Consider the following 115343-nt stretch of genomic DNA (forward strand, 5'->3'; position numbering starts at 1 on the left):
ACCGGGATTACCGAGACTTTTTGATCGCCCCAAGTACCGGCAGCGCAATATCATCGAGCGCATGTTCGGCTGGTTGAAGGAGAACCGTCGCATCGTTACACGCTTCGACAAACTCGGAAAAAGTTATGCGGCAATGGTCTCACTGGCTTGTGCCATGCGGTGTTTGAGACAGTACTTTTCGTACAGAGCCTAGCTCATAGTCAGGCGCGCCGTCACTTCTGTGACGGCGCACGCCCTTTGAGTTACTTTCTACGTTTGTGTCGTCGCCGTTTCGAAACTGGTGTAGCTGTGGTCGGACGCTGCTGAAGCTCGTTCTTCAGATCCTGAATCTGGGCCCTTAGCGCAGAATTTTCCTGCTCCAAGCGTGAGTCGACAGCTATAGCCTCCAGTGCCTGGTGGAGTAAGGCGGCAGTCTGAGGTGCTTTTTCGGGCATCAGTGAATCATATTCAAGGCGTGCTAGATCGTCAGCGGATAGTTGACGGTCACCTTGCTGATGCGCATCTTGAATTAGTCGATCCCTGACAGAGCGCATAAGCGTGCCTCGCTTTGCCCAAGGCAAAGAATAATTACCACTAGATCGCACAAGTCTTAGCAAAGATCGTTCGAGCTCAGAAGAAAAACCGCGCCTTTTTTCGTCAAACAAGAAAGCTTTCATTGCGGAAAGTCCAAGTGACACGTCAGGCAGTAGGGCTATAAGCTGCAGCAGTGCTGCGACTGATATAACTAGCTGCTGCTCGCCGCTTTTTTGGAAGTGAGTATCTACCTGTACTAGTCGCCGCGCAGAACTAACCAGTAAGCACGTAGCCGCAGGGTCGAGATTTTTCAGTTTTTTCAAGTGGTGTATCAATGCTGAATAGATCTGTGCATCGCGTGCCGCTTTATCTAGAGCATTTTTTTGGGCGCGACTGGAAAGTTTTCCAATGGCTCGCTCGTTCAGGAATTGTCGGACTTTTTCTTCCAGGTCTTGCTCTTGTATGGAACGGTCAGGGAGTTGCTGGATTTTATAGTCGGATAATGCTGCGCTCACCTTGCGAAAGTCGTACTGGGTGTCTCCTTTGTAACCGTTAAGGTACGTCTGCCAATGGGAGGGTTGAGCCTTTTTATCTGCCAGCAATTGAGCAAAAGAACGCACAAAAACGTTGTCGATTAATTGTAAGCGATCCTCCTCCGTCCCAGGTAGGATGTGCCTTATTTCGTGATAATCGCGCGTGGCGATAGATGCGTGATAGGCAACCTCTTCAAGAACAGGAGTGGGGGCGAAAACGCTACCATTTAGGCGTGTCCAGCGATCAACAATCGTCTCGATCGATTCATGCTCAGTCTCGCCTTCACCCAAGAGAGATAAGACAACATCGGTGTCCAATACGAGAGTAGTTCTAGCGAACAATCTTGAAAGCGCAGCGCTGCTTGAGTGTTCTAGCCCTGCAGCGCATAGGGATAAGAAGCTAGCACTAAGGCGAACTAGCCAGTCGGTAGCTGCGCTAGTCCGATCGGTGAACATGTCTCGTACAGCTTGCCTGAGCTCCTCTCGTTGCTCCTGGTGGGTAGAGGTAGACGCTACGGCAGACGCGAAATCATCGAGAAAGCTCAATGGTGATATCGGTTGTACAGTATTATGATCATCATTGATGAGTGCGCTAATTTCTTCCACTAAAGCATCGCCGCGCGAAAGGAAGTATTGAGCCATCCTTTCTTCGAAAACTTCCCAGATGCGGTTGAATTGGCTATCTAAAAATCGAGCTCCAATTGAGCTTTCTAAAACTGACCTAATAGCTTTCCGACCTTCGAGTAAGCGCACAGCCGCATTTTTTTCACGCTCCTGTCTTGAAGCATGACCTTCAGGGGTAATGCCATAGATTCCAGCTTTGGGCTCTTTAATGAGACCTTTTACGTGGAGGCGTGAAATAGCAGGTAGAAGAGCCTCGCGTGCTACATTTCTTTGCAGCTTGAGTACCCCTGAGAAATCACGGGTCAACGCCTCCAATGTGCGTGTTTTGTCATCAGCGAGTACGTCGAGAATGCCTGAAGAGTAAACCTCTGATCTGATTTCTGCGGAGCTGTCACCTGACGAGGAAATCAATGCCAGCCGAAGACCTCGTATTTCGGTATCTTCGTTAGGGCCTCGGCCTATAGCTCTGATGGTATTGCTTATCTCTGAACCGTAGTGCCGCTCAAGCAATCCAGATCCTTTATGTAAGTCAGTCTCCACCAGTTGAGTGGAACCTAGGATTACAATCGGAAATGCGTGATTTATTTTTTCCGAGATCGCAATTTCATTTTCGCGACGTCGATGCTCGCTCAAGGGGTGAGGTGAGCAGAAGTATATACGAGTAATATTAGGTGTCGTGGAGGTTATCCTTGCAATGTCTGAGAGGCACTTGTCGTCTACATCATCGCGTAAACTGGTGCAGGCATATACGCCTGAAGCTCTGCCAGCGCCGACGCCATCGCGCCCAAGATCCCAGGAGCGTGACGTAGAAAAGACGAGCGCCCCTCCTTCCAATGTCGAGACAATTCCATTACAGAAGTTCTCGAATCTGTAATCGCTGGTTTCCATCGCCAGGACTGTGGTGCTCACAGTCTGCTCCAAATCGGTGTTGTCCTTGAGCATTTTTCTCCCCACGATCAGCTAAATCACGCTGTAAAGTATGAACACTACACCCCCACGAGCTATTCGTTCACCTATTAAGTCAATTCGAGGCCTCGCCTACATGCACCCGGGGCAGACGGTGATCCATGACCTGGATGCCTTGAGCGCTGGAGTGAAGGTCGCACCACCTGCTCGATCGCGTCAATCCCTCTAAAAATCGCTGGAGGTAGCTTTCACTGCCAAAGGCGAAGCCGGCAGCAAGCAAAGGCTCCGTGAACTCCGGGATAGAGTGTTTCTGAGCGAAGCGAGAGATCGTCTCCGAGTGCCACGACACACGCCCCGTCGCGATATTTCGGAATTGACTTTGCTGGATCAGATTGTTGAGCTGTTCTTCGTTGATGTCATTCGCTTGAACGAAGAACAGAAGGTTCATAAACTCGAATCGTTCGTAGAGCAGCTCGGGATCATGAACTCCGGCGAACGAGGGAGCCCATTTGCACGAAATGAGGCTGGCAAGTCGATTGGTGTTCTTCCGCAGAGTGTTGGCACAACTACCGTACGGTCACGTCCGGCGCAGAATCAGCGAGCCACCCTCATGGCTCGTAGGAGATCTTGCTCACATACCAAGTGGCTTCGCCGCCCGGGATTTTCACCACGCATTCATCGCCTTCCTCTTTCTTGAGCAGGGCGCGCGCCATCGGGGAATCGATGGAAATATAATCGTTGCGTTCGTAGATCTCATCGTAGCCCACGATCCGGAATTTCTTCTGTTCACCGTCTTCGTTCTCTATCTCTACCCAAGCGCCAAAGAAAATTCTTCCTTTCTGCTCCGGCGAGTAGTCCACGACCTTCAAATCCTCCAGTCGCTTACGCAGATACCTGACGCGGCGATCAATCTCGCGTAGAAGCTTTTTGTTGTACTGGTAGTCTGCGTTCTCGCTTCTGTCCCCGAGGGATGCTGCCCAGGCGACCTTCTGCGTAATTTCAGGTCTGTACACACGCCACAGGTGATCGAGCTCGCCTTTGAGCTTCTCATGCCCTGCTCGGGTGATGATGTTTGTAGCCAATCAACAGCTCCTTACCTCGGAAATTCTTTGGCAGCTTTCAGGCTGTGCGAGAGCGCTGGCCAGAGCCTGAATGGACTTTGAGGGAGTCTACTCGGTCGAGCGTTCAATGGGGCAAGGCTCAGTCCCGGTACCCGCATTTCAGGCACGTTTCACTTCAACGCTGCCCATCATGCCTTGCACATGCAGTCGATAAACACCGCCCTCCTGGACGACCTTGGCCTGCGGCATGTAGGAGTAGAAGTAGGAGTATGAGTGCACCGCCTGCTGCCATTTTTGCCCGTTGTAGAACTCGAAAATGGTGTCGGTGTCGTCAAAACCTTCAAAGTCGCCACTGAGTTGTCCTTCACATACGATCATCGCTACCCCTCCTAATGAATAATGCAATAGATGATGCACTGCCGAATGCTTCTTCTCAAACGAGTTTGCATTTTCAGGATGGCTAACGGACAGAGGCTTTACTGAAACGGAATCAGGCTGCATATCCGTGCTCGATGCTGTCCAGTGGTTCCTTTACTCGAAGATACGTAGGCTCGTCTCGGACATACTCCAGGGCGCTCAAGCTCGGGGTCTATGCAGTTTATCCAAGTCGCAAGCACGTAGCGCCGAAGGTGCGCGCCCTGATTAGCTACCTGAGTGAGCGGCTTGCTAGCCCCTCATGGGAGAGGCCACGGCCATAATTTTCGTGGCCTATGCGTTATGAATATCTGAGTGCCCCTTTCCGCGTGCGGTCGGGCAGGGGCTGAGGTCTGGAAATCTACTGGCGGTTTTTCCAACGCTTCCACAGGCCGGTCATTGCGCGACTGTTTCCGAAAATGTTGTTGATGATCGTGACATCAGCCTCGCTCAGCACCTCTGGTCTGACGTCTCTGAGCACGGCTTCAGTTCCCAGGGCTTTTGCCCAGCTCACTATGTGTCCTTTGGCGGTGTCAGACCCCCCATTCGCCAGCTCACTAAGCAGCAACCTCGCGTAAGCCAACCGGTCTTCGTGAGTGATGAGGCGCTTGTTCACGTCAGCGCGCAGGGCATTGACGGCTGCCCATGTGAGCGGGCTTTCCTCCATCTTCAGCAACTGCAGGGCCAAAGCGGGTATCTCTTTTGACTCTTTTTCGCTGTGCTGTCCTTCGTTTCGAATGATTTGATGCAGCAGTCGCGTGCGCTGTCCGTCGCTTGTTTCTTCGTCGAGTATCAGCTTTTTCAGGTTGCTGTGTGCTTCCATACCCAATGCGCGGCACCACAACGCCAGGCACAGATCAGGGGCGGTAGAGGAGCCACGCTTGCCCTTGACCAGAACGGCTTTCGTAGCTTCCAGATCACCCACAATGGACAGGTTTGGAGTGATTGTCTTCCATACGCGCTCCAGCAGTGCCACCTCCTCAGGCTTGTTGTAATCAATGGCGTCAGACAGTCCCGCGATCTGGGTAATGGACAAATCCACGCCAGTGCTCAGGAAATCTGCAGCTTCAAGAGGTCTTTGCTGCCAGATCACACAGGCTGTCTCAACCAGGTTTGAAGACAGCGCCTGAGGAATGACTCCGTCAGACAGCATGCTGTTCAGGGATGCCAGTGTGTTTCTGCCCACGAACCCAGGGGATGAGACGGCGGTCTGCTGAGCCTCAGCAAACAGCGTTTGAGGTGCGTATCCGGTAGGGAGTTGCTCCACGGTTGGCCATAGGCCAATGAAATAACCATGCAGTGGATCGAGGGCGTCTTCGTACGATTTGGCGGTGCTTACCAGCTTCTGCAGGGCGGGGCCGAGTACGCCAGGGGTCGCATGCGTAAACACTTTCGTGAGACCGGGCAGAATGTGAGGTAAGTAGCTGGGCCAGTTGTTGACCTTGGTATGCAAAGTTGGCAGCAGCATGTCGAGATGCGGCTGCAGGTAACCATCCTCCCAGTTCGCAGCGGGAATATGTGTCGCAGCCTCGGAGTACAGAGCCTCATCGTCGCTGTCGAGTTCTGTATTACTTGTCAGATCCTTGAGGTAAGTGACCAGAGACTCTTGATCGGCTTCACCCAGGCTCGCGTAGGCGGAGAACAACTCGATACGGCACGCGCTTGGTATGTGCAAAAGCTCGCCGATCCAGTTGTCTGCGACTTGGTTGAGCGCATCTTCATTGTGAGCAACGAAGGTGCGGAACACTTCGCATGCATCTTCTTCGCAGCCTTCGATACCGCTCAGCGAAATGGCGAGGCCGGCATAACGCTCGTAATGGTCGTCATTGAACTGTGCGAGCCTTGGAGCGCCCAGGTCTACCAGCAGGCGGAACGCGCGCTTGTAGTCAAGCGGCTCTACGTTGAAGCCGGCTACTCGGAGGCTGAATCTGGCCAGACAGTCCAGCAGTGTCTCATCGTTTGCGTGGGGAACGTACCGCTCCAGCGCGTTGATCACGCTGTCGATTAACTCCGAAGCGGTGATGGTTGAAAGCTTGGTCACCTGCTGCCATAGCTGCGTACGGCTTTCCTCTCCCTCGGCGGCCAAGCGCTCCCACACGGTGTTTATTCGTATTGCGGTAAGCTGTAAGTCCATGGATTCGAGGGGCTCGATGTCGTCATTCGCCTGAGCTTCAAACTGGTGAAGCGCATTCGTGAGTTGCTCGACGTAGCTTGCCCCTATTTCAGGCAAAAGCGCGGTCTCGAAGCGGTCTACCCACTGCTGTAGCTCAATGAAACGGAGCGTGTAAGAGCCTGCGTCAGCCAGGATATTGCGCTCGCACAGCCATGCCATGAACATCGCTTTTGGATGAGCAGGCAGGCCGTGAACATCCAGCACGGACAACGCGATTTCTGCCGCTCCCTTGGCCATGGCAATGGCTTCTTCCATGTTGGGAGTCTGTCCGCTTTGCAGCCGCATTGTGCTCTGTTTGCCGATGGTGAGCAGTTCATCAATGAGGACAGAGGCGATGAGTTGCTGGTCGGTGGCGTTGGCGACGGCAGTGATTCGGCCGATCTTCTCCACGCCTAGCAGCGACCTGAGTTCTCCGGAGGTGACGATATCGTTGCACAGGATGCCCAGTACCATGCTGCGGGTGCGCGGAGGCAGCCGATCAATCACGTCCGCGACCACGCGCATGGCGTTGAACTTCAGTACCTCCTCGGTGCGATGAAGTTCGCTCAGCATGCCGTGAAGCAGTTCCATCTCCTTGTCACTCAGGAAGTCATTGGCCCGAGGGGAGAGGGCTTCGAGGAAGCCTTGGGTATCACCGGAAACCAGGTAGTCGTAGATTCGTGACGCGTGCCCGCCATACTGGCGAGTTGCAAAGTCTTCCGACAGTAGCAGCAGGCTCTGCAGTGAGTCCGGCCAATTGATGCCGACCAGGCTTGCCAAGAATTGGCGCAGGTCGCGGCAACCCTCGACCAAGAGGGTTTTCCCCTTGTCATCCTCCGTCACGTACCGCTTGAGGATGTGCTGGGACTCCAGCGGTTCGTCCTTGAGCAGCGTCTGTCTGACCATCAGGTTGGTCAGGCGATGGAGCAGTTGAGGATCGTCCTGCAGGTCTCGATAGAAACCTGGAAAGCTGACCCTTGCAGCGCTCAGTGCGCCGAGGGCGATCGGATGCTTGGTCACGGCGCCTTCATGAAGTCCGCCGGGGCGCTCACTGCCGATGGCGTCAAGCTCGCGTGCCTTGGCGAGCCACCAGGTCTGCGTGAACGCGTTAACGATCTGGAGTGCATTGCGCGGATCGCTGACATTGGTGTGGATCATCCGATCTACCACCTGTTCAACCGATGCGCCTTTGTCCGCGACCTCTTTCACGAGCTCCGGAAAATCCTTCAGCTTCGACAGCGCAAATTGGCGCATGTCGTTTCGTGGCGGTGGTGGGATTTCCAGCCGGAACTGGAAAATGCGGTCGAGGTAGCGTCTGGCATCTGTCGGGTTGAAGATGGAGCCAGGTTGCTCGGGGTTGCCGCGCCGGCGGGAGAGGGCGTCGGCGACCTTGCCTTCATCGCAGGAAATGACGAACACCAGCCCCAGGTTCTCAGGAAGCTTGTCGGTCGGAATCTCCATGAATGTGCGAACCGCGTCCAGGCCCAAGACCATCTCCTCTGCGGAGAGGCGATCAAGGTCGTCCACGAAAATGACGAGGCGCTCGTAGGGGACGGCGTTGGATCTTGCAGGCTTGAACTTGCGTAACTGCTGGAGCAACAGCTCCTCGTACTGCTCAGCGCTCACGCTGGGGAGGTGCATCCGGGTGATTGTGCTGAACGGGCTCACTGCCGACGGCTTCATGACCTTGATGAGGTAGTAATAGATGCCCGTGACCGCTGCAAGGAAGAGTGATTGGACGAAACTGTTGTGAAGCGGCAGCCAGCTCAGGCCTGCAGCAACGATCACAAGATAAATGAGAAAAGCGATCAAGAAGGCCGGTGCCGGCGCGGCCCAGCTGATCAGATGCTGCTTGGTCAATTCACGGATGGGCTTGGTGACCGACTCCGTGTGCGTCACATTTCGGTAGAGCTCGTCATGAAGTTTTCCTTCGTCACCACCGAGCTCAAGGAACACATGACGCAGCAGCGCGCGCTTGATGTCCTGTTCTTTCCCACCGAAGCGCCATGCGTTGAAGGTGATGCTTTTGAAGCGCTGGCTGCGGGGGTGACGGCCTCCAGCTGTCGAGGTGTCGTCAGCTAAGGCCCGCGTGTAGAGTTCTTTGACCGAGCTTTTGCCGGTACCCCAGCCGCCGAGTAGGCCGATGCTGAAAGGAGGCCGATGGCCTTGGTCTTCGATCAGGCATCGGAGTGCCTGGGCATAGTGCCGATGCCCGAAAGCATCCTGGTCTTCAGTCTCAATGTGACGATCCAGCACAGCGGGCATTGAGCGACGAGAATCTAGCATTTGATCATCCCTAAATCATAATGGCATTTGGCCTACGTGAGACGAAGCTTACTGGGGTCGCCAGCAGGAGGCCAGTCATCGAACGCGAAGTCCCAAGACGATGCCGTCACACGCTTTTTCACACGGCGTGAAGCGGACGAGGTTGCTGGGCAAGAGAGGTTTTATTGATGAGCGCGGGAGGTTTTTGGCGTATTTTTCGCTGGCCCTGCCGGTTTGGTCTCGGGTGCTTACGCCTGCCCCTGAAAGCGCAAAGCAGTCCATGCGCTATGATCAGGGACTGCAGTGGGGTCAATGAGGGACTATGAAGCGCACACTCGAAGCCATGATCATGCCAGGTGACCCCTTGATGACTCAGGCCATCGATGCAATGAAACGCTACCACCAAGCGCAGGAAGCGGGCCTGTCTGAGGAGGAGGTAGAGAGCTTGCGTCTTGAGGCAAAACATTTGTTTGCCACGGTCGGGGAGTATCAACTCGCGGCGTTGGGCTACCAGCCTCTCACCCGCCATTGACGCATTCAAAGGCGCATGCCAACACGTCGCACGACCATTGCCAACGCTTGCTTCAGGGACGGACTATGACTTGCGTCGCTTGGAAGCGGTCAGCGCATCAAAGGCCTCTTTGCTCGATAGGCCCTCCTTCAGCTTTGCTACCAAAAACTGTGCGTCCAGTGCCGCTGGGTCAAAGCATTCGCGAGCGTACCTGGCCAGGTCGAGCCAGAGCAGCAAGGGTAGCCGGGTACTTTAAAGTGCCTTTGTAGAGGCTTGAGCCGTGTGCTGGGTAACTCGCATGCACGGTTCTTAGGGGGTTGGGCGCGGGTGACCGCGTCTGACTAACCGACAACCAGATACGACCATGGGCTCTTGGACGTAAGAACTGGCTCTTTGCAGGCTCGCTACGCAGCGGCAAACGGGCGGCGGCGATCATTAGCCTGATCCAGGCTGCGCGGCTGAATGGTCATGATCCGTATGCCTATCTGAAGGATGTTCTCACGCGCCTGCCGACGCGGCGGGCGAGTGAGATCGATCAGTTGCTACCGCATAGGTGGCAGCCGGTTTAATCACGCAAGGCGTGATGGCCGGACGCTTACCGCAATACATCTTTCCTGCAAAAAATGCCCTACGGCTTCGGCAATCTAGCTTGCAGGATGGCTAACTGCTATCTTCAAGGCTCGCGACGCACATGAATGGAAATGTCTTGTGCTGACAATACTTGCACTCCCAACTAGGATGCCAAGTATGAGCGAGTTTCAAGGGAAAAATTAAAGGGAAAATTTTGACAATGGAAAGTAACACCACTGAGCAACAGTTGGATGTGGCTGCAGTTGGCGGTGTCTTCGGAGACTGCGCGCTGTGTGATGCCAAAAATGTCTTGCTGAAAGAATCTCATAGCATCCCTAAGTTTGCGTACGACTGGCTTAAAAAAACGTCAGCTACTCAGTTCATAAGGGACACTAGGGATGTCAATGTCCGGCACCAAGATGGGCCTAAAAAGCACCTCTTGTGCGGAGATTGCGAAGGAAAGCTTGCCGTCTGGGAGAAAAACCTGGCCGAGGGTCTATTCAGAAAAATAGCGAATTATCAGAAGCAGAATTCGACAGTGGTGATCGGCGAAGAAACAAGGCTCGCTGTTATATCTGTTTTCTGGAGAGCGCTGCTTACTGGCAGGGATGAAGATAACGGATGGACAGCTGAAGATAAAGTTGGCATAGATTCATTCTTGGAGTCAACTAAGGAAGATGTGCTTGGTGGTCGGTGCAATACGAAAATTTATTTTGCGCCCTTCTGCGGAGAACCTCCATTTTATGGGCTGCCGATAGAATACACTTATGGCTTAGATCGAGGGATTGGAGCTCAAGACATCAGGTTCTTTGATGACCCACACCGGTATTTTGCGGTATTTAAGCTTCCTTTTATGTATTTTTACATCCTCAGCCCAGGCTGGCCCGACGAGGAGCTTCTTAAGGCAACCAAACTTGAGGTGGGCGAGCTTGATGTCAGCAAGATTCAAGATGTCCCGGACATACTGAAGCGGTACATTAAGAAGGTCTATGAAGACTTTTTGAAATCAAAGGCTGAAATGGACGAGGTTAATCAGCAACAAATTCGACGAGACGTCGAGAGGAATGCTGGTAAAATCACGGGGTCGGATAAGTCATTGCGCAGATCTGGTCAATAGCACAAGCATTCGGCAGCCATTTTGATCTGGATTCTGGCGAAGCCCATTTGTTCTTGGGGTGGCATTGTCTATACGAAAACAGGCTTGGAAACCCACTGGCAAAGCTTCAGTGGCGATTCCCTGCCTGTTTTTTAGATCAATCCCTGATGACTTTTCGCAATATCTCAATGCTAGGGATAACTTCCACCAGTACTCGACCTGTACTCCAAAAGTTAGAGGGATGACGGTCGGTGCCGAATGCCCTGTATCCGCCAATGCGGATCCAGCTACTTGGTCGCCCAGTTAAATCAGTTCTATAGGGAGTCTGGTTGAGCGCCTGCGCCATAATGTGGAGCTGACGATCGCGCCGCAGGAGTCCTATTACAGAGGGGGGTGAAGGGCTACACCGATTTGCCCAAAGCGGGTCGCTGGTTAGCCTGGGAGGGGAGTGTAGTGGTCTAATGAAACCGGACACCCATTTAGGCGAGAATGCTCGCCAGATAGAGGTGTCTGATGACCAAACAACGCCGTACCTTTTCCGCTGAATTCAAACGCGAGGCCGCAGGCCTCGTGCTCGATCAAGGCTATAGCCACATCGAAGCCTGTCGGTCACTCGGGGTTGTCGAGTCTGCCCTGCGTCGTTGGGTCAATCAGCTTCAGCAGGAGCGCAATAGCGTCACGCCTCAAAGCAAGGCTCTGACGCCCTAGCAACAGAAAATCCAGGAACTGGAAGCCCGGATTGCTCGTCTTGAGCGGGAGAAATCCATTTTAAAAATCTATGGTCACCCCCTTTTTTTGCAATGCTGATTCATGGGCGAAGTAGTTGGCTTGCTTAAATCTATCCGGCGTCTATTGGATGATTCACCCGCGCCATGATGAGAGTCGCGCCTGACGATCCTGAAAAGGCTAACGGCTTCTTGCTGAGCCAATTTTTAAAACAGGTTCTTCGTCAGGCCGGTAGGCCGTTTACGTCATCCATTATTCAGCTATCGCAAAACCTGAAAGGCAAATCGTGGTACAGCCACAACTGCAGGGTCAGGCGTTCAAGGCGTCTGGCCCTGCTTCGTACTGCGTATGGTGCGTGGCTATCGCCCAAGCGATTCGCGCCAGCTTGTTAGCCAAGGCACAGGCCACGACATTGGAGTGGCGTCGACTCAGCAATGAGCGAACCCAGTCGGCCAAGGCTCCTTTCTGGTGATCGAGTCTCTGCATGTATACCCTTGAACATTGCACCAACAACTGTCGAAGGTGCTTGTCGCCGCGTTTACTGATCCCCAGTAAGTTGGCCTTGCCGCCGGTGCTGTATTGCTTGGGTACCAAGCCCACTGATGCGGCAAAGTCCCGGCTGCATCGGTACTGCTTCCCATCGCCCATCTCCACAGCTAGCAGGCTGGCGGTGATCGGGCCGACACATGGAATGCTCAGCAAACGACTTCCCAGATCATCGTCGGCCAGTTGGCATGCCAACTCTTTATCCATTGCCTTGATTTGCTCATCCAGATAGACGAAGTGATTGTGCAGCCGCTGCAGCAGCACTGTCAGATGAGCGGGAAGTTCATGCTCAGCCAAAACAACCGCCAGATGCTTCATGATGGCCAAACCTCTGGGTAGGCTGACGCCAAATTCCAATAGAAAACCGTGCATCTGATTAGCGGTTCTGGTGCGATCACGCACCAACGATTCGCGCATCCGATGGAGTACAGAAAGGGTTTGCTGGGATTCAGTCTTGGGCGTAACGAAACGCATCGAAGGACGAGAAGCGGCTTCGCAAATCGCCTCAGCGTCGACAAAGTCGTTTTTGTTGCCCTTGACGAAGGGCTTAACGAACTGCGGGGAAATCAGCTTGGCCGTGTGTCCAATTGCCGCCAACTGACGAGCAACACAGTGCGACCCCGCACAGGCCTCCATTGCCACGACACAGCTCTGCGATATGGCGAAAAATTGCATCATTTGCGCCCGTGAACATTTTTTGCGAAATACCTCCCGGCCTAACTTATCCTGGCCGTGCAGATGGAATGTATGTTTACCGAGATCAATACCTATCAGCGCCGGCTCGCTCATGATGATGCCCTCCGAAAATAAAGCACCCTGCTAAAGCTTAGCCCTCGCAGGGTGTGGGGGTGACCATCTCATTAGGCTACCGCGCTCTTGATGTCGGAAGAGCACGAGCGCACGCGCTGATTGATCAACTGAGCTCCCAAGAGCCGGTCGATTGGCTTTGCGCAATCTTTGATGTCACGCGTTCGTGTTACTACGCCTATCGCATCCGACGTCGAACTCCGGACGTTGAGCGACTTCGGTTACGCAGTCGAGTCAACGAACTGTTTACGCAGAGTCGAAGCGCTGCCGGCAGCCGCAGCATCGTGTCGATGATGCAGGAAGATGGCGAGCAAATCGGGCGGTTCAAGGTGCGTGGCCTGATGCGGGAACTGGCGTTGGTCAGCAAACAACCGGGATCACATGCCTACAAACAAGCGACGGTTGAGCGGCCGGATATTCCGAACATCTTGAATCGAGAGTTTGAAGTTCCGGCTCCCAACCAGGTCTGGTGTGGCGATATCACCTACATCTGGGCTCAAGGGAGATGGCATTACCTGGCTGTCGTGCTGGATCTCTACGCACGCCGAGTTGTTGGCTGGGCACTGTCGAGCAAACCCGACGCGGACTTGGTGATCAAGGCGTTGGATATGGCTTACGAGCAGCGTGGCAGGCCTCAAGGACTGCTATTCCACTCGGATCAGGGCTCGCAATATGGCAGCCGAGCGTTCCGCCAACGGCTTTGGCGTTACCGCATGCGCCAGAGCATGAGTCGTCGTGGAAACTGCTGGGATAATGCGCCGATGGAACTTATGTTTCGCAGCTTGAAAACTGAGTGGATACCGACCGTGGGCTACATGACGGTACAAGAGGCACACCGAGACATCAGCCATTACCTGATGCATCGCTACAACTGGATTCGACCGCATCAGTTCAACGGTGGGCTGGCTCCGGCTCAGGCCGAGAAAAAACTTAACGTCGTGTCCGGGATCAGTTGACCACTACAGGAAGACATGCACGTGGTGCAATATTCGCCCGAGCAGGAAGGGCGGGTGTTCTTCGGTGCCTGGGTCGAGATCGAGAACGAAGACGGCGAACTGAAGAAATTCCGCATCGTGGGTTATGACGAGATCTATGGCCGCAACGATTACATCTCCATCGACTCACCCATGGCACGCGCGCTGTTGAAGAAGGAAGAGGGTGACGAAGTGATCGTCAACACGCCCGAGGGCGAGAAGGTGTGGTTTGTGAACAGCATTGTTTATGAGCAGTGATGGCGCTGAGCCCGGCTCGCGAAGTCGTCGCGGGAGTCACCTCAAGCAACACGTGTCTTTCTGAAGCACTGCGATCCGTTGGGCGGCGAGGCGGCTTGTCGGCGATTCGGTTTTCAGGCGCTATTTCAGCTACTGAATTGACGTCATCGTCGGCAAACCGTCTCCTGAGGTTCGGTATTTACTGCGCTCAGGCTGGCAATCAGCCCTCCCGCAACACGGTCAACGGGCTGGCATTCAACGCGCGGCGAGTGCCGAACACGCCGGCACCCCCTACCAGCAATGCGCCAATCACCGGCAGCAGCAACAGCCACGGATGCGGGCTCCATTCCAGCGAGAAGGCGTAGCGGTACAGAACGAAACTCACCAACTCACAGCCCAATGCCGCCAGCAGGCCGCTCGCAGCGCCCAGCAGGCCGAACTCGATCCTGCGCGACTTGATCAGCAATGCCCGTTCCGCACCCAGCGCCCGCAACAGCGCGCCCTGACGGATACGCTCATCCAGGGTCGCCTGCAAGCCCGAGAACAGCACGGCAACGCCCGCTGCCAGTACGAACAGCAAAACGAACTGCACGGCCAGCGTGACCTGGTCGAGAATGCTGCGCACCTGCTCCAGCAGGGCCTCGACACCCAGAATGCTGATGGCCGGGAAAGCCCGCGACAGCTCGACGATCTGCTTGTCCTGACCCTTGGGCAGGTAAAAGCTGGTCAGGTAAGTGGTCGGCAGATCGGCGAGCGTGCCGGGCTGGAAGATCATGAAGAAGTTGGGCTGGAAGGTGTCCCAGTTCACGTCTCGCAGGCTGGTGACGACTGCTTCGCGGGTCAGACCACCGACGATGAAACTGAGACGATCGCCCAGCTTGATCTGCAGGCTCTCGGCCAGTTTTGTTTCGATTGAAACGCCCGGCGTGGCATCGGCCTGACCGGTCGCGCCGGGCAGGTCTTTCCACCATTGTCCGGCGGTCAGCGTGTTGCCTTCGGGCAGGTCGGCAGCCCAGGTCAGGCTCAGATCACGCCGTGTGGCGTTTTCCCCGCGTGAATCTTTGGTGACGAAGTTGCCTACCGGTTCGCCATTGATGCTGGTCAAGCGTCCCGGCACCACTGGATACAGCGGCGCCGAGTGAGTCGACAGCTTGCTCATGGCCTGAGCGAAGTTCTCTTTCTCTGAAGGCAGTACATTAAGCACGAAATAGTTTGGCGCATCCTTGGGCAACTGATTTTGCCAGGTATCGAGCAACTCGCCGCGCAGCAGTGCGATCAAGCCCATCGACAACAGGATCAGGCCGAAGGCCAGCGATTGACCGGCAGCCGCCAGCGGGTAGCGCAGCAGTTGGCCGAGACCCAGGCGCCACGGCAGCGATGCTCCTGACAACAGGCGGCGCAGGCTTTTGAGCCCCAGCAGCAACAGACTGCCGAGCACCAGCGCTGCAACGATGCCGCCGCCCAGCAGGGCGAAGGTCAGCACCAGATCCAGACTCAGGCGCCACATGATCAGACCCAGCGCCAGCAGCGCTGCGCCGTACACCAGCCATGAACTGGCGGGAATCGGCAGCATGTCCCGGCGCAGCACGCGCAATGGCGGAACGCGACCCAGCGCTGCCAGCGGAGGCAAGGCAAACCCGGCCAGTGCCACCAGACCCGTCCCCATGCCAGCCAGCGCGGGCAGCAAGCCCCCCGGTGGTACCGTTGCAGGCAAGAGATTTTGCAGCAGCGCGAACAGCCCCAGTTGCGCCAGCCAGCCGAGCAGGGCACCGCTGAGGCTCGCCAGCAGGCCGATGATCGCCAGTTGCAGACTGAACAGCGCCATCGCTTCGCCTCGCGACAAACCCAGGCAGCGCAGCAGCGCGCTGGCGTCGAAGCGTCGTGCGGCAAAACGTGATGCCGACAGTGCGACCGCGACACCTGCCAACAGCACGGCGACCAGACTGGCCATGTTCAGATAGCGTTCGGCCTTGCCCAGTGCGCCGCCGATCTGCTGGCTGCCATCGCGGGCATCCTTGATCTCCTGATGCGGCTCCAGCCCCGGCTCGATGGCCTTGCGATAGGCCGCGAGCGTTTCCGGCGGGCCGCTCCACATTTCCCGGTAGCTGACCCGGCTGCCGGGTTGCACCACGCCTGTGGCGGCGAGGTCCTGCAGGTTGATCATCACCCTTGGCGTCAGGCTGTAGAAGTTACCGGCGCGGTCCGGTTCATAGGTCAGCACACGGGTCAGTTTCAAGGTCTTGGCACCGACGTCGATGTCGTCGCCAACTTTAAGATTTACGGCAGGAAACAGCCGCGCCTCGGCCCAGGCTTCGCCGGGTTTCGGGCCGCTGCCTGCCTCTTCGGCCTGATACAAATGGGATGCGCTTTTCAGTTCGCCGCGCAGCGGGTAAACATCATCGACCGCCTTGATGCTCGACAACTGTATCCCGGCGTCCGTGGCAATGACGCTGGAGAAAATCACGATCTGCGCGTGCTTGAGTTGCAGCCGCTCACCCTCCTGAATCTGTTCGGGGCGGGCAGGGCTTGAGCCTTCGAGAATCAGGTCGGCCCCCAGGAACTCGGTGGCGCGCAGCAGCATCGCACCGTTCAGACGCGCACCGAAGTAGCCGATGGCGGTGCTTGCCGCGACAGCCACAAGCAAGGCAAAAAACAGCACCCGTAACTCGCCTGCGCGGGCATCGCGCAACAGTTGGCGGGCCGCGAGGCTCAGCAGACGAACGAAAGGCAGGCGTGCCATCAAGGCTCCAGCGGGGCGACCAGGCGGCCCCCTTCAAGGCGGATCAGGCGTCGGCAGCGATGGGCCAGACGCTCATCGTGGGTGACCAGCACCAGCGTTGTATTGCGTTCCTTGTTCAGTTCGAACAACAGGTCGCTGATGCGCTCGCCCGTGTGACTGTCCAGGTTGCCGGTGGGTTCGTCGGCAAACAGCACGTCGGGATGGGCGGCGAAGGCGCGGGCGATGGCAACGCGCTGCTGTTCACCGCCGGACAACTGGCGTGGTGTATGGGTCAAGCGCTGGCCCAGGCCTACGCGCTGCAGCAGATCGCGGGCCTGCTCGCGGGCGTCGCGGCGGCCTTCCAGCTCCATGGGCAGCATGACGTTTTCCAGCGCATTGAGGCTGTCGAGCAACTGGAACGACTGAAAGACAAAACCGACGTGTTCGGCACGCACTCGTGCGCGCTGGTCTTCATCCAGCTCACTCAGGTTACGACCGGCGAGGATGACGGAACCGGCGCTGGGCAGGTCCAGTCCCGCAAGCAGGCCCAGCAGCGTGGATTTGCCCGAGCCCGATGAGCCGACGATGGCCAGTGTGTCGCCCTTGTTTAGTTCCAGGGAGAGTTCGTGCAGGATAGTCAGGTCACCTTCGGTGCTGGGGACCACTTTACTGAGGCTTTGGGCACTGAGAATACTTTCACTCATGGAGAATCCGATGCGTGCGTGGTTTTTAAGTGCTGGCCTGGGGTTGCTGCTGCTGTCACAGGGCGCAGTGGCGGGCACGGTGTTGATCGTTGGGGATAGTATCAGCGCGGCTTTCGGCCTGGATACCCGCGTCGGGTGGGTGACGCTGCTGGAACAGCGGCTCAAGGAGCAGGGTTTCGACGACAAGGTGGTCAATGCATCCATCAGTGGCGACACCAGTGCCGGAGGCCAGGCGCGGCTGCCTGCGCTGCTTGCAGAGCATAAGCCTGAGCTGGTTATTCTCGAACTGGGTGGCAACGACGGCCTGCGTGGCCAGTTGCCTGCTCAATTGCAACAAAACCTTTCGTCGATGATCGACAGCGCCCGTGCAGCCGGTGCGAAGGTCTTGTTGTTGGGTATGCGCATACCGCCCAACTACGGCCCGCGCTATACCAAGGCGTTCGAAGAGGTCTACAGCAACCTCGCCGACGAAAAAAAGGTCCCGTTCGTGCCGTTCTTTCTGGAGGGGGTGGGAGGCGTTCCTCAGCTGATGCAGGCCGATGGTCTTCATCCCGCGGCCGCTGCGCAGGGAAAACTGCTGGAAAATGTCTGGCCGACGCTGAAACCGCTGCTTTGAGGCTTTTCCAGGCGGGAGCTTTCGGCTAATGTGGCGCCCCCGATCTGGAGCCCCCCATGCCGCGTCCCGCCTGGTCCCTGTACGCCTACCAAATGCTAGAGCCTGATGAGCAGCTGGATCTGTTCGCGTGCCAGGAAGTGCGGGTGCATCTGATTGCTCGCCAACTGGAATTGGGTGGTTCGATCGATCGCACGCTGTGCGGCACCCTGTTACCGGCTCAGCCGCATATGACGGCTGTCGAAACCGACGCCCTGCGTGACGAGCGCCTGTGTCCGCTGTGCAAGGCCATTCTCGATGCCCAGCGGCGCGGCATGAACCCGATCTGGCCTGAGCTGTAACCTTGTCGTCGCGTTCGCCACTGCGGATCTCCCGAACGGCAGGACGCAGGTGTACACTTCAAATCTTTCCCATATCGCCGTTACTCGAAGGATCTTCCCGGATGTTGTCGCGCATTCCAGCCGTTGCCCGCTGTCTGTCACTTGCTGCTCTCTGCGCGGCGAGCTCCGTTCATGCTCTGGAGTTTCCGTTGCCGCCACCCGGCGAGGACATCATCGGGCAGGTGCAGGTCATCAAGGCCAAATATGAAGACACCTTCGCTGACATCGGCACCCAGTACGATCTGGGCTACCTGGAAATGATTGCGGCCAACCCTGGCGTCGACCCCTGGTTGCCGGGCGCTGGCAAGGACATTGTGCTGCCGACCCGTTTCATCCTGCCGCCGGGTCCGCGTGAGGGGATCGTCATCAACCTGGCCGAGTACCGCATGTATTACTACCCGAAAGGGCAGAACGTGGTGCATACCTACCCGCTGGGTGTAGGCCGTGAGGGGTGGGGTTCTCCTATCGGCGTCACCAAGGTGACCGCCAAGACCCCGAACCCGACATGGACGCCACCGGCATCGATCAAGGCCGAACATGCTGCCGATGGTGATCCGCTGCCCAATGTCGTACCGGCAGGTCCGGACAACCCGCTGGGGCCGTTCAAGTTCGGTCTGGGCATGTCCGGTTACCTGATTCACGGTTCGAACAAGAAATTCGGTATTGGCATGCGCACCAGTCACGGCTGCTTCCGCATGTACAACAACAACGTGCTGGAACTGGCCGACATGGCACCTGTCGGCACCACCGTGCGTATTATCAGCGAGCCCTATAAATTCGGTCTGAGTGGCGGAAAGGTCTATCTGGAAGCGCACACGCCGGTCGATGATCTGGGCAATCCTTCGGTAGTCGACAAGCACACGGCGGTCATCAACGCCCTGCTCAAACGCGACGACCTGGCCAACAATCTGCGTATGAACTGGGATCTTGTGCGTGATGTGGTTGCCGCGGAAGACGGCATGCCGGTAGAGATCGCGGTGCCGGGTACGGCGCCTGCTGCCGCTGATGCGCCGGTGGTATTTCAGTAATCAGCTGAAGGCCCGTCTCACTCAAGCGTAGGTTGTACCATCTCCGCAGCGTTGATCGTGCCCATTGCGCTGCATGGGCACCCAGCCTGAAGCGCCGGCCAATAAAAAAGCCGACCCGTCGCCGGGTCGGCTCTTCAACAATCCCGAGGGGACTATTACTTGCGGCTAGCCTTGTCCAACATGCGCAGTGCGCGCTCGTTGGCTTCGTCAGCAGTCTGCTGAGCTTTTTGAGCTGCAGCCAGAGCTTCGTCAGCCTTGCGGTAGGCTTCGTCGGCACGTGCTTGCGAACGGGCTGCTGCGTCTTCGGTAGCTGTCAGACGAGCTTCGGTTTCTTTGGATACGCTGCTGCAACCGGTGGCCAGAACTGCTGCCAGAGCCAGAGCAGAGAATTTCAGAACGTTGTTCATCGTGTTCCCCTTCAAGGACTTATTTCAAATTAGTCATCTCTCGAAAGTGAGAAAATGACCGGCGTACATAGTACCCATTGTTTGTAGTAAGTAAACGGAGGAAGCGCAAGAAGCGCATAAAATTCTTGGCTTTGAAAGTGTTCCGCGTTACTTCTCATGCAAACTGTCCAAAAACTATCCACGTTGCTGTGGCTGTCCATGGCGGTAAAGATGACAACACCCGGGTCGAAACGGTTCCGGTATGAACGTGGAGCCAGTCGGGATCGTTGGCTTCATAGGCGCCATCCTGTGCCCTTTGCAGCGTTTTTTCATGCGGCGGATCCAATGTGTTCAATGAGTACCAGGCAAGTACCTGAAGCGCTTATGTTGAACTGCAGGTCAAGTTGAAGGGAAGGACCGAGGGATGGCGATGCCCGGCTGTGGTTTTATGCTTTTTATATGCCTCGCACTTGAGCATCTGCGGCAATGACGCCTACTATTTACAGGTGCTCTTTGTTGAGATCGGCCAGGCGCTTCCCGGTGTCGAAAACAGGCACAGGGTGGCGTAGATGTTCCTTCGCCGGAAAAAGATCGGTAAGGTAGGGGTCAAATTCCAAGACCCGCGAGGAGTAGCGATGAGCGAGGCGTTGTCCATCCACCATGATCAGACCGGCCATCAGTTCGAAATCAACATTGATGGCCATCGGGCCTACCTGACCTATATGGACCTGGGAAAACAGACCCTGGATTTCTATCGGACCTTCGTCCCGGATGCATTGCGCGGCAGAGGCATCGCTGCCGCCCTGACCGAGAAGGCGCTCGATTACGCCGACAGCATGGGCTACACCGTAATCCCGTCCTGCTCTTATGTGGAGCGATATATGGAACGCCATCAGCGACAGGCTGCGAAGATCTGATCGTTATCACGCTGTAATCGATACCTGCAAAAACGCCGAGCATTGCTCGGCGTTTTCGTGTGCGCAATGGATTACTTGCGTTTGCGCGCAGGCAATACGTTCTTGAGCTTGGCGTGCATGCCGCGCAGGGTTTTCTCGGTGCTTTCCCAGTCGATGCAGGCATCGGTGATGGACACACCGTATTGCAGTTCCGACAGGTCCTGGGGAATGGACTGACAACCCCAGTTCAGATGGCTCTCGACCATCAGACCGATAATCGACTCGTTGCCTTCCAGGATCTGGTTGGCGACGTTTTCCATGACCAGCGGCTGAAGGGCCGGGTCCTTGTTGGAGTTGGCGTGGCTGCAGTCGACCATGATGTTCGGGCTGATGCCGGCCTTGTTCAGGGCCTGCTCGCAGAGCGCAACGCTCACCGAGTCATAGTTGGGCTTGCCGTTGCCGCCGCGAAGTACCACGTGACCGTAGGCATTGCCTTTGGTGGTCACGATGGACACGCCGCCTTCCTGATTGATGCCCAGGAAGCGATGCGGGCTGGAAACCGACTGCAGCGCGTTGATGGCGACGGTCAGGCCGCCGTCGGTGCCGTTCTTGAAACCGACCGCCGACGACAGGCCGGAAGCCATTTCGCGGTGTGTCTGGGATTCGGTGGTGCGGGCGCCGATGGCCGACCAACTGATCAGGTCCTGCAGGTACTGCGGGGAAATCGGGTCCAGCGCTTCGGTTGCGGTAGGCAGGCCCATTTCGGCCAGATCCAGCAGCAACTGGCGACCGATGTGCAGACCGTCCTGAATCTTGAACGAGTCGTCCAGGTACGGATCGTTGATCAGGCCTTTCCAGCCTACGGTGGTGCGCGGCTTCTCGAAATAGACGCGCATGACCAGATACAGGGTGTCCGACAGTTCTGCCGCCAGCGCCTTGAGGCGCTCGGCATATTCCTTGGCCGCTTTCAGGTCATGGATCGAGCACGGGCCGATCACGATGAACAGGCGGTGATCATTGCCGTCGAGAATATTGCGGATCACTTCGCGACCCTGGCTGACCGTGTGCAGGGCAGCGTCGGTCAGAGGGATTTCGCGCTTGAGCTGATCCGGTGTGATCAGAGTCTCGTTGGATGCAACGTTGAGGTCGTCAATCGGTAAATCAGCCATCGTGTTACTCATCAGGTCGCGGGTACTGGCCGCCTGCGATCCCCTGTGCGGCGGTGCCCAGCAGGTTGAGCGCAGTGGGGAGCGGAACCTTAGCGCGTTATCGCGCTGTTCGACAATGGGCAAAGCAGGGCATCGGGCCGGTTTACCGCCACCTGACAGCCTTGAAGCATCTGTCATTTGCAACCGCCGGCGCTGCAACGGATAGTGTACGGCCAGAGGTGAGGGCTATTTCGTTGATTGAACTGCAACTGAGCGACTTTGACATCGATCACCAATTGCTTGAACTGCCCGGCACCTCGCTGGTGATTTTTACCAGTTCGGGCTGCTCCGCCTGCCGCTGGGCCAGGCAGCAACTGCCTGACATGGGGCTTGCGGTCGATCGACTTTGCTGGATCGACGCGCAGGACAATGGCGGTGCCGTACAGCGCTATGAAGTGTTTCACCTGCCGGCCCTGTTCCTGGTACGCAACGGGGCCTTTTATGGTGCAATTCGCGCGCCGCTGAGCGTCGATGGCCTGCTGTCGGCCCTGGATCGCGCACTTGGCAGCCCACCCGACGAATTACCCTGATAAAGACAGACAGCCAGAGAGACGTTATGAGCAGTGAAATCAGACGCCCGAGAATCGGTATCGTGGGCACTGGGGCCATCGGCGGTTTTTATGGCCTGATGCTGGCGCGCGCCGGGTTCGACGTGCATTTTCTGCTGCGCAGCGAGTTTGACGCGGTCGTGCAGAACGGCCTTCAGGTCAACAGTGCGGTGCATGGCGATCTGCAACTCAACCCGGTACAGGCCTATTGTTCGGCTGCCGATATTCCGCCATGCGACTGGTTGCTGGTCGGCACCAAGAGTACTGGCAATGCCGAATTGGGACCGGTCATCGTTGCGATGGCTGCCGAGGGCACGAAAGTGCTCTTGCTGCAGAACGGACTGGCGGTCGAAGACCAGCTGCGAGCGGTCCTGCCGGACAGCATCCACATACTGGGCGGGCTGTGTTTCATCTGCGTTCATCGGTCTGCTCCCGGCGTCGTTGCACATCAGGCGTTCGGAGCCGTGAGCATCGGCTATCACAGCGGTCCGGCAGCCGATCAAGCGGAGCGCTTGTCCATTGTCGAGGCCTGCGCGGAGCTGTTCCGGCAGGCCGGTGTTGAATCGCACGCCATGCCCAGCCTGCAACAGGCACGCTGGCAGAAACTGGTGTGGAATGTCCCGTTCAACGGGCTTTCAGCGCTGTTGCGGACCAGTACGGCGCGCCTGATGAGCGACCCTGCCAGTCGCGAGCTGGTACTGACCTTGATGGACGAGGTGGTGCAAGGCGCGAAGGCCTGTGGCCACACCTTGCCGGAAGGTATTGCGCGGCATCTGTTCAGCGTGACCGAAAGCATGCCCGACTATAAGCCCAGCATGCACCACGACCTGATCGAAAAGCGCCCGCTGGAACTGGACGCCATCTATGCCCGGCCTCTGGCCGCTGCGCTCGACGCCGGTGTTGACATGCCGTGCGTGCGAACGCTGTATCAGGCGCTGGCCTTTATTGATCGCGACAATCGCTGAAGAGGCGAGGAAACAGACATGACGAACGCTGAAGACCACAAGCTGGTACTGGCCATTTCATCCAGGGCGTTGTTCGATTTGAGCGACAGTCACGCGGTTTACATGGCGGAGGGCGTCGAGGCGTACCGCAAGTATCAGATCGAACACGAAGACGAGATTCTCGAGCAGGGTGATGCTTATCTGTTGGTCGAAAAGCTGCTGAGTCTCAATGCCAGCCTGAGCAAGGCGCGGGTCGAAGTGGTTCTGGTGTCGCGCAACAGTGCCGATACCGGGTTGCGCGTGTTCAACTCCATCCAGCATTACGGGCTGGACATCAGTCGGGCGGCGTTCGTCGGCGGGCGCAGCCCTTATCCGTATCTGGCCGCGTTCGGCTGTCATCTGTTCCTCTCGACCCATGCCGAGGATGTGCGCAGTGCGCTGGATGCCGGTTTTGCGGCGGCCACCATCCTGTCGGGCGGCGCACGGCGGGCGGCGACTCCCGAATTGCGCATCGCGTTCGATGGCGATGCCGTGTTGTTTTCCGATGAGTCGGAGCGGGTCTACCAGTCTGACGGGCTGCTGGCCTTTCAGGCCAGCGAGCGAGAGTCGGCCCGTGAGCCGTTGCGTGGCGGTCCGTTCAAGCCGTTTCTGGCAGCGCTCAATCTGCTGCAGCGCGAGTTTCCCGAAGCCAGTTGCCCGATCCGCACCGCACTGGTAACCGCCCGTTCCGCGCCTGCTCACGAGCGGGTGATCCGCACCTTGCGTGAATGGGACATCCGGCTCGATGAATCACTGTTTCTCGGCGGTCTGCAAAAGTCGGCATTTCTCGAGGCATTTGCCGCGGATGTGTTCTTCGACGATCAGCCCGGGCACTGCGAAAAGGCACGTGAGGTGGTGGCGACCGGCCACGTTCCCCACGGGATCACCAACGAAATAAAGCTTTGAACGTACAGACGCCAATTGTCCGCCGTCGCGGTCTTTGACGCACTGCTAAGCTGAATCAATCTCCGCCAATGTGGCTGTCCGGGAGGTTGTATGGTTCGTTCGATGCTGTATGCCACAGACCTCGGTCTGTATGCGCCCTATGTGACACAGCATGCGCTGGCACTGGCCCGGACGTTCGATGCCGAACTTTACGTTATCCATGTCGTTGAACCCATGGGGCTGTTCGCCGAATCGGTGCTGCAGAGCTATCTGGGTGAGGATGCGTTGAGGGAGCTTCACGGCAGGGGCGTGAGTGCGTTCATGGAGGGAATACAGCAAAGGATGCTCGACGGGTTCCGTGAGGAGCTGGGTGAAGGTCACAAAGACCTGTCTTTCATCCGCACAGTGCGGGTCGTTCAGGGAGAACCCTCCAGCGTGATTCTTGAACAGGCCCGGAAACTGGATGTGGATTTGCTTGTGGTGGGCAGTCACAGCCACAGGGCGAAAGAGGGCGCGTCGATAGGTCGTACGGCCGCCAGGGTTTTACAGCTTTCCGAAGTACCGGTTTACATGGTGCCCATGATGCAGAACAGAGGGCGAGGGTGGAGCGACGGCTCCAGAAGGTCTAATTGACGGTTCAAGTGAAATCGAGCGTGCCATCGCCCCATAAAGGTGATAAAAAGTTCTAGAATTATTCTCCTGACCATTAATCCAGTTATATACCGTCGCTGATGCCCCTAGGGTTTATCTGCTTTGAGGGATACATATGAAGCTCCAACAACTGCGCTACATTTGGGAAGTGGCGCACCACGACCTCAACGTTTCCGCGACGGCACAGAGCCTTTACACTTCACAGCCCGGCATCAGCAAGCAGATTCGCCTGCTTGAGGACGAACTGGGGGTCGAGGTGTTTGCACGCAGCGGCAAGCACTTGACGCGTGTCACTCCGGCAGGCGAGCGCATCATCACCACGGCAGGTGAGATTTTGCGCAAGGTCGAAAGTATCAAACAGATCGCTCAGGAATTCTCCAACGAGAAAAAGGGCACGCTGTCGATCGCGACCACTCACACTCAGGCGCGTTATGCATTACCGCCTGTCATCAGCAATTTCATCCGGCAGTACCCGGACGTTGCACTGCATATGCATCAGGGGTCTCCCACCCAGATCGCCGAAATGGCGGCTGACGGGACCGTTGACTTCGCAATCGCCACCGAGGCGCTGGAGCAGTTCAGTGACCTGGTGATGATGCCGTGCTATCGCTGGAACCGATGCGTCGTGGTACCTCAGGGTCATCCTCTGACCAAGGTGCCGAAGTTGACGCTGGAGCTGCTGGCCGAATACCCGATTGTGACGTATGTATTCGGTTTCACTGGTCGTTCCAAGCTGGACGAAGCCTTCAGCCATCGCGGCCTGGTGCCCAAGGTGGTGTTCACCGCGGCAGACGCCGACGTGATCAAGACCTATGTGCGGCTGAATCTGGGGGTGGGTATCGTCGCCAGAATGGCAGTGGACGAAGAGCTGGACAGCGATCTGGTGATTCTGGATGCCAGCGACCTGTTCGAGTCCAGCGTTACCAAGATTGCTTTCCGTCGCGGCACGTTTCTGCGTGGCTTCATGTGCGACTTCATCGAGAAATTCGCCCCGCACCTGACTCGCGAAGTCATGGCCAAGGCGATTACCTGCCATAACAAACAGGAGATGGAAGAGCTGTTCGCCAATGTCGAACTGCCTGTGCATTGATCGGGCGCAGCCGACACGGCGCCATTGCGGGCAGACGTCGATGCCCGCAATGACTGGCCCCCGGTCGGTCAGACCTTGGCGATCAGGTTCCCCGAGTGCAGACCGCACTCTTTCTGAGTGGCTTCTTCCCACCACCAGCGGCCTTCACGCTCATGCTGGTTTGGTAACACGGGACGCGTGCAGGGCTCGCAGCCAATGCTGATGAAGCCGCGCTCGTGCAGGCTGTTGTAAGGCAGTTCCAGCATCCGGATATACCCCCAGATTTCCTCACTGCTCATCTGCGCCAGCGGGTTGAACTTGCACAGCGTGCGCTCGGGTGTCGAGAAAGCGGTATCGATTTCCATGACTGCCACTGCGCTGCGAGTGCCGGGGCTCTGGTCGCGACGCTGGCCGGTGGCCCAGGCCTTGACGCCCGCGAGCTTGCGGCGCAGCGGTTCGATTTTGCGGATGCCGCAGCACTCGCCATGGCCGTCGCGATAGAAGCTGAACAGCCCCTTTTCCTTGACGAAAGGCTCAAGCTTGCTCTGATCCGGCGAGATGATCTCGATATCGATCTTGTAGTGCTCGCGCACCTGCTCGATGAAGCGATAGGTTTCCGGGTGCAGGCGACCGGTGTCCAGGCTGAACACCTTGACGTTCTTGTTCAGCTTCCAGGCCATGTCCACCAGCACGACGTCTTCGGCGCCGCTGAAGGAGATCCACAGCTCGTCACCAAAATGTTCGAAGGCCAGTTTCAGAATGTCCTGCGCAGATTTGTTCGCATAAGTCGTCGCTAGCTCGGCGACGTCGAAGGGTTGGCTCATCAGGCGGCTTCCTGGGTAAAGGGTGGCGCTTAAGCGCTCGTGATGGCGGCAATGGTAACAAAATCCATCGTTGCGTGGCCGCTTGGCGAGCGGCTAGAGTGCCGCTTCCCCTTTGTCTTGAAGTGTCTCTTGAGGAGCGTTCTGTGGAAATTGCCTGTCTCGACCTGGAAGGTGTGCTGATCCCCGAAATCTGGATCGCCTTTGCCGAAAAAACAGGTATTGAATCGCTGCGCGCCACCACCCGGGACATTCCCGACTACGACGTGCTGATGAAGCAGCGCCTGCGCATTCTTGACGAGCATGGCCTGAAGCTTTCAGACATCCAGGAGGTGATCGGCACCCTGAAGCCGCTGGACGGCGCGGTGGAGTTCGTCAATTGGCTGCGCGAGCGGTTTCAGGTGGTGATCCTGTCGGACACCTTTTACGAGTTCTCCCAGCCGCTGATGCGCCAACTGGGTTTTCCGACCTTGCTGTGCCATCGCCTGATCACTGACGAGACTGACCGCGTCATCAGCTACCAGTTGCGCCAGAAAGACCCCAAGCGCCAGTCGGTGCTGGCCTTCAAGAGTCTGTATTACCGCATCATCGCAGCAGGTGATTCCTATAACGACACCACGATGCTGGGCGAGGCTGACGCCGGCATTCTGTTCCACGCCCCTGAAAACGTGATCCGCGAGTTCCCGCAGTTCCCGGCGGTGCACACGTTCGAAGCGTTGAAAAAGGAATTTATCAAGGCATCGAATCGGGAGTTGGCGCTCTGAAAGTTTCTGACTGATTGCCTGCCTCGGGGGAGGCGGCTTGCCAGCGATGGCGGCCGTTCAGTGACTGATATGTGGCCTGAGGAAACGTATCGCCAGCCAGCGGTCTCCCGCAGCCCGATGGGCAGGATCAGATCAGCGCGTTCAGCGTCTCAAGCAGCACCCGCACCTTGGTGAAGGTCTCCTGGTATTCCGCTTCGCAGTCGGAGTCCGCAACGATACCGCCGCCGCCCCAGCAGGATACCTTCCCGTCCTTGACCAGCAGGCTGCGGATGGCGATCGAGCTGTCCATCTGTCCACGTACGTCCAGGTACATCAGTGAACCGCAGTAGATGCTTCGCTGTGTGGGCTCCAGCTCGTCGATGATCTGCATGGCGCGGATCTTCGGTGCGCCGGTGATCGAGCCGCCGGGGAAGCTGCCTGCAATCAGATCCAGTGCGTCATGGTCTGGTGCCAGTTCGCCGGTCACGCTGCTCACCAGATGGTGCACGTTGGGGTAGCTTTCGAGACTGAACAGTTCCGGGACTTTCACCGAGCCGATTCGGCAACTGCGCCCCAGGTCGTTGCGCAGCAGGTCGACGATCATCAGGTTCTCGGCGCGATCCTTTTCGCTGCGCAGCAGTTGCTCGGCGAACCCGGCGTCTTGTGCCGGATCGCTGCCACGTGGACGGGTGCCTTTGATCGGGCGGGTTTCGACCTGCCTGTCGCTGATTTTCACGAAACGTTCGGGTGACAGGCTCAGGATCGCGTTGTCATCCGGCAACGTCATGAAACCTGCAAATGGCGTGGGGCAGGCTGAGCGGAGTGCCCGGTAGGCCTGCCACGCATCGCCTGTACACGGCGCCTGAAATCGCTGGGTGAGGTTGACCTGATAACAGTCGCCTGCCTGGATATAGTCCTGAATCCGCTTGAACGCTTGCTGGTAATCGCTGGAGCTGATGCTGGCGGCAAAAGGCTGTTGCAGCGAGAACGTTGTGACATCGGGTGCCGATTTGCCTTCGAAGAGCGCGATCAGGCGTTCGCGCTCGACCTCGGTCATGGCCGGATGAAACATCAACTGGCTGGTCTGTGCCTCATGGTCACTGATCAAGGCCCAGGCATATAGCCCGAGGCGTGCATCGGGCAGTCGCAGATCGTCAAGGGACGCGTCTGGCAGCGGCTCGAGACGGCGTCCGAAATCGTAACTCAGGTACCCGATCAGGCCGCCCGCGAAAGGCAGATTGACGCCTTCCGGCAGTCGGGCATCACCCAGCCAGGCCAGGCCTTTGCGCAAGCGGTCGATGTAAGCGCCGCCGGTTTCCTCTGCCTGGACCGTCAAGTCCTGCCATGGCCAGGCGCTGAGCAGGTCAAAGCGTCCACGGTCGGCCACCGGTCTTCCGCTGTCGAGCAGTATCGCGCCCGGTGCCTGGCGAACGCGTGAGAAGTACACGGCCGGGTCGGCACTGTAGGGCAGGGGATGAATCAGGCAGGTGGGCATATCGAAACGTCAGTAGGGAGGCGCGGCCGGGGATTGTAGTCCTGTGGCTTGTCGCCTCCTAGGGGTATGTCGGGATTGAGCAGAAGCTGATCGTTCTCAGGCGCTGGGCACATGGCCGAACAGTGCCTGTACGAACTCGACTCGTTCCTGAGGCGTTTCCTGTCGGCCTTCCAGTGCAAGTTGCTCGATGCGCGCCTCCACGGCCTGAGTACGGTGTGTCAGGCCGCTGTCGTTGGCAATCTGGATATTCAGGCCGGGACGGGCGTTGAGCTCCAGAATAAGCGGGCCTTTGTCCTGATCAAGCACCATGTCGACACCGATGTAGCCCAGTCCGCACAGCTCATGGCATTCGGCAGACAGCTTCATGAAGCCGTCCCAATTGGGCAGTTGCACGCCATCCACCGAGTTGGTGGTGTCCGGGTGCTTGCTGATGATGCTGTTCAGCCAGGTGCCTTGCAGGGTGATGCCGGTTGCCAGATCCACGCCGACGCCGATGGCACCCTGGTGCAGGTTGGCCTTGCCGCCTGACTGGCGGGTGGGCAGGCGCAACATGGCCATCACCGGATAGCCCATCAGTACGATGATGCGAATGTCGGGTACGCCTTCATAGCTGATGCTCTTGAAGATCGGGTCCGGCGTGACGCGGTACTCGATCAGTGCTCGGTCGCGGTGTCCGCCCAGCGAATACAGACCGGTCAGGATGCTGGACACCTGATGCTCGATTTCCGACTTGCTGATGATGCGCCCGGATACGGTGCGATAACGGTCTTCAAAGCGGTCGGCGATTACCAGAATGCCGTCGCCGCCTGCGCCCTGTGCCGGTTTGATCACGAAATCGCTGCGCCCGCCGATGATCTCGTCGAGCTGTTCGATTTCCTTTTCAGTGGAAATAACCCCATACATTTCCGGCACATGGATGCCAGCCGCGATGGCGCGTTCCTTGGTGATGATCTTGTCATCGACGATCGGATAGAGGCTGCGCTTGTTGTACTTGAGCACGTAATCGGCGTTTCGCCGATTGATGCCCATGATCCCGCGCGCTTCCAGCGCCTTCCAGGTTTTCCACCAGCCGATCACTTGGCCTGCTCCTCTTTCAGGAAGGCCTTGAAACGCATCAGTTCGGTCAGGCGATAGCCACGGTATCTGCCCATTGCCAGCATAAAGCCGACCAGCACCAGCAACACCGCTGGGAAGGTAAACACAAAGTAGGTCAGTTCCGGCACGCTCATAATCAGGTGCGCCAGCGAGGCCGCGAACAACGTGCCAATGGCGACTTTCATGGCATGGCTGGCGCCGCGCTCTTCCCAGGTGATCGACAGTCGCTCGATGGTCATGGTCAGAATCACCATCGGGAACAATGCTACCGACAGGCCGCGTTCCAGCCCCAGTTTATGGCTGAACAGGCTGATGGCGGCGATCAGCACCACCACGAAGGTCAGCACCACCGACAGGCGCGGCAGCATCTGCAATTTCAAATGCTCAAGGTAGGAGCGCAATGACAGCCCCAGCGCGGTGATCACCGTAAACAGCGCGATGCCGAAGCCCAGCTGGGTTTCGCGGAAGGCCAGGGCGATCAGCACCGGCGTGAAGGTGCCCAGCGTTTGCAGGCCGATCAGATTGCGCAGGATCAGGATGACCAGCACGCCAATCGGAATCATGACCATGATCATGAACGTCTGCTGGGTCTGCAGCGGCAGGCCATAAAGCGAATAGGCGAGGAAGTCGGAGTCAGTGCTGGCGTCGGTCAGTTTGGCCAGGCGCATGGCGTTCATTTCGCTGTTGTTCAGGCTGAAGGTGACCTGCACCTTCTTGCCGCCTTCGACAGTGACCAGATTCTCGTCACCGGTCCACCACAGCAGGCGATCATCCGGCAAACCGGCTTCGCCGGTGTCCGGGTTGAAATACAGCCACTCCTTGCCATTGAAACTGCGCAGCCACAGCTCCGGCGTTTGCGGCTGACCGGCTTCAAGCCGAATGGTGTGGGCCTTTTCCATCGGTACGTGAGCAATGGACAGCAGCAGTTCGGTGACCTGGGCTTTCTTGCCGGTCGATGTATCGCCGGCCAGCAGCAGCTTGACGTTGTCGTCGTTCAGGTTGTTGACGCGCTTGATGGCTTCAGTAATGAAGGTCTCGACATCCGCCGAGTGCTGGCGAATCGGGGCAAGCAGGGCTTCGGCCGCGATCTTCTCAGGGCCTTCCACTGGCAGGCTGTCGCGGAAAATCGGGCCTTTGAGCTTGGGTTTCTCGCCGCTGTAGCGCTTGGTCAGCACCAGACGGTAATACAGGGTCTGGTTGCCGGTGGCACGACGGGTCGACCAGGTGACCCGGCGATTGCCGTCGCCACGGTTGACGCTGACGCCGTAGTTGTTGGAGATAAAACTTTCATTGAGGCTGATGTAGTCGTGCGCCAGAGGCGGCACGAACATCTGGATCTTGACCGAGTCCTTTGGGTTGGCGACGAACTCGACCTTGGCATCGATGTTCCACAGGTCGTCGGTTTCGTCTTCGGTCACCGGAATGCCGAGCGCCAGTATCTGATAAGCCGTGATCGCAATGCCCAGTGTGACCAGGGCCGTGATCAGGATTTTCAGATGGAGCGTGAGAGAGCGCATGTGTTTACTCTGCGTTTTGAGCGACGGAAGCGCAGCCAGGCTTCCCTGCCGCATATTTAAGACTTGGATCGACCAGCGCATCGAAGTGTTTCAGGGCTTCGGAGCCGATCAAAAGCGGGTATTGGAAAGCACTTCGGTCGGTCAAGTTCACTTCTATGGTGCGTAAAACTTCGCCCATGCAAACCGACAGGCTGATGACCGGGCGTGCGGTGTACTTTTTTTCGTCATCCGGGTCGCGGTCATCCGCGCGGCGCTTGATCTTGCTGACCCGCGCCAGTGGCCGTTCGATGGGGTGCGCATGGCGGTCGTCAATGGCCAGATAGAAGCGTACCCAGCTTTCGCCGTTGCGTTTGAAGTGTTTGATATCGCGTGCGCTCAACGAGGCCGTCTTGGCGCCAGTATCCAGCTTTGCGGCGACTTCCAGGTCAATCTCGGCAAGCCGTGCGTATTCGTTCAGCCCATAGACAGTCTTGTTGGCTGCCAGGCTGAAAGCAGGCATAAGCAAAAGGCAGAGCAATGTGGTGAAGGTATCGAGTCTCATAAATCCTGGCGCACCAAGCGCAATACTTCAGGGTCAGGGCGCAACGTTATGGGCCTGATGACGAAAGAATCGGGGTTGCAGGCTGATATCCGGGACCGGGCAGCACTGAGTAAATGTGGCGCGCAGTCTAGCATGAAGCCTTGCTGCTGCCAGTTTCGCGGCGGTGTCCGGCAGCCCTTGCAGCGATTGAAAAAACGCCGCGTATTAGACGATTGTCGACAATCACCGGTTTTTCTTTGACTGAAACGCTGCTCGGGGCTAGATTCAGGTCAATAGAAATTCAAGGTGTTGACAATGTTGGGTGCGCTTGAAAATGTCACAGGTGTGTCGGACGATTCGGAAACCCTTTCCGAGAACGTCTTCCGGCGTATTCAGGCGGCCATTGTCAAAGGCGAGATCGCTCCCGGCAGCAAGATTTCCGAGCCGGAACTCGCCCGGACCTATGGCATCAGCCGTGGGCCGTTGCGCGAAGCGATCCATCGTCTTGAAGGTCAGCGTCTGGTGGTTCGCGTGCCGCATGTCGGCGCCCGTGTCGTTTCCCTGAGTCATGCCGAGTTGATTGAACTGTACGAAATTCGTGAGTCCCTTGAAGGCATGGCCTGTCGGCTGGCGGCCGAACGCATGACGGGCCAAGAGATCGACGAGTTGCGCCGGGTACTGGATACCCACGAGCGCGACGCCGCGTTTCAGGCCGGTGTCGGTTACTACCAGCAGGAAGGCGATTTCGACTTTCATTACCGGATCATTCAGGGCAGCGGCAACCGCACCCTCAGCCAGATGCTCTGTGGCGAGCTTTATCAGCTTGTCCGCATGTACCGCATCCAGTTTTCCACCACGCCGAACCGACCCCGGCAGGCCTTTGCCGAGCATCACCGCATCCTCGATGCGATTGCCGAACGCGATGGCGAGCTGGCCGAATTACTGATGCGCCGCCATATCGGTGCGTCCAGACGCAATATCGAGCGCCATTATCAGGCGGCTACCGAACGAGGTGAATCATGAGTCGCGACACCACAACTCCCGGGCAGCGTTTTCGTGACGCCGTCGCCAGTGAACAGCCATTGCAAGTGGTGGGTGCAATCAATGCCAATCATGCGCTGCTGGCCAAACGTGCCGGGTTCAAGGCGATCTATCTGTCCGGTGGCGGTGTTGCCGCAGGCTCGCTGGGTATTCCGGACCTGGGCATTACCGGGCTTGAAGATGTTCTGATTGATGTGCGGCGCATCACCGATGTGTGTGATCTGCCGCTGCTGGTCGATGTCGATACCGGTTTTGGTTCGTCGGCATTCAATGTGGCGCGCACCGTGCGTTCGATGATCAAGGCCGGTGCGGCCGCGATTCATATCGAAGATCAGGTCGGCGCCAAGCGCTGCGGGCATCGTCCTAACAAGGAAATCGTGTCCCGGGAAGAGATGGTCGACCGCATCAAAGCCGCTGTCGATGCGCGTACCGACGACAGCTTCGTGATCATGGCGCGCACCGATGCGCTTGCTGTCGAAGGCCTTGAGTCCGCACTCGAACGGGCGGCGGCCTGCATCGAAGCCGGTGCGGACATGATTTTCCCGGAAGCCATCACCGAGCTTGCGATGTACAAGCAGTTCGCCAACCGCGCCGGTGTGCCAATCCTGGCCAACATCACCGAATTCGGCGCCACGCCGCTGTTTACCGTGGACGAGTTGCGCGACGCTGATGTATCGCTGGTGCTCTATCCCTTGTCGGCATTCCGCGCCATGAACAAGGCGGCGGAAAATGTCTACGGCGCGATTCGCCGCGATGGCACCCAGCAAAACGTCATCGACACCATGCAGACCCGAATGGAACTGTACGACGCCATCGATTACCACACCTTCGAGCAGAAGCTCGATGCGTTGTTTGCGCAGAAGAGGGGCTGAACAAAGCCCGCTGATCATTGCCTTGCCCACGCGGAGCAATGGGCACATCAGTGTCGAGGCGCACGAGCGGGGTATTTACGTGATCATTCCCGATAATTTCAAGAACTGGAGAATGCAATGGCTGAAGCAAAAGTATTGAGCGGCGCAGGTCTGCGGGGTCAGGTCGCCGGACAGACTGCCCTGTCCACCGTCGGCATGGCGGGCGCTGGCCTGACCTATCGCGGCTATGACGTTCGCGAACTGGCCGCCGAAGCACGCTTCGAAGAAGTCGCCTATCTGCTGCTCTACGGGGAGCTGCCGACCCGGACGCAACTGACGGCCTACATGCAACGCCTCAAGGAAATGCGCGAGCTGCCGCAAGCCCTGAAAGAAGTCCTTGAGCGCATACCGGCCGACACTCACCCGATGGATGTGATGCGGACCGGCGCCTCGATGCTCGGCACCCTGGAGCCCGAGCGCAGCTTCGAGCAGCAGCGCGATTCAACCGACCGCCTGCTGGCCGCCTTTCCGGCGATCATGTGTTACTGGTACCGCTTCAGCCACGAAGGCAAGCGCATCGACTGCACCACCGACGAAGACTCCATTGGCGGGCACTTCCTGCATCTGTTGCTGGACAAGACGCCCAGCGAACTGCACCGCAAGGTCATGGACGTGTCGCTGATCCTGTACGCCGAGCATGAATTCAACGCGTCGACCTTCACCGCACGGGTCTGCGCATCGACCCTCTCCGATCTGTATTCCTGCATTACCGCAGCGATCGGCACGTTGCGCGGTCCGTTGCACGGCGGCGCCAACGAAGCGGCCATGGAAATGATCCAGCGCTTCGGCTCGGCCGAAGAGGCGACACAGGGCACGCTGGGCATGCTGGAGCGCAAGGAAAAGATCATGGGCTTCGGCCATGCGATCTACAAGGAATCCGACCCCCGCAACGAGGTGATCAAGGGCTGGTCGAAACAGCTCGCCGATGAGGTGGGAGATACCGTGCTGTTCCCGGTGTCCGAGGCCATCGACAAGGTCATGTGGGAGCAGAAGAAGCTGTTTCCCAATGCCGACTTCTACCACGCCTCGGCGTATCACTTCATGGGCATTCCGACCAAGCTGTTCACGCCGATCTTCGTCTGCTCGCGCCTCACCGGGTGGGCGGCCCATGTGTTCGAACAACGCAGCAACAACCGCATCATTCGTCCAAGCGCCGAGTACACAGGCGTCGAGCAGCGCAGCTTCGTGCCTATCGAGCAGCGTTGAGCCGGATGGGCAGGGGAGCCGCTGATGAGCTTCCCGCCCGTCATTCGAAACCCTGCTGATTCAGCCCAGCAATGAACCGAGCCCGCAATGAACAGTGAATTTCGCAAACCGCTTCCCGGCACCCCGCTTGATTATTTCGATGCACGCGCAGCCATAGAAGCCCTCAGGCCCGGCGCTTACGCCACGTTGCCTTATACCTCGCGTGTGCTGGCCGAAAACCTGGTGCGCCGCTGTGATCCGACGACCCTGAATGCCTCGCTGAGCCAATTGATCGAGCGTCGCCGCGATCTGGATTTTCCCTGGTTTCCGGCGCGAGTGGTGTGTCACGACATTCTCGGCCAGACCGCACTGGTTGACCTCGCAGGCTTGCGCGATGCCATCGCGTCCCACGGCGGCGACCCTGCGCTGGTCAACCCGGTGGTGCCGGTGCAGTTGATCGTCGACCACTCGCTGGCCGTGGAATGCGGCGGTAACGATCCCCAGGCATTCGAGAAGAACCGCGCCATCGAGGATCGCCGCAACGAAGACCGTTTTCACTTCATCGACTGGACCAGGCAGGCGTTCAAGAACGTCGAAGTGATTCCGCCCGGCAACGGCATCATGCACCAGATCAATCTGGAGAAAATGTCGCCGGTGGTGCAGGTACTGGACGGTGTGGCGTTTCCCGACACCCTGGTCGGCACCGACAGCCACACCCCGCACGTCGATGCGCTGGGCGTGATCGCGATCGGTGTGGGCGGCCTTGAAGCGGAAAACGTGATGCTGGGTCGCGCGTCCTGGATGCGTTTGCCGGACATCATCGGTGTCGAACTGACCGGTCGCCGACAGCCCGGCATTACCGCAACCGACGTGGTATTGGCCCTGACCGAATACCTGCGCCAGCAAAAAGTGGTGGGCGCGTACCTGGAGTTCTACGGCGAAGGCGCGGCCAGCCTGACGCTGGGCGACCGCGCGACGATTTCCAACATGGCGCCTGAGTACGGCGCTACGGCTGCGATGTTTTCCATCGATTCGCAGACCATCGATTACCTGCGCCTGACCGGGCGCGAGGATGAGCAGGTCAAGCTGGTCGAGCTGTACGCCAGGCACACCGGATTATGGTCCGACAGCCTCGAACAGGTTGAGTACGAGCGAGTACTGAGCTTCGACCTGTCCGGCGTGGTGCGTAATATGGCCGGCCCGTCGAATCCGCATGCGCGTGTGGCCACGTCCGATCTGGCCGCCAGAGGTATCGCCGGGCAATGGGACGACGTGCCGGGGCAGATGCCCGATGGCGCGGTGATCATCGCTGCGATCACCAGTTGCACCAACACCAGCAACCCGCGCAACGTGATCGCCGCGGGCCTGCTGGCGCGTAACGCCAATCGCCTGGGTCTGACTCGCAAGCCCTGGGTGAAGTCCTCGCTGGCACCTGGCTCGAAAACCGTGGCCTTGTACCTGGACGCTGCCGGGCTGACCACTGAGCTTGAGCAATTGGGTTTCGGCGTGGTGGCGTTTGCCTGCACCACTTGCAACGGCATGTCGGGTGCGCTGGATCCGGCCATCCAGCAGGAAATCATCGACCGCGACCTGTACGCCACGGCAGTGCTGTCCGGTAACCGCAACTTCGACGGACGGATTCATCCTTATGCCAAGCAGGCATTTCTCGCCTCGCCGCCACTGGTAGTCGCTTACGCGATCGCAGGTACGATCCGGTTCGATATCGAGAAGGATGTGCTGGGCGTCGTCGATGGCAGGGAGATTCGCCTCATGGACCTTTGGCCTGCGGACGAAGAGATCGATGCGGTGGTGCAGGCATCGGTCAAGCCGGAGCAGTTCCGCCAGGTCTACATTCCGATGTTCGCCATCGAAGAGCACACGGGTCCCAAGGTCGAGCCACTGTATGACTGGCGTGCCATGAGCACCTACATCCGCCGTCCGCCTTACTGGGAGGGGGCGCTGGCCGGGGAGCGCACGCTCAAGGGGATGCGTCCGCTGGCGGTGTTGCCGGATAACATCACGACTGATCACCTGTCGCCGTCGAACGCCATCATGCTCAACAGCGCAGCCGGTGAATATCTGGCGAAAATGGGTGTGCCGGAAGAGGATTTCAACTCCTATGCCACCCACCGTGGCGATCACCTGACTGCCCAGCGCGCCACGTTCGCCAATCCGCAACTGGTCAACGAGATGGCGGTGGTGGAGGGCAAAGTCAAGAAGGGTTCGCTGACCCGTATCGAGCCGGAAGGCCAGGTGACGCGCATGTGGGAAGCCATCGAAACCTACATGGCGCGCAAACAGCCGTTGATCATTATTGCCGGTGCCGATTACGGTCAGGGCTCGTCCCGCGACTGGGCGGCCAAAGGTGTGCGTCTGGCGGGGGTCGAGGCCATTGCGGCCGAAGGCTTCGAGCGCATCCATCGCACCAATCTGGTCGGTATGGGCGTGTTGCCTCTGGAGTTCAAGCCGGGCACCAGTCGTCTGACACTGGGCATTGACGGCAGTGAGACCTACGACGTGATCGGCCAGCGTACACCGGGTGCGACCCTGACGCTGGTCATCAATCGCAAAACCGGCGAACGCCTTGAGGTGCCGGTGACCTGTCGTCTGGATACCGCCGAAGAACTCTCTATCTATGAGGCGGGCGGCGTGCTGCAACGCTTTGCCCAGGATTTCCTCGAGGCGACGGTGTCTTGAACGCAGAGCAGCACTGATCGTGCTCACGCAGCGCATGGGCACGATCAAAACGAAAGTGTCTGAATGAATGCAAGCCGCCCCACAGTTCGCTGGTTGCCGCGAGACGTGCATATGACGATGAGCGCGGAGCCTGGCAACGATCAATGACTGGTACAGGAACAGACATGACTCATTTACCGCAAATCAGAATTCCCGCTACCTATATGCGTGGCGGTACGAGCAAGGGGGTGTTTTTCAACCTGCTTGACCTGCCCGAAGCTGCTCAGGTCCCGGGTCCGGTCAGGGATGCACTCTTGCTGCGCGTGATCGGCAGTCCGGACCCTTACGAGAAACAGATCGATGGCATGGGCGGCGCGACGTCCAGCACCAGCAAGACGGTGATCCTGTCGCGCTCCAGCAAGGCCGGTCACGATGTCGATTACCTCTTTGGTCAGGTATCCATCGACAAGCCGTTCGTGGACTGGAGTGGCAACTGCGGCAATCTCTCGGCGGCGGTCGGTTCGTTCGCGATTCTCAGCGGTCTGGTGGAGGCCAGCCGCGTTCCGCAGGACGGCATTGCCACGATCCGGATCTGGCAGGCCAACATCGGCAAGACCATCATCGCTCACGTGCCGATCAGCAAGGGCCAGGTGCAGGAAACCGGTGACTTTGAACTCGATGGCGTGACCTTTCCAGCGGCCGAGGTACAACTGGAGTTTCTCGATCCGGCAGCGGACGAAGAGGGTGCGGGTGGTTCAATGTTTCCCACTGGCCATCTGATCGATGATCTGGACGTGCCGGGCGTCGGTACGCTGAAGGCAACCCTGATCAATGCGGGCATACCGACCATTTTCATCAACGCCGCCGATATCGGTTACACCGGCACCGAGCTGCAGGGCGACATCAATGGCAGCCCTGAAGCACTGGCGAAACTGGAGACCATCCGGGCCCACGGTGCCGTGCGTATGGGGTTGATCGGGCATGTGGACGAAGCCGCACGTCGGCAGCACACGCCGAAGGTTGCCTTCGTGGCGCCCCCGTCCGGTTACGTGTCGTCCAGCGGCAAGCCGGTCGCGACGCAGGATATTGATCTGCTGGTGCGTGCCGTGTCCATGGGCAAGCTGCACCACGCCATGATGGGCACTGCCGCTGTGGCGATTGGTACGGCGGCTGCCATTCCGGGCACGCTGGTGAATCTGGCGGCGGGTGGCGAAACCCGCAGTTCAGTCCGTTTCGGCCATCCCTCCGGCACTCTGCGGGTGGGCGCCGAGGCGCATCAGCAGGAAGGCGAATGGAAAGTCACCAAAGCCATCATGAGTCGCAGCGCCAGAGTCCTGATGGAAGGCTGGGTGCGGGTGCCGCAATCTGAAGCATGAAAACACGCGTATTGATCGTGCCAATGCGCTGCGTTGGCATGAATCCTCCTCAAGAAACGCAATCTCTGTGGGGGCCGACTGTCTTTCATCATCCCCCGATGAATGGCCCTTACTTGAACCGCCGCTCAACTCCTTTCTCCACCAACACCTTGGCGGAGATTTCCTCCACCGAGAAATGGGTGGAATTGATGTTCGGGATGTTCTCCCGGCGAAACAGATTCTCGACCTCTCGCACTTCGAATTCGCACTGTGCAAAGCTCGAGTAGCGGCTATTGGGTTTGCGCTCGTGGCGAATGGCGGTCAGACGGTCCGGGTCGATGGTCAGGCCGAACAGTTTATCGCGATGCTGCTTGAGCGCGGCGGGCAGTTGCAGGCGTTCCATGTCGTCCTCGGTCAGCGGATAGTTGGCCGCCCGGATGCCGAACTGCATGGCCATGTACAGGCAGGTCGGGGTTTTTCCGCAACGTGAGACGCCGACCAGAATGATGTCGGCCTTGTCGTAGTAGTGCGTGCGCGCACCGTCATCGTTATCCAGTGCGAAATTGACCGCTTCGATACGCTCCATATAGTTGGAGTTGTGACCGATGGAGTGCGATTTGCCCACCGAATACGAGGAGTGTGAACTAAGCTCCAGTTCCAGCGGCGCCAGAAAGGTCGAGAAAATATCGATCATGAAGCCGTTCGACGTCGCCAGGATTTCCCGAATGTCCTGGTTGACGATGGTGTCGAAGATGATCGGCCGCACCTCGTCCTTCTCGGCGGCCTTGTTGATTTGTTGTACCATCGCCCGCGCCTTCTCGACACTGTCGATATAGGGCCTGGTGAACTTGTTGAACGTGATGTTTTCAAATTGCGCTAACAGGCTTTGCCCCAGGGTCTCGGCCGTGATGCCGGTCCCGTCGGAGATGAAGAAAGCGGATCGTTTCATTTGCGCCCTGGCCTTAAGCAGTTGACGATTTCTGGATATCATAGGCGCGCTGGCGGGCCCTGGAGGTCTGCATTCTCGCCTATTTTGCAGGTTCAGGTCCGCACCTGTTCCGAAACGCCTGCGGTCACGTTGCCGTGACGTCAGTAAATGAGCTTTTCCCAACAATAAACACAGTTAGTGGAGAGATCACCTTGGTAGAGTACGTAGTTTCCCTCGATAAGCTCGGCGTCCATGATGTGGAGCATGTGGGAGGCAAGAACGCATCCCTCGGCGAAATGATCAGTAACCTCGCAGGCGCTGGTGTATCAGTGCCCGGTGGTTTCGCGACTACGGCCCAGGCCTACCGTGATTTTCTCGAGCTCAGCGGTCTGAACGATCAGATCCATGCAGCTCTGGATGCTCTTGATGTCGACGATGTCAACGCCCTGGCCAGAACAGGCGCGCAGATTCGTCAGTGGATCATGGAAGCCGAATTCCCCGAGAAGCTCAACGCCGAGATTCGCACTGCATTCGCCGCGCTGTCGGCAGGCAATCCGAATCTGGCCGTTGCCGTGCGTTCTTCCGCCACCGCCGAAGACCTGCCTGATGCCTCCTTCGCAGGCCAGCAGGAAACCTTCCTGAATATTCGCGGCGTCGAGAACGTTATTCGCGCGGCCAAGGAAGTGTTCGCCTCGCTGTTCAACGACCGCGCCATTTCCTACCGCGTGCATCAAGGCTTCGATCACAAGCTGGTGGCGCTTTCAGCCGGCGTGCAGCGCATGGTGCGTTCCGAAACCGGTACTGCAGGTGTGATGTTTACCCTCGACACCGAATCCGGCTTTCGCGACGTGGTGTTCATCACCGGCGCCTACGGCCTGGGTGAAACGGTTGTGCAGGGCGCGGTCAACCCTGACGAATTCTACGTACACAAAGATACTCTGGCCGCTGGCCGTCCTGCGATCCTGCGTCGCAATCTGGGCAGCAAGGCCATCAAGATGATTTACGGCGAAGAAGCCAAGGCCGGTCGTTCGGTCAAGGTCATTGACGTCGAGCCTGCCGACCGTGCGCGTTTCTGCCTGACCGATGCCGAAGTGTCCGAACTGGCCAAACAGGCGATGATCATCGAGAAGCACTACAAGTGCCCGATGGACATCGAATGGGCCAAGGACGGTGACGACGGCAAGCTTTACATTGTTCAGGCTCGTCCTGAAACCGTGAAAAGCCGGGCGTCGGCCAACGTCATGGAGCGTTATCTGCTCAAGGAGACCGGCAAGGTGCTGGTCGAAGGTCGTGCCATTGGTCAGCGCATCGGCGCGGGCAAGGTGCGGATCATCAAAGACGTGTCCGAGATGGACAAGGTCCAGGCCGGCGACGTGCTGGTCTCCGACATGACCGACCCGGACTGGGAGCCGGTCATGAAGCGCGCCAGCGCCATCGTCACCAACCGTGGCGGTCGTACCTGCCACGCGGCAATCATCGCCCGCGAGCTGGGCATCCCCGCTGTTGTAGGTTGCGGCAACGCCACCCAGTTGTTGCAGGACGGGCAGGGCGTGACCGTTTCCTGCGCTGAAGGCGACACCGGTTACATCTTCGAGGGCGAATTGGGTTTCGACATCAAGACCAACTCGGTCGATGCCATGCCCGAGCTGCCGTTCAAGATCATGATGAACGTCGGTAATCCCGACCGTGCGTTCGATTTCGCCCAGTTGCCCAACGCCGGTGTCGGCCTGGCGCGTCTGGAGTTCATCATCAACCGAATGATCGGCGTGCACCCCAAGGCGCTGCTGAATTACTCGCTGTTGCCGCCGGAAATCAAGGACAGCGTCGACAAACGCATCGCCGGCTACGACGATCCGGTCGGTTTCTATGTCGAGAAGCTGGTCGAGGGCATCAGCACGCTGGCCGCCGCGTTTACGCCGAAGAAGGTCATCGTGCGTCTGTCGGACTTCAAGTCCAACGAATACGCCAACCTGATCGGCGGCAAACTGTACGAACCGGAAGAAGAAAACCCGATGCTGGGCTTCCGTGGTGCATCGCGCTACATCAGCGAGAATTTCCGCGACTGTTTCGAACTGGAATGCCGCGCCCTCAAGCGTGTGCGTGAGGACATGGGCCTGACCAACGTCGAGATCATGGTGCCGTTCGTGCGCACCCTGGGCGAAGCGAGTCAGGTCATCGAGCTGCTGGCGGCCAACGGCCTGAAGCGCGGTGAGAACGGTCTGCGCATCATCATGATGTGCGAGCTGCCTTCCAACGCGATTCTGGCTGAAGAGTTCCTCGAGTACTTCGACGGCTTCTCCATCGGCTCCAACGACCTGACTCAGCTGACGCTGGGCCTGGATCGTGATTCCGGCGTCATCGCTCACCTGTTCGACGAGCGCAACCCTGCGGTCAAGAAGCTGCTGTCCAACGCCATCCAGGCTTGCAACAAGGCTGGCAAGTACATCGGCATCTGCGGTCAGGGACCTTCCGATCACCCGGATCTGGCGCGCTGGCTGATGGATCAGGGCATCGAGAGTGTCTCGCTCAACCCCGATTCGGTGCTGGAGACCTGGTTCTTCCTGGCCGAGGCGCAAGCGCCGGTCTGATGTGACGCGAAAAAGTCCTGAGCCGTCTTGTGGTTCAGGATTTCATCAAAAAGAGGCGGTTTTTTCGGAGACCGCCTTTTTTATGCGCCGCAGGGCGCATCGATATGCAGTTTTTCATACAGTCTGTCAGAGGCGACCCGATGCCTTTGAATTTCCGAAAAGAGCAATATGCAAAGCAGCAGCCATCTATTTCCCGTTGCCTTGATCAGTGCCGAGCGTCGCGGCGATCTGGTCGAGGACGTCTACCGTCTCAAACCTGCCAACAGTCCTGACGCGAGCGTCGAACTGGCCGTGACCCGCCTGGGCCTGGTCGATCAGGCTCATGGACGGGGTATTCCGGTTATCCTGATACACGGCAGTTTTTCAAATCGCAGATTCTGGTATTCGCCCAAGGGTATCGGTCTGGGACCGTTTCTGGCGCGTGCCGGTTATGACGTCTGGATTCCCGAAATGCGTGGGCATGGCCTGTCGGCACGTAATCAGAACTATCGCGCCAATTGCGTAGCCGACTATGCCCGCTATGACGTGCCTGCAATCGCTGCCTTCGTGCAGGAACAAAGCGGGCAGGTACCCCACTGGATCGGTCATTCGCTGGGCGGCACCACATTGGCCGCCGCGTTGGGGGGCGAATACCTCAGCGTCGAGAGCGCAGCGTCGGTAGCGTTGTTCGGCAGCCAGATCAGTCGCACTTACTGGCCGTTGAAGATTCCGCCGTTGCAATGGTCCAGTCGTCTTCTGCTCAAACGCTTCGAGCACGTGTCCGGTCCGCGTTTCAAGCGCGGGCCGGAGGACGAGCCCATGGGGATATTGCTGGAAAGCATGCGCTGGCACGGTCTGTTCGGTCGCTTCGGTGATCGTCACGGCGACTGGTGGGCAGGCTTGAAAGCCGTTCAGGTTCCGTTACTGGCGGTGGCTGCAGTGGGCGATCACCAAGATCCGGTGTGGGCCTGTCGGATGCTGTTCGATCAGGTAGGCAGCGAACTCAAGCAGTTTCTCTGCCTGGGCCGCGAGCATGGGTTCAACGAAGATTTCGGCCATGTGCAGATGCTGGTCAGCAAGGGCGCGCAGCAACAGGTGTGGCCTCGAGTGATCGATTGGCTGCGCGAGCGGTCTGCTGAACAGACAGCCGAGTTTCAGGTGGCAGTAGGCAGTTAGCGGTTAAAGTCGCTATAAAGACATTGCACTGCGCAGCACGCTGAATCTGCACCATTCTTGAGCCCATGCCTCAATGACAGGAGTTGACCTCATGCACTACCTCACCCCCGATCTGTGTGACGCTTATCCGGACCTGATACAGGTGGTCGAACCGATGTTCAGCAATTTCGGTGGACGCGACTCGTTTGGCGGCAAGATCGTTACCCTCAAGTGTTTCGAAGACAACTCGCTGGTCAAGGAGCAGATTGCGCTGGACGGCAAGGGCAAGGTGCTGGTGGTCGACGGTGGCGGCTCGCTGCGTTGCGCAATGCTGGGTGACATGGTCGCCGAGCAGGCTTCGAAAAATGGCTGGGAAGGCGTTTTGATCTACGGCTGCGTCCGCGACGTGGACATGCTGGCTCAGACAGATCTGGGCGTGCAGGCGCTGGCCAGCCATCCGAAGAAAAGCGAGAAGCGTGGTGTCGGTGAGCTGAATGTGCCGGTGACCTTCGGCGGTGTGACCTTCAAGCCGGGCGATTACCTTTATGCCGACAACAACGGCGTGATCATTTCTCCTTCTCCCCTGACCATGCCGGAATAAGCGACGTCTCAATGTTCGATGAAGCAAACGCGCAGTGGGGGCTGGTTCATGCCCTCGTATTGGATGGTAAGGGTGGGGCGCGTTTCATCGCTCGTACCGAGCTTCAGGACCTTGAGTTGCAGCCGCAGGAAAGCCTGTGGCTGCATTGGGATCGCAGTCATCCGCAGACCCAGACATGGTTACGCACCGCCAGCGGCCTGAGCGAGTTCGCCTGCGATCTGCTGCTTGAAGAAAATACCCGGCCGCGTCTGCTGGCGCTGCCCGATGAGGAACTGCTGCTGTTTCTGCGCGGTGTGAACCTCAATCCCGGTGCCGAGCCTGAAGACATGGTTTCGGTGCGGATTTTCGCGGCAGCGCAGCGGGTGATCTCGTTGCGACTGCGGCCCCTTCGTGCCACCGAAGAGCTGATCGAGCTGCTCGGCCAGTCCAAAGGCCCCAAAACGGCGTCGGAACTGATTCTTTATCTGGCTCAATACCTGACTGACAAGGTTCAGGATCTGGTCGGCGAGCTGACTGAATCGGTTGATGAGGAAGAGGAAAAGACCGACGCCGACGAACGGTACAGCCCAGAGCATGGCAAGTTGCTGCACATCCGCCGTCGTGCGGCAGGTCTCAGGCGTTTTCTGGGGCCTCAACGCGATATATATGGCCAGCTTTCGCGCATCAAACTGACCTGGTTCGACAATGAAGATGCCGACTACTGGAACGAGTTGAACAACAGCCTGACCCGTTACCTGGAAGAGCTTGAACTGACACGAGAGCGAGTCGGGCTGCTGCTTGAGTCCGAAGACCGGCGTCTGCGCGAGCACATGAATCGCACCATGTACCGCTTCGGCATCATCACCGGTATCTTCCTGCCCATGAGTTTTCTGACCGGTCTGCTGGGCATCAACGTCGGGGGCATTCCCGGGGCGGAAAATCCCTATGGTTTTCTGGTCGCGTGCAGCCTGATCGTCGCGGTGGCGGCGGGGCAGTGGTGGCTGTTCAGACGGTTGCGTTGGGTATAAGGCTTATACTTATATGTTTTTTCATGAAGCGTTTGTGACTCACCTGCAAAGCGTCACGTCTTTGACTTACATTGCGTGAGGTGCCTGATGCACGATCCGTTTGAAGAATCTTTACGTGACATGCTTAATTCGTCATCCTCCAGCCGGGACGACGATGCATGTCTGGGGCGAGTCCTGAAAACCGCCAACCGCCAGGTAGGTGCCGGTGTGTTGTTCGGGCTGCTGGGCCGTTGGTCCGAGGCGATGATGATCGCGCTCAACAACGGTTCCGCCCATGTCGCTCCCGTTTCCCGTCGCACCAGAGCCGGTGCGCGTTCTACCGATAAGGCTGATTGAGCATGGAATTGAACCTCTGGACGCAGAGTCTTCTTGCTGCAATGACTGCATTGTGGACCAAAGTTGCAAACTTCATCCCTAACCTGTTTGGCGCGCTCGTCGTGGTGGTGCTCGGCTTTGCCGTAGCCAAGCTGCTTGATGCGCTGCTGTCCAAGCTGCTTGCCAAGCTTGGGCTGGATCGCCTGGTCGGCGGCACCGGGCTGACCAAGATCATGGGGCGTGCCGGCGTCAAGGTGCCGATCTCCACATTGATCGGCAGGATCGTTTACTGGTTCGTGTTGTTGATTTTTCTGGTGTCCGCTGCCGAGTCGCTGGGCCTGCAACGGGTGTCTGCCACGCTCGACATGCTGGCGCTGTACCTTCCCAAGGTGTTCGGCGCGGCGCTGGTGCTACTGGTAGGTGTATTGCTGGCGCAACTGGTCAATGGCCTGGTCCGCGGTGCGGCTGAAGGCGTCGGCATCGATTACTCTGCCGGTCTTGGAAGAATTGCCCAAGGCCTGGTTATTATCATCAGTATTTCTGTCGCGATCAGCCAGCTGGAGGTCAAAACCGACCTGCTGAATCACGTGATCGTGATTGCCCTGCTGACCGTTGGTCTGGCGGTGGCCCTGGCGTTGGGCCTGGGAAGTCGCGAAATTGCGGGTCAGATCATCGCCGGAATTTATGTGCGTGAACTCTATCAGGTAGGCCAGCAGGTGCAGATAGGCGATACTGAGGGGCAGATAGAGGAAATCGGTACGGTCAAGACGACCCTGCTGACAGATGAGGGGGAGCTGGTTTCTTTTTCCAACCGGATCCTTCTCGATCAGAGAGTAAGCAGCCGTTAAGCGGCTAACCTGCTAATCTATGCCGCCAAGTTGCCGGAAAAGGCTGTGGCGGACATTGACCTGACTGTCGGCAAGACTCGTTTTGAATAAACCTCAACCGCTTTCAACGCGCTACGATCCACACGAGCTCTCGGATGAGGAGCTGGTTGCACGCGCCCATGTCGAGCTGTTCAATGTGACACGGGCGTATGAAGAATTGATGCGTCGCTATCAGCGAACACTTTTTAACGTCTGTGCACGTTATTTGGGGAACGATCGCGACGCTGACGATGTCTGTCAGGAGGTGATGCTTAAGGTGTTGTATGGCTTGAAGAATTTCGAGGGTAAATCGAAATTCAAGACCTGGCTCTACAGCATCACGTATAACGAATGCATCACTCAATACAGAAAGGAACGGCGTAAGCGTCGCTTGATGGACGCTTTGAGCCTGGATCCGCTTGAGGAAGCGTCAGAAGAAAAGACGCCAAAACCTGAAGAGCGGGGCGGTCTCGATCGCTGGCTTGTGCATGTGAACCCGATCGATCGGGAGATTCTGGTGCTGCGATTCGTCGCAGAACTCGAGTTCCAGGAGATCGCAGACATCATGCACATGGGCTTGAGCGCAACGAAAATGCGTTACAAGCGGGCGCTTGATAAATTACGTGAGAAATTTGCAGGTATCGTCGAAACTTAACGGCGAGCAAATATCTCTAACGAACTGGCAAGGTCTGGTAGACTTGCCGACGAGTTGTCCCCAGTTATGCGGGACTGCTTTACAATCATCAGATGGGGATTTAACGGATGAAACTGAAAAACACCTTGGGCTTGGCCATTGGTACTATTGTTGCCGCAACTTCTTTCGGCGCTCTGGCACAAGGCCAAGGCGCGGTCGAAATCGAAGGCTTCGCCAAGAAAGAATATTACGACAGCGATCGTAACTTCAAAAACGACGGCAACCTGTTCGGCGGCTCCGTTGGCTACTTCCTGACCGATGACGTTGAACTGCGTCTGGGCTACGACGAAGTTCACAACGTCCGTAGCGACAGCGGCAAGAACATCAAGGGCTCCAACACCGCCCTGGACGCTCTGTACCACTTCAACAACCCGGGCGACATGCTGCGTCCATACCTGTCTGCCGGTTTCTCTGACCAGAGCATTGGCCAGGACGCTCGTGGCGGCCGTGACGGCTCCACCTTCGCCAACATCGGCGGCGGCGCCAAGCTGTACTTCACTGACAACTTCTATGCCCGTGCAGGCGTTGAAGCTCAGTACAACATCGACCAAGGCAACACCGAGTGGGCGCCAAGCGTCGGTATCGGCGTTAACTTCGGTGGCGGCAGCAAGAAAGTTGAAGCAGCACCAGCTCCAGTAGCTGAAGTGTGCTCCGACAGCGACAACGATGGCGTTTGCGACAACGTTGACAAGTGCCCAGACACCCCTGCAAACGTAACTGTTGACGCTGATGGCTGCCCAGCCGTTGCTGAAGTGGTTCGTGTTGAGCTGGACGTGAAGTTCGATTTCGACAAATCCGTAGTCAAGCCTAGCAGCTACGGCGACATCAAGAACCTCGCTGACTTCATGCAGCAGTACCCACAAACCACCACCACTGTTGAAGGTCACACTGACTCCGTCGGTCCTGACGCTTACAACCAGAAGCTGTCCGAGCGTCGTGCAAACGCCGTTAAGCAAGTTCTGGTCAACCAGTATGGCGTTGGTGCTAGCCGCGTAAACTCGGTTGGTTACGGCGAATCCCGTCCAGTTGCTGACAACGCAACTGAGTCTGGCCGCGCAGTTAACCGTCGCGTAGAAGCAGAAGTAGAAGCTCAAGCTAAGTAATTAGCCGCTTGTACTGAAAAGCCCGGCTCAGGCCGGGCTTTTCTTTGTCTGCGATTTGAGCGTGCATGGCATGTTGGCGCGTAGGCAATATACGTGAGCGTCAGCCAGCCTGCTGGTGAAGCGGGTTCAGCGATGTCCGATTCAGCACTTCCTGACCTCCCGCCGCGACTGCGCCAATCACCAGAATGGCAGGACTCTTCAATTCAAACGCCTGTGCATCCTGTTGCATGTTCGCAAGTGTGCTGCGGCATTCACGCTGCGTTGGCAGGGACGCGTTCTCGATCATTGCCACCGGCATGTCCGGACTCATTCCCCCGGCCAGCAGGTTCTCATGAATCTGTGGCAGCTTCGCCACACCCATGTACACCACCAGTGTCGTGCCGCTTTGCGCCAGTGCCTGCCAGTTGAGACTGCTGTCATCCTGCGTGTGGGCGGTGACGAGTGTCACACCGCGGCTGATTCCACGCAGTGTCAGCGAGATACCGCATTGCGTCGCGCCCGCCAGACCCGCGGTGATGCCATTGACCAGTTCGACAGTCACGCCGCGTTCCTGCAACCAGTCCGCTTCCTCGCCGCCGCGACCGAAGATGCAAGGGTCTCCGCCTTTGAGGCGGACCACGCATTTGCCCTGTCGTACATAGCGCAGCATCAGACGATGGATGAAGGCCTGGGGAGTCGAGCGACAGCCGCCGCGCTTGCCGACAGGGATGACCCGTGCGGCGGGGCAGTGTTCAAGCACGGCAGGGTTGACCAGATCATCGATCAGCACCACATCCGCTTCACCCAAGGCCCGCACGGCCTTGAGCGTCAGCAATTCAGGATCACCCGGGCCTGCGCCCACCAGCCAGACTTTTGCGTTCATGCTGTGTTCCTCATTCAGTGACCATCACGGTGTTGATCAGTCTTTTTATTTCCGGTACGCAGGATCCGCACATTGTCCCGCAGCCCAATTGTTTCTTCAGTTGGTTCAGGTCCAGGCCATCCTCGATGCCTTTCAACACAGCGCTCTGCCTGACGTTCATGCAGTTGCACAACGTCTTGTCGCGTGGCCCGGCGTCGTCTTTGCCGGGTTGGCTGCTCAACGGTGCGAGCAGCCAGCGGCGCAAGGGTGGATCGATACGTTCTTCAAGCCACAGCGTCTGTAACCAATGCTGGGCCAGGGTTTCGCCGGCCAGGCGGATGGCGGTAATACGACCGTTGTCGATCCTTACCCGCTTGCCGATGGAGCGCTTGGGGTCGTCGTAAGCCAGTACGGGACCTTGATCAACACTGAGCAACACGTCGATCTCGTGCAGCAGGCTCGCATCCGGCGCGACAGTGTGCGCGGCACGAAGCACCAGCGCCGGGCGCTCGCGACCGACGAGGCCGAGACTCACGTAAGTGAACGCCTCGCACAGTCTGCGCAGACGCTCCCATTGCTGCTGCACATTGCCTTCGACCAGTGCAAAGAATTGCCACGGCAGATCGGCCTTTTCAATTCTGACGCCGGAATGCTTGAGTTCCGGCTGTTTCGAAATTGGATCGAATGCTGGCTGAGTCACGACGTTCACGCCACCCTTGAGGAAGCGATCCCCCCAGTGCATGGGCAGGAATGCCTGTCCGGGACGTACGCTGTCATCGCTGCTCACAGGCAAATACAGTTCGCCGCGACGGCTGACCAGCTTGATCAGGTCGCCGGCCTGTAATGCATGCAGGTGCAGGTCTTGCGGATGCAGGCTCAGGACTGCCTCGCTGACGTGACCGAACAGGCGGGCGGCGGTTCCGGTGCGGCTCATGCCGTGCCATTGGTCTCGCAGGCGACCGGTGTTGAGCGTCAGCGGAAATTCAGTATCGCGCAGTTCCCTGGCGGCCACATACGGCTCGCTCAGGAACTGCGCACGGCCGGATGGGGAAGCAAAGACGCCATCGGTGTAAAGACGCGGCGTACCGGTACGGGCACCCGCCGGGAATGGCCATTGCTGTGGACCCAGACGGTCGATCAGCGCCCGGTCGATACCGGACATGTCCAGGTCGCGTCCGGTGGTCAGGCCTTTGAATTCATCGAACAATGCGGCCGGATTCTCGAAGTCGAACAGGGCGGGCGCTTCGGGCTGCAGCCGATGTTGCAGGCGCCGGGCGAAGTCCACCGTGATTGCCCAATCGGGACGTGCCTGGCCGGGTGCCTGAATGGCCTTTCGCACATTGGAAATGCGGCGTTCGGAGTTGGTCACAGTGCCTTCCTTTTCGCCCCAACTGGCAGCGGGCAACAGCAGGTCGGCAAAGTGCGCTGTTTCAGTGGTCTTGAACGCTTCTTGCAACACTACGAACGGACACATCTCGAGCGCGGCTTTGATCCGGTTCTGGTCCGGCAATGATTGCGCAGGGTTGGTGCAGGCAATCCACAGCGCCTTGATCTTGCCGCTCTGCATCTGTTCGAACAGCTCGATGGCGGACAGGCCGGGGCTGGCGGGCAATTGATCGACGCCCCAGTATTCGGCCACTTCAGCACGATGTTCCGGGTTGCTGGCTTCGCGGTGACCTGGCAGCAGGTTGGACAGGCTGCCGGTTTCACGGCCCCCCATCGCATTTGGCTGGCCAGTGAGCGAGAACGGTCCGGTACCGACGCGGCCGATCTGGCCGGTCGCAAGGTGAATATTGATCAGCGCGCTGTTCTTGGCGCTGCCCGCTGTGGACTGGTTCAGACCCATGCACCACAGCGACAGGAAGCTGGGCGTCTCGCCGATCCACCGGGCGCAGGTCAGCAACTGTTCGACCTCGATGCCGCACAGCGAGGCCACGTGCTCTGGCGGGTAATCGCGTGTCAGTATTTCGAGGTCGTCGTAGCCCTGAGTATGTGCAGCGATGAAGGCCTGATCGACAAGACCTTGAGAGATCAGCACATGGAGGATGCCGTGAAACAAGGCCACATCGGTGCCGGGCTGAATGGCCAGATGCATGTCGGCCAGTTCACAGGTATCGGTGCGTCGGGGATCGATGACGATGAGCTTCATCGCGGGTCGTCGGCTTTTTGCTTCTTCCAGACGACGAAACAGAATCGGGTGGGCGTAGGCCATGTTGCTGCCGACGATCATCACGCAATCGCTCAGCTCGATGTCTTCGTAACTGCAGGGCGGGGCGTCGGCACCGAGGCTGCGTTTGTAGCCTGCAACGGCCGATGACATGCACAGCCGCGAGTTACTGTCGATGTTGTTGGTGCCTATCAGGGCGCGGGCCAGTTTGTTGAAGGCGTAATAATCCTCGGTCAGCAACTGGCCGGAAATATAGAACGCCACGCTGTCCGGGCCATGCTCGCGGATGCTGTCGGCGAATACATTGGCAGCATGTTCCAGCGCCGTGTCCCAATCGGTGACACTGCGGGCCAGACTTTTACTCAGGCGCAGTTCCGGGAAAAGTGCGCGCGCGTCGATGTCACCGGTCAGGTGCAGGCTCGAGCCTTTGCTGCACAGCTTGCCGAAGTTGGCCGGGTGTTGCGGGTCGCCGCTGACGCCCAGAATGTTATGCCCGTCGTGCTCGATCAGCACGCCGCAACCTACGCCGCAGTAGCAGCATGTGGATGCCGTGATTTGAGTGGTCGGGATCGCCAGGCGGGTCATGCGCACGCCGCCTCGGTCCGGGCGGGCTCGCCGAACATCAGGTGGTTACGAATGGCATCGATGCCCTGACCCTCGCGAATCTGTTTCAAGTACCAGCTGCCATCGGCCGTGTCGCCATACAGGCACGCGCCCACCAGCACGTCATTCTTGATGACCAGTTTTTTATAGATGCCGCTGATGGGGTCGGACAGGGTGATGCTTTCCGTACCTTCGCCACCCAGAAAGTCGCCAGCGGAAAAGAGGTCGATGCCTGTCACCTTCAGTTTGGTCGACGTCACGGAGCCCGGATAGCGCGCGAAGCCCAGTTGCGCGAGATGATTGGCGCAGACCCTGGCCTGTTCGAACAGTGGCGCCACCAGCCCGTAGGCGATGCCTCGATGGCTGACGCACTCGCCGATAGCGTAGATGCGTGGGTCGTAAGTCTGCAGCGTGTCGTTGACCAGAATGCCTCGGCTGCAAGGCAGACCCGCCTGTTCGGCCAGTTCGGTGTTGGGACGAATGCCGGCCGCCATGACCACCAGGTCGGCAGCGATGACGTCGCCGTTCTTGAAACGCACCGCTTGCACGCGCCCTTGATCGTCGCCGAGCAACGCCTCGGTCTGCTCGTTGAGGCGAAAGCTCAGGCCGCGCTGTTCAAGCGCAGCCTGAAGCATCAGGCCGCTGGTCTTGTCCAGTTGACGTTCCAGCAGCGTCTGCCCGTTGTGGACCACCGTGACCTGCATACCGCGCATGCTCAGACCATTTGCCGCTTCCAGGCCCAGCAGCCCGCCACCGATGACCACTGCGCGTTTGTGCGTGGCGGCGGTGTCGATCATTTCTTGGGTATGGCCGATGTCGCGGTAGCCGATCACGCCATCTAGCATGTTGCCGGGAATTGGCAGAATGAACGGGCTCGAACCGGTAGCGATCAGCAGACGATCGTAATGGGCCTGGGTGCCATCGTCCGCAATCACCAGGCGCCTGATGCGATCAATCCTGACCACGCGCCGGTTCAGCAGCAGCTGGATGCCGTTGTTTTCGTACCAGGCCAGGTCGTTGAGTACGATCTCTTCGAACGTCTGCTCGCCCGCCAGTACCGGCGAGAGCAGGATGCGGTTGTAGTTGGGGTGTGGTTCGGCGCCGAAAACCGTGATGTCGTACAGGTCTTCGCTCAATTTGAGCAACTCTTCGAGTGTGCGTACGCCGGCCATTCCATTGCCGATCATCACCAGTTTGAGTTTTTTCATCTTGCCTCCGAGTCACCGTCAGGGTGCGCTCGACAAATTGCGCGCAAACAAAAAAAGGCGTCCCGTCAGTTGCCTGACGAGGACGCCTTTGTCCGGTCCCGTTCTCTCGGGAAGCACTGCCTTCATCGTTGAGGGCGGCGCGTTATGAAACTTCTGAAAGAGACCATGCAGTGCTTGTGCCAACTCCTGTCGAGCCCTGAATGCAGGGTTTCAGATCAACGACGGGGAAGTCCTTGCACTGCGTTGAGGCGGGCTGCACAGAAGCGGGGCGATGGAGTGACTCGTGTGGCACCGAAGAATCAGTGGCGGCTCATCAGCCAGATCAGGCCGACCAGATTGATCAGTAACGAAACCAGCGCCAGCGTGCGCCACACCATCAGCGGTTCACGTTCCAGCAATGGCCTGGGTCGGGCCACTACCGGGCGTTGTTCGGCCTGTTCAAGTTCCAGTTGCCACTGCTCGGCGGTTTCATAGCGCTGGGCGGGATTGGCCTGCACGGCCTTGTCCAGGCTCTGGCTCAGCCAGAGCGGCAAGTCAGGCCGGTAGCGGCTGGCGGGAATCGGCGTGCCGAAGCGGCGGTGTTGAAAGGCCTCGATTTCGCCATGCGGATAGTGGCCGGTCAGCAGGTAATAAAGCGTGATACCGACGGCGTACAGATCCTGTTGCGGATCGGGCTCGGCACCGTTGAAGGCCTCGGGCGCAATGAAGCTCGGCGTGCCCGGCAAGTCCTCGGCATTGACCGCAGACAGGCCGGGACAGAACGCCAGGCCGAAATCCAGCAGGCGCAATTCGCCGTCGTCGCCCAACAGGAGGTTTTCGGGCTTGATGTCGCGATGGATGATATTGCGTCGATGCAGCAAGCCCGTGGCCCGTAGCAGACGAGTGGCCAGATCCTGCCACTGCGCCAGCGGCAGCGGTCCGCTCAGGGAGAAGAGATGGGCGAGTGTGCGGCCTGAATATTCGCGCATGACGTAATACAGATGCTGGCGCTCGGGCAGCGGATGGATTTCCGGAAAGAAGCGCCCGGCGACCCTGCGCAGAAACCATTCCTCCAACAGCAGGCCCTGACCTGCGCCCGGCTCATCATGCCGGGCAGACGGCAGGGTCTTGATCAGCCACGGCAGCCCGTGAGCGTCGTGCGCGCGGTACAGAATGGATTGCCGCGACTGGGCAAGCACATTGCCGACGATCCAGCTTTCAAACACCTGGCCGGGTTTGAGTGCTGGTGGTAACGGCCATTGCTGCAATTGCAGAAGCGCATCCCCGAGATCATCCTCACCCAGGCCGTCGATCTGGATGAGCAGGGCGCTGGCATTGTCCTGACTACCCGCCAGATGCGCGGCGCTGACCAGGGTTCTGACCGCCGAGTCGAGGTCTTCCTGCTCGGTCAGGATCGAGCGAATGCTGGCATCGCCCAGTGTCGCCCAGATACCGTCGCTGACCAGCAGCAGGCGCTCGCCTTCACAGAGTTCGCCCTCCAGATAGTCCATGACCACGTATTGATCCAGCCCCAGCGCACGCTTGAGCACGTGCTGCATGTCGGCCTGTTCCCAGACATGATCTTCACTGATGCGTTTGAGCTTGCCGCTTTGCCAGCGATAGGCGCGACAATCTCCGACGTGGGCGAGGGTGAAACGTCTGCCGCGCAGGACCAGCGCACTCAGCGTGGTAAGCAGGCCGTTGGCCAGCAGCCAGCGGTTCTGAGCCAGTAACAGACGATCCAGAGACTGGGCCACGCCCCAGGTCTCCGGTGTCGAGTAATAATCCAGCGCCAACGCCTGCAAGGTCGACTGCGCAGCCAGCGCGCCATCGGCACACTGGCTGACACCGTCGGCCAGGGCGAACAGATAACCCTTGCTGGCCGCCAGTGCTGCGACCGGCGTCACCAGACGCAGGGCGTCCTGATTCTCTGGTCGCGGGCCGCTGGCGCTGAACTCGGCAAAGCGCAGTTGCAGCGTCATCGACCGATCATACCCGTGCTGCGGTCACTGCCGCCGAACCCCAAGTGGTCCTCCAGCGGCGCTTGACGTTCATCAGACCGAACCAGGCGAGCACGGCCAGGCTTGCGAACAGCCACAGGCCCAACTGATAGTCGCCGGTGTTCTGCTTGATGCTGCCAAGACCTGCGGCCAGCAGGAAACCGCCGATGCCCCCCGCCATGCCGATCAGGCCTGTCATGACGCCGATTTCCTTGCGAAAGCGCTGCGGTACCAGTTGGAAGACTGCGCCGTTGCCAGCCCCGAGGCCCAGCATGGCGGCGACGAACAATGCTAGTGCAGCCCACGAGCTTGGCAGGTTGAAGCCCACCGCAGCGATGCCGATAGCCGCCACTGCATACATGGCGGTCAGCGTGCGGATGCCGCCGAAGCGGTCCGCCAGTGCGCCACCCAATGGACGCATCAGGCTGCCACCGAATACGCAGGCTGCAGTGTAATAGCCTGCGGTAATCGGGCTCAGACCGTACTGGTCGTTGAAGTAGCCGGGCAGGGCGCTGGCCAGGCCGATGAAGCCGCCGAAGGTCACGCTGTAGAAAAACATGAACCACCAGCTATCCCGGTCGCCCAGCGCCTTGAGATAGTCGGCGGTGGATTTGGGCTTGCTGCGCTCAGGTGCATTGCGCGCCATCAGCGTGAAGGCAATCAGGGTCAGTACCAGCGGAATCAGCGCCAGGCCGAACACATTGCCCCAGCCAAAGCTGGCAGCAAGAACCGGCGCGATCAGTGCGGCGAGTACGGTGCCCGAGTTGCCGGCACCGGCGATGCCCATGGCCTTGCCTTGATGCTGTGGCGGATACCATTGCGACGCCAGTGGCAATGCGACGGCGAACGATGCGCCCGCCATCCCCAGGAACACGCCCAGCAGCAGAACCTGTTCATAGCTGTGAATGCCCAGTTGCCAGGCGGTCAGCAGGGCGCCGATCACAATGGCCTGGCCGATGATGCCTGCGGTCTTGGGCGACAGTTGATCGGCCAGCAGACCCATGAAGAATCGCAGGATCGCCCCGGCCAGAATCGGCGTGGCGACCATCAGGCCGCGTTGTTGAGTGGTCAGGTGCAGGTCGGTGGCGATCTGTACGGCCATCGGGCCCAGCAGATACCAGACCATGAAGCTCAGGTCGAAGTAGAGAAAGGCAGCGAACAGGGTCGGTCTGTGACCGGCCTTCCAGAAGCTTGTATCCATTGGCACACCTCATCATCTGCTAGTAGGTCAGTCGGGGTTCGTGCCCTCGACGTGGAGAATTTCAGACGCTGTGGCGGAGTGTTCCGAATGCCGGCGACTCCACCGGCCCCATCGCCGGGGCCAAACGCAAAAAACGTCGCCTCTCTGTCCGCATGAGCGAAAGAGATGAGCGACGTCTTTGTCGTGAGTGGTGGTAACCGCCGTTGGCTACCTGCAGGGTGCTGAAGCAAGAGGCGGGCCAGATGCGGTTTTCGTCATAAGCGTTTGGCCGCGGCCTTTAGACGGCGCGCTGCAACGTGACAGGCCGGGTAGATCCAGTGTGCGGCTGCTGATTCCCGATGACCTTGAACCGGGCACTGATGGTGCCCGACGCCGCAAAAAAGTGCGGGGCACTTTTCCCGAAACCGCCCCGGGTTGACGCGGACTGGTTTACAGCGATGAGCGCAGAGCGCGGATTCTGCAATTTTGCAGTAGTAGCGTTGTGAAATATCAACCCTTTTTCCAATAACAAGGGCCACTATCAAGACGGTTTAATTAAAGCAGGGTGACAGTGTTTTGATATCTTTATGGGTTGAAGTCAATGCTGAACGAAACCCAGTATTAATAATGCTTCATGTTTGTTTTGAAAAACAGGCGGTTGCTTAACGGTAGGGAATATTTAATTTACTTTCGCATCTGTCTCTGAGAGGATCCTGTTCGTCGTGCATGACACGGCGCCTCTCGAGAGGGCAATTCATGTGCAATAGGCCAGCTTTCAATAAGAAAGTGGCTTATTGAAATCAATCGGCGAGTGCCCAAGTGCCTCCCGTCATTTTCTCTGCTGTTTCGGTCTTTCATAATCAATGAATGCCGTCATCGCAGGGTTCAAAAAACGCACTTCAGCGATGTAATAAGTTTGCATGCTGCCTTGTCTTCATCTATGCGCCGGCCCTGTCCGGCGTCAATAAAGGACATCAACATGAGTAACGTTACTTACAAGCCTACCGTGTGGACCCGGGCCGATGCGCTCAAGGTCAACGAAAACGACCCTACCACCACTCAGCCGCTGGTCAGTCCCGACTTTCCGGTGATGAGTGATACGGTCTTCATCTGGGACACCATGCCGCTGCGCGAGCTCGATGGCACTGTAGTGTCCGTCAACGGCTGGTCGGTAATCCTGACGCTCACGGCCGACCGGCACCCGACCGATCCCCAGTATCTGGGCGCCAACGGCCGTTATGACATCAAACGTGACTGGGAAGACCGCCATGGTCGTGCCCGCATGTGCTACTGGTATTCACGTACCGGCAAGGACTGGATCTTCGGTGGCCGTGTCATGGCCGAAGGTGTCTCGCCGACGACTCGCGAATGGGCCGGCACGCCGATTCTGCTCAATGACAAGGGCGACATCGATCTTTATTACACCTGTGTGACGCCGGGCGCCGCCATTGCCAAAGTGCGTGGCCGAGTGGTGACGTCTGACAGTGGAGTAATCCTGACGGACTTCACGGAAGTCAAAACATTGTTCGAGGCCGACGGTACTTATTATCAGACCGAAGCCCAGAATTCCACATGGAACTTTCGTGATCCCAGTCCGTTCATTGATCCCCATGATGGCAAGTTGTATATGGTGTTCGAAGGTAATGTGGCCGGCGAGCGGGGTTCACACACAGTAGGGCCGACAGAACTAGGGCCTGTACCGCCGGGCCATGAGGATGTGGGCGGTGCCAGATTTCAAGTAGGCTGTATTGGCCTGGCCGTTGCAAAGGACCTTAACGGCGATGAGTGGGAAATTCTTCCGCCGCTGGTGACGGCGGTCGGTGTAAATGATCAGACCGAACGTCCACACTATGTATTTCAGGACAATAAGTATTACTTGTTCACGATCAGCCACAAGTTTACCTATGCCGATGGTATAACCGGCCCTGATGGCGTTTACGGTTTTGTCAGTGAACAGTTGTTCGGCCCATACCGACCCATGAATGCCTCAGGCCTGGTGCTGGGGAATCCGCCTTCGCAGCCGTTCCAGACTTATTCGCACTGCGTGATGCCCAACGGTCTGGTGACATCGTTCATCGACAGCGTGCCCACCACCGGGCAGGACTTTCGCATCGGTGGCACTGAGGCGCCTACTGTGAAAATCCTGTTGCAGGGTGATCGCTCGTTCGTACAGGAGTCATACGATTATGGCTACATACCGCCGATGAAGAATGTGGTGCTGACTCAGTAACCCGGATGCATGCGTGAACGGCGAGCGTTTGCGCAATGCGGCCTGCTGGCAGGTACCGTAACTGCGGGAGGCGGCTTGTCGGCGATGGCGTCGGCGCGGTTTAACAGTCAGGCCGCGTCATCGCTCATCGCCAGCAAGCCGTACGATTAATGTTTCGTCAGTATTTTCTTGATCGATATGTTCAACCCAGCATCTCACTCATCGAGATAATCTGCTCGGCCACCTGAATCAGCTTCTGCTGGCGGCTCATTGCCTGACGCCGCATCAGGGTGTAGGCCTCTTCCTCGTCACAGTCCTTCATTTTCATCAACAGTCCTTTCGCCAGTTCGATGCGCTTGCGCTCGGCCAACTGCTGGTCGCGGGCATGCAGTTGCGCACGCAGGGCCTGATCGCTTTCGAAACGGGCCATGGCCACATCAAGGATGGGCTGCAGGCGTTGGGCCTGAATGCCTTCGACGATGTAGGCGCTGACGCCGGACTTGATCGCCTGACGCATCACGCCGGGGTCGTGCTCATCGGTAAACATCACGATCGGACGGGGCTGGTCGCGGCTGACCAGAACCACCTGTTCCATGACGTCCCGACCGGGCGACTCGGTATCGATGAGGATCACGTCGGGGCGCACGGCGTCGACCCGTGCCGGCAGGTCGATGATGAAACCGGACTCGTCTATCACGTCGAAGCCGGCCTCGATCAGAGCGGTTCTCAAGCGACCGACTTTCTTTGCAGTGTCATTGATCAGCAGGATACGCAGCATGGTCACGTTCTCCTTCAACGACGCGCAGCGACGGGCGTGGTATCGGCCCAGGCATTGATCTTGAAGCTGCGCGCATAGGAGGCCGGATCAGTGCCGTCCCAGACCTTGCCGTCGATCAGTTGACTGCTGCGCAAGGTAGCGTCAGGCACGTCAATGCCTAGTGCCTCGGCGGCCTGTCGATACAGTTCCAGCTGCTGGACGCGTTCGGCAACGGCCAGGTAATCAGGGTCTTCACGTAACAGGCTCCAGCGGCGGAACTGGGTCATGAACCACATCCCGTCCGACAGCCAGGGGTAATTGACCTGGCCCTGACCATGAAAGCTGACGGCGTGGTGGTCTTCCCAGTGATTGCCGAGGCCGTCGCTGTACTTGCCCAGCAGACGCGGCTCTATGCAGTCCAGCGGTGTGTCCAGATACTCCGCACCGCTGAGCAGTTGTGCCGTGCTGCGTCGATTGTGCTCGCTTTGCTCAATGAAGCGGCTCGCCTCCAGCACGGCCATGACCAGCGCTCTCGCGGTGTTGGGGTTCTGTTCGACGAACTCGCGGGTGCACCCCAGAACCTTGCCCGGATGGTCGGGCCAGATGGTCTGGCTGGTGGCCATGCTGAAGCCCAGTTCCTGACGGACTGCGCTGGCGGCCCAGGGCTCGCCGACGCAGAACCCGTCGATACGGCCGGCCTGCAGGTGTTGAACCATCTGCGGCGGCGGCACCACCACGCTGTTCACGTCGTCCAGCGGATGAATGCCTTGGCTCGCGAGCCAGTAATAAAGCCACATGGCATGGTTGCCGGTGGGGAAGGTCTGGGCGAAGGTCAGTTTCGGACCGCTTTGGTGCACGCGTTTGTCCAGTGCTTCAGGAGTGATCACACCACTGTCCTGCAGGCCGCGCGACAGGTTGATGCACTGGCCGTTCTGGTTCAGACCCATCAGGATCGCCAAATCTCTGGTGGGGCCGCCGCCGATACCCAACTCGACGGCGTAGATCATCCCATAAAGGCTGTGCGCCGCCTGCAACTGGCCGCTGACCAGCTTGTCACGCAGTCCGGCCCAGGAGGTCTGGCGTCTTAGGTTCAGGGTCAGGCCGTAAGGCTGGGCAAAACCCTGGGTCGCCGCGACCACCAGTGAAGCGCAGTCGGTCAGGGCCATGAAACCCACATCCAGACTGTTCATCTCGGGCGCATCGCTGCCGTTTACCCAGTCCAGCGCATTGCTTGTTCGTTCGCTCATGGCAGGTGCTTCATCAAGGACATCCAGAAAAAAGGCGCCGCCCGGCCCTTGCGAGGTGCAAGTGCCGGAGCGACGCCGTTGTCCGGGCAGCGCTCCTTCGTTGGAGCGCGTGCCGATAATGGATTCAAGCAAGGCATATGCCAGCGCTCGGCGGTTCAGCGTAACAAGTTTTTCGCATGCCTCGCGTGCAATGCATTCACGCGGCTATAATCGCGCCCCTGAATTCAGCTTCTCACGAGCCTCGCCCGCCCATGTATAACCTGGCCCGCCAGTTACTGTTCAAGCTTTCCCCGGAAACCTCCCATGACCTGTCGCTGGACCTGATCGGTGCCGGTGGGCGTCTGGGCCTCAATGGCCTGTTGAGCAAGGCACCGGCCAAGGTGCCGGTCACCGTCATGGGGCTGGAGTTTCCCAATCCCGTGGGCCTGGCGGCCGGTCTGGACAAGAACGGCGCGGCCATCGACGGCTTCGCGCAACTGGGCTTTGGCTTCGTCGAAATCGGCACGGTGACGCCGCGTCCGCAGCCGGGCAACCCCAAGCCACGCATTTTTCGTCTGCCCCACGCAGAAGCCATCATCAACCGCATGGGCTTCAACAACCTGGGTGTCGACAATCTGGTCAGCCGTGTGCAGGCCGCCAGGTACACCGGCATTCTGGGCATCAATATCGGCAAGAATTTCGACACCCCGGTCGAGCGCGCAGTGGACGACTACCTGATCTGTCTGGACAAGGTCTATGCCCACGCCAGCTATGTGACTGTCAATGTCAGCTCGCCGAACACGCCGGGACTGCGCAGCCTGCAATTCGGTGATTCGCTCAAGCAATTGCTCGAGGCCCTGAGTCTGCGCCAGCAGGAACTCACGCAGCGTCATGGCAAGCGCGTGCCACTGGCTATCAAGATTGCCCCGGACATGACCGACGAAGAAACCGTACTGGTCGCGGCGGCCCTTATCGAGTCTGGTATGGATGCGGTCATTGCCACTAACACCACCCTTGGTCGCGAAGGCGTCGAAGGCTTGCCGCATGCGGACGAGGCGGGTGGTCTGTCGGGCGCACCGGTTCGTGAGAAAAGTACTCATACCGTGAAGATACTGGCGGGCGAGTTGGCAGGGCGCATTCCTGTTATCGCCGCCGGCGGTATCACTGAAGGGCGTCACGCTGCCGAAAAAATCGCGGCGGGTGCGAGTCTGGTGCAGATCTACTCCGGCTTTATCTACAAGGGGCCTGCACTGATTCGCGAATCGGTGGATGCGATTGCGGCAATGCCGCGTCAGCAGGCCTGAATCGCAGGCAAAAAAAGGGGCTCCTGGGGAGCCCCTGGGCTTTTGGCCCGCCGCCCGGATAGGGCGTGCATGGTATAGGTATCGAATGTCAGTCAATAAAACTTTGATGAACTGGTTGGGGCCTGTGTCTCCAAAGGCGCGTTATCCAACCGCGTGAAGTTCGTTGAGTCTGTGGATTCCCGCAGTGCCGGTCATACCGTCCCAGTTGTCGCCGCGTCCTTCTCGCCATCCATTGATCCATGCCTGGCGTACTGACGGTAGAGTAAAAGGGCAAAGCTCACGGGATTTACCATGAACGCCGTACTGATATCCGCGTAAAAATGCTCTTTCCAACGGATCACGCTTAAGTCTTCTCATAGGGTATTGCCCTCGTCTGTTGACTGTTATATCCCTGAGACCTCATGGTGAGGTCGGGCAGAAAAGTCTGCCGTTGGTACCCGCTGCCGGCGTCGCGGGCCTTGATGTCATAACCATTGCGGTGATGACGTGAGATGATTTCTAACCAAAGCGTCGCACCCTGTGAATGACCGTTTTGTCATAAGCACGTCACATTTAGGTCGGTCGGGTGATAAGGGTGGTCGGGTTTCAACACCGTTTTTTGGCGCAAGCCTTTTGACGCGGGCGTTTCAGACCGGATTGAGACCGCGTCTCAAGTGCGGATAGTGGCTGAATGCTTTAAGCGTCTATTCGACGAAGGGTCGAGATGTGACTTTTTGTTGCCCACTTCGTCGGGTTGAATGATCACTCTTCATATAGGAAAGCTATGTGCAGAGCGTGATGGATTGAAAACTGCCGCCTCAACGCTGCCTTGGTCTCAAGGCAGGTTTCGTGCGGCGGACCGGCACATTCAACGTGCCACGCAGGCGTTCTCCAAGAAAGGCGCCTGTTTAAAATCTGGTCGGGCAATGCGTTGCCCGCCGCTGACGGCTCAGGCCCTGGAATACACATGTCGGATCGCTACGAACTTTTCCTCACTTGCCCCAAAGGCCTCGAAGGACTGCTGGCCGAGGAGGCCACGGCTCTCGGACTCGAGGATACCCGCGAACACACTTCAGCCATTCGCGGTTCGGCCGACATGGAAACCGCCTACCGGCTGTGCCTGTGGTCCCGCCTGGCCAATCGCGTGCTGCTGGTGCTCAAGCGCTTCCCGATGAAGGACGCCGAAGACCTGTACCACGGTGTGCTCGATGTCGAATGGCACGACCATCTCGAATCGGATGGCACCATTGCCGTCGAATTCAGTGGTCACGGGTCGGGCATCGACAACACCCACTTTGGTGCGCTGAAGGTCAAAGACGCGATTGTCGACAAATTGCGCACGCCGGACGGCGAGCGTCCTTCGGTAGACAAGATCAACCCCGATCTGCGCGTGCATCTGCGCCTGGACCGTGGCGAGGCGATTCTGTCGCTGGACCTGTCCGGCCACAGTCTGCACCAGCGTGGCTATCGCCTGCAGCAGGGTGCTGCTCCCCTCAAGGAAAATCTCGCTGCCGCCATTCTGGTGCGTGCCGGCTGGCCAAGGATCGCCGCCGAAGGTGGCGCGCTGGCTGACCCGATGTGTGGTGTGGGTACGTTTCTGGTCGAAGCCGGCCTGATAGCCGCCGACATTGCACCTAATATCAAGCGCGAGCGCTGGGGTTTTTCTGCCTGGCTGGGTCATGTTCCGGCCCTGTGGCGCAAGCTCCACGACGAGGCGCTGGCACGTGCCGAGGCAGGCCTCGCCAAACCGCCGTTGTGGATCCGCGGCTATGAAGCCGACCCTCGTCTGATACAGCCTGCCCGCAACAACATCGAGCGCGCGGGGCTGAGCGACTGGATCAAGGTCTACCAGGGCGAAGTCGCGACGTTCGAGCCGCGTCCGGATCAGAATCAGAAGGGGCTGGTCATCTGCAACCCGCCGTACGGTGAGCGTCTGGGTGACGAGGCCAGCCTGCTGTATCTCTACCAGAACCTGGGCGAGCGCCTGCGTCAGTCATGCCTGAACTGGGAGGCTGCGGTGTTCACTGGCGCGCCGGATCTGGGCAAGCGCATGGGCATCCGCAGTCACAAGCAGTATTCGTTCTGGAACGGCGCGCTGCCGTGCAAGCTGTTGCTGATCAAGGTGTTGCCGGATCAGTTCGTGACCGGCGAGCGTCGCACCCCGGAGCAGCGTCAGATCGAGCGCGAAACGCCGTTCGAGGCAGAAGTCGAAGTCGAAAGAAAATTCAACAAGAACGGCAACCCGATCAAGCCGGCTCCCGTGGTTGTCGAACAGCCACGCCTGAGCGAAGGCGGGCAGATGTTCGCCAACCGACTGCAAAAGAATCTCAAGCTGATGGGCAAATGGGTACGACGTGAAGGCATTGATTGCTATCGCGTGTACGACGCCGACATGCCCGAGTATTCGATGGCCATCGACCTTTACCACGACTGGGTTCATGTGCAGGAATACGCCGCGCCGAAGTCCATTGATCCGGAGAAGGCCTCGGCCCGTCTGTTCGATGCGTTGGCTGCCATTCCTCAAGCGTTGAACATCGACAAGAGCCGCGTGGTGATCAAGCGTCGTGAGCGTCAGAGCGGCACCCGTCAGTACGAGCGCCAGAGCGCGCAGGGTCAGTTTCTGGAAGTCAGCGAAGGCGGCGTCAAGCTGCTGGTCAATCTGACCGATTACCTGGACACCGGTCTGTTCTTGGATCACCGCCCGATGCGCATGCGTATCCAGCGCGAGGCTGCCGGCAAGCGCTTCCTCAACCTGTTCGCGTACACCGCAACCGCCAGCGTTCATGCTGCCAAGGGCGGCGCTCGCAGCACCACCAGCGTCGATCTGTCGCGCACCTATCTGGACTGGGCACGCCGCAACCTGTCGCTGAACGGCTTCTCCGACAAGAATCGTCTGGAACAGAGCGATGTCACGGTCTGGCTGCAGGCCTGCCGCGAAGAATACGACCTGATCTTCATCGACCCGCCGACCTTCTCCAACTCCAAGCGCATGGAAGGGGTGTTCGATGTGCAGCGCGATCAGGTCGAATTGATCGATCTGGCCATGGCACGTCTGGCACCGGGCGGCGTGCTGTATTTCTCCAACAACTTCCGCAAGTTCGTGCTCGATGAAAACCTCGGGCAGCGCTACGCGGTAGAGGAAATCACTGCGCAGACCATCGACCAGGATTTTGCCCGCAACAGCAAGATCCACAGGGCCTGGAAGATCACCGCACGCGCCTGACGCAGGGGCTGATGAACGAACCTGTGCGTTGCTTGCGCAGGTTCGCTCATCTTCCGCTAGGCAAATTACTGGCGAATAGCTATAACCAATGCACAGCCAGCGTGGCGCAACACACTGTTGGCGTCATGAGTTGTGTCTATGGCGGCGAAACGGTACAGGCTCAGGGTGCTGGGCTTCATCAGTGAACAGGTTTCAGCGTGGCTGGTGGCGGTTCTGACGATGCTGGTCGGTGCCGCGCTGACGGTCATGCTGGCGCTGGCTGACCACGACGCTTATCAGCATCAGTTGCGCCAGCGCTTCGACATTCTGGCCAGCGAGCGTTTCAGCCGCATTCAGGAGCGCCTGGACCGTCAGGTCAGCAGGCTGGACACGGTCCGCCGCTTTTTTCTGTTTTCCCGTGAAGTGACTCGCGAAGACTACGACGGTTTCGTAGGCCCGCTGCTGCTCGGCACCCAGGCCTACGGCTGGAACCCGAGGGTGACCCGTGCCGGGCGGGCTGCGTTCGAGGCGGCAGTGCGCAAGGATGGGGTGGCGGATTTTGTGATCCGTGAACTCGATGAGCACGGCAAGCTGAGCGTGGCGGGCGTGCGCGACGAATATTTTCCTGTCCTCTATCTGGATTCGATCAGTGTGTTGCCGGTGCCGCTGGGCTTCGATATCTATTCTGAGCCGGTCCGCCATCTGGCTCTGGATCGTGCTCGACTGCTGGGCCGTATCACAGCGACGCCCCGTATAAAACTGTTGGGGCTTGATCCCGCCAACACACGAGGCGTGCTGTTGATGGCGGCTGTATTTTCAAGGGTCAGTGCGCCGGGCGAAACGCCTGAGCTGAGAGGTGTACTGACGGCCGTCATCGGTCTTTCGCAACTGATGACGGTGGGAACGGCAGAACGCGACACCCTGGCAGTCACGCTCATCGACCTGAACGCACAACCGGAGCCTGAGCGCGTGTACCTGTCTCCCGCCAAAGCCGCTACGAATGAGCTGTACCAAAGCACACTGTTGAGTCTGGGGGATCGGGATTACCTGCTTGAGGTTCGTCCCACTGAATTGTTCCAGGCGAACAATCGGGAAACGTCCGGCAATGTCCTGTGGTTCGGTGGGTTGTTGAGCCTGATGCTCAGTGCCTTGCTCTACAGCCTGATCAGCCAGCGCCAGCGCGCCCTTGCGCAGGTCGAGCAGCGTACCCGGGAACTGCGCGTGCGCGAACGAGAGTTGAGCGTTGCCAATGGTCAGTTGCGCAACATCCTGAATTCGGCGACTGAAGTCGCAATCATCGCGACCGACCTCAATGGAGTCATCAACACGTTCAACGTCGGTGCGCAGCGTATGCTCGGCTATCGCGATGAAGAGGTGCTGGGTCGCTTTGGGCTCAAGGATTTCCAGCATTCTGTGCCGGCCGATAACAATAGCATCAGCGAAGCTCAGGTGCTGCAGGACATGCTGAGTGCGGCGATTCATGAAGGCAGCCATCCGGCCCGCGAGTTGACCTTCCAGCGACGTGACGGCAGCAGGCTGGTCGTCAATATGCTGGTCACGGCCGTGCGCGACGATCAGGGGCAGTGGATCGGCTGTCTGGCGGTGTGTACCGACATGACCGAGCACCGGCGCGTGCATGATGCGCTGGAAGCTCAGGGGCAACTGCTCAGGAAACTGGGCTCTCAGGTGCCCGGGGGCATCTATCAGTATCAGCTCGATAAGGATGGCAGCTCGCGGTTCAGATACGCCAGCGTCGGCATGTGCGAGTTGTTCGAACTCGATGAGGCCCAATTGCTGATCGATGCCGAGGTGCTGCTGCAACGCATTCATCCCACGGACCTGGTCCGGATCAGAAACTCGATCATTCCCAGTGCTCAGCAACTGACGCCGTGGCGTGAAGAGTACCGGGTTCAATTACCGGAAAAAGGCCTGCGTTGGTTACGCGCCGCTTCAACGCCCGAGCAACTGGCTGACGGTGCCGTGTTGTGGCATGGGTTTGTGTCGGACATCACTGATCTGAAGCGGGTCGAGCAGGAGCTGCGAGAGATGTCTGTGACCGATGTGCTGACGGGTGCCTACAACCGTCGGTACTTTCAGGATCGGCTGCAGGCCGAACTCAAGCGTATCGACCGGCATGGTGGCCATCTGTCGATCATCATGCTCGACATCGATCACTTCAAACGCATCAACGACCGGTTCGGGCACGGTGTCGGGGATCAGGTGCTCAAGGCCATCTCGCAACGCATCACGCATCGTCTGCGCACGGATGACGTGTTCTGTCGGCTGGGTGGGGAGGAATTCATGGTGCTGTGCCCCGGCACTCAGGGCGCCCAGGCGTATCAGTTGGCGCTGGGGCTTCGCGAAGAACTGAACAGGGCGGGCATCGAAGGTGTAGGCAGGGTAACGGCCAGCTTCGGAATAGCCAGTTGGCGAGAAGGCGAGGGTATCGATGCGATGCTGCTGCGGGCCGACTCCGGAGTCTACGCCGCCAAGCAGGCGGGCAGGGACAAGGTGGAGCCAGAGCAGGCCTGATCCGTTTCAGCACCTGCTCATTCTGGTCGGGCGTGGCTCAGGGCTGCTGGATCGATACCGTGGTATTGCTCAGCTTGGGCTGGCGGTAAAGATCGACCAGCACCTCGTCGAGTACCGACGAGGCACCGAACGGACGTGGATCGTTGAGGATCGCCACGACTGCCCAGGTGTTGCCGTTGCTGTCGCGGCTGAAGCCTGCAATGGCGCGCACGGTATTGAGCGTACCGGTCTTGATGTGCGCTTCGCCGAGCAGCGGCGTGCGTTTCAGCCGTTTACGCATGGTGCCATCCATGCCGGCGAGCGGCATGGAGCTCATGAACTCAGCGGCGTACGGGCTGCGCCACGCGGCTTGAAGGATGACCGCCATTTCACGGGCGCTGACCCGTTCGGCCCGCGACAGGCCTGAACCGTTTTCCATCACCAGATGCGGTGCGGTGATGCCTTTTTTGGCCAGCCAGCCTCGAATCACCCGTTGAGCGGCCTTGGCATCATCGCCATCGGCGTCACTGCGGAATTCTTCGCCAAGGCTGAGAAACAACTGTTGAGCCATGGTGTTGTTGCTGTATTTGTTGATGTCACGGATGACTTCAACCAGATCGGGGGAAAATGCCTTGGCCAGCAGCTTGGCGCTGGAAGGCACTACGTCGATGCGGTTCTTGCCCAGAATGGTGCCGCCCAGTTCCTGCCAGATGGCGCGCACCGCACCGGCAGCGTAGGTCGGGTGGTCAAGCAGCGACAGGTAGGTCTGAGAGTTGCAGCCATTGCCCAGTTGCCCGGTCACCGTCACATTGACGCTGCCATCAGGCTGGGTTACCGGGTTGTAACGCACATCACCTGTGCATTGTTTCGAGGCGACAGCCTTGACCTGGTTGTCGATCCGGATAGTGGCGATAGGTGGCTCCACCGAGACCAGAATACGGCCATCATCGTTGCGGGTGACAAAGCGCAGCGCCTTGAGGTTGACCATCAGCGAATCAGGCTTGACCAGAAATGGCTTGTTGTCGTCATTGCCATCGTCGTTGAAGGCGGGCAATTGCGGCTGCACGAAGTGGCTGCGATCCAGCACCAGATCACCGGTCACCTGCTGGACACCGTTGGCGCGCAGGTCGCGCATCAACAGCCAGAGCTTTTCCATATTCAGCTTGGGATCGCCGCCGCCCTTGAGGTACAGGTTGCCGCGCAGCACGCCGTTGCTCAGGGTGCCGTCGGTGAAGAACTCGGTTTTCCATTGATGGGTAGGACCGAGAATTTCCAGTGCTGCATAGGTTGTGATCAGTTTCATGGTAGAGGCCGGGTTCACCGACACATCGGCGTTGAATACCGTCGGTGTACCTGGGCCGTTAAGCGGCAACATGACCAGCGACAATGCATCATCGCCAAGTTTGCTGGCTTTGAGTGCCTGCTGGACCTTGGGGGAAAGTGTGGTGTTGATGACGGCCGCGTTCGCGGAGAGGGCCAGTGGCAGGAGCAATGAAGCGATCAGAAAAGGGCGGAACGACTTGATCATGAATAAACCCTACTGCAAGAGGGGAAACAAAAAAGAGGGCATGGATGAATTCCCTCGGTAATTCTGAATATTGGAATAACAACGCCAACTGCGAACAACTATAGCGAACAGGCGAAGATTGACGATTGAATATGCAGGGTTTTCGTGATGCCAAGGGTCAACGCCTGCAACCGGCGGCATTATGCCCCAAGCAGGGGGGGCATGGGATGGGGCATTAGTCTTGAAACCGCTATTTTTTTCAGCATGCCCCATCTGCCAGCCGACGCATCGAACATTGCTTCCAGTCTTCATTTATCGGGCTTTTACCTGCCCGAACTGGTAAAGTGCCGCCCGATATTTACTGATGAGGATTGTCCCATGGCTACGAACCGTTCCCGCCGTCTGCGCAAAAAACTCTGCGTCGATGAATTTCAGGAGCTGGGTTTTGAGCTGAACCTGGACTTCAAGCAAGAGCTGGATGACCAGGCAATCGACGCCTTCCTCGACGCTTTCCTGAAAGAAGCAATGGAGGCCAACGGTCTTGGCTATGTTGGCGGCGATGACTTCGGTCTGGTTTGCCTGAGCAAGCGTGGCTCGGTCAGCGAAGAGCAGCGCGCTGCCGTTGAAGCCTGGCTCAAGGGCCGCAGCGAACTGACAGAAGTGACTGTCAGCCCGCTGATCGACGTCTGGTACCCGGAAAAAGAAATCAATCCGGTTGCCTGATGTTTCAGGAAGCAGGCTCAGGCCTGCTTTCTTGTTCTTCCCCCGTTTATCCTCCCTTCCTGCGTCGCACTTTCCTGTCCATTCTGCTTGCCGCTCAACAGTCTGCCTTTCCTGGCATGCCGGGTTCTTCCTGCTGCGCGCTCAACGCTCTTTCAAGCTCAAGCATGGCGCTGTCCACTGCCTGATGACAGGCGCGAAGTCGTGCTTCACTGGTGCCGGGCTCGCACGCCTGTTCAAGCGTATTGCAGGCGTCCACCACGCGAGAAGCGCTGATGATGCGTGCAGCGCCCTTGATCCGGTGGGCCATGTCACGAATCTGGTCCGTGTGTCCTTCAAGCATATGAGCCGCGAGCGACTGGCGATCTTCCCGGTTGCTGCGCAACAGTTCGGTCAGCAGGCGCCTGACCATTTCGGGACGGTTACCGGTGAGTTGGCTGACGCTGCCCGGACTGAACGCAAGTGTCGGGCGCGTCAGCGGTGAAAGCAGTGCCAGCCTGTCGCTGAGCAGACTGAGGCTGATGGGCTTGAACAGGCAGTCATCCATGCCCGCTTCCCGGCAGCGCTGGATTTCCTCCTGCTGGGCGTTGGCCGTGAATCCCCATATCGTGCAGGGCTGAAGATCGCGAGAGTGTTCCTGCGTCCTGATGGCCCGCGTCAGGTCGTAACCGTTCATGACCGGCATGTTGCAATCGGCAACCACCAGGTCAAAGCGATTCTGCAACCAGCACTCAAACCCCAGCGCACCGTTTTCGGCGACCTCGCAGTGATGGCCCAGAAACCCGAGCTGCTCACAGAGCAGCAGCCTGTTGGCAGGATGATCATCGACAATCAGGATATGCAGGATATGGTGAGGCGTCGGTGCAGGAGGCTGTTGAATCGGCACATGGGCTGCCGGATCAAGTGAAGTCAGCACCAGATGCATGTTGATCTGCGTGCCTTGCCCCGGCTCACTGTCCAGCGTCAGAGTGCCGCCCATCATCTCGCACAGGCTGCGGCAGATCACCAGTCCCAGGCCTGCACCCGTGCGTGCCATCTGACCGTTGCTATCCACCTGGGCGAAAGGTTCGAACAGGCGCTTCTGGTCAGGCAGGCTGATACCGATGCCGCTGTCCTGCACGGTCAGGTGCAGTTGCAGGTGCGGTGAGTCGGTCAGATCCCCCGTTTGCAGGCTGATTCTGACCTGGCCCTTTTGCGTGAACTTGATGGCGTTGCTGACCAGGTTGGAAAGGATCTGCTTGAAGCGCAGCGGATCCACGAGCACGTCGGTGTTGATGCGGCTGTCCAGTTCCAGCGCCAGTGTCAGGTTCTTCTGTCGGGCGAGCCCGTCGAATACCCTGACCACCGACTCCACCAGTTGACGCAGGTTGGCGCGTTCGGGATTCAGGGTCAGTCGGCCGGACTCGATCCGGGCGATGTCGAGAATATCGCCGATAAGGTCCAGCAGCTCCTTCGCCGAACCGTAGGCGACTTCAATGGCAGAACGGTCCAGTTCCCCATGATCGGCGCGTTTGAGTGCCAGTTCGAGCATGCCGATAACGGCATTCATGGGGGTCCTGATTTCGTGGCTCATGGTGGCCAGAAAGGTGCTTTTGGCCCGGTTGGCCGCATCGGCCTGTTCCTTGGCCGTCTGCAGATCTTCTATGAGCTGTCGCCGTTCGCTGATATCGATCCAGCCGCCAATGATGCCCTGTACCTCACCCAGCGAATCCCGGAACGGCAGGATCCAGTGGTAGATGGTCAACTTCCGTTCGCCGATATGCAGCGTGCGATCCTGAACCAGAGCGGTATTGGTAGCCATGACCCGCTGATAATCGGCAGCGTATTCCCTTGCTTCGAATTCGTTGCCCAGCACACCTTCAGTGGCGCTCTTGTCGATGATGTCCTCACGTTGCGCTGAAAATGAAGTGAGGTAGCTGTCGTTGCACATACGCAGCAGACCTTCACGGTCACGCACATAGATCGGATGGGGGGTGCCGTCGACCAGTGCTCTCATGAATTCGAACTGGTCGCCCAGCGCCCGCTCTGCAGCCTCGCGCTGTTTGATCTGGCGTCGCATGTAGGCGTTCCAGACCAGCAAACCGATCAGCAAAAGGCCGGCACCGGTAATGATCTGGTAGATCAGGCGTCGATAATCATGCCAGTTGGCACCTGCAGGTGTGTAGGAACGCCATCGGTTGTTGATCACGGCCAGCTCCTGGGGCGCGATGCTGGCCAGCGCCTTGTCCAGAATCGAGCTCAATTCCGTCGCGTTGCGTGAGGTGGCCATGGAGATCAGTGCCGGATCTTCTCCAGTGGTGGCAGTGATCTGCAGGCGCTCGCCGAAGATGCCGGAAGACAGAAAATAGTTGGCACTGAGCAGTGATGTCGCGGCAGCCTCGGTTCTGCCGACTGCCAGCATGTCCAGCGCCTGGAAAGGATTGTCGACTTCGACTGTCACGATTTCGGGATGTTCACGGTGTATCCAGCTCAGCAATGCGCTGCCCTGAGTGACCGCGAGGCGTTTTTTGCCGAGGTTTTCAAGATGGGACGGCGAGCCCGCTTCCTTGCGTGTCACCAGCACAAACGAATTGTCGATGTAAGGACGGCTGAAGCTCAAACGGTCCTCACGTTCATCGCTGGCGTCCAGAGCCCCGATCATGTCCGCATGGCCCTGGCTGACCTGGTTGATCATGTCGGCAAGGCTTGCAGAGCGGGTGACTTCGAAGTTGATTCCAGTGCGCAGCCGCACCAGTTCCAGAAGCTCGGCCGTGATGCCTCGAAAGGTGCCATTGGCATCGAAGAAGGTCAGAGGCGCGTAGGCTTCGTTGACCAGTACCCGCACAGTCGGGTTCTGGGCGATCCAGCGCTCCTCCCGTTGTGTGAGTTGCAGCTTCTGGTCGGTCAGCAGCAGATCGCTGCCAGCGCTCCAGCGCTTGGAAATATCGATGCGCTCATCGACCGGAATGGCCTTGAGCGTCTGGTTGATGACGTCCAGCAGTTGCGGGTTTTCATTGCTGATGGCAAAGCTGAATCCGTTGGCTTCGTGCTTGCCGAAATTGGCCATTTGTACATTGTTCAGGTAACCCCTGTTGATGATGTACTGGGTGGAAATGGTATCGCCGAGAAAGACATCGGCCTGATTGAAGGCCACGGCGTTGATCGCGTTTTGAAAAGACGGGTAGGTGTCGATGGTCGCGTCAGGATAGGTCGCCCTGACCTCGTCCAGCGGCAGGTAGTGATAGACCATGCTCAGACGCAGCCCCTTCAGGCCTTCGGTCAGCGGACGTGTTTCACCAATGCGCGTGACCAGCACCGGCTGATCCACCGAGTAGGGATGGGTCAGCTTGATGTCGCGTTCCTTGGCTTCGAAACCGTTGGCGGTCCCCAGCATGTCTATCTGTCCGCTCACGAGCGCTTTCATTGCCGCGTCGCGGGTTTCGAAGCGCTGAACCCTGACAGGCAGGTCCAGCGTCCGGGAAATGATGCCGGCGTAATCGGCGGTTATGCCCTCGTAATCATTGCCGGAAATGGTAATGTCGAAAGGTGGGTAGTCGGGTGCAGAGGTGCCGAGGATCAGCTCGCGTTTGCTGCGAACCCACTGCCATTGTTTGCCGTCCAGCTTCACATCCATGTGCGCCGGGCTCGAGCGGCCGAGCAGGGAGTATTGGTCGGCGGCCTCCAGGCGGGCGAGTAGACCCCAGCTCAGGCAAAGGCTTGTGGCCAGTATCAGAAGTTGTTTGAAGCGCTTGGACATCCGGTCTCTCACACTAGCGCGTTGCGTTTCGCCATCTCGATAAGATCTACCAAGGTCCTGGTTTTCAGTTTTTGCATCAGCCGTGTCTTGTAAGTGCTGACCGTCTTGTTGCTGAGAAACATGCCCTTGGCGATCTCCTTGTTGGAACGACCCTGGGCAAACAGTTGCAAGACCATCAGTTCGCGATCGTTGACCAGTTTGAACAACTCGATTTCACTTGGCTGACCATCTTCGCGAACAGCAGGCGTCAATGCCTGGCTGGGGAAGTAATTGTAGCCGGATAATACCGCTTTCACCGAACTGAGTAATTCACTCAGGTCTTCCTGTTTGCAGACGTAACCCGCCGCACCCGATTGCATGCAGCGAATGGCGAACAGCTTTGGGGTCTGTGAAGTGAGGACCAGAATTTTCGAGGGCAGACCCATGGTGTTGAAGCGGGCCAGTACCTCCAGGCCGTCGAGCTTGGGAATGCTGATGTCCAGAATGATCAGGTCGGGCATGCATTCACGGACCATCTGCATGGCGTCAACGCCATTATCGGTTTCACCGACGACCTCGTAGTTTTCGTTCTCCAGCAGCATTCTCACGGCCAGTCGAACAACAGGGTGGTCGTCGATGATAAAAACTGAGTTCATATTTAAATCCATACAAGCAGCGAAGAAAGCGCGCACCTTAGCTCAGATGTTCGGGCAGGCCCATGAAGAGACGTGGTCGGCAAGTATATATAGGAAAGTTCCTACAGTAATTAGAGTCTCGGAGTACGTAAATGCCTACTTTGAACGCTGTGTGTTTAAAAAGATTTCGCGCTTTATTCGGGTTGTTAGTTAGGGTTTTATACCGTGTTTGTTGCGTTTGGGAATTAGCCGTCGTGTTCGCCGTATTATTCCTACAACGTTGGGCGTGTAATGATTCATCACGAGGCAGTTCGTGCGTGGGGCAGTGCGACGACCTGTTGTGATGTGTCAGCGCGCACCGGGTGCATCGTTCAGCAGGTTGACGAGATCAGGGCCGTCAAGAGGCTTGCTCAGGCAGCCCAGCATCGGCAGACCACGCTGGATGGCACGCTGTTCGAGGTCCAGCAGTTGCTGTGCAGGAAGCCCGCTGAGCAGTACGGCGTGGCGGATCAGTCCGCGCTTCCAGGCCTGTTCGACAAGATCGAAACCCTCCAGGTCGGGCAGCCCCTGATCACACAGAATGAGGTCGTAGGGCTCGGGACTGCGTTCCATCGCAGCCATGGCCTCGGCTGCCGTGAGGACGGGGGTCAATAGAAAATACCCCTGGTTGTTGAGCAGGATCTGGGTGGCGATCAACTGAAAGGGGTGATCCTCCACCAGCAGAATTCGCAGGCTGTGCTTGGACATGAGGTTTCCGGCTGAGACGACGCTGGGATGGTTCGAGCCGGGTCGACAGGTATCATGCGGTTCCCGAAGGTGCCGCAGGCAGCTGGATGGCTTACCGGTTCGGCCATGAAGTGCCGGGATTATTGGTGGGTGTCGAAATCGCTGCGATAAGACGCTTCCGGCAAGCGTGTAGGGTATTTCTGAAGTTGAAGTGCGGAGTAGGCCGTGGCCAAGCGAGCAAGCACCGTTTTCAGGGGGCTTTGCTCGCCCGGACTCGTCCTCAGAACTGTCCGGATCGGCCTGTCATTTCTCTGGCCATCTCGGTGGCGTAGCTATCGGTCATGCCGGCGATGAAGTCGATCATGCGCAGAAAGGACGCGTGCAGCGGTGCCTTCGGATCGGGTGCACTATTGCCCAGCAGATCGAGAATGCGCCGGTGCTTGAATGACGGCGTGCGTCCACCGAATTGTTCGACTGCGGCGCCGCAGAAGGCGTTGAGAAGAATTTCCAGCGTGGTGTAGGCACCGATCTCGTGCAACGTCTTGCGCTTGTCCTGAAAGATCTTCTTGCGTGCCATGTCCTTGGCACTCAGCACGCAGCGCTTGGCCGGTCCGTGCATGTGTTCCACCAGATCGCCCGGCAGCGTACCGGCCAGCAGGGCGTCCTGCTGCTCGACGAACGCGCGGGCTGCGGCGTTGGTCAGGTGTTCGATGGCCTTGCCGCGCAGGATGGCCAGCTTGCGTCGTCGTGAGTCCGACGGGCCCAGTTGACGGTAAGTTTCCGGCAGGTCATCACCGACCAGCCCCAGCAGCAGAGCTTCCACCTCGGCGTAGTCGAGCAGGTCCATTTCCAGACCGTCCTCAAGGTCGATCAGGGCGTAGCAGATGTCATCGGCGGCTTCCATCAGGTAAACCAGCGGATGACGTGCCCAGCGCTGTTCCTCAAGCTGCGGCAGACCGAGCTTGTTGGCAATCTGTTCAAGAATTGACAGCTCGCTCTGATAGCAACCGAACTTGTGCTTCTTGTAGCCCAGCGAGTCGGCATGCCGTGCGGTCCACGGGTACTTCAGGTAGGTGCCCAGCGTGGCGTAGGTCAGTCGGGTGCCTCCGTCGAACTGGTGATACTCCAGCTGGGTGAGCACGCGGAAACCCTGGGCGTTGCCTTCGAAGTTGAGGAAGTCGTTGCGCTCGGTTTCGCTCATCGCATCCAGCCAGCCGCGGCCAGCCGCCTGGTTGAACCAGTTGCGGATCGCGTCTTCGCCCGAATGCCCGAAGGGAGGATTGCCGATGTCGTGAGCCAGGCATGCCGACTGAATCACCATGCCCAGATCGCTGGGGTCGCACCAGTCGGGCAGGGCGCTGCGCAGGGTTTCACCGACCCGCATGCCCAGCGAGCGGCCCACGCAACTGACTTCCAGCGAGTGGGTCAGGCGGGTATGGATATGATCGTTGCTTGAGACCGGGTGGACCTGAGTCTTGCGCCCCAGACGCCGGAAGGCACCTGAGAAGATGATGCGGTCATGGTCCTTGTGAAACGGGCTGCGCCCCAGTTCCTCGGGGCTGTGCAGGGTCTTGCCGAGTCGTTCGCGGTTAAGCAGGGTTTGCCAATCCAAGGCGGTCACTCCGTCAGTCGTATTGGCCTAGCTTCCCGGTTCGATGCGTTGGCCGCAAGGCCTTCACATCCCGGCGGCATCGATATCGATCAGAAGCAGGCGCGAGCCGTTGTCAAAGAACTGGCCAGCCGTCAGGCAATACTGGTTAGTGGTGGCGTCGCGGTAGGTGTTCGACAGGGTCAGACGTCGTTCGTGCCAGCCCTCGGCAAGAAGGTGGTAGAAGTACGGGCGCCATGACCAATTGTGTCCCAGATAGCGTGCGTCGGCTTGCCAGGCACCGTCTCGCCACTCCAGATTGGGCGTCAACTGCGTGCCGTGGCGGTCGCACTGATAGAAGCGCAGCAGCCAGGGGTAATCGTGCAACTGCGGCAGCGCGCTGATAGGCGCTTGCGCCTGCGCCCAGCGCTGCAGACTGTCCATCAGAATGGCGAGACGCTGGCGCAGGTCCATCAGGTGTGCGCGTTCGGCCACCTTGCGCAACACGTAGCGATCGCGCAGCTCGGCGAACCGGGCCACGAAGGCGTCGGCAGCGAAGAATGCCAGCTCGCCTTTCGCGAACAGGTAGCCCTGGACGTATCGCGCGCCGCACTCCAGGGCGAAGTGCAATTCGGCTTCGGTCTCGACGCCCTCGGCAATGATCCAGCAGCCGGTTTTTTCCGCCATCAACGCGAGCGCCTTGACCACATCGCTGCTCGGACCGCCTTTGGCTGCGGCCTGAAACAGGCGCATGTCGAGTTTGAGGATGTCAGGTTGCAACGCTAAAACCCTGTCCAGTTGCGAATAGCCGGCACCGAAATCATCGATCGCGATGCGCGCGCCCGCCTGCCGATAGCGCTCCACGACCTCGCTCAAACGCTGAATATCGCCACCCAGTTCGGTAATTTCGAACACCACGCGTTCAGCAGGAACATGATGCTGCACCAACTGCGCAAGACTTGGCAGCGCTTGGCCGGGACGCAGTCGGCTGATCCAGCGTGGGGAGATATTCAGGCTCAGGAACCAGTCTTCAGGCGCCTGATGCAAACGGCTCAGGGCGTGGTCACGAATCAGGCGGTCAAGCCGACGCAGTTCGGCGGCCGGAACCTGCGGGTCGTTGAACAGCGGTCCGACCGAATGCAGTCGTCCTTCGCTGTCACGTAGCCTCCCGAGGGCCTCCACGCCGGCTATGCGGCCGGTAGCGGTATCAATGAACGGCTGAAAGCAGGCAAGGGGTTGCCCTGAAATCACGTGGCCTTCCTTAGTGAGGGTGGAATGGGCGTTATGAGGGAGGTAAACGCAAGCCGCCCGCTGCAAATGTTCACAGCGGGCGAAATGTCATGGGGCAGGAGTTAGCAAGAATGCAGCCAACAGGCGTCTCAGCGTTTGCGCGCGCGACTCTGCAGAGCGACCTTGATCAGCGGTGTGAGCGTGATCCCCAGTTTAAGCAGTTTGCCGAGAAAGCTGGTACGTCCGGTCTTGGCCTTTTTGCCGCTGAGAAAACCCAGCAGCGCGACCGAACCCACTCCCCACAGTGGCGCATGGCGAATGCCCAGCGCACTTTTCCAGTCATGACGCAGGCCCCGAAAGCGTTGCAGGGGCTGAAGCAATGCGGTGGATTCGTGACGTATTTCCTGGCGATGCATTTCCATGCGCAGACGAATCAGCGCCTTGCGCAGCTCGCGACGGGTGTTGCCCTGATGGGATTTGGGTTCGCTCATGGCATCAGTCGCTCACGGTCGTTGGCCAGCTCTTCGAGCGTGGCATGGAACGGCGAGGATTCGTCGAAAATAGCAGCTTTGAGACGAAGTCCGCAGAACATCGCAGCGAGGAAGTAGAACGTGCAAAGGCCGATGATCCCAGCCAGCCTGTAACTGTCCCACAACACGATCAGCAGCAGTGCCGACAGCCCGGTAAGCAGCAGCAGGCCGAAAACCAGTGCCAGCCCCGCGAACAGCAGCAGACTGACGGTACGAGCCTTCTGCTCCTGCAGTTCGATGCCGAACAGCTCGACGTGGCTGTGCAGCAAGCCCAGAAAAGCGGCACCCAGGCGCCGCGGTGAAGAGCCGTGGTCCGCGTGGGGCGGACCTGATTCCGTTCCCAAAGTCATGGTATTAGCGCCTTGTGGCCAGCAGGCCGATCAGGAAACCGGCACCGGCGGCCAGGCCGACCGATTGCCATGGGTTGTTCTGCACGTATTCTTCGGTTGCGACAATTGCCGCTTCGCCACGCTCGCGCAGGGATTCTTCAGTCTGCTTGAGCGTCTCTTTGGCACGCAGCAGGCTTTCCTGAATCTGGGCACGCAGTTCGTCTGCCTGATCACCGGCGAGGGTTGCGGTGTGTGCCAGCAGCTTTTCGGTGTCGGCGACCAGCACCTGAAAGTCTGCCATCAAGATTTCCTGAGCATTCTGTGCGGTTTGGCGAGGCATGATTTTCTCCGTTTGGTGGCGTATGGATGGTTCGAGTACAGGGAATTGGCGAAGGTTCATTTCAATTGCCGCGTCGACGCAAGTCGAGTAGCAACACTGCTTTCGCCTTTTGCTGGTGCAGGGTGTGCAGGCATTTGCGCCAGATCGGCGCATCGGCTGTTGGCCGGTGGACAACCTTACTCCATAAGCGCAAGGCACGAGAAAAAAACCGGGAGGCTGCCTTGCCTGTTTCATAATGGCTGCGGTTGGCTATGCTCGTGCAGGCGCGGGGCAGGATTGCACCGCGCGGGCTCGCGGCACACGGCGCATTGTGGGAGGCGGCTTGCCCGCGCCGCGTTTGAACCGGGCGTTGTACTCGCCTGAGGTCGTTCTGGAAGTACCGGCGCAGCGTCGGTCAGTGATTGGAGAGGGGCATGGAGCGGTTGTACTCGCTGCAAGGATTGAGGGGCCTGGCCGTTCTGGGTGTGGTGTTGTTTCACATGATGCCGATCGAGGCGCGATTTTCCGGTGGCGATACCGTGCTGCCGCCTTCGCTGGATTTCTTTCAACTGGGTGTGGACCTGTTTTTCGTCATCAGCGGGTTCGTGATGGTCATCGTCAGTCGTGGCCGGTTCCAGAAGGGTGTTGAGGCTCAGCGCTTTCTGTTCAACCGCGTGTCGCGAATCTATCCGACCTACTGGCTGTATTTCTTCATCACGCTCGGGGTCTTTCTGGTGCAGCCGGGGCTGGTCAACAGCGGTCATGGCTCGTCCAACCTGCTGATGTCATTCCTGTTGCTGCCCAACGACAAGGTGTTGCTGGTGATGGTCGCCTGGTCGCTGCTGTTCGAGCTCTGGTTCTATCTGGTATTTACTGCGTTGTTGCTGTTCAAGGAGCGTCATCTACCGTGGCTGATGGCGGGCTGGGCGTTGATCATCGTAGCGTTCAATGTGTTGCTGGACTGGCAGGATCAGTCGTCGGCGTTGAAGATCATCCTGCATCCCTATTCTCTGGAATTCATCATCGGTGTGGCGCTGGCACTGTTCTTCTACAGTCGGCACAGCGCGCGCCTGTCGACGGCCGCTGTCTGGGGCTTGCTGGCCGTGGCCTTGCTGGCGGGTATTCCACTGATCGCGACCTGTCGACTCTATGACAGCCAGGGCTTGCTGCGCATGCTGGCGGTTGGAAGCACGTTCGGCCTGCTGGTGCTGACCCTGGCGTTGCTGGAGCGACGGCAGAAGGTCGCCATTCCGACGCCGCTGGTGGTCGTGGGCGACATGTCTTACACCATCTACCTGTCTCATCTGCTGGTGCTGGGAGTGATCGGGCGTATCTGGAGTCTGGTGGGCGCATGGCCCGAGAGCTATCTGGACAACCTGTTCTTCGCAGCACTGATGGTGGCGGCCACTCTGTGTTACGGCTGGGTTGGTTATCGCTGTTTCGAGAAGCCGGTGCTGGATCGCGCCAACGCGTTCGGTAAACGGCGCTTTGGAACTGGCGCGGCGAAGGTGGGTGCATAGAAAAAATTACGTGGCGCCCGCACGCAGGGCTCTGCTGAGATGCGTCGTTGAGGGAACAACCGGACCAAGGAGACGTGCGGATGGGGCCACACTTGTTTACCCCCTGTGGCGGGATCACGGTCATGCTGCCCGCAGCACTGGTGATCGCTGCGTGGCTATGGACCGCCCGCTCGAAACGATCGGCCTTGTTGTGGGCCGCAACGCTCTTCGCAACCTATTCGACGGTGGTGGTCAGCAAAGTGCTGTTCAAGGGCTGGGGTGTGGCGATCGAGAGTCTGGGGATCTACGTGCTCAGCGGGCATGCCATGAATACCTGCCTGATTCTGACCGTCGGCCTGAGTCTTCTGGCTCGGCAGCGCGATCAGCGTCTTCGCTGGCCCGGTGCCCTGACCGGACTGCTCTTGGGTTGGCTGTACAGTGTCTTTTGTGTCGCGCCATTCATTCATCCACTGGCCGAGGCGGTGGCGGGGGCGTTGCTGGGCTCTGCGGCGGCCTGCCTGTTTCTTCTTGGTCTGGAGCAGCATGCCGCCAGACGGATTCCTTCGTCAGCCGTCCTCGTCGGCCTGTTGTTCATTGCCATCAGCAGCACGACCACCCAGTACAACGCAGAGCGACTGCTGGATCGTATTTCGGTCAAGATATCCGGCTCCGAGCGTGCCTTCAAACAGCCTGACTGGCGGGCACCCGCTGAACCGCTGTAGAGCCAATATGGGTTGTCGGTTACCTCGACGCGATCAATGACCGGGCCTAGAATATTTTCAGCAGGTCACGCGCTGTACGAGGATGATTCGATGCTTCCTGAATGCCAACTGTTCGGCACCCTGGGTTGCCATTTGTGCGACATTGCACAAGCTGTATTGCTGCCGTTCGTGGACGAGTGCGGTCTGCTGGTTGAGCGACGCGACATCTGCGAGGATGAATGGCTGTTCGAGCGTTATGAACTCCGGATACCGGTGCTGCGTCGTGTGGACACCGGCGAAGAGCTGGACTGGCCTTTCGATGCGCCTCAGGTGACGTCCTTTCTGAGCAAGTAACGGATCTTCTTCTCCCTCAAGGCAATACGCGCATTGAATATCGATACCCGAATCAAGTTTCGCCATCTGGTGTGCTTTCTCGAAGTGGCGCGCCAGGGCAGTCTGGCGCGGGCCTGCGATGTGTTGTCGATCAGCCAGCCAGCGCTTTCCAAGACGCTCAAGGAGCTGGAAACCCTGCTACAGACGACGCTATTCGTGCGCAGTAAAACCGGCGCAGCGCTGACCGAAGCCGGTGTGGCATTCATGCGTTATGCCGGGCCCAGCGTTCAGGCCTTGCGCGAGGGCGTGAACAGCCTGCGCTCCGGTGAGCACGAAACGGTCACGGCGCGTCTGGGTGTGCTGTCGACGGCCGAGAGTCTGCTGGTTCCCGAAGTCGTCGGGCGTCTGCACGAACAACACCCCGCCTTGATCATCAGTGTCATGACCGGCCCCAGTGCTTACCTTTTGTCGCAACTGCGTGTTGGAGAGCTGGATCTGGTGGTCGGGCGAATGACCGACAGCCCGCAGATTCTGGGACTGACGTTCGAGCATCTTTACAACGAATCCATGACGCTGGTGGTGCGTACCGGTCACCCGTTGCTGGCGGCACCTCTCAAGCCCGAGCGTCTTGCGGATTTCCCGCTGGTATTGCCGCTGGCGGGCACCACCATCCGCAAGTTCGCCGACAGCCTGTTCGTGCAGTGCGGCGTACAACCGCCGCGCCAGCGCCTTGAGACGTTGTCGCTGACGCTGAGTCGGCGCTATGTCGAGCGCAGCGATGCGGTCTGGGTCGCGCCACTGGACGCCGTTTTGCAGGAATTGCACAACGGCACGCTGGTCGAGCTGGACATGGGAGTGCGCGAACCGGGCGGTTCGGTGGGGTTGTGCAGCAACCCGGCCGTACCGCTGAGCCGCGCTGCCCAGTGGTGCGTGGATGAGTTTCGTATGGTTGGCGAGACCTACCGACAGATGCCCTATACATAACCATTTGGTTATGGATGGCAGGCAATTTTTCAGTGTTGGTTGACACCTGAAGCGCGAGACACTTCGCCACAGCCTGTAGCGCAAGTGCCAGACGCTCGTGCGCTCATAAGAAAATCAACAATCAAGGAGAACGCCATGTCTGTCGCGGACAACAGCCGCTTCGTCATTCGTGATCGCAACTGGCATCCCAAAGCCCTGACGCCTGATTACAAGACCTCGATCCTGCGCTCGCCACGTCAGGCGCTGGTGAGTATTCCTCAGTCCATTTCCGAAGCCTCCGGGCCGGATTTCTCGCACCTGAAGTTCGGTCAGCACGACAACGACCTGTTGCTGAATTTCAACAATGGCGGGCTGCCTATCGGTGAGCGCATTCTGCTTGCCGGTCGGGTCTGTGATCAGTACGGCAAGCCGATTCCGCACACGCTGGTGGAAATCTGGCAGGCCAACGCGGGCGGTCGCTATCGTCACAAGCGCGACGCGTACCTCGCTCCCATGGACTCCAATTTCGGCGGCGTGGGCCGGACACTGACCGACAGCGAGGGGAATTACAGCTTTCGTACCGTCAAGCCCGGTCCTTACCCGTGGCGCAACGGTCCCAACGACTGGCGTCCGGCGCATATTCACGTGTCGATCAGTGGCCCGTCGATTGCCACACGCTTGATCACCCAACTGTATTTCGAAGGCGATCCGCTGATTCCGATCTGCCCGATCGTGAAATCCATCGCCAATCCCGATGCGGTTCAGAGTCTGATCGCCCGGCTCGATCTGGCCATGGGCAACCCGATGGATTGCCTGGCATACCGCTTTGATATTGTTCTGCGCGGCCAGCGCAAGACTCACTTCGAAAACTGCTGAGGAGGCCGACATGCCCGTTCAATTACTGCAGGAAACCCCTTCGCAGACCGCAGGTCCCTACGTGCACATCGGCCTGGCCCCACAGGTGGCCGGCAACCCGACCCGCGAACTGGAAATCTGGAACGAGATGGCCAGGCCCGATGCGCCAGGTGAGCACATCGTGTTGCTGGGCAACGTATTCGACGGCAATGGCCACCTGATCCGCGACGCCTATCTGGAGTTCTGGCAGGCCGACCACGAGGGCGCCTATCACAGCGAATACGATTCGGCGAACCCGTTCAATGGCTTCGGTCGCACCGCCACCTCGGACGATGGCCAGTGGGTTCTCAAGACCGTCAAGCCCGGTTCGGTGCGCAACGCTGCCGGTGTGCCGATGGCTTCGCACATCAACGTTTCGCTGTTCGCTCGCGGCATCAATATTCACTTGCAGACCCGGCTGTATTTTGACGACGAAGCACAGGCCAATCTCGTCGACCCGGTGCTCAACCTGATCGAGCAGCCACAACGCCGCGAAACGCTGATCGCGAGGCGTTGCGAGCTGGACGGAAAAACCGCCTATCGTTTCGATATCCGAGTGCAGGGAGAAGGCGAGACGGTGTTTTTCGATTTCTAAGTGATGTGCGTGCGCTGATCGGCATCTGCAGGCGCAGGTGACCTTATAAAAATAAAAGGAAATGTTCATGACACTATCAGCTCGCGGGCCCGCGACAGGTCCGTTCGACGTTCAGGCTTTCATCAACGCCCAGCCGTTATCGGGTTACCAGTGGCGCGTGGTTGCGCTGTGCTTTCTGATCGTTTTTCTCGACGGACTGGACACGGCGGCGATGGGCTTTATCGCGCCTGCGCTGAGCCAGGATTGGGGCATCGATCGCGCCAGCCTCGGGCCGGTCATGAGCGCTGCGTTGATCGGCATGGTCTTCGGCGCTCTGGGGTCCGGTCCGCTGGCGGACCGCTTCGGCCGCAAGGTGGTGCTGGTGGTGGCGGTGTTTCTGTTCGGGCTGTTCAGCCTGGCGTCTGCCTACAGCACCAACATCGATCAGTTGCTGGTGTTGCGTCTGCTCACCGGTCTGGGGCTGGGTGCGGCGATGCCCAACGCGACTACGCTGCTCTCCGAATACACGCCTGAGCGTCTGAAGTCGTTGCTGGTCACCAGCATGTTCTGCGGCTTCAACCTGGGCATGGCCTGCGGCGGTTTCGTGTCCGCGAAGATGATTCCCAGCCTGGGCTGGCACAGTCTGTTGATGCTCGGCGGGATTCTGCCGCTGGTGCTGGCGGTGGTGCTGATGGTCTGGCTGCCGGAGTCGGCGCGGTTTCTGGTGGTGCGCAACCGGGGTGTGGAGCGGATTCGCAAGGTGCTGGCACCGATTGCTCCGAAGGAAGTGGCGGGCGTGACCGCGTTCAGCGTTCCTGAGCAGAAGACCGTCAGCAGCCGCAATGTCTTTAAAGTGATTTTCTCCGGCACGTACAGTGCGGGGACTTTGTTGTTGTGGCTGACCTATTTCATGGGGCTGGTGATCGTTTACCTGCTGACCAGCTGGCTGCCGACATTGATGCGCGACAGCGGCGCGAGCATGGAGCAGTCGGCTTTCATTGGTGCGCTGTTCCAGTTCGGTGGTGTGCTCAGTGCCGTGGGCGTCGGCTGGGCGATGGATCGCTACAACCCGCACAAGGTCATAGGCGTTGCCTACGCACTGGCTGGCGTGTTCGCCTGGCTGGTCGGGCAGAGCCTCGGTAATGTGGCAGTCCTGGGAACGCTGGTGCTGGTCGCCGGCATGTGCATCAATGGCGCGCAGTCGGCGATGCCTTCGCTGGCAGCGCGCTTCTATCCGACTCAGGGCCGCGCCACGGGCGTGTCATGGATGCTGGGTATCGGCCGGTTCGGTGCGATTCTTGGCGCATGGGCCGGTGCCACCTTGCTCGGCCTTGGCTGGACGTTCGAGCAAGTGCTGACGGCACTTGTGGTGCCTGCTGCACTGGCCGCGCTGGCCATCCTGATCAAGGGCTGGGTCAGCCATTCGGACGCCACTTGAAACCTTTTTACTCTGGAGCGCTGACGTGAACCGACCGGGCAATCAACTTTTCGACGCGTACTTCACACAGCCCGACATGCGCCGGATTTTTTCGGATGAGGGGCGGGTGCAGGGCATGCTCGATTTCGAGGCTGCGCTGGCGCGGGCCGAGGCTCGGGTTGGTCTGATCCCGCAAGGCGTAGTGACCGACATCACGCAAAGCTGCCGCGCCGAGCTGTTCGATTTCGATGAGCTGGCGACGGCCATCGGCAACGCAGGCAACTCGGCAATTCCACTGGTCAAGGCGCTGGGCAAGCGCATTGCTGCACAAAGCCCCGAGGCCGAACGCTACGTACACATGGGGGCCACCAGTCAGGACGTGATGGACAGCGGCCTGATTCTGCAGGTTCGTGACGCCATCGATGTGCTGGAACGCGACCTTGGGCAATTGGGCGACGCCTTGGCGCAACAGGCGCAGGTTCACGCGGCGACGCCGCTGGCCGGCCGCACTTGGCTGCAACAGGCCACGCCCGTCACGCTGGGTATGAAGATAGCAGGCTGGCTGGGGGCGATTACGCGTCATCGCCAGCGCCTGGCCGAAATCAAGCCTCGCGTGCTGTGTCTGCAGTTCGGCGGCGCTTCCGGCAGTCTGGCGGCGCTGGGTCATCAGGCGTTCGAGGTGGCCGAAGCGCTGGCTGCAGAACTGCAATTGCACTTGCCGGAGCAGCCTTGGCACACGCAGCGGGATCGACTGGTGGAGTTCGCTTCGCTGCTGGGTCTGATCGCGGGCAGCCTCGGCAAGCTGGGCCGCGATGTCAGCCTGCTGATGCAGACCGAGGTGGGCGAAGTCTTCGAGCCGTCTGCGCCGGGCAAAGGCGGCTCATCGACCATGCCGCACAAGCGCAACCCGGTGGGTGCCGCGGTCATGATCGGCGCCGCAACCCGTGCGCCAGGCCTGGTCGCGACCATGCTGTCGGCCATGCCTCAGGAGCACGAGCGTAGTCTGGGGCTTTGGCATGCGGAGTGGGAAACCTTGCCTGAACTGTGCTGCCTGGTGTCCGGTTCGTTGCAGCAGGCGTTGCAGGTGGTGCCGGGCTTGCAGGTCGATGCTGAACGCATGCGCGTCAATCTGCAATCCACTCAAGGCCTGGTGCTGGCCGAAGCGGTCAGCATCGCCCTGGCGCAGCGTATCGGCCGGGATGCCGCGCACCACCTGATCGAACAGAGCTGTCGTCAGGCGGTGGAGCAGGGCGTGCACCTGCGTCAGGTACTGGGGGGAAATTCTCAAGTGACTGCACAACTTTCTTCCGACGAGCTGGATCGCCTGCTCGATCCGGCCCATTACCTTGGCCAGGCCCGACGTTGGGTCGAACGTGCCGTGGCCGAACACACAAGGATCACGCAATGACCGAAGACGAACGTTATCAGGCCGGCATGCAGGTGCGCCGCGCGGTACTCGGCGATACGCATGTCGATAACAGCCTGAAGAAGCTGACCCCGTTCAACGAGGAATTTCAGGAAATGATCACCCGGCATGCCTGGGGTGACATCTGGACACGTCCGGGTCTGCCGCGTCATACCCGAAGCCTGATCACCATCGCCATGCTGATCGGCATGAACCGCGAAGGCGAGCTGCGCCTGCACCTCAAGGCCGCCAGAAACAATGGCGTGACCCGCGAAGAGATCAAGGAAGTACTGATGCAGAGCGCGATCTACTGCGGCATTCCAGCGGCCAACGCGACCTTCCATCTGGCCGAAGAAGTGTGGGATGAAATGGGTGTGGAGTCGCTGAGCGAGGATTGACCCCTTGAAGTGAAAACGCCGCCGCAGTGTTGAACTGCGGCGGCGTTTTTCGCAGTGCCAGCGCTGTCAGAGCAGCGAGAGTGGATAGCTGACGATCACGCGGTTTTCGTCGAACTGGTTGGTGCTGTAGTCGCGCCGCATGGTCGAGTTGCGCCATTTGAGTGACAGACTTTTGAATGCGCCACTCTGGAAAACGTAGGCCAGTTCGGTTTCCCGTGCCCATTCCTCGCCGTCGGTGATTGCGCCGGTGTGCACGTTCTCGCCGCTGATATAGCGATTCATCAGGGTCAGACCCGGCACGCCCAGGCCTGCGAAATCGTAGTCATGGCGCAGCTGCCAGGATTTTTCCCGGGCATTGTCGAAGCTCGAGTTGTAGCTGTCGTTGGCCAGCGTGCCGCCGCTGGTGCCGTTGACCCGCATCCACGCGCTGTCGCCGTTGACCTTCTGCAAGCCGACATAGAACGTATTGCTGCCGTGGCGTGCAGAGAGCAGGGCCGACCAGGTCTTGTTGTCCAGATCTCCTGCCAGCGACTGACCGTCGTCCTTCCCCTGGAAGTAGCCAAGGTTCGCCCCCAGCGTCCACCTGCCCAGCGGCTGGCTGTGCAGCAGGTTGAGGTATTGCTGGTGGTAGATGTCTTCCAGTTCTGCGTACCACAGGCCGACCTGCGTGCGTTTTTCGTTGAAGACGTATTCACCGCCACCAAAGTTGAAACGGTCCGAAGTGAAGGCTGCGCGGCCGTTCATGGACATGTCCTCCATGCTGGCGTCATTGCGCGGGCTGTTGCCACGGAACTGGCCGCCATACAGCGTCAGGCCGTCGATTTCCTTGGAAGTGATCTGACCGCCCTGGAAAGTCTGCGGCAGAGATCGGCCATCATCGGAGCGCAGAATCGGCAGTACGGGCATCCATTCGCCGACTTTCAATTCTGTCTTGGAAAAGCGCGCCTTGCCTGCCACGGCCAGACGGCCGAAATCGTCGGCGGGGCGTCCATCGCTGTGAATCGGCAGCAATTGTGTGCCGCCGGTGCCTTTGCCGCCGTCCAGTTTGAGCGAGTAAAGGCCCAGCACGTCGACGCCGAACCCCACAGTGCCCTGAGTAAAACCCGAACGGGCATCAAGTATGAAGTTCTGGGTCCATTCTTCGGCGTAGTTCTGAGCGTTGGCCGGGTCGACGAAGTTGCGGTTGATGTAGAAGTTGCGTAGGTTCAGATTCACCTTGGCATCTTCAACGAAACCGGCGGCCTGAGTGGCGACGGGTATCAGGCTGGTGGCGATGGCCGCAGAGAGGCCGCAAACGACTTTGCAGGGGAGAGTTGAGCGCATGGAAGACCTTTTTTGTAATTATTCAGTCGATGAAGCTGGTCCTGATAGTGAAAGGCCGGAGTCAGGTCCGCAATTGTGAAACCGTGGTTTTGGGCGATTACCGAACGTTAATGAACCGGTTCGAACATTTTATGCGGGACGATATGAATACAGGCTGCGATGCTCGCTACCGTGCACCTTTCACGCGCGTCAAGCTTCGACAATATTGAGTAAGGAAGCCCAATGAGCACTGCGAGTACGCCACTCTCCGGCGTCAACAAACCCCTCAAGGGGATCGGTTTCATACTGCTGGCTACTTTCCTGTTTGCCAGTCACGACACGCTTTCCAAGTTCCTTTCCGGCTTCTATCCGATCATTCTGGTGGTGTGGGCGCGCTATCTGGTACACACGCTGCTGATGGCCTGCATCTTCATGCCGTCGTCCGGTCTGCGCGTGCTGCGCACCAAACGACCCGGTTTGCAGGCGTTGCGTGCGCTGGCCTTGCTGGGCACCAGTCTATTGTTCACCAGCAGCCTGATGTTCATTCCGCAGGCCGAGGCCACAGCGGTCAACTTCCTCGCGCCGTTGCTGGTCACTGCGCTGTCGGTGCCGCTGTTGCATGAGCGGGTGACGCGCGGACAATGGATTGCCGTGATCGTCGGCTTCATGGGGGTGATGATCATCATTCATCCGGGCGGTGAATTGTTCACGCCTGCGATCCTGCTGCCGCTGTCTTCGGCGTTCTGCTTTGCGCTGTATCAATTGCTGACGCGACTGGTCAGCCCTTTCGACAGTCCGACCACCAGCAACTTCTTTGCCGGGTTGTTCAACACACTGTTGATGAGCGCATTGGTGCCATTTTTCTGGGCCGTGCCTGAGCTCAAACACCTGCCGTTCCTGCTGGCACTGGGTGCCTGCGGCATGGCTGCGCACCTGCTGCTGACCCAGGCCTTCCGCTTCGCCGCACCCGCGATGCTGGCGCCCTTCAGTTACTGCCAGATCGTGTTTGCCGGTCTACTGGGATTCATCGTGTTCGATCACATGCCATCGCCGACGGCGCAGGCCGGTATCGCGATCATCTGCCTGAGCGGGCTGGCGGCTGCATGGCAGCAGCGGCGTCAAGGCGGGTAGTTGTCGCGGTCCTGCAACAGTCACTGGACGGTCGGAGGCGGCTTGCCAGCGATGAATGATGACGCGATTGTGCTGAAAAGACCGCGCCAACCTCATTGCGGGCAAGCCTCGTCCCACGTCAGGTTCCATTGAGTCAGGACATTCAGGGTTGCCTGATGACGAATACAACGCGATAAAAAAGGCCCGTTCACTCATGTGAACGGGCCTTTCTCATGTGTACCGCGCCGTCATTGGTTGAGGTCAGGCACCTTGCGCGGAGCCATGAAGTACATCCAGATCAGCGCGATGAAGTACATCGCGGGGATCATGGTAAACAGCACGTTGTAGTTGTTATTGGTGGCGGTCAGCACTGCCCCGACGATCTGAGTCATGAACATGCCGCCGATTGCCGCGCACATACCGCCGAAGCCGAATACCGTGCTCATCATGTGCTTGGGGGTGTAGTCCATCACCAGGCTCCAGATGTTGGCGGTCCAGGCCTGATGCGCACCGACGGCCAGCGAGATGGCCAGAACCGCTATCCACAGACCGCTGGCGTTGGCGGCGAAGACCACGCTGCAGATGGTGATGGCGAAAATCAGCATTGAGACCAGACGCGCCGTGGTGGCCCTTACACCTCGTCCGATCAGCCACGAGGACAGGATTCCGCCGCCAATGCTGCCGAAGTCTGCGGTCAGCCAGATCAGGATCAGCGGGATACCCATCTGGGTGACGCTGATGCCAAGGTTGTATTGCTGATTGAGAAACGGCGGCAGCCAGTAGAGATAGAACCAGAATACCGGCGCAGTGATCGCGTAGGCCAGGGCGAAGGCCCAGGTGCCACGCATTTTCAGAATGGCCGAGAACGGCATTTTGACTGGCTCGGGTTCGACTTCCTGGTTGATGTAGTCCAGTTCGCTTTTGCTGACGGTGGGGTGTTCTTCAGGGTTGTAGTATTTCAGGCGCCACATGATGACCCAGATCAGGCCAAGTGAACCCATCGCCACGAACGCCGCCTGCCAGCCCCACACGGTGAGAATCAGCGGCAGCAGGGCCGGAGTCAGCATGGCGCCGACATTGGTCCCGGCGTTGAAGATGCCGGTGGCCACCGCACGTTCGCCAGCCGGGAACCACAGGCGTGTGGTCTTGACGCACGCCGGGTAGTTGGCCGCCTCGGTCAGGCCCAGAATGAAGCGACAGACCATGAAGCCGACCGCCGAAGTGGCCAGACCGTGGGCACCGGTTGCCAGGCTCCACAGCAGCACGGCCAGGAAGAACGCTCGTTTGACGCCGACCCGGTCGATGAACCGGCCCTGAAGCACAAAGCCCACGGCGTAACCGACCTGAAACCAGAAGTTGATGTTGGCGTAGTCCATCGCCGTCCAGCTCATTTCCTTGGCAAGAATCGGCTGCATGACCCCGAGAGCGGCGCGGTCGATGTAATTCAGCGTGGTGGCGAAGAACACCAGAGCGAGCATGCCCCAGCGAGTCTTGCCTACGGCGAGTGCGCCGCGAATCTTTTCGCCCATGCCCGCATGGGCAGCCTGGGCGACAGGGTTGGTCTGGGTATTGAGCATGATGTTCTAACCATCCGTTCCAAGACTGCGCTGCTGGCGACAGTCGGACTGAGAAGTCCACTCGATTCAGGCGTTATGCGTGTGCAGTGAAGCCGCTGAGGTTCGAAAGCCGATGGTGCATGGCTTTACGATAGGTTTTCAGGGCCGACAATTTACAGGCTGTTGCTGACGAGTGCGCTGGATTGTTTCAGGAAACGAGGTACCGGATCGAATTCGTGACCGGAAGTGTTCTTCGATCCTGCAACCGCGGACGGCGAATGGAACTGACGAGCGGGGCGTGGAAGGTGCACATGAGCAATGTTCCTGTTGTTTGAATTGTTATGGTTTGCTACGGGTAACGGGAGTTCGCAACGTTCTGCGACGCTGCAAGGTGAGGCTGATGGTGAGCATTGCATCACGCAGCGTCAATCAAGTAACTCGGCTTCTGTTCGATAATCGAACGTAAAACTAACCAGTTCGTACACTTTGTGTTGCTGTAGTATTTTGACAGGCAAATACTTTACTCGCACCTCTGAATAAGGCCGGGAAAGGCCAGGAATGCGGTGCTGTCCAGTCACGATTCGCCAGGGTCGTGTTCATTCAGGAGCTAGAAGCATGCAGCGTTCAATTGCCACCGTATCCTTGAGCGGTACTCTGCCCGAAAAACTCGAGGCCATCGCCGCAGCCGGCTTTGATGGCGTCGAGATTTTCGAAAACGATCTTTTGTACTACGACGGCAGCCCCCGCAACGTGCGGCAGATGTGTGCCGATCTGGGCATCGCCATTACCCTGTTTCAGCCATTCCGTGACTTCGAAGGCTGTCGCCGTGACCGCCTGCAGCGCAACGTTGACCGCGCCGAGCGCAAATTCGACCTGATGCAGGAATTGGGCACCGATCTGGTGCTGGTCTGCAGTAACGCCTCCGCCGACTCGGTGGGCGACGAAAACATCCTGCTCGATGACCTGAGTCTGCTGGCCGAACATGCCGGTGCGCGGGGTCTGCGGGTTGGTTACGAAGCCCTCGCCTGGGGGCGTCACGTGAACACCTGGCAGCAGGTCTGGAATCTGGTGCGTCAGGTGGATCACCCGGCGCTGGGTGTTTTGCTCGACAGCTTCCACACCTTGTCGCTTAAAGGTGATCCGAGCGCGATTGCGCAGATTCCGGGCGACAAGATTTTCTTCGTGCAGATGGCGGATGCGCCGATTCTGGCCATGGATGTGCTGGAGTGGAGCCGCCATTTCCGCTGCTTCCCGGGCCAGGGTGAGTTCGATCTGGCAGGCTTTCTTGCGCCCATCCTGCGCAGTGGCTACACCGGCCCGCTGTCGCTCGAGGTGTTCAACGACGGTTTTCGTGCGGCACCGACGCGCGCCAATGCGGCTGATGGTTTGCGCTCGCTGCTGTATCTGGAAGAAAAGACCCGCCAGTTGCTGGCCAGCGAAGCCGAGGCAACCATTCCGGACATCCTGTTCAGTCCGCCCCCGGCCAGTTCCTACAACGGCGTCGAGTTTCTTGAATTTGCCGTCGATGATAGCCACGGCGCACGCTTGTCGGGCTGGCTGGAACGACTGGGCTTCGCAAAACTGGGCCAGCATCGATCCAAGGCCGTCAGCCTGTTGGGGCAGGGCGATATCAAGATCGTGCTTAACGCCGAACCCTATTCGTTCGCCCACAGCTTTTTCGAGGCCCACGGCCCGTCACTGTGCGCGACCGCGTTGCGGGTGGATGACGGTCATCAGGCGCTGGAGCGTGCGCGGGCCTTCAAGGGGCAGCCCTATCGCGGGTTGGTCGGACCCAACGAGCGCGAAATTCCATCGGTTCGTGCCCCTGATGGCAGCCTGATCTATCTGGTCGACAACGCTGCACCGGGAGACTCGATCTACGACAGCGACTTTGTCATCAATTCGCAGGTGTCTGGCAAAGGGGGGCTGCAACGCATCGATCACATGGCCATGGCGCTGCCAGCCGACAGCCTCGACAGTTGGGTGCTGTTCTACAAGAGCATTCTGGATTTCGAAGCCGACGACGAAGTCGTGCTGCCGGACCCTTACGGGCTGGTCAAGAGTCGGGCGCTGCGCAGCCGCTGCAGCACCGTGCGTCTGCCGCTGAATATCTCCGAGAACCGTAACACGGCCATTTCGCATGCACTGTCGAGTTATCGCGGTTCGGGCGTGCATCACATCGCGTTTTCCTGCGATGACATCTTCGCCGAAGTCAGCCGCGCCAAGGAAGCCGGTGTGCCGCTGCTGGACATCCCGCTCAACTACTACGATGACCTGGCAGCCCGCTTCGATTTCGATGACGAGTTCCTCAGCGAACTGGCGTACTACAACGTGTTGTACGACCGCGATGCGGACGGCGGTGAGCTGTTTCACGTCTACACCGATGCGTTCGACGGACGCTTCTTCTTCGAGATTCTGCAGCGCAAGAACGGCTATGTCGGGTATGGCGCAGCCAACGTTGCGGTACGCCTGGCCGCAATGGCCAAGGCGCGCAGTGTGGCGATACGCCAGGCGCGGCTGTGAGCTTTTGATCTGATCCAGCCGGTCGCTGCGGGCACTCAGGTGTCTCGCAGCTTCCCTGCCTCGACGCTCGGCGGCATACTCCACGCACAACCCGTGGTCATGAGCCAACAATGAAAATAACCGACGACTCCGTTGCCCTCGAACCTGTCATGTCGCGGCCCTTGGGTCGCAAGAACAACCCGGAAAAGACCCGCGAAGACATCCTTCAGGCTGCCGTGGCCGAATTTGTCGCTCACGGCCTGTCGGGTGCGCGCGTCGATGCGATAGCCGAACGCACCAGGACGTCCAAGCGGATGATCTATTACTACTTCGGCAGCAAGGAACAGCTCTACGTCGAGGTTCTGGAAAAGCTTTACGGCGATATCCGCAACACCGAAAGTGAGTTGAAGCTGGGCGAACTGGAGCCTGTCGAGGCGATCCATCGCGTGGTGGAGTTCACTTTCGATCACCACGACAACAACGTGGATTTCGTGCGCATCGTCTGCATTGAAAACATTCACAACGGCGAAAACGTCAAGCAGTCCGATACCATTCAGGCCAAGAGCCAGAACATTATCCGGGCGCTGGAAGACATTCTGCGCCGAGGCGAGGAAAGTGGAGCGTTTCGAGCAGGCGTACACCCGATCGACCTGCACTTGATGATCAGTTCGTTCTGTTTCTATCGCATTTCCAACCGCCATACCTTCAGCGAGATCTTCCAGATCGAGCTGTGGAGCGATGAGGTCAGGCAGCGTCACAAGGCAATGATCTGTGACGCTGTGTTGCGTTACCTGAAAGCCTGAAGACTAAAGGCTGTGGAAGTGCTGCATCATGCGTTCGGCATCCGCTGACCGGCCGCTGAACAGCTCGAAGGCTTTCACGGCCTGAAACACCGCCATGGTCGTACCGTCCAGCGTGCGGCACCCCAGTGTGCGAGCATGCTTGAGCAGTTCGGTTTCGAGCGGGAAGTAGATGATTTCCGCGACCCACTGCGCAGCACGCAACAGCTCGACCGGCAATGGCGTGCCGGGCAACTTGGCCATGCCGACCGGTGTGGTGTTGACCACGCCATCGGCTTCGGCCATTGCTGCGGGCAAATCCAGACCGACCTGCGCCCGGCCTGCGCCGAAATGGGCGTTGAGGTTGTCCACCAGGGCCTGAGAGCGTTGCGGTTCGACCTCGAACACGCTCAGGCGCTCGACGCCTGCGCTTAACAGCGCGTAAGCCACCGCAGCCCCTGCGCCGCCTGCACCCATTTGCACGACATGCTGGCGTGGCGCCTTGTCCAGGCCACGCTTGAAGCCTTCCGCGAACCCCAGGCAATCGGTGTTGTGCCCGGTGCTTTTACCGTCCTTGAACACCACGGTATTGACTGCGCCGATGCCGCGCGCTTCCTCGGACAGTTCATCCAGCAGTGGGATGACGGCCTGCTTGCAGGGAAAGGTGATATTCAGGCCGGTGAAGCCGCAGTCACGCGCACCTTCGACCAGGCGGGGCAGGGCGCTGATGTCCAGCTTGAGCGCGTCAATGTCGATCAGGCGATACAGATAGCGAATGCCTTGCGCATCGCCTTCATGTTCGTGCAGCGCCGGGGTGCGTGATGCCTGAATGCCTAAGCCGATCAGGCCAGCGAGTACGGAGGTTGATTCAACGTGGCTCATGACGATATGTCTCTTGTTTTTGTCGTGCCGCCCGATGGCGGGAAGGTTTCAAAAAATGTACCAGATGGTTAATAGTGACGCAGTGGCTGATCAATTGCCATGCGTTGATTCTGTGCGGTGATCGCCCCGATCAGGGATAATGCGCGGCCATAGCCGTTCAAGCCTTTTCAAGAGATGACGAGTCCACGCATGTCCGAATCCGTTTTTCGCGCCGCTCACCAGCAAGCCAGTACGCTGTACCTGCCTGCAGGCCCATGGACGACGGTATTGGATTGCCTGTGCGCGAAGTTTTCCGCCATCAGTCGCGAGGAGTGGCTGGACCGTATTGCCCGGTCGCGGGTGCTGGACGCCAGCGGCAAAGCCATCACGGCTGACCTGGCTTACCGCGAAGGCCTGAAGATTCACTATTTTCGCGAAGTGCCGAACGAGGCGTCGATTCCTGTCGTCGAGACCATCCTGTATGCCGATGAACATCTGGTGGTCGCCGACAAACCACACTTTCTGCCGGTCACGCCTGCGGGCGAATACGTCGAGCAGACCCTGCTGCGTCGTCTGATTCATCGTCTGGGCAATCCGGATCTGGTGCCCTTGCACCGCATCGACCGCCACACCGCCGGGCTGGTGCTGTTTTCGGCCAACAGGCAGACCCGCTCTGCGTATCAGGCACTGTTTCCCACGCGGCGTATCGACAAGTTCTACGAGGCGATTGCGCCTGCGCTGCCTTTGATCGAGTTTCCACGATTGCACGAGAGCCGTCTGGTCGATGGCGAACCGTTCTTCCGCATGCAGGAAGCAGCGGGGCCTGCAAATACGCAGACCCGCATTGAAGTGCTCGAACGCAATCAATCGCTCTGGCGCTATGGGCTGTACCCGGTGACGGGCAAGAAACATCAGTTGCGCGTACATATGGCCGCGCTGGGTGCTGCGATCTGCAACGACCCGTTCTATCCGGAGGTGATCAGGGATGCGGTCGATGACTATCAACAGCCGCTCAAACTGCTGGCCAAGGCGCTGCGTTTCGACGACCCGCTCAGTGGCGAGCCCCGCGAATTTCACAGCCGCCTGAGGCTCGATTGGTAGTCACGAAGCAAGCAGGCAAAAAAAACCCGCACTCGGCGGGTTTTTTCACATCAGGGACGCTACGCGAGGATCACAGATCCTTGACGGTACGTACCTGATCCTTGTTGATGCGGGTCTGCTTGCCATCAAGCTGCTTGAACTCGTAAAAGCCCGAGTCTTCATCATACTTCGGAGTGTCGACAGACTGGATTTCACGACCATCATTCAGAGTGATCACAGTGGGCGAAGCGCAGCCAGCCAAAGAGGCGATGCCCAATGCAAGCAGAAAGGCAGCGGGAAGGGTCCGTTGTTTCATTACTGTGTCTCCAGATGGATTCTTGATTAACTGACCGTAAGACGTATACACCCGCAGCAAGTTCAATGAACAGTCACTTGTGTCGGTTGTCATCTGATCCGGCCAGCAGACAGGGTGTGTTCAGGTTGGCCAGTCTCGGATCTCCTGCGTCCAGTTGCAGGGCCACTGTATGCAGAGGTGCCAACGCCCGCCGTGGGCTGCGCTCGCCTGTCTGCCATGCGGCTTCCAGCGTCGCAGCGTGGGCGGTCGGGATGATACATAAAAGCGGCTGCCAATGTTCACCTTCACGCACCATGACCGGGTTGTCCGGGTGTCTTTTTGCAAGCTGGCGCAGTGCGTCCAGCAGCGATCTGTCGATCAGCGGCGCGTCGCAGGGCAGCACCAGCAGCGTGTCATGCCGGGCCAGCGGTAGCGCGGCGAGGATTCCGGCCAGCGGACCATTGAACTCAGTGTCACTGTCCTGAACCAGTCTGTCAGCAAACGCGGCGTAGCGTTCAAGGTTGCGATTGCAGGAAATGATCAGGTCATCGGTCAGCGGCCGCGTCAGACGATGCAGATGCTGGATCATCGGTTCGCCCTGCCACGCGATCAGCCCTTTGTCGCGACCGCCCATGCGCTGGCCGCGACCTCCTGCGAGCAGCAGGATCGAGCAGGGCGGCAATGGGGCAGAGGCGATCATCGGAGACTCGGCAGGCAGTGAAAAGGAGTGCTGTGATATAACACCGGCCTGTTTCCTTAACAACCGGATCGAGGCCATGAAAGCAAAGGCTGACACACCTTTTGTACCCCTGAACATCGCTGTACTGACCGTCAGCGACACCCGCACCCGCGAAACCGATACCTCGGGCCAGATGTTCGTCGATCGCCTGACCGAAGCCGGTCACGGCCTGATCGAGCGCGTCCTGCTCAAGGACGACCTGTACAAAATCCGCGCCCAGGTGGCGACCTGGATCGCCGATGAACAGGTTCAGGTCGTATTGATCACCGGCGGCACCGGCTTCACCGGACGTGACAGTACGCCTGAAGCCGTGGCCTGCCTGCTGGACAAGCAGGTCGATGGATTCGGCGAGCTGTTCCGACAGATCTCGGTGCCGGACATCGGCACCTCGACCATTCAGTCGCGTGCGCTGGCCGGGCTGTCCAACTCAACGCTGGTCTGCTGCCTGCCGGGTTCCACCAACGCTGTGCGTACCGCCTGGGACGGCATCCTGGCTCAGCAACTGGATTCACGTTTCCGCCCGTGCAATTTCGTTCCTCATCTCAAGCAGGCCGAGCCCTGCGCGACCCGTGGTTGAACGGCCATGAGCGCTGAGCCCAAGGCCTTGATGCCTGTCGAAGACGCCATCGCGCGTCTGCTGGAAATGGCTGAGGCCGCACCGATCACACAGCATGAGCGTGTCAGGCTGCTCGATGCCGAAGGCCGCGTGCTGGCGACCGATCTGGTATCGACGCTGGACCTGCCGCCCTGGCCCAACAGCGCCATGGACGGTTACGCCCTGCGCGTGGCCGACTGGCGCGCAGAGCCGCTGCCCGTCAGTCAGCGTATCTTCGCTGGCCAGGCTCCCGAGCCTCTGGCGCCCGGGACCTGTGCACGCATCTTCACCGGTGCGCCGGTGCCTGAGGGCGCTGATTGCGTCGAAATGCAGGAAAACGCCGAGGTGCTGGATGACCAGCGCGTGCGTTTCACCGAATCACTGAAGGTGGAGCAGAACATCCGTCCTCAGGGACAGGAAACCCGGATTGGCGATAAGGTCCTGGCGGCTGGTACACGCCTGGGGCCCATCGAACTGGGACTGGCTGCTTCGCTGGGGCTGGCAGAGCTGGATGTGGTTCGGCGGGTACGCGTGGCGGTGCTGTCGACGGGCGACGAATTGATCGAGCCGGGCCAGCCGCTCGGGCCGGGGCAGATCTATAACAGTAACCGCGTGCTGTTGTGCAGTTGGCTGAAGCGTTTGCAGTGCGAAGTCGTGGATGCCGGAATCCTGCCGGACGATCTGGCGAAGACCCGCGCCGCGCTGGCGAGTCTGCATGAGGTTGATCTGATTCTGTCCACCGGCGGCGTGTCGGTAGGCGAGGCGGATTTTCTGGGTCATGCGTTGCGCGAAGAAGGTGAGCTGTCGCTCTGGAAGCTTGCCATCAAACCAGGCAAACCACTGACGTTCGGGCATTTTCGCGGCGTACCGGTCATCGGCTTGCCGGGCAATCCGGCTTCCACACTGGTGACCTTTGCCTTGCTGGCCCGCGCCTATCTGTTGCGCCGCCAGGGTGTGCTCGACGTCACGCCATTGAAGTTTGCGGTGCCTGCCGGGTTCGCGTGGACGCGTCCGGGCAATCGTCGCGAGTACCTGCGCGGGCGTATCGAGCAGGGCAAGGCGGTTCCCTATCGTAACCAGAGCTCCGGTGTGCTGCGTAGCGCGGCCTGGGCCGACGGGCTGATCGAAGTGCGTGAGGGGGCAACGGTGGTTGAAGGCGATTGGGTCAACTTTATCGCCTTGAGCGAGGTCATGGGCTGACGTCATGGCTGGCTGAGCGGGCATGAGCTACCCTCAACAACGCTGACAAGTAGGGCATCCTGTTTTCGCCCCGGAGTATTGTTATGGCGTCATTGAGAGTGGCTTGTGTCATCCCGACCTACAACGGACGTAAGGACCTGGAGCGCCTGCTGGACTCTCTGGCCATGCAGACGGCGACGTTCGACACGCTGATCGTCGATTCCAGTTCATCGGACGGCACGCTTGAACTGGCCCGGGCTCGTTGCGCAAACGTGTTGTGCATCGACGGCAAGGACTTCAACCACGGCGGCACCCGGCAGATGATGGTCGATCTGCATCCCGAGTATGACGTTTACGTCTACATGACCCAGGATGCCTACGTCGAAGACGTCGATGCAATTGCCAACATCCTGCTGCCATTCGCCGACCCCGGAGTCGGTGCCGTGTGCGGGCGGCAATTGCCGCACAAGAACGCCAACCTGCTGGCCCAGCATGCGCGGCTGTTCAATTATCCGCCGACGTCTCAGATCAAGACCCTGGCCGACGCGCCGGTGCTGGGCATCAAGACGCCGTTCATGTCCAATTCCTTTGCGGCCTACCGTGGCGAAGCGTTGCTGGCCATCGGCGGCTTTCCCCGGCATGTGATCCTGTCCGAGGACATGTACGTTACGGCGAAGATGCTGATCGGCGGCTGGAAAGTGGCCTACGAAGGCTCGGCGGTCTGTCGTCATTCGCACAATTACAGTCTGCGTGAGGAGTTTCGGCGCTACTTCGACATTGGCGTGTTCCAGTCCCGTGAAGCGTGGATCTACGAAACCTTCGGCGGCATCGCGGGCGAAGGTATGCGCTACGTGAAGTCCGAACTCGCGTTTCTCGGCCCAAGACGCTTTCTCTGGTGGCCTATGTCCTTCGTCCGCAACGCCGTCAAGCTGCTGGCCTACAAGCTCAGCAAGCAGGAAAAACGCCTGCCTCGATGCGTGAAGAAAAGACTCGGAATGTACAAGCGATACTGGGACAGCCCGTATGCGTGAGACTGCCGTCTCTTCACGTTCCCGAGTTCATCTCTCTTTTCCGGGTGACGCCTGATCAGCGGTCAGCCATCCATAAACGTAGAAACATGTATGCATCTGCATTCGTGCGTCCCGTGCACTTATACGCTATGCAAATGTAAATTTTCCTGAGTGACGCCGTTTTCTAAAATGCCAGCGCTTCCCACGCTCTGGATCCATCGCCCATGTCTTCCCTTGTCGCCATCGACACTGTCACTCCTGCTGCGCAGCCCGTGAAACCTGCACCTGCGGTATTCGGACTGCAGACGATCATCGGGCTTCTGGGCGTACTGCTGGCGGTGCTGGTCGCCGGGATCAACGAGGGCGTGACGCGCATCGCCATGGCCGACATTCGTGGCGCGATGTTCATCGGTGCGGATGAGGCAACCTGGCTGGTGGCGGCCTATTCGGCAACCTCGGTGGCGGCGATGGCGTTTGCGCCATGGTTCGCGGTCAGCCTGTCGTTGCGACGGTTCACACTCGGCGCGATCGCGGCCTTCGTCGTGCTGGGCCTGTTGTGTCCGTTCGCGCCGAATTACTCCAGCCTGCTGGTCCTGCGCATCCTGCAAGGTCTGGCGGCGGGTTGTCTGCCCCCTATGCTGATGACCGTTGCGCTGCGCTTTCTGCCGCCTCACATAAAGCTTTACGGACTGGCCGGTTACGCACTGACCGCAACCTTCGGCCCTAGTCTGGGCACGCCGCTCGCCGCCTTGTGGACCGAGCACTTCAACTGGCAGTGGACATTCTGGCAGGTGATCCCTGCGTGCCTGGTCGCGATGATCGCCATCGCCCACGGCATTCCCCAGGACCCGTTGCGTCTGGAGCGCTTCAAGGCGTTCAACTGGCGTGGCGTGCTGCTCGGTCTGCCTGCCATTGCTGCGCTGGTGATCGGCATCCTGCAAGGCAATCGTCTGGACTGGTTCGAATCTCGGCTGATCTGCTGGCTGTTGGGTGGCGGTCTGGTGCTGATAGTGGCGTTCATGATCAATGAGTGGTTCACCCCGGTGCCGTTCTTCAAGCTGCAGTTGCTGGCAAGCCGAAACCTCTCGCACGCCTTGCTGACGCTGGGAGGCGTGCTGATCGTTCTGACGGCGGTCGCCTCGATTCCGTCTTCCTATCTGGCACAGGTGCACGGTTACCGGCCGTTGCAGACTGCACCGCTGATGTTGATCGTTGCTTTGCCCCAACTGTTTGCACTGCCTCTGGTGGCAGCGTTGTGCAATGTGCGCTGGATCGATTGCCGCTGGGTATTGGCGATCGGCCTTGGCCTGCTCGCGCTGTATTGCGGGTTGGCGACGCAAATGACGTCGGAGTGGATTCGCGACAACTTCTACAGCCTGCAACTGCTGCAGATCGTTGCCCAGCCGATGGCGGTCTTGCCATTGCTGATGCAGGCAACTGGCGGAATCGCGCCGCCCGATGGCCCGTTCGCGTCTTCGTGGTTCAACACCGTGCGCGGGTTGTCGGCGGTTATCGCCACCGGCGTACTGGAAGCCCTGACCACCTCGCGCCAGCATTTTCACTCCAATGTGCTGGTGGACCGTCTGGGCAATTCACCCTGGCTGGCTGCTGACGATTCGGTGGCCTCCCTGACCCATCGTCTGCATGAGCAGGCCGTGGTGCTGACCAGTGCCGATCTGTACTTCTGCATGGGCTGGCTGGCCATTGGGCTGATTCTGCTGATTCCTCTGATGCCGACGCGTGTCTATCCACCTCGCGCACCGAACTGATTTCCTGTCGAGACCTTTTTCATGAGCATGACTTCAAAACAGACCCTGGCCCTGTGTGGCGCGGCAATCGTGCTCGCCGGTCTTGGGATCTACACACTGACCGGCGACAGCACGCGTCAGGCCACCAACGATGCGTTCATCACGGCCGATTATTCGGTGGTGGCGCCCAAGGTGTCGGGTTTCATCAGCCAAGTGCTGGTGGAAGATAATCAGCCGGTCAAGGCAGGGCAATTGCTGGCCGTGATCGATGATCGCGATGTGCAGGCTGCGCTGGCTTCGGCAGAGGCGGGTGTGGCGACCGCAGCGGCGGAGCTGGAGCAGGTCACCGCCTTGCTGCAGCGTCAGACGGCGGTCATTGATCAGGCCAGGGCCACGTTGACGGCCAGCACGGCCGCGGTGCGCTTTGCCGAGCAGGAGCGCGCCCGTTACGAGCATCTGGCAGGTGCCGGTGCAGGCACCGTGCAGAACGCGCAGCAGGCGCGCAACCGGATCGACACGGCCAATGCCAACCACGCCAGTGCCAGTGCTTCATTGGTGGCCGAGCGCAAGCAGGTCGACATCCTGACGGCTCGCCAGCACAGCGCCGAGGCAGGTCTCAGGCACGCACAGGCCGCGCGTGATCAGGCACAGTTGCAGGTCTCCTACACGCGCATCGTTGCGCCCATCGATGGTGTGGTGGGCGAGCGGGCAGTACGCGTCGGTAACTATGTGAATCCGGGCAGCAGGTTGCTGTCGGTGGTGCCGCTCGCCGAGGCCTACGTGGTGGGCAATTTTCAGGAAACCCAACTGACCCATGTGAGCGTTGGGCAAGCGGTTGAGGTGCGTGTCGACACCTATCCTGACGAAGTCTTCAAGGCTCACGTGCAAAGCATTGCCCCGGCTACCGGCGTGACCTTCGCAGCCGTGCGGCCCGACAACGCCACGGGGAACTTCACCAAGGTCGTGCAGCGTATTCCGGTGAAAATCGTTCTTGATCCGGGGCAGCCGTTTGCCGCCCGGTTGAGAGTCGGGATGTCGGTGGACGCCAGCATCGACACACAATCCTCACCCACTGAACAGCAAGCAGGTGCCTTGTGAGCCGCGTCGTTGCAGCGAGCAGCCTGGTGCTGCTGGCGAGTCTGTCGGGCTGCCAGGTCGGGCGGGATTTCCAGCGTCCGCAAACCAGCGACGTGCAATGGTTGCCCATTCAGGGAGAACAGGCAGTCAGTCAAATTAATACCACCCCTTATAAGTCTCGGTGGTGGGAGATATTCCGTGACGCTCAATTGTCATCACTGATTGATCGGGCGGCTGCTTCCAACCTTGATCTGAAAATGGCAGAGGCGCGGCTGGCGCAAAGCCGGGCGGCACGTCAGGTGGTGGCCGGTGAGAAAGCACCGAGCGTGGAGGGCAGGCTGGGTTACCAGCGCAAACGAAACAGTGCCGAGGGGTTGAACGATCCGTCGGGCAACGAGGGCAGGGCGGCATTCGGTCAGTGGGACGGCGGCATCAATGCCAGTTGGGAGGTCGATCTGTGGGGGCGGGTCAGGCGTGAGGTCGAGGCTGCCGATGCCAGCGTTGAGGTTGCAGACAATGACCGGCGCGCGGCGTTGCTGTCACTTCAGGCCGAAGTGGCCAGGGACTATCTGCAGTTGCGTGGCACCCAGTCGGTCCTTGCCGAGACCCGGCAAAATCTGCAGTTGTCCCGTAGCAGCCTGGAGCTTTCGAAGGTCAGGCAGGGCAGTGGAGTGGCGACCAACCTGGATGTAGCTGAAGCCGCTGCGCAGGTATCGGCCGTCGAGTCCCGTCTTCCGGTGCTTGAGCAGCGACAGGCCAGGCTGATCAATGCATTGAGCCTGTTGCTGGCGCAGTCGCCGAGAGCGCTGCAGAGCGAGTTGGAAAAGCCCGTGGAAATGGTTGCCGTGCCCACCACTGTTCCCGTGGGCCTGCCTTCCGAACTGGCGCAGCGCCGTCCGGACATTCGCCGCGCCGAAGCGCGGCTGCATGCGGCAACCGCGAGCATCGGTGTCGCGCAAGGCGATTTCTATCCGCGCATCGTGCTGTCAGGTAATGTCGGCTTTCAGGCCTTGCAGCTGTCTGATCTCGGCAGTTGGGGCTCACGCCAGTTCGGTATCGGTCTGCAACTGAGCCTGCCGATTTTCGAAGGCGGCCGGCTGCGCGGCATGTTGCGTTTGCGCCAGGCACAGGAACAGGAAGCCGCGCTGGCCTATCAACAGACCGTTTTGCGTGCCTGGCAGGAAATCGATGACAGCATGAGTCTCTACAACGCCAGCCAGCTTCAGCAGCGCAAACTGGATGAAGCCGTGCGCCAGAACCGAATCGCGCTGGACACCGCCAAGAGGCAATACGCAGAAGGCGTGGTGGACTTCCTCAACGTCCTGACGGTGCAGCGCACCCTGTTGGATATCGAGGAACAATGGGTCCAGAGTTCGACCACTCAGGCCCAGGCGCTGGTCGGGCTGTACAGCGCGCTGGGCGGTGGCTGGTAGGTCAGGCCTTGGCGGCCTCTTCTTCGTCGAGCCGGTCGGCCTCGAACAACTGGGCCAGCTCGACCCTGGCCTCGCGCGCGGTTTGCAGCACTTTTGCTTCGTCGTCGTAGATCTCGTGTTGCGCGGCGAGCACCTGTTCGTCGTGGCGCTTGAAGCGGCTGATGCGTGCATCGGCCTGTGCCTCGCTCAGGCCCAGCCCCAGCAGGGTCTGTCGTGACATTTCAAGGCTTGAGTAGAACGTCTCACGCACCGCATGTGCACCCGCATCCATCAGCTTGTGAACGTGCTGGCGGTTGCGTGCGCGCGCGATGATCTTCATGTGCGGGTACAGCTTGTTGATCAGCTCGGCAGTCTTGATATTGATGTCCGGGTCATCGGTGGCAATGATGAAGAACTCGGCATCCTGCACCTTGGCCGCTCTGAGGATTTCCGGACGCAACGGGTCGCCGTAGAACACCGGGACGTTGCCGAAACTGCGTGAGAATTCGATGGATTCCACGGCAGTGTCCAGTGCAATGAACGGGATCTTCTGCGCCCGCAGGATCCGCGCAACGATCTGGCCCATCCGACCCATGCCGGCGATGACCACGCGCGGCTTGTCGGTCTGGATGTCGCGGTACTCTTCAGGCACTTCCACCACTTTGGCCTTGGGCTTGATCCAGCGCGCCAGCGCGATGAACAGCAGCGGGGTGATCGCCATCGAAAGGGTGATGGTCAGCACCAGCATGTCATAGAGCCCTGCGTCGAACAGACCCTGAGCGCTGCCGATCTTGAACACCACAAACGCGAATTCACCGCCCGCTGCCAGTACCAGGCCCAGGCGCAACGCGCTTCGCTTGCTCAGACCGCCTGCCGTGCGGCCGATGATGAACAGCAGCGGCAGTTTGATTGCGACCAGCAGCACCGTGAGGCCAAGCACCACCAGCGGCGCGCTGAACAGCAGACCGATGTTCGCACCCATGCCGACACTGATGAAGAACAGCCCTAGCAGCAGGCCCTTGAACGGTTCGATCTGGGCTTCCAGTTCGTGCCGGTATTCCGAATCGGCAAGCAGCAGGCCCGCCAGGAAAGCGCCCAGCGCCATGGACACACCGACCAGTTCCATCAGCCATGCCGTACCCATCACCACCAGCAGTGCAGTAGCGGTCGACACTTCCTGGATACGGGTCTTGGCCACGATGCGGAACACCGGACGCAGCAAGTAACGTCCGCCCACGACCACTATGGCAATGCTGCCCAAGACGCGCAGACCATGATTGATACTTTCCTGAGTGCTGGTCGCATGATCCCCGCCGGCCAGAAACGGCACCAGCGCGATCAGCGGAATGGCCGCAATGTCCTGAAACAGCAGAATCGCGAACGCCGTGCGCCCATGCGGGCTGTTCAGCTCCTTGCGCTCCGCCAGGCTCTGCAGACCGAACGCAGTGGATGACAGCGCCAGGCCAAGGCCCAGCACAATCGCGGTGTTCATCGATTGTCCGAACGCAACCAGGGCGACTGCACCGATGACCAGGCCGGTCAGCAAAACCTGGGCCGTTCCCACGCCAAACACCGCCTTGCGCATCACCCACAAACGCTTGGGCGACAGTTCAAGACCGATAATGAACAGTAGTAATACCACCCCAAGTTCTGAAATGTGGCTGACACTCTCCGTATCTCCTATCAACCCCAGCACCGATGGGCCGATCACGACGCCGGCGGCCAGATAACCGATCACGGCGCCCAGCTTCAGGCGCTTGGCCAACGGGACGGCGATGACGGCGGCGATTAGAAACACCACTGCGGCCTGCAGCAGGCTGCCTTCATGGGGCATGTGAAACTCCTTGGCAATGACAGGAAACGATTTGAAACAGGTCCGCATTAAACCACGTGAGTTTTTCGCGGCAACATTGAATCCGGCATGACGACCATCAAGCGCGTTGATGATTGTCTGCGGATGGCAGGCGAGGGGAGAGGTGGCGAATGAGTGCGACGTATTCCACCCATGCCATCGGGCGAGCATCAGCGTAAGATATGGGCGCATTTGCGCAGCGCAAATGCCGTTCATGACGTAATCAGGAAAACCGAAATGACCAACAAGCAGCGTTTGATTTACTCGATTCTGATCGCTCTGGGTGTGCTGGCGATCATGCTGGGCCTCTCGCACTTGCAGAACAGCGGTGTGATCAGCGAGAAGACTTTCCAGTACATCGCCATCGGCGTTGCTGTGCTGGTCGTGGTGCTCAACGGGATCATGCGCCGCAAGGTCAGGCGCTGAGACGACGGATCGTCAGATTACTTGCCCGATTCGCCCAGCCATTCCATTGCACGAGGATGCAGACTGTAGGTCTTGTCCTCGTTGAGATGGATCACGCCCTCATCGCACAGACGCTTGAGCACCTCGCGCACGCTGAGAAATGACAGCGGCACATCCAGTCTGAGCAATTGACTGTGCACACCGCGCACGCCAAGCGACTGACCGCTTTCGTTCGACACCAGCAGTGCGTCCAGCACTTTTAGTCTCACCAGGCTTGTACGCAGACCGAAGCTCTTGAGCAGCAGGCGGATGTGGTCGTTGCCAGGTCGCTCGACCTCTGCCGCAGGCGCCTGGGCCTGTGCAGAAATGGCCGTCTGCCTGAGCATCGTACGGGTCGTTGTTCCTTGACGATTGAACATGCGCAAATTCCTTTTCAGGCTTTTAAACAAAATCTCATCTATAAGACGAACGAGCGGCGTAAAACCTCAGGTGCGAACGAAAAAAAATAGCAGAGAGTTGGCTGTCGAGCCGCGATACTGCGCATGGAGTGGCATAAACAGCAGCGTCGGGAGGAGAACACTTCACGCGCAAGGAGTGTTTCAGGATGTAAGATCAGCGCCCGTTTCCAGCCGCAAGTCAGCCTTTGGGCGAGTTTGGACCGCGCTTGTTCAGGACCGGATTACCGTTCTGGTTCTGCGTCACGTAAACCGGTAACACCTTGGGCAGTGACATGAGCAGGCTCGAGATGTCGCGGGTGTTGTAAGTGCCGCCAAGACGAACCGCACCGGTGGCATTGTCCGCCAGCAGGATCGGCGTCTGCAGATAACGATTGATCATTGGCAGCGCCTGGCTCAAGGGCAGGTCATTGAAGATCAGCTTGCCGTTACGCCATGCCAGGCTTGTGTCGTCTACGGCAACGTGGCTGATGCCGGGGCGGTTATCTCCAGCCTTGTAAACCGCCTGCATGCCGGGGTCCAGGTGATCGCTGAACTCAGGTTGTGAGCGATCGCTGCTGACCTGTACCGAACCCTCGACCAGCATCACCCGGACCTGATCCTGATACGTCCACACATTGAAGCGTGTGCCGGTCACCTTGATGCGCCCGGCGCCGGCGTCCACGACGAAAGGGTGGGTGAGGTCGTGACTGACTTCAAAGAACGCCTCGCCTTTTTTCAAGGTAACGCTGCGGCGATCCTTGTAATTGGCATAGGTCAGTTCTGTCCCCAGGTCCAGTTCCACACGGCTGCCGTCGTCCATGGTCACCAGGCGAGTGGTGTTGGTTGTGGTGTAGGTTTCATAGACGTTGGGGATTATCCCCTGACGCCAGCCGATGTAGCCAGCCAGCGGTACAGCCAGTGCGGCAACGGTCGCAGCCACAGCGAGATGACGCCACGTGCGCCTGCGTCCTGGGAAGATATCCGGCGTTGCAACTGCGTTCGATACAACGTGCGCGGGCGGCGGATTGACCGGTTCCAGCTGTCCGGACATCTCCCAGATATCCCGCATTGCCTCGAATTCGGTCGCATGCAGCGGATGAGCCTTGAGCCACTGATCGAACAGTTTTCGCTCGGCAGTTGAACAGTCGTCAGCGTGCAGTCGCATACACCAGTGCGCGGCGGCATCGGTGATCTGCTCGTGTTCTGCTTCGCTGAGGCTGGGTTCGTTCATGGACTCTCCGTTACTGACCGCTGGCGCATTCTACCCTCGGATGGCAGAGGGAGAGAACATTGGACCGTTACGATGTATCAATCCCGGCTTAATTCTTCGTGAATGTGATCGGCTCTCATTGATGTATCGGACTGCGGGAGTATTTCTGGAACGCGCACGGCGCTACTCTTGGTGCAATCCAATGCCTGCCCTGACCGTCACGATCCCGGAGTTCCAGATGCACACCGCTCAGCCTGATGAATCGACCCGTACACTCTCCTTTGCGCAATTGACCGAGCTGTTGCAACGAATCTTTCTGGCCCACGGCACGTCGCTGGATGTGGCAAGTGTCCTCGCTGAAAACTGCGCCAGTGCCCAGCGCGACGGTTCGCACAGTCACGGCATCTTTCGTATTCCGGGGTATCTTTCTTCATTGGCCAGCGGTTGGGTGGACGGCAAGGCTGTGCCGGTCGTGGAGGATGTCGCACCTGCGTTCGTGAGGGTCGATGCGGCCAACGGTTTTGCCCAGCCTGCGCTCGCGGCCGCGCGGCCGTTGCTCATCGACAAGGCACGCAGCGCAGGCATTGCGATTCTTGCCATCCGAAACTCCCATCATTTCGCTGCGCTGTGGCCGGACGTCGAGCCGTTCGCCGAGCAGGGTCTGGTGGCCCTGAGCATGGTCAACAGCATGACCTGCGTCGTGCCGCATGGGGCACAAAAGCCTTTGTTCGGAACCAATCCCATTGCATTCGCGGCGCCTCGCCATGAGTCGACGCCGTTGGTTTTCGATCTGGCGACCAGCGCCATGGCCCATGGTGACGTGCAGATCGCTGCCCGTGAAGGCCGTCTTCTGCCGGAGGGAATGGGCGTGGATCGTCAAGGGCAGGCAACCTGTGACCCCAAGGCGATTCTGGACGGCGGGGCGCTGCTGCCATTTGGCGGGCACAAGGGGTCGGCATTGTCGATGATGGTCGAGTTGCTGGCGGCAGGTCTGACCGGCGGAAATTTCTCGTTCGAGTTCGACTGGTCAAAGCATCCTGGCGCGCAGACTCCCTGGACCGGTCAATTGCTGATCGTCATCGATCCCGATAAAGGCAGCGGCCAGTTCTTCGCGCAACGCAGTGAGGTACTTGTGCAGCAGCTTCACGGAGTGGGCCAGACGCGTATGCCTGGTGATCGTCGCCATGCCGAGCGGGCCAGATCGATGGCGCGTGGCATTGAGATGAGCGTTGCCGATGTAACACGCCTGCAGGCGCTGGCCGATAATCAGCCCCCGGACATCGACGACCATTCGTCGTAACCGGACTTGTATTCGCCTCTGGATCTAAATACTGTATGCATAACCAGTAAAGAGAAAGAGGTGTTCCATGTCCCTGAAGTCAGCGCACAGCCCGGTCGCTCATCAGCTTCGCACCGGTGCGTCAGTCAACGAGATGCAGCGTGAAGATTTTCTGGCCCTTGCCGCTGCACTGCGCCAGTTCAATGCATATGAGGCGCAAGTATCCATGGTGGTCGCAGCTGCTCAGCCAGCTGGCGCTGTCGCTTTGCAAGCGTCTTGACTGATCGCCAGAAAAACCATGCCTGTTGTTTGTGAATATACGAAACGTATATGCTTCGTATATTCAAAGTGAGGTGAACCATGGGCCTGGTCAAAATTTCCGAACACATGCATGCGGACCTGCGTTGCGCCAGTGTTGCACTGAGTCGTTCCATCAATGCTCAGGCGGAGCACTGGATGCGCATCGGCATGCTTGCAGAGCTGCATCCGACGCTGGACTACAGCGAAATCTGCCAGATGCTGATTCGTCTCGAAGACGCTGATGGCACTGTGCTGGCGACTCAATCCTTCAAGCTGACCGAACTGTCGAAGGCGGCCTCATGAGCGGCGGCATCAGTCTCAAGACCGAGCAGGATCTCGTTCAACTGCGCATCGCCGGCAGGCTCGCGGCGGATGTGCTCGCGATGATCACGCCTTACGTCAAGGCAGGTGTGAGCACCGAAGCCCTGGACGACATCTGTAACGAATACATCGTCAAGGAGCTCAAGGTGATTCCCGCCAATGTCGGGTATCACGGGTTTACCAAGACAACCTGCATCTCCCCGAATGCAGTGGTGTGCCATGGTATTCCTTCGGCATCAGACATCCTCAAGGATGGCGACATCGTTAATATCGACGTGGCCGTCATCAAGGATGGCTGGTACGGCGATACCAGTCGTATGTATCTGGTGGGTGAGGTCTGCCCGCTGGCGCGGCGTCTGGTTGAAACGACTTACGAAGCCACCCGTGCCGGCATTCACGCCGTACGTCCGGGCGCAACGTTGGGCGATATCGGTTACGCGATCCAGAGCGTCGCCCATCGCGAAGGTTTCAGTGTGGTGCGCGAGTATTGCGGGCACGGCATCGGACGCAAATACCATGAAGAGCCGCAGGTGCTGCATTACGGTACGCAGGGCAAGGGCCTGAAGCTCAAGGAAGGCATGGTCTTCACCATCGAGCCGATGATCAACGCAGGCAAGGCGGGCACCCGTACATTGCCGGATGGCTGGACGGTACTCACCAGCGACATGTCTCTGTCCGCGCAATGGGAGCACATGGTTGCAGTTACCTCGACAGGCTTCGAGTTGCTGACGCCATGGCCTGAAGGCACAGGTGCTTATCCCGCGATTTAGGTTGTGTACTGCTGCCCAAAAAAACGACCTCAATGCGAGGTCGTTTTTTATTGCGCATTTTGCGCGTGCGCAGTCAGGTCTGCTCGGGTTGCGTACACCGTTTCCAGAGCACCTCGGTCACACCAAAACCCTGAGCCTGCAGGGTCGCCAGCCGCACAGGCCTGGCGGCGACATGATCGCTGACCGTACCGACACCTGCGTGCAGCGTTGCGCAATGCAGCGCATCGCTCTGGCTGAACTGCGGAGCCTGGTGAATAAATGAACGGGCTTCGCCCTTGAAACGATAGTGAATTTCAAATTCCATTTGATTCATCGTTATCTGCCTGTAGGGCGTAGACATACGCCATCTTAAAATGAGTACGGTAAGTACTGAGCAGTTCGAAGCGGGGCTGCTTCGACGCTGCGACATCATTTCGAGATCGATACAGGCGTGTACGACTGCACGTCGCCTTGATCGGACTGCTGTCTCAGAAGGGGGTGAAATGAGAATTACACCGTTTCGATTATAGGTGAACAGTTGTCCGACAAGTGGCACTAAGCCATATCCGTTCGCATGTGAAATCTTCGCGCGACTGCTCAAATGAAGGTGTCAGGGGATAAGTGCAAAAGCGGCTCCCTGAGTCGATTCGGCAACGGAAAACTGGATTTACAGGGTCGGCTATCGAGGAAATGAAAAGGATCTTGCAGGGTGCTTAACTGGCTGATCTGCTGACAATCAGCCAGGTGATGAATGCTACGAGGGGGGCGATCAGCGCCACGCTTCCGACGACCAGCGCCCAGCCCCATGCGAAGCCACGCTCGCCTCTGAATCTTCCGCCACTCAATGCTTTAAGTATGCGTACGCCGATACTGTGCGCCAGCAGGTTGAAGAAGGCGTCAAAAATCCCATCCAGCATAATCACGGTCACACTCCATGCGTTATTCAGGCCAGGCGTAGCGGGATTCCACGTTCAAATCATAAGCTGCATTGAAGAACAAAAAACCGCCTCCTCAATCCTCCCTGGGCACTGTCCAGAACAGCTGTACGCCGCCATCATCGCGCCAGGCGAGGGTGACGTTGTCATTCTCGGCTATTTCTTCAAGCAACTGAGCCCAATCATTTTCCGATTCATCCTGCAGGCGAAAGAGCAGGGCGGCTCTGGATTTCTGCGCGGTCGGCGAGTTGATGATCTTCTGTACACGAATGCCCATGCGCTGATAGGAGTCTGCGGCGGACGTCGCTGAGGATTGATTTGCCACGGAAAAAGTCCCTGAGTAAGCTGTATGTGCGTACAGTATTTCAGTGTCGAATCTTTAGCAACACTTACGCAGGATAATGTTTGCGACGCCTTGCGATGCCTGTATCGTTTTGCGACCACCGTCCCATCTGGTCTCAGGAGTAAACATGAAACTCAAATTGCTGGTGTTGCCTGCCGTGGTTGCCGCCTCTCTCATGCTGTCCGGGTGCTCCACTCCATCTGTCGTTACGTTGCAGGACGGAACGCAGTACATCACCAAAGACGCGCCGAAGACCAAGAGTCGTGATGGCTTCTATGAATTCGAAGACATTTCCGGCAAAACCATCCGAATCAAGGCTGACGAAGTGGCCACGGTACGCCCCGAAGAGTAAGACAGCGCTGCCCGGAGCAATCCTTCGGGCAGACTTCATTTCCTCGATTGACAAACCCCGCGACATTTTTCATAGTTCGTTTCTCGCAAACGTTTGCGCATCAATTCCCAGGATTGATTCTGCGCCGTTCGCCCGAACAATAATCACAAGATCGGAGATGAACCCATGAAGCTGCCATTCGCTGGACGCCTTCTCGCTGTCGCCATGTTTTCTGCCCTTGCGGCAATCGTTCCCCTCTCGGCCGTACATGCCCAGACCCCTGAAAAGCCCAAAGTCGCGCTCGTCATGAAATCCCTTGCCAATGAATTCTTCCGGACCATGGAAGACGGTGCCAAGGCTTATCAGAAAGAACACGCCAGTGAGTTCGATCTAGTCTCCAACGGCATCAAGGATGAATCCGATACTGCCAGCCAGATTCGTATCGTCGAGCAGATGATCGTGTCCAAAGTCGACGCGCTGGTCATCGCCCCTGCCGATTCGAAAGCGCTGGTGTCGGTTTTGAAGAAGGCGAGCGATGCGGGTATCAAGGTCGTTAACATCGATAACCAGCTCGATGCCGACGTACTCAAAAGCAAGAACCTGCAGATTCCGTTCGTAGGTCCGGATAACCGCAAGGGCGCTGCCCAGGTGGGTGATTACCTGGCGACCAGACTGAAGGCCGGCGATGAAGTCGGCATTATCGAAGGTGTGCCGACCACCACCAACGCTCAGCAGCGTACGGCCGGGTTCAAGGACGCCATGGACAAGGCGCAGATGAAGGTCGTGTCGGTACAGTCCGGCAACTGGGAAATCGACAAGGGCAACGCCGTTGCGTCCGCCATGCTGAACGAATACCCGAACCTCAAGGCATTGCTGGCCGGCAACGACAGCATGGCGCTGGGCGCTGTTTCTGCCGTGCGCGCAGCAGGCAAGGCAGGCAAGGTGATGGTGGTGGGTTACGACAACATCAACGCCATCAAGCCGATGCTCAAGGACGGTCGCGTCCTGGCCACCGCCGATCAGTACGCTGCCAGGCAGGCCGTGTTCGGGATCGAAGCGGCGCTCAAGGCCGTGAAGGGCGAGAAGGTCGATACCAATGAGAAGGGCGTTATCGAAACGCCGGTCGAACTCGTCACCCAACCTTGATCCACACCGAGTGAAAGGCGTCTGCCCGAACAGGGCAGGCGCTGGGAGAAACGTATGTCAGCGTCTGCTCAGACGACTGTTCTTTCGGTCAGTGGCATTGGTAAAACCTACGCTCAACCCGTGCTTGGCGATGTCGACCTGACGTTGATGCGCGGTGAAGTGCTGGCCCTGACCGGGGAAAACGGTGCCGGAAAAAGCACCTTGTCAAAGATCATCGGCGGGCTGGTCACGCCCACCACCGGCAGCATGCAGTTTCAGGGGCAGCCCTACCAGCCTGCCAATCGTACTCAGGCCGAAAAGCTTGGCGTGCGTATGGTCATGCAGGAGCTGAACCTGCTGCCGACCCTGACCGTTGCCGAAAATCTGTTTCTTGACGATCTGCCGCGTCGCGCGGGCTGGATTGATCGCAAGCGTCTGCGTGAAAACGCCATCAAGGCCATGGCCCAGGTTGGCCTGGAAGCGATTGACCCGGACACGCTGGTCGGCGACCTGGGAATCGGCCATCAGCAGATGGTGGAGATCGCCCGTAACCTCGCTGGCGACTGTCACGTGCTGATTCTCGATGAGCCGACGGCGATGCTGACGTCGCGTGAAGTCGAGATGCTGTTCGAACAGATCACGCGGTTGCAGGCGCGTGGTGTCTCGATTATTTACATTTCCCATCGCCTCGAAGAATTGGCCAGAGTATCGCAGCGCATCGCCGTGTTGCGTGACGGCAAACTGGTCTGCGTCGAGCCTATTTCCCGTTACAACAGCGAGCAACTGGTCACACTGATGGTGGGGCGCGAACTGGGTGAGCACATGGACATGGGTGCCCGGCAGATTGGCGAAGTCGCACTGTCGGTCAAATCGCTCAATCGCAAAGGCAAGGTTCAGGATGTTTCGTTCGATGTCCGTCGCGGCGAGATCTTCGGTATCTCCGGCCTGATCGGCGCGGGACGAACCGAGCTTCTGCGTCTGATCTACGGCGCTGATATCGCCGACAGTGGCACGATTGAAGTGGGGCAGCCATTGCAGGCCGCCACCATTCGTTCGCCTGCCGATGCCGTCGAGCATGGCATTGCCCTGATCACTGAAGACCGCAAGAGCGAAGGCTTGCTGATGTCGCAATCGATCAGTGCGAATATCGCGCTGGGCAACATGAAGGCCATTTCCAGCGCAGGCATCGTCAATGCCGCTGATGAACTCAAGCTCGCACAGCGTCAGGTGGACGCCATGCGCATCCGCAGTTCCAGCCCTGCTCAACTGGTGTCGGAGCTGTCCGGCGGCAATCAGCAGAAGGTCGTGATCGGCCGCTGGCTGGAGCGCGACTGTCCGGTCATGTTGTTCGATGAGCCCACACGCGGCATCGACGTCGGCGCCAAATTCGATATTTACGCGCTACTGGGCGAACTGACCCGTCAGGGCAGGGCGCTGGTGGTGGTGTCCAGTGATCTGCGTGAATTGATGTTGATCTGTGACCGCATCGGCGTGCTGTCGGCCGGTCGACTGATCGAAACGTTCGAGCGCGACAGCTGGACTCAGGACCAATTGCTGGCCGC

Annotated in this window: 101 protein-coding genes and 6 pseudogenes (1 of these 107 running past the window's edge); 63 read left to right on the forward strand and 44 right to left on the reverse strand. The window is 58.9% G+C overall.

The genetic code is table 11. The features are described 5' to 3' along the window. Window positions 1-193: transposase (locus tag KDX39_RS00005; protein ID WP_231658756.1), on the forward strand; the 193-nt coding region annotated here is incomplete at its 5' end. A 49-nt stretch (window positions 194-242) separates the two neighbouring features. Here KDX39_RS00005 and KDX39_RS00010 read toward each other — a convergent pair. The 4 genes from KDX39_RS00010 to KDX39_RS00025 form a co-directional block, all read right to left on the reverse strand. Further along, window positions 243-2612 carry a hypothetical protein gene (locus KDX39_RS00010; protein ID WP_231658757.1) on the reverse strand — a complete coding sequence of 790 codons (2370 nt, stop codon included), beginning with the start codon at window positions 2610-2612 and terminating at the stop codon, window positions 243-245. Between the two features lie 79 nt (window positions 2613-2691). After that, window positions 2692-3024, reverse strand: a complete 333-nt coding sequence (locus KDX39_RS00015; RefSeq protein ID WP_231658758.1) for a hypothetical protein — start codon at window positions 3022-3024, stop codon at window positions 2692-2694. A 160-nt stretch (window positions 3025-3184) separates the two neighbouring features. Beyond that, on the reverse strand, window positions 3185-3658 hold the full coding sequence (gene greB, locus KDX39_RS00020; RefSeq protein ID WP_231658759.1) for a transcription elongation factor GreB: 474 nt from the start codon (window positions 3656-3658) through the stop codon (window positions 3185-3187). 138 nt (window positions 3659-3796) lie between these two features. Next, window positions 3797-4138, reverse strand: a complete 342-nt coding sequence (locus tag KDX39_RS00025; RefSeq protein ID WP_231658760.1) for a hypothetical protein — start codon at window positions 4136-4138, stop codon at window positions 3797-3799. Between the two features lie 80 nt (window positions 4139-4218). Here KDX39_RS00025 and KDX39_RS26470 point away from each other — a divergent pair. Then, window positions 4219-4335 (forward strand): annotated as a pseudogene (locus KDX39_RS26470) (LysR family transcriptional regulator); the annotation flags it as partial. 77 nt (window positions 4336-4412) lie between these two features. Here KDX39_RS26470 and KDX39_RS00030 read toward each other — a convergent pair. Beyond that, window positions 4413-8489, reverse strand: coding sequence for a KAP family P-loop NTPase fold protein (locus KDX39_RS00030; protein WP_231658761.1), 4077 nt, complete (start codon window positions 8487-8489; stop codon window positions 4413-4415). Window positions 8490-8790: 301 nt separating this feature from the next. Between KDX39_RS00030 and KDX39_RS00035 the strand changes: the two genes are divergently transcribed. The 4 genes and pseudogenes from KDX39_RS00035 to KDX39_RS00050 all read left to right on the forward strand — a co-directional run. Continuing rightward, window positions 8791-9000, forward strand: coding sequence for a hypothetical protein (locus KDX39_RS00035; RefSeq protein ID WP_231658762.1), 210 nt, complete (start codon window positions 8791-8793; stop codon window positions 8998-9000). Window positions 9001-9326: 326 nt separating this feature from the next. Beyond that, a pseudogene (locus tag KDX39_RS00040) lies at window positions 9327-9548 on the forward strand (transposase domain-containing protein); the annotation flags it as partial. Window positions 9549-9769: 221 nt separating this feature from the next. Beyond that, window positions 9770-10666, forward strand: coding sequence for a hypothetical protein (locus KDX39_RS00045; RefSeq protein ID WP_231658763.1), 897 nt, complete (start codon window positions 9770-9772; stop codon window positions 10664-10666). Window positions 10667-11158: 492 nt separating this feature from the next. Further along, window positions 11159-11419, forward strand: a pseudogene (locus KDX39_RS00050) (transposase); the annotation flags it as partial. Window positions 11420-11680: 261 nt separating this feature from the next. Here the strand turns inward: KDX39_RS00050 and KDX39_RS00055 are convergent. Beyond that, window positions 11681-12706 carry an IS110 family transposase gene (locus KDX39_RS00055; RefSeq protein ID WP_231658764.1) on the reverse strand — a complete coding sequence of 342 codons (1026 nt, stop codon included), beginning with the start codon at window positions 12704-12706 and terminating at the stop codon, window positions 11681-11683. Between the two features lie 74 nt (window positions 12707-12780). Here KDX39_RS00055 and KDX39_RS00060 point away from each other — a divergent pair. Then, a pseudogene (locus KDX39_RS00060) lies at window positions 12781-13680 on the forward strand (IS3 family transposase); the annotation flags it as partial. Between the two features lie 9 nt (window positions 13681-13689). Further along, window positions 13690-13956: pseudogene (locus KDX39_RS00065) on the forward strand (GreA/GreB family elongation factor); the annotation flags it as partial. A gap of 199 nt (window positions 13957-14155) precedes the next feature. Here KDX39_RS00065 and KDX39_RS00070 read toward each other — a convergent pair. After that, on the reverse strand, window positions 14156-16675 hold the full coding sequence (locus KDX39_RS00070) for an ABC transporter permease (protein WP_231658765.1): 2520 nt from the start codon (window positions 16673-16675) through the stop codon (window positions 14156-14158). Further along, window positions 16675-17358: an ABC transporter ATP-binding protein gene (locus KDX39_RS00075; protein WP_004887741.1), complete on the reverse strand. Its 684-nt coding sequence runs from the start codon at window positions 17356-17358 to the stop codon at window positions 16675-16677. Before KDX39_RS00075 ends, KDX39_RS00070 begins: the two co-directional genes overlap by 1 nt. Before the next feature lie 10 nt (window positions 17359-17368). On the opposite strand from KDX39_RS00075, the gene KDX39_RS00080 reads away from it, so the two are divergent. From KDX39_RS00080 to KDX39_RS00090, 3 genes are all read left to right on the forward strand, one after another. Further along, entirely contained in the window at window positions 17369-17974 is a 606-nt protein-coding gene (locus tag KDX39_RS00080; protein ID WP_231658766.1) for an arylesterase, read from the forward strand. Between the two features lie 56 nt (window positions 17975-18030). After that, window positions 18031-18312 (forward strand): hypothetical protein, encoded by a 282-nt coding sequence (locus KDX39_RS00085; RefSeq protein WP_004887744.1) that lies wholly within the window; start codon window positions 18031-18033, stop codon window positions 18310-18312. Window positions 18313-18413: 101 nt separating this feature from the next. After that, window positions 18414-19379 (forward strand): L,D-transpeptidase family protein, encoded by a 966-nt coding sequence (locus tag KDX39_RS00090; RefSeq protein ID WP_231658767.1) that lies wholly within the window; start codon window positions 18414-18416, stop codon window positions 19377-19379. Between the two features lie 155 nt (window positions 19380-19534). Here KDX39_RS00090 and oprI read toward each other — a convergent pair whose 3' ends face one another. Then, window positions 19535-19786 carry an outer membrane lipoprotei OprI gene (oprI, locus tag KDX39_RS00095; protein ID WP_002553018.1) on the reverse strand — a complete coding sequence of 84 codons (252 nt, stop codon included), beginning with the start codon at window positions 19784-19786 and terminating at the stop codon, window positions 19535-19537. 614 nt (window positions 19787-20400) lie between these two features. Between oprI and KDX39_RS00100 the strand changes: the two genes are divergently transcribed. Continuing rightward, entirely contained in the window at window positions 20401-20682 is a 282-nt protein-coding gene (locus KDX39_RS00100; RefSeq protein WP_004887702.1) for a GNAT family N-acetyltransferase, read from the forward strand. 71 nt (window positions 20683-20753) lie between these two features. Here the strand turns inward: KDX39_RS00100 and KDX39_RS00105 are convergent, their stop codons facing one another. Next, a complete protein-coding gene (locus KDX39_RS00105; RefSeq protein WP_231658768.1) occupies window positions 20754-21830 on the reverse strand; it encodes a 3-deoxy-7-phosphoheptulonate synthase in 1077 nt (358 codons plus the stop codon). Between the two features lie 233 nt (window positions 21831-22063). Here KDX39_RS00105 and KDX39_RS00110 point away from each other — a divergent pair, with 233 nt between their 5' ends. The 5 genes from KDX39_RS00110 (at window position 22064) to cysB (ending at window position 26026) form a co-directional block, all read left to right on the forward strand. Continuing rightward, window positions 22064-22399, forward strand: coding sequence for a thioredoxin family protein (locus KDX39_RS00110; RefSeq protein WP_231658769.1), 336 nt, complete (start codon window positions 22064-22066; stop codon window positions 22397-22399). Between the two features lie 26 nt (window positions 22400-22425). Then, window positions 22426-23382 carry a putative 2-dehydropantoate 2-reductase gene (locus KDX39_RS00115; RefSeq protein WP_231658770.1) on the forward strand — a complete coding sequence of 319 codons (957 nt, stop codon included), beginning with the start codon at window positions 22426-22428 and terminating at the stop codon, window positions 23380-23382. An 18-nt stretch (window positions 23383-23400) separates the two neighbouring features. Next, window positions 23401-24306 (forward strand): 5'-nucleotidase, encoded by a 906-nt coding sequence (locus tag KDX39_RS00120; protein WP_231658771.1) that lies wholly within the window; start codon window positions 23401-23403, stop codon window positions 24304-24306. A gap of 90 nt (window positions 24307-24396) precedes the next feature. After that, window positions 24397-24918, forward strand: a complete 522-nt coding sequence (locus tag KDX39_RS00125) for a universal stress protein (RefSeq protein WP_231658772.1) — start codon at window positions 24397-24399, stop codon at window positions 24916-24918. Between the two features lie 133 nt (window positions 24919-25051). Beyond that, entirely contained in the window at window positions 25052-26026 is a 975-nt protein-coding gene (gene cysB / locus KDX39_RS00130; RefSeq protein ID WP_004887691.1) for an HTH-type transcriptional regulator CysB, read from the forward strand. A 68-nt stretch (window positions 26027-26094) separates the two neighbouring features. On the opposite strand, the gene KDX39_RS00135 is transcribed toward cysB, so the two are convergent. Beyond that, complete coding sequence (locus KDX39_RS00135) at window positions 26095-26829, reverse strand: phosphoadenylyl-sulfate reductase (protein ID WP_231658773.1); 735 nt, start codon at window positions 26827-26829, stop codon at window positions 26095-26097. Window positions 26830-26972: 143 nt separating this feature from the next. Here KDX39_RS00135 and thrH point away from each other — a divergent pair, with 143 nt between their 5' ends. Continuing rightward, on the forward strand, window positions 26973-27590 hold the full coding sequence (gene thrH, locus KDX39_RS00140) for a bifunctional phosphoserine phosphatase/homoserine phosphotransferase ThrH (RefSeq protein ID WP_184323130.1): 618 nt from the start codon (window positions 26973-26975) through the stop codon (window positions 27588-27590). 127 nt (window positions 27591-27717) lie between these two features. Here thrH and pabB read toward each other — a convergent pair whose 3' ends face one another. The 4 genes from pabB to rloA all read right to left on the reverse strand — a co-directional run bounded on the left by pabB (window position 27718) and on the right by rloA (window position 32217). Continuing rightward, window positions 27718-29064 carry an aminodeoxychorismate synthase component I gene (pabB, locus tag KDX39_RS00145; protein WP_231658774.1) on the reverse strand — a complete coding sequence of 449 codons (1347 nt, stop codon included), beginning with the start codon at window positions 29062-29064 and terminating at the stop codon, window positions 27718-27720. Window positions 29065-29160: 96 nt separating this feature from the next. Next, the gene (locus KDX39_RS00150) at window positions 29161-30138 is read right to left on the reverse strand and encodes an alpha-L-glutamate ligase-like protein (RefSeq protein ID WP_180274284.1); all 978 of its coding nucleotides are present in this window, start codon (window positions 30136-30138) and stop codon (window positions 29161-29163) included. Next, the gene (gene rloB, locus KDX39_RS00155) at window positions 30138-31676 is read right to left on the reverse strand and encodes an osmotic stress tolerance membrane protein RloB (protein ID WP_099227351.1); all 1539 of its coding nucleotides are present in this window, start codon (window positions 31674-31676) and stop codon (window positions 30138-30140) included. Before rloB ends, KDX39_RS00150 begins: the two co-directional genes overlap by 1 nt. Window positions 31677-31680: 4 nt before the next feature. Next, window positions 31681-32217 (reverse strand): retropepsin-like aspartic peptidase RloA, encoded by a 537-nt coding sequence (gene rloA, locus KDX39_RS00160; protein ID WP_210042439.1) that lies wholly within the window; start codon window positions 32215-32217, stop codon window positions 31681-31683. Window positions 32218-32511: 294 nt separating this feature from the next. Here rloA and KDX39_RS00165 point away from each other — a divergent pair, with 294 nt between their 5' ends. The 5 genes from KDX39_RS00165 (at window position 32512) to prpF (ending at window position 39385) form a co-directional block, all read left to right on the forward strand. Continuing rightward, complete coding sequence (locus tag KDX39_RS00165; RefSeq protein ID WP_231658775.1) at window positions 32512-33219, forward strand: GntR family transcriptional regulator; 708 nt, start codon at window positions 32512-32514, stop codon at window positions 33217-33219. Next, window positions 33216-34109: a methylisocitrate lyase gene (prpB, locus tag KDX39_RS00170; protein ID WP_231658776.1), complete on the forward strand. Its 894-nt coding sequence runs from the start codon at window positions 33216-33218 to the stop codon at window positions 34107-34109. The genes KDX39_RS00165 and prpB overlap by 4 nt, the downstream gene beginning before the upstream one ends. 117 nt (window positions 34110-34226) lie before the next feature. Then, window positions 34227-35354, forward strand: a complete 1128-nt coding sequence (gene prpC, locus KDX39_RS00175) for a bifunctional 2-methylcitrate synthase/citrate synthase (RefSeq protein WP_231658777.1) — start codon at window positions 34227-34229, stop codon at window positions 35352-35354. An 87-nt stretch (window positions 35355-35441) separates the two neighbouring features. Next, entirely contained in the window at window positions 35442-38030 is a 2589-nt protein-coding gene (acnD, locus tag KDX39_RS00180; RefSeq protein WP_231658778.1) for a Fe/S-dependent 2-methylisocitrate dehydratase AcnD, read from the forward strand. A gap of 164 nt (window positions 38031-38194) precedes the next feature. Then, the gene (gene prpF / locus KDX39_RS00185; protein ID WP_231658779.1) at window positions 38195-39385 is read left to right on the forward strand and encodes a 2-methylaconitate cis-trans isomerase PrpF; all 1191 of its coding nucleotides are present in this window, start codon (window positions 38195-38197) and stop codon (window positions 39383-39385) included. A 109-nt stretch (window positions 39386-39494) separates the two neighbouring features. Here prpF and ppsR read toward each other — a convergent pair whose 3' ends face one another. Continuing rightward, window positions 39495-40313 (reverse strand): posphoenolpyruvate synthetase regulatory kinase/phosphorylase PpsR, encoded by an 819-nt coding sequence (gene ppsR / locus KDX39_RS00190; protein WP_231658780.1) that lies wholly within the window; start codon window positions 40311-40313, stop codon window positions 39495-39497. Window positions 40314-40504: 191 nt separating this feature from the next. On the opposite strand from ppsR, the gene ppsA reads away from it, so the two are divergent. From ppsA to KDX39_RS00230, 8 genes are all read left to right on the forward strand, one after another. Beyond that, window positions 40505-42880 (forward strand): phosphoenolpyruvate synthase, encoded by a 2376-nt coding sequence (gene ppsA / locus KDX39_RS00195; protein WP_210042434.1) that lies wholly within the window; start codon window positions 40505-40507, stop codon window positions 42878-42880. A 168-nt stretch (window positions 42881-43048) separates the two neighbouring features. Further along, window positions 43049-44035 (forward strand): alpha/beta fold hydrolase, encoded by a 987-nt coding sequence (locus tag KDX39_RS00200; protein ID WP_231658781.1) that lies wholly within the window; start codon window positions 43049-43051, stop codon window positions 44033-44035. A 91-nt stretch (window positions 44036-44126) separates the two neighbouring features. Beyond that, the gene (rraA, locus tag KDX39_RS00205) at window positions 44127-44615 is read left to right on the forward strand and encodes a ribonuclease E activity regulator RraA (RefSeq protein ID WP_099227361.1); all 489 of its coding nucleotides are present in this window, start codon (window positions 44127-44129) and stop codon (window positions 44613-44615) included. A gap of 11 nt (window positions 44616-44626) precedes the next feature. Then, window positions 44627-45622 carry a zinc transporter ZntB gene (locus tag KDX39_RS00210; protein WP_099227362.1) on the forward strand — a complete coding sequence of 332 codons (996 nt, stop codon included), beginning with the start codon at window positions 44627-44629 and terminating at the stop codon, window positions 45620-45622. Window positions 45623-45709: 87 nt separating this feature from the next. Then, a complete protein-coding gene (locus KDX39_RS00215; protein ID WP_231658782.1) occupies window positions 45710-45958 on the forward strand; it encodes a CrfX protein in 249 nt (82 codons plus the stop codon). Between the two features lie 2 nt (window positions 45959-45960). Beyond that, a complete protein-coding gene (locus KDX39_RS00220) occupies window positions 45961-46785 on the forward strand; it encodes a mechanosensitive ion channel family protein (protein ID WP_004885692.1) in 825 nt (274 codons plus the stop codon). A gap of 82 nt (window positions 46786-46867) precedes the next feature. Continuing rightward, window positions 46868-47458: an RNA polymerase sigma factor SigX gene (gene sigX / locus KDX39_RS00225; protein ID WP_004885689.1), complete on the forward strand. Its 591-nt coding sequence runs from the start codon at window positions 46868-46870 to the stop codon at window positions 47456-47458. A gap of 107 nt (window positions 47459-47565) precedes the next feature. Beyond that, on the forward strand, window positions 47566-48600 hold the full coding sequence (locus KDX39_RS00230; protein ID WP_099227364.1) for an OmpA family protein: 1035 nt from the start codon (window positions 47566-47568) through the stop codon (window positions 48598-48600). Window positions 48601-48700: 100 nt separating this feature from the next. On the opposite strand, the gene cobA is transcribed toward KDX39_RS00230, so the two are convergent. From cobA to KDX39_RS00255, 5 genes and pseudogenes are all read right to left on the reverse strand, one after another. Next, window positions 48701-49462: a uroporphyrinogen-III C-methyltransferase gene (cobA, locus tag KDX39_RS00235; protein WP_231658783.1), complete on the reverse strand. Its 762-nt coding sequence runs from the start codon at window positions 49460-49462 to the stop codon at window positions 48701-48703. A 10-nt stretch (window positions 49463-49472) separates the two neighbouring features. Further along, entirely contained in the window at window positions 49473-52193 is a 2721-nt protein-coding gene (locus KDX39_RS00240; protein ID WP_231658784.1) for a nitrate reductase, read from the reverse strand. Between the two features lie 20 nt (window positions 52194-52213). Then, window positions 52214-53419, reverse strand: a pseudogene (locus KDX39_RS00245) (NAD(P)/FAD-dependent oxidoreductase); the annotation flags it as partial. Between the two features lie 299 nt (window positions 53420-53718). Continuing rightward, window positions 53719-55380, reverse strand: a complete 1662-nt coding sequence (locus KDX39_RS00250; protein ID WP_231658785.1) for a bifunctional protein-serine/threonine kinase/phosphatase — start codon at window positions 55378-55380, stop codon at window positions 53719-53721. A gap of 7 nt (window positions 55381-55387) precedes the next feature. After that, entirely contained in the window at window positions 55388-56599 is a 1212-nt protein-coding gene (locus tag KDX39_RS00255; RefSeq protein WP_099227369.1) for a nitrate/nitrite transporter, read from the reverse strand. A 958-nt stretch (window positions 56600-57557) separates the two neighbouring features. On the opposite strand from KDX39_RS00255, the gene KDX39_RS00260 reads away from it, so the two are divergent. Continuing rightward, window positions 57558-58808: a glycoside hydrolase family 68 protein gene (locus KDX39_RS00260; protein WP_099227370.1), complete on the forward strand. Its 1251-nt coding sequence runs from the start codon at window positions 57558-57560 to the stop codon at window positions 58806-58808. Window positions 58809-58989: 181 nt separating this feature from the next. On the opposite strand, the gene KDX39_RS00265 is transcribed toward KDX39_RS00260, so the two are convergent. Together KDX39_RS00265 and KDX39_RS00270 are read right to left on the reverse strand one after the other, a co-directional pair. Beyond that, window positions 58990-59565 carry an ANTAR domain-containing response regulator gene (locus KDX39_RS00265; protein WP_231658786.1) on the reverse strand — a complete coding sequence of 192 codons (576 nt, stop codon included), beginning with the start codon at window positions 59563-59565 and terminating at the stop codon, window positions 58990-58992. A 14-nt stretch (window positions 59566-59579) separates the two neighbouring features. Next, window positions 59580-60791, reverse strand: a complete 1212-nt coding sequence (locus KDX39_RS00270) for a CmpA/NrtA family ABC transporter substrate-binding protein (protein WP_231659341.1) — start codon at window positions 60789-60791, stop codon at window positions 59580-59582. 251 nt (window positions 60792-61042) lie between these two features. Between KDX39_RS00270 and KDX39_RS00275 the strand changes: the two genes are divergently transcribed. Continuing rightward, a complete protein-coding gene (locus KDX39_RS00275; protein ID WP_231658787.1) occupies window positions 61043-62074 on the forward strand; it encodes a quinone-dependent dihydroorotate dehydrogenase in 1032 nt (343 codons plus the stop codon). A 141-nt stretch (window positions 62075-62215) separates the two neighbouring features. Here the strand turns inward: KDX39_RS00275 and rmf are convergent, their stop codons facing one another. Continuing rightward, window positions 62216-62431 (reverse strand): ribosome modulation factor, encoded by a 216-nt coding sequence (gene rmf, locus KDX39_RS00280; protein WP_002553055.1) that lies wholly within the window; start codon window positions 62429-62431, stop codon window positions 62216-62218. A 589-nt stretch (window positions 62432-63020) separates the two neighbouring features. Here rmf and rlmKL point away from each other — a divergent pair. Together rlmKL and KDX39_RS00290 are read left to right on the forward strand one after the other, a co-directional pair. Beyond that, window positions 63021-65276, forward strand: a complete 2256-nt coding sequence (gene rlmKL, locus KDX39_RS00285; protein WP_231658788.1) for a bifunctional 23S rRNA (guanine(2069)-N(7))-methyltransferase RlmK/23S rRNA (guanine(2445)-N(2))-methyltransferase RlmL — start codon at window positions 63021-63023, stop codon at window positions 65274-65276. Between the two features lie 138 nt (window positions 65277-65414). After that, on the forward strand, window positions 65415-67787 hold the full coding sequence (locus tag KDX39_RS00290; protein WP_231658789.1) for a sensor domain-containing diguanylate cyclase: 2373 nt from the start codon (window positions 65415-65417) through the stop codon (window positions 67785-67787). A gap of 37 nt (window positions 67788-67824) precedes the next feature. Here the strand turns inward: KDX39_RS00290 and dacB are convergent, their stop codons facing one another. Beyond that, window positions 67825-69294, reverse strand: a complete 1470-nt coding sequence (dacB, locus tag KDX39_RS00295) for a D-alanyl-D-alanine carboxypeptidase/D-alanyl-D-alanine endopeptidase (protein WP_231658790.1) — start codon at window positions 69292-69294, stop codon at window positions 67825-67827. 357 nt (window positions 69295-69651) lie between these two features. On the opposite strand from dacB, the gene KDX39_RS00300 reads away from it, so the two are divergent. After that, entirely contained in the window at window positions 69652-69996 is a 345-nt protein-coding gene (locus tag KDX39_RS00300; RefSeq protein ID WP_184323112.1) for a YggL family protein, read from the forward strand. Window positions 69997-70090: 94 nt separating this feature from the next. Here the strand turns inward: KDX39_RS00300 and KDX39_RS00305 are convergent, their stop codons facing one another. From KDX39_RS00305 to KDX39_RS00340, 8 genes are all read right to left on the reverse strand, one after another. Continuing rightward, window positions 70091-73729 (reverse strand): transporter substrate-binding domain-containing protein, encoded by a 3639-nt coding sequence (locus tag KDX39_RS00305; RefSeq protein WP_231658791.1) that lies wholly within the window; start codon window positions 73727-73729, stop codon window positions 70091-70093. A gap of 8 nt (window positions 73730-73737) precedes the next feature. After that, the gene (locus KDX39_RS00310) at window positions 73738-74364 is read right to left on the reverse strand and encodes a response regulator transcription factor (RefSeq protein WP_057411237.1); all 627 of its coding nucleotides are present in this window, start codon (window positions 74362-74364) and stop codon (window positions 73738-73740) included. Window positions 74365-74691: 327 nt separating this feature from the next. Next, a complete protein-coding gene (locus tag KDX39_RS00315; RefSeq protein WP_231658792.1) occupies window positions 74692-75090 on the reverse strand; it encodes a response regulator in 399 nt (132 codons plus the stop codon). 259 nt (window positions 75091-75349) lie between these two features. Then, window positions 75350-76681 carry a deoxyguanosinetriphosphate triphosphohydrolase gene (locus KDX39_RS00320; RefSeq protein WP_231658793.1) on the reverse strand — a complete coding sequence of 444 codons (1332 nt, stop codon included), beginning with the start codon at window positions 76679-76681 and terminating at the stop codon, window positions 75350-75352. A gap of 63 nt (window positions 76682-76744) precedes the next feature. Further along, complete coding sequence (locus tag KDX39_RS00325; RefSeq protein WP_231658794.1) at window positions 76745-77908, reverse strand: EAL domain-containing protein; 1164 nt, start codon at window positions 77906-77908, stop codon at window positions 76745-76747. Between the two features lie 128 nt (window positions 77909-78036). Further along, window positions 78037-78378 carry a hypothetical protein gene (locus tag KDX39_RS00330; protein ID WP_231658795.1) on the reverse strand — a complete coding sequence of 114 codons (342 nt, stop codon included), beginning with the start codon at window positions 78376-78378 and terminating at the stop codon, window positions 78037-78039. Continuing rightward, the gene (locus tag KDX39_RS00335) at window positions 78375-78767 is read right to left on the reverse strand and encodes a phage holin family protein (protein WP_231658796.1); all 393 of its coding nucleotides are present in this window, start codon (window positions 78765-78767) and stop codon (window positions 78375-78377) included. The genes KDX39_RS00330 and KDX39_RS00335 overlap by 4 nt, the downstream gene beginning before the upstream one ends. A gap of 4 nt (window positions 78768-78771) precedes the next feature. Next, entirely contained in the window at window positions 78772-79086 is a 315-nt protein-coding gene (locus KDX39_RS00340) for a DUF883 family protein (RefSeq protein ID WP_025994956.1), read from the reverse strand. A 413-nt stretch (window positions 79087-79499) separates the two neighbouring features. Between KDX39_RS00340 and KDX39_RS00345 the strand changes: the two genes are divergently transcribed. The 9 genes from KDX39_RS00345 to pcaC all read left to right on the forward strand — a co-directional run bounded on the left by KDX39_RS00345 (window position 79500) and on the right by pcaC (window position 87249). After that, a complete protein-coding gene (locus tag KDX39_RS00345) occupies window positions 79500-80585 on the forward strand; it encodes an acyltransferase family protein (protein ID WP_231658797.1) in 1086 nt (361 codons plus the stop codon). 80 nt (window positions 80586-80665) lie between these two features. Then, a complete protein-coding gene (locus KDX39_RS00350; protein ID WP_231658798.1) occupies window positions 80666-81286 on the forward strand; it encodes a hypothetical protein in 621 nt (206 codons plus the stop codon). A gap of 90 nt (window positions 81287-81376) precedes the next feature. Continuing rightward, a complete protein-coding gene (locus tag KDX39_RS00355; protein ID WP_231658799.1) occupies window positions 81377-81619 on the forward strand; it encodes a glutaredoxin family protein in 243 nt (80 codons plus the stop codon). 33 nt (window positions 81620-81652) lie between these two features. Next, window positions 81653-82582 (forward strand): pca operon transcription factor PcaQ, encoded by a 930-nt coding sequence (pcaQ, locus tag KDX39_RS00360; RefSeq protein ID WP_231658800.1) that lies wholly within the window; start codon window positions 81653-81655, stop codon window positions 82580-82582. Window positions 82583-82717: 135 nt separating this feature from the next. Next, the gene (gene pcaH, locus KDX39_RS00365) at window positions 82718-83437 is read left to right on the forward strand and encodes a protocatechuate 3,4-dioxygenase subunit beta (protein ID WP_231658801.1); all 720 of its coding nucleotides are present in this window, start codon (window positions 82718-82720) and stop codon (window positions 83435-83437) included. A 10-nt stretch (window positions 83438-83447) separates the two neighbouring features. Further along, the gene (gene pcaG / locus KDX39_RS00370) at window positions 83448-84050 is read left to right on the forward strand and encodes a protocatechuate 3,4-dioxygenase subunit alpha (protein WP_231658802.1); all 603 of its coding nucleotides are present in this window, start codon (window positions 83448-83450) and stop codon (window positions 84048-84050) included. Between the two features lie 67 nt (window positions 84051-84117). Next, on the forward strand, window positions 84118-85467 hold the full coding sequence (locus tag KDX39_RS00375) for an MFS transporter (RefSeq protein ID WP_099227488.1): 1350 nt from the start codon (window positions 84118-84120) through the stop codon (window positions 85465-85467). A 25-nt stretch (window positions 85468-85492) separates the two neighbouring features. Further along, the gene (locus KDX39_RS00380; RefSeq protein WP_231658803.1) at window positions 85493-86854 is read left to right on the forward strand and encodes a 3-carboxy-cis,cis-muconate cycloisomerase; all 1362 of its coding nucleotides are present in this window, start codon (window positions 85493-85495) and stop codon (window positions 86852-86854) included. Next, complete coding sequence (pcaC, locus tag KDX39_RS00385; RefSeq protein WP_231658804.1) at window positions 86851-87249, forward strand: 4-carboxymuconolactone decarboxylase; 399 nt, start codon at window positions 86851-86853, stop codon at window positions 87247-87249. Before KDX39_RS00380 ends, pcaC begins: the two co-directional genes overlap by 4 nt. Window positions 87250-87315: 66 nt before the next feature. Here pcaC and KDX39_RS00390 read toward each other — a convergent pair whose 3' ends face one another. Then, window positions 87316-88572 (reverse strand): OprD family porin, encoded by a 1257-nt coding sequence (locus KDX39_RS00390; RefSeq protein ID WP_231658805.1) that lies wholly within the window; start codon window positions 88570-88572, stop codon window positions 87316-87318. A gap of 222 nt (window positions 88573-88794) precedes the next feature. On the opposite strand from KDX39_RS00390, the gene KDX39_RS00395 reads away from it, so the two are divergent. Further along, window positions 88795-89682: a DMT family transporter gene (locus KDX39_RS00395; RefSeq protein ID WP_231658806.1), complete on the forward strand. Its 888-nt coding sequence runs from the start codon at window positions 88795-88797 to the stop codon at window positions 89680-89682. Window positions 89683-89909: 227 nt separating this feature from the next. On the opposite strand, the gene KDX39_RS00400 is transcribed toward KDX39_RS00395, so the two are convergent. Next, entirely contained in the window at window positions 89910-91238 is a 1329-nt protein-coding gene (locus tag KDX39_RS00400) for an MFS transporter (RefSeq protein ID WP_210042407.1), read from the reverse strand. A gap of 594 nt (window positions 91239-91832) precedes the next feature. On the opposite strand from KDX39_RS00400, the gene quiC reads away from it, so the two are divergent. After that, the gene (gene quiC, locus KDX39_RS00405) at window positions 91833-93740 is read left to right on the forward strand and encodes a 3-dehydroshikimate dehydratase QuiC (protein ID WP_231658807.1); all 1908 of its coding nucleotides are present in this window, start codon (window positions 91833-91835) and stop codon (window positions 93738-93740) included. A 110-nt stretch (window positions 93741-93850) separates the two neighbouring features. Next, entirely contained in the window at window positions 93851-94522 is a 672-nt protein-coding gene (locus KDX39_RS00410; protein ID WP_231658808.1) for a TetR/AcrR family transcriptional regulator, read from the forward strand. 3 nt (window positions 94523-94525) lie between these two features. Here the strand turns inward: KDX39_RS00410 and KDX39_RS00415 are convergent, their stop codons facing one another. Continuing rightward, window positions 94526-95380 carry a shikimate dehydrogenase gene (locus tag KDX39_RS00415; RefSeq protein ID WP_231658809.1) on the reverse strand — a complete coding sequence of 285 codons (855 nt, stop codon included), beginning with the start codon at window positions 95378-95380 and terminating at the stop codon, window positions 94526-94528. A gap of 189 nt (window positions 95381-95569) precedes the next feature. Between KDX39_RS00415 and KDX39_RS00420 the strand changes: the two genes are divergently transcribed. Then, the gene (locus KDX39_RS00420) at window positions 95570-96460 is read left to right on the forward strand and encodes a pseudouridine synthase (RefSeq protein ID WP_231658810.1); all 891 of its coding nucleotides are present in this window, start codon (window positions 95570-95572) and stop codon (window positions 96458-96460) included. 70 nt (window positions 96461-96530) lie between these two features. Here the strand turns inward: KDX39_RS00420 and KDX39_RS00425 are convergent, their stop codons facing one another. Together KDX39_RS00425 and mobA are read right to left on the reverse strand one after the other, a co-directional pair. Next, window positions 96531-96755 (reverse strand): YgdI/YgdR family lipoprotein, encoded by a 225-nt coding sequence (locus KDX39_RS00425; RefSeq protein ID WP_024687986.1) that lies wholly within the window; start codon window positions 96753-96755, stop codon window positions 96531-96533. A 73-nt stretch (window positions 96756-96828) separates the two neighbouring features. After that, a complete protein-coding gene (mobA, locus tag KDX39_RS00430; protein WP_231658811.1) occupies window positions 96829-97434 on the reverse strand; it encodes a molybdenum cofactor guanylyltransferase MobA in 606 nt (201 codons plus the stop codon). A 76-nt stretch (window positions 97435-97510) separates the two neighbouring features. Here mobA and moaB point away from each other — a divergent pair, with 76 nt between their 5' ends. From moaB to KDX39_RS00460, 6 genes are all read left to right on the forward strand, one after another. After that, the gene (gene moaB, locus KDX39_RS00435) at window positions 97511-98050 is read left to right on the forward strand and encodes a molybdenum cofactor biosynthesis protein B (RefSeq protein WP_231658812.1); all 540 of its coding nucleotides are present in this window, start codon (window positions 97511-97513) and stop codon (window positions 98048-98050) included. Between the two features lie 6 nt (window positions 98051-98056). Continuing rightward, the gene (locus tag KDX39_RS00440) at window positions 98057-99268 is read left to right on the forward strand and encodes a molybdopterin molybdotransferase MoeA (RefSeq protein WP_231658813.1); all 1212 of its coding nucleotides are present in this window, start codon (window positions 98057-98059) and stop codon (window positions 99266-99268) included. Window positions 99269-99351: 83 nt separating this feature from the next. Continuing rightward, window positions 99352-100278, forward strand: a complete 927-nt coding sequence (locus tag KDX39_RS00445) for a glycosyltransferase family 2 protein (RefSeq protein ID WP_231658814.1) — start codon at window positions 99352-99354, stop codon at window positions 100276-100278. A 203-nt stretch (window positions 100279-100481) separates the two neighbouring features. Beyond that, a complete protein-coding gene (locus KDX39_RS00450; RefSeq protein ID WP_231658815.1) occupies window positions 100482-102026 on the forward strand; it encodes an MFS transporter in 1545 nt (514 codons plus the stop codon). Window positions 102027-102047: 21 nt separating this feature from the next. Beyond that, window positions 102048-103103, forward strand: coding sequence for an HlyD family secretion protein (locus tag KDX39_RS00455; protein ID WP_231658816.1), 1056 nt, complete (start codon window positions 102048-102050; stop codon window positions 103101-103103). Beyond that, complete coding sequence (locus tag KDX39_RS00460) at window positions 103100-104515, forward strand: efflux transporter outer membrane subunit (protein ID WP_231658817.1); 1416 nt, start codon at window positions 103100-103102, stop codon at window positions 104513-104515. Before KDX39_RS00455 ends, KDX39_RS00460 begins: the two co-directional genes overlap by 4 nt. A 1-nt stretch (window position 104516) precedes the next feature. Here KDX39_RS00460 and KDX39_RS00465 read toward each other — a convergent pair whose 3' ends face one another. Continuing rightward, window positions 104517-106328: a monovalent cation:proton antiporter-2 (CPA2) family protein gene (locus KDX39_RS00465; RefSeq protein WP_099227471.1), complete on the reverse strand. Its 1812-nt coding sequence runs from the start codon at window positions 106326-106328 to the stop codon at window positions 104517-104519. Window positions 106329-106583: 255 nt separating this feature from the next. On the opposite strand from KDX39_RS00465, the gene KDX39_RS00470 reads away from it, so the two are divergent. Next, a complete protein-coding gene (locus tag KDX39_RS00470) occupies window positions 106584-106772 on the forward strand; it encodes a hypothetical protein (protein WP_004886913.1) in 189 nt (62 codons plus the stop codon). Between the two features lie 17 nt (window positions 106773-106789). Here the strand turns inward: KDX39_RS00470 and KDX39_RS00475 are convergent, their stop codons facing one another. Both KDX39_RS00475 and KDX39_RS00480 read right to left on the reverse strand, forming a co-directional pair. After that, a complete protein-coding gene (locus KDX39_RS00475) occupies window positions 106790-107170 on the reverse strand; it encodes a Fe2+/Zn2+ uptake regulation protein (protein ID WP_099227470.1) in 381 nt (126 codons plus the stop codon). A gap of 217 nt (window positions 107171-107387) precedes the next feature. Next, window positions 107388-108419 carry a FecR family protein gene (locus tag KDX39_RS00480; RefSeq protein ID WP_231658818.1) on the reverse strand — a complete coding sequence of 344 codons (1032 nt, stop codon included), beginning with the start codon at window positions 108417-108419 and terminating at the stop codon, window positions 107388-107390. 217 nt (window positions 108420-108636) lie between these two features. Here KDX39_RS00480 and KDX39_RS00485 point away from each other — a divergent pair, with 217 nt between their 5' ends. From KDX39_RS00485 to map, 4 genes are all read left to right on the forward strand, one after another. Then, window positions 108637-109698 carry an Ldh family oxidoreductase gene (locus tag KDX39_RS00485; protein WP_231659342.1) on the forward strand — a complete coding sequence of 354 codons (1062 nt, stop codon included), beginning with the start codon at window positions 108637-108639 and terminating at the stop codon, window positions 109696-109698. A gap of 67 nt (window positions 109699-109765) precedes the next feature. Beyond that, on the forward strand, window positions 109766-109957 hold the full coding sequence (locus tag KDX39_RS00490) for a hypothetical protein (RefSeq protein ID WP_231658819.1): 192 nt from the start codon (window positions 109766-109768) through the stop codon (window positions 109955-109957). A gap of 80 nt (window positions 109958-110037) precedes the next feature. Next, complete coding sequence (locus tag KDX39_RS00495; RefSeq protein ID WP_231658820.1) at window positions 110038-110280, forward strand: ParD-like family protein; 243 nt, start codon at window positions 110038-110040, stop codon at window positions 110278-110280. After that, on the forward strand, window positions 110277-111068 hold the full coding sequence (gene map / locus KDX39_RS00500) for a type I methionyl aminopeptidase (protein ID WP_231658821.1): 792 nt from the start codon (window positions 110277-110279) through the stop codon (window positions 111066-111068). Before KDX39_RS00495 ends, map begins: the two co-directional genes overlap by 4 nt. 73 nt (window positions 111069-111141) lie before the next feature. On the opposite strand, the gene KDX39_RS00505 is transcribed toward map, so the two are convergent. The 3 genes from KDX39_RS00505 to KDX39_RS00515 form a co-directional block, all read right to left on the reverse strand. Further along, complete coding sequence (locus tag KDX39_RS00505) at window positions 111142-111381, reverse strand: DUF6555 family protein (protein WP_231658822.1); 240 nt, start codon at window positions 111379-111381, stop codon at window positions 111142-111144. A gap of 379 nt (window positions 111382-111760) precedes the next feature. Then, a complete protein-coding gene (locus KDX39_RS00510; protein ID WP_231659343.1) occupies window positions 111761-111964 on the reverse strand; it encodes a hypothetical protein in 204 nt (67 codons plus the stop codon). Window positions 111965-112058: 94 nt separating this feature from the next. Then, window positions 112059-112259, reverse strand: a complete 201-nt coding sequence (locus KDX39_RS00515) for a DUF1654 domain-containing protein (RefSeq protein ID WP_180274290.1) — start codon at window positions 112257-112259, stop codon at window positions 112059-112061. Between the two features lie 193 nt (window positions 112260-112452). Between KDX39_RS00515 and KDX39_RS00520 the strand changes: the two genes are divergently transcribed. The 3 genes from KDX39_RS00520 to KDX39_RS00530 form a co-directional block, all read left to right on the forward strand. Beyond that, on the forward strand, window positions 112453-112677 hold the full coding sequence (locus tag KDX39_RS00520) for a YgdI/YgdR family lipoprotein (RefSeq protein WP_210075822.1): 225 nt from the start codon (window positions 112453-112455) through the stop codon (window positions 112675-112677). A 204-nt stretch (window positions 112678-112881) separates the two neighbouring features. Beyond that, window positions 112882-113802, forward strand: coding sequence for a sugar ABC transporter substrate-binding protein (locus KDX39_RS00525; protein WP_371321820.1), 921 nt, complete (start codon window positions 112882-112884; stop codon window positions 113800-113802). 54 nt (window positions 113803-113856) lie between these two features. Next, on the forward strand, window positions 113857-115343 hold the 5' portion of the coding sequence (locus KDX39_RS00530) for a sugar ABC transporter ATP-binding protein (RefSeq protein ID WP_231658823.1). Its footprint extends 67 nt past the window's final position; 1487 of the gene's 1554 nt are visible here — the first part of the coding sequence; the start codon lies at window positions 113857-113859; the stop codon falls past the right edge of the window.

The sequence above is a fragment of the Pseudomonas sp. CDFA 610 genome (genome assembly GCF_021147865.1).
Taxonomy (GTDB): Bacteria; Pseudomonadota; Gammaproteobacteria; order Pseudomonadales; family Pseudomonadaceae; genus Aquipseudomonas; species Aquipseudomonas alliivorans.

Coding starts and splice junctions, on each gene's coding strand:
- KDX39_RS00315 (WP_231658792.1), bottom strand. CDS start 75,090: ATGTCCAAGCACAGCCTGCGAATTCTGCTGGTGGAGGATCACCCCTTT.
- KDX39_RS00525 (WP_371321820.1), top strand. CDS start 112,882: ATGTTTTCTGCCCTTGCGGCAATCGTTCCCCTCTCGGCCGTACATGCC.
- mobA (WP_231658811.1), bottom strand. CDS start 97,434: ATGATCGCCTCTGCCCCATTGCCGCCCTGCTCGATCCTGCTGCTCGCA.
- KDX39_RS00335 (WP_231658796.1), bottom strand. CDS start 78,767: ATGACTTTGGGAACGGAATCAGGTCCGCCCCACGCGGACCACGGCTCT.
- rlmKL (WP_231658788.1), top strand. CDS start 63,021: ATGTCGGATCGCTACGAACTTTTCCTCACTTGCCCCAAAGGCCTCGAA.
- KDX39_RS00270 (WP_231659341.1), bottom strand. CDS start 60,791: ATGAGCGAACGAACAAGCAATGCGCTGGACTGGGTAAACGGCAGCGAT.
- KDX39_RS00085 (WP_004887744.1), top strand. CDS start 18,031: ATGCCGCGTCCCGCCTGGTCCCTGTACGCCTACCAAATGCTAGAGCCT.
- KDX39_RS00470 (WP_004886913.1), top strand. CDS start 106,584: ATGACCAACAAGCAGCGTTTGATTTACTCGATTCTGATCGCTCTGGGT.
- KDX39_RS00210 (WP_099227362.1), top strand. CDS start 44,627: ATGTTCGATGAAGCAAACGCGCAGTGGGGGCTGGTTCATGCCCTCGTA.
- KDX39_RS00015 (WP_231658758.1), bottom strand. CDS start 3,024: ATGAACCTTCTGTTCTTCGTTCAAGCGAATGACATCAACGAAGAACAG.
- dacB (WP_231658790.1), bottom strand. CDS start 69,294: ATGATCAAGTCGTTCCGCCCTTTTCTGATCGCTTCATTGCTCCTGCCA.
- KDX39_RS00410 (WP_231658808.1), top strand. CDS start 93,851: ATGAAAATAACCGACGACTCCGTTGCCCTCGAACCTGTCATGTCGCGG.
- KDX39_RS00220 (WP_004885692.1), top strand. CDS start 45,961: ATGGAATTGAACCTCTGGACGCAGAGTCTTCTTGCTGCAATGACTGCA.
- KDX39_RS00120 (WP_231658771.1), top strand. CDS start 23,401: ATGACGAACGCTGAAGACCACAAGCTGGTACTGGCCATTTCATCCAGG.
- prpB (WP_231658776.1), top strand. CDS start 33,216: ATGAGTCGCGACACCACAACTCCCGGGCAGCGTTTTCGTGACGCCGTC.
- KDX39_RS00420 (WP_231658810.1), top strand. CDS start 95,570: ATGTCCGAATCCGTTTTTCGCGCCGCTCACCAGCAAGCCAGTACGCTG.
- rmf (WP_002553055.1), bottom strand. CDS start 62,431: ATGAGAAGACTTAAGCGTGATCCGTTGGAAAGAGCATTTTTACGCGGA.
- moaB (WP_231658812.1), top strand. CDS start 97,511: ATGAAAGCAAAGGCTGACACACCTTTTGTACCCCTGAACATCGCTGTA.
- KDX39_RS00250 (WP_231658785.1), bottom strand. CDS start 55,380: ATGACGCTGCAACTGCGCTTTGCCGAGTTCAGCGCCAGCGGCCCGCGA.
- KDX39_RS00035 (WP_231658762.1), top strand. CDS start 8,791: ATGAAGCGCACACTCGAAGCCATGATCATGCCAGGTGACCCCTTGATG.
- KDX39_RS00450 (WP_231658815.1), top strand. CDS start 100,482: ATGTCTTCCCTTGTCGCCATCGACACTGTCACTCCTGCTGCGCAGCCC.
- KDX39_RS00260 (WP_099227370.1), top strand. CDS start 57,558: ATGAGTAACGTTACTTACAAGCCTACCGTGTGGACCCGGGCCGATGCG.
- oprI (WP_002553018.1), bottom strand. CDS start 19,786: ATGAACAACGTTCTGAAATTCTCTGCTCTGGCTCTGGCAGCAGTTCTG.
- KDX39_RS00115 (WP_231658770.1), top strand. CDS start 22,426: ATGAGCAGTGAAATCAGACGCCCGAGAATCGGTATCGTGGGCACTGGG.
- pcaG (WP_231658802.1), top strand. CDS start 83,448: ATGCCCGTTCAATTACTGCAGGAAACCCCTTCGCAGACCGCAGGTCCC.
- KDX39_RS00010 (WP_231658757.1), bottom strand. CDS start 2,612: ATGCTCAAGGACAACACCGATTTGGAGCAGACTGTGAGCACCACAGTC.
- KDX39_RS00330 (WP_231658795.1), bottom strand. CDS start 78,378: ATGAGCGAACCCAAATCCCATCAGGGCAACACCCGTCGCGAGCTGCGC.
- quiC (WP_231658807.1), top strand. CDS start 91,833: ATGCAGCGTTCAATTGCCACCGTATCCTTGAGCGGTACTCTGCCCGAA.
- KDX39_RS00165 (WP_231658775.1), top strand. CDS start 32,512: ATGTTGGGTGCGCTTGAAAATGTCACAGGTGTGTCGGACGATTCGGAA.
- KDX39_RS00390 (WP_231658805.1), bottom strand. CDS start 88,572: ATGCGCTCAACTCTCCCCTGCAAAGTCGTTTGCGGCCTCTCTGCGGCC.
- rraA (WP_099227361.1), top strand. CDS start 44,127: ATGCACTACCTCACCCCCGATCTGTGTGACGCTTATCCGGACCTGATA.
- pcaC (WP_231658804.1), top strand. CDS start 86,851: ATGACCGAAGACGAACGTTATCAGGCCGGCATGCAGGTGCGCCGCGCG.
- rloA (WP_210042439.1), bottom strand. CDS start 32,217: ATGAGACTCGATACCTTCACCACATTGCTCTGCCTTTTGCTTATGCCT.
- KDX39_RS00395 (WP_231658806.1), top strand. CDS start 88,795: ATGAGCACTGCGAGTACGCCACTCTCCGGCGTCAACAAACCCCTCAAG.
- KDX39_RS00490 (WP_231658819.1), top strand. CDS start 109,766: ATGTCCCTGAAGTCAGCGCACAGCCCGGTCGCTCATCAGCTTCGCACC.
- prpF (WP_231658779.1), top strand. CDS start 38,195: ATGACTCATTTACCGCAAATCAGAATTCCCGCTACCTATATGCGTGGC.
- KDX39_RS00045 (WP_231658763.1), top strand. CDS start 9,770: ATGGAAAGTAACACCACTGAGCAACAGTTGGATGTGGCTGCAGTTGGC.
- KDX39_RS00355 (WP_231658799.1), top strand. CDS start 81,377: ATGCTTCCTGAATGCCAACTGTTCGGCACCCTGGGTTGCCATTTGTGC.
- KDX39_RS00415 (WP_231658809.1), bottom strand. CDS start 95,380: ATGAGCCACGTTGAATCAACCTCCGTACTCGCTGGCCTGATCGGCTTA.
- KDX39_RS00100 (WP_004887702.1), top strand. CDS start 20,401: ATGAGCGAGGCGTTGTCCATCCACCATGATCAGACCGGCCATCAGTTC.
- KDX39_RS00070 (WP_231658765.1), bottom strand. CDS start 16,675: ATGGCACGCCTGCCTTTCGTTCGTCTGCTGAGCCTCGCGGCCCGCCAA.
- KDX39_RS00125 (WP_231658772.1), top strand. CDS start 24,397: ATGGTTCGTTCGATGCTGTATGCCACAGACCTCGGTCTGTATGCGCCC.
- KDX39_RS00265 (WP_231658786.1), bottom strand. CDS start 59,565: ATGCTGCGTATCCTGCTGATCAATGACACTGCAAAGAAAGTCGGTCGC.
- KDX39_RS00520 (WP_210075822.1), top strand. CDS start 112,453: ATGAAACTCAAATTGCTGGTGTTGCCTGCCGTGGTTGCCGCCTCTCTC.
- KDX39_RS00230 (WP_099227364.1), top strand. CDS start 47,566: ATGAAACTGAAAAACACCTTGGGCTTGGCCATTGGTACTATTGTTGCC.
- KDX39_RS00345 (WP_231658797.1), top strand. CDS start 79,500: ATGGAGCGGTTGTACTCGCTGCAAGGATTGAGGGGCCTGGCCGTTCTG.
- KDX39_RS00485 (WP_231659342.1), top strand. CDS start 108,637: ATGCACACCGCTCAGCCTGATGAATCGACCCGTACACTCTCCTTTGCG.
- KDX39_RS00465 (WP_099227471.1), bottom strand. CDS start 106,328: ATGCCCCATGAAGGCAGCCTGCTGCAGGCCGCAGTGGTGTTTCTAATC.
- KDX39_RS00375 (WP_099227488.1), top strand. CDS start 84,118: ATGACACTATCAGCTCGCGGGCCCGCGACAGGTCCGTTCGACGTTCAG.
- map (WP_231658821.1), top strand. CDS start 110,277: ATGAGCGGCGGCATCAGTCTCAAGACCGAGCAGGATCTCGTTCAACTG.
- KDX39_RS00310 (WP_057411237.1), bottom strand. CDS start 74,364: ATGAACTCAGTTTTTATCATCGACGACCACCCTGTTGTTCGACTGGCC.
- KDX39_RS00425 (WP_024687986.1), bottom strand. CDS start 96,755: ATGAAACAACGGACCCTTCCCGCTGCCTTTCTGCTTGCATTGGGCATC.
- KDX39_RS00445 (WP_231658814.1), top strand. CDS start 99,352: ATGGCGTCATTGAGAGTGGCTTGTGTCATCCCGACCTACAACGGACGT.
- KDX39_RS00400 (WP_210042407.1), bottom strand. CDS start 91,238: ATGCTCAATACCCAGACCAACCCTGTCGCCCAGGCTGCCCATGCGGGC.
- KDX39_RS00305 (WP_231658791.1), bottom strand. CDS start 73,729: ATGTCCAAGCGCTTCAAACAACTTCTGATACTGGCCACAAGCCTTTGC.
- KDX39_RS00105 (WP_231658768.1), bottom strand. CDS start 21,830: ATGGCTGATTTACCGATTGACGACCTCAACGTTGCATCCAACGAGACT.
- cobA (WP_231658783.1), bottom strand. CDS start 49,462: ATGAACGCAAAAGTCTGGCTGGTGGGCGCAGGCCCGGGTGATCCTGAA.
- KDX39_RS00495 (WP_231658820.1), top strand. CDS start 110,038: ATGGGCCTGGTCAAAATTTCCGAACACATGCATGCGGACCTGCGTTGC.
- ppsR (WP_231658780.1), bottom strand. CDS start 40,313: ATGAAACGATCCGCTTTCTTCATCTCCGACGGGACCGGCATCACGGCC.
- KDX39_RS00290 (WP_231658789.1), top strand. CDS start 65,415: ATGGCGGCGAAACGGTACAGGCTCAGGGTGCTGGGCTTCATCAGTGAA.
- KDX39_RS00255 (WP_099227369.1), bottom strand. CDS start 56,599: ATGGATACAAGCTTCTGGAAGGCCGGTCACAGACCGACCCTGTTCGCT.
- KDX39_RS00075 (WP_004887741.1), bottom strand. CDS start 17,358: ATGAGTGAAAGTATTCTCAGTGCCCAAAGCCTCAGTAAAGTGGTCCCC.
- KDX39_RS00030 (WP_231658761.1), bottom strand. CDS start 8,489: ATGCTAGATTCTCGTCGCTCAATGCCCGCTGTGCTGGATCGTCACATT.
- KDX39_RS00275 (WP_231658787.1), top strand. CDS start 61,043: ATGTATAACCTGGCCCGCCAGTTACTGTTCAAGCTTTCCCCGGAAACC.
- KDX39_RS00215 (WP_231658782.1), top strand. CDS start 45,710: ATGCACGATCCGTTTGAAGAATCTTTACGTGACATGCTTAATTCGTCA.
- KDX39_RS00440 (WP_231658813.1), top strand. CDS start 98,057: ATGAGCGCTGAGCCCAAGGCCTTGATGCCTGTCGAAGACGCCATCGCG.
- KDX39_RS00200 (WP_231658781.1), top strand. CDS start 43,049: ATGCAAAGCAGCAGCCATCTATTTCCCGTTGCCTTGATCAGTGCCGAG.
- KDX39_RS00090 (WP_231658767.1), top strand. CDS start 18,414: ATGTTGTCGCGCATTCCAGCCGTTGCCCGCTGTCTGTCACTTGCTGCT.
- KDX39_RS00300 (WP_184323112.1), top strand. CDS start 69,652: ATGGCTACGAACCGTTCCCGCCGTCTGCGCAAAAAACTCTGCGTCGAT.
- pcaH (WP_231658801.1), top strand. CDS start 82,718: ATGTCTGTCGCGGACAACAGCCGCTTCGTCATTCGTGATCGCAACTGG.
- KDX39_RS00505 (WP_231658822.1), bottom strand. CDS start 111,381: ATGAATCAAATGGAATTTGAAATTCACTATCGTTTCAAGGGCGAAGCC.
- KDX39_RS00080 (WP_231658766.1), top strand. CDS start 17,369: ATGCGTGCGTGGTTTTTAAGTGCTGGCCTGGGGTTGCTGCTGCTGTCA.
- KDX39_RS00350 (WP_231658798.1), top strand. CDS start 80,666: ATGGGGCCACACTTGTTTACCCCCTGTGGCGGGATCACGGTCATGCTG.
- cysB (WP_004887691.1), top strand. CDS start 25,052: ATGAAGCTCCAACAACTGCGCTACATTTGGGAAGTGGCGCACCACGAC.
- KDX39_RS00480 (WP_231658818.1), bottom strand. CDS start 108,419: ATGAACGAACCCAGCCTCAGCGAAGCAGAACACGAGCAGATCACCGAT.
- KDX39_RS00055 (WP_231658764.1), bottom strand. CDS start 12,706: ATGAGCGAGCCGGCGCTGATAGGTATTGATCTCGGTAAACATACATTC.
- acnD (WP_231658778.1), top strand. CDS start 35,442: ATGAACAGTGAATTTCGCAAACCGCTTCCCGGCACCCCGCTTGATTAT.
- KDX39_RS00240 (WP_231658784.1), bottom strand. CDS start 52,193: ATGACCCGCCTGGCGATCCCGACCACTCAAATCACGGCATCCACATGC.
- rloB (WP_099227351.1), bottom strand. CDS start 31,676: ATGCGCTCTCTCACGCTCCATCTGAAAATCCTGATCACGGCCCTGGTC.
- pabB (WP_231658774.1), bottom strand. CDS start 29,064: ATGCCCACCTGCCTGATTCATCCCCTGCCCTACAGTGCCGACCCGGCC.
- KDX39_RS00455 (WP_231658816.1), top strand. CDS start 102,048: ATGAGCATGACTTCAAAACAGACCCTGGCCCTGTGTGGCGCGGCAATC.
- KDX39_RS00510 (WP_231659343.1), bottom strand. CDS start 111,964: ATGCTGGATGGGATTTTTGACGCCTTCTTCAACCTGCTGGCGCACAGT.
- prpC (WP_231658777.1), top strand. CDS start 34,227: ATGGCTGAAGCAAAAGTATTGAGCGGCGCAGGTCTGCGGGGTCAGGTC.
- KDX39_RS00475 (WP_099227470.1), bottom strand. CDS start 107,170: ATGTTCAATCGTCAAGGAACAACGACCCGTACGATGCTCAGGCAGACG.
- KDX39_RS00515 (WP_180274290.1), bottom strand. CDS start 112,259: ATGGGCATTCGTGTACAGAAGATCATCAACTCGCCGACCGCGCAGAAA.
- KDX39_RS00025 (WP_231658760.1), bottom strand. CDS start 4,138: ATGCAGCCTGATTCCGTTTCAGTAAAGCCTCTGTCCGTTAGCCATCCT.
- KDX39_RS00135 (WP_231658773.1), bottom strand. CDS start 26,829: ATGAGCCAACCCTTCGACGTCGCCGAGCTAGCGACGACTTATGCGAAC.
- KDX39_RS00340 (WP_025994956.1), bottom strand. CDS start 79,086: ATGCCTCGCCAAACCGCACAGAATGCTCAGGAAATCTTGATGGCAGAC.